The sequence below is a fragment of the Arthrobacter sp. Ms25 genome (genome assembly GCF_059090365.1).
Window position 1 is genome coordinate 625,143 of record NZ_JBNHFP010000001.1, and the last position, 115,343, is coordinate 740,485.

At 66.9% G+C, this 115,343-nt stretch carries 99 protein-coding genes and 1 pseudogene (2 of these 100 cut by a window edge); 25 read left to right on the forward strand and 75 right to left on the reverse strand.

The window, feature by feature from the left end; all coding sequences use genetic code 11:
* The 6 genes from leuA to AC5RT8_RS02930 all read right to left on the reverse strand — a co-directional run.
* Positions 1–1,374 carry the 5' portion of a 2-isopropylmalate synthase gene (leuA, locus tag AC5RT8_RS02905; RefSeq protein WP_494094193.1) on the reverse strand. 369 nt of this gene lie to the left of the window's left edge, so the window shows 1,374 of its 1,743 coding nt (coding positions 1–1,374); the start codon lies at positions 1,372–1,374; the stop codon falls past the left edge of the window.
* Between the two features lie 176 nt (positions 1,375–1,550).
* Positions 1,551–3,059, reverse strand: coding sequence for an LCP family protein (locus AC5RT8_RS02910; RefSeq protein ID WP_494094194.1), 1,509 nt, complete (start codon positions 3,057–3,059; stop codon positions 1,551–1,553).
* A gap of 81 nt (positions 3,060–3,140) precedes the next feature.
* A complete protein-coding gene (era, locus tag AC5RT8_RS02915) occupies positions 3,141–4,070 on the reverse strand; it encodes a GTPase Era (RefSeq protein WP_494094195.1) in 930 nt (309 codons plus the stop codon).
* The gene (locus AC5RT8_RS02920; protein ID WP_494094528.1) at positions 4,063–5,367 is read right to left on the reverse strand and encodes a hemolysin family protein; all 1,305 of its coding nucleotides are present in this window, start codon (positions 5,365–5,367) and stop codon (positions 4,063–4,065) included. The genes era and AC5RT8_RS02920 overlap by 8 nt, the downstream gene beginning before the upstream one ends.
* Positions 5,368–5,387: 20 nt before the next feature.
* Complete coding sequence (gene ybeY / locus AC5RT8_RS02925; RefSeq protein ID WP_494094196.1) at positions 5,388–5,864, reverse strand: rRNA maturation RNase YbeY; 477 nt, start codon at positions 5,862–5,864, stop codon at positions 5,388–5,390.
* Positions 5,861–6,913 (reverse strand): PhoH family protein, encoded by a 1,053-nt coding sequence (locus AC5RT8_RS02930; protein ID WP_494094529.1) that lies wholly within the window; start codon positions 6,911–6,913, stop codon positions 5,861–5,863. Before AC5RT8_RS02930 ends, ybeY begins: the two co-directional genes overlap by 4 nt.
* 406 nt (positions 6,914–7,319) lie before the next feature.
* Between AC5RT8_RS02930 and AC5RT8_RS02935 the strand changes: the two genes are divergently transcribed.
* A complete protein-coding gene (locus AC5RT8_RS02935) occupies positions 7,320–8,291 on the forward strand; it encodes a GerMN domain-containing protein (RefSeq protein ID WP_494094197.1) in 972 nt (323 codons plus the stop codon).
* 13 nt (positions 8,292–8,304) lie between these two features.
* Here AC5RT8_RS02935 and AC5RT8_RS02940 read toward each other — a convergent pair whose 3' ends face one another.
* From AC5RT8_RS02940 to hrcA, 3 genes are all read right to left on the reverse strand, one after another.
* Complete coding sequence (locus tag AC5RT8_RS02940; RefSeq protein WP_494094198.1) at positions 8,305–9,072, reverse strand: 16S rRNA (uracil(1498)-N(3))-methyltransferase; 768 nt, start codon at positions 9,070–9,072, stop codon at positions 8,305–8,307.
* Between the two features lies 1 nt (position 9,073).
* Entirely contained in the window at positions 9,074–10,213 is a 1,140-nt protein-coding gene (dnaJ, locus tag AC5RT8_RS02945) for a molecular chaperone DnaJ (protein ID WP_494094199.1), read from the reverse strand.
* Positions 10,214–10,318: 105 nt separating this feature from the next.
* Complete coding sequence (gene hrcA / locus AC5RT8_RS02950) at positions 10,319–11,332, reverse strand: heat-inducible transcriptional repressor HrcA (protein WP_494094200.1); 1,014 nt, start codon at positions 11,330–11,332, stop codon at positions 10,319–10,321.
* A gap of 159 nt (positions 11,333–11,491) precedes the next feature.
* Here hrcA and AC5RT8_RS02955 point away from each other — a divergent pair, with 159 nt between their 5' ends.
* A complete protein-coding gene (locus AC5RT8_RS02955) occupies positions 11,492–12,340 on the forward strand; it encodes a DUF3097 family protein (RefSeq protein WP_494094201.1) in 849 nt (282 codons plus the stop codon).
* Between the two features lie 117 nt (positions 12,341–12,457).
* Complete coding sequence (locus AC5RT8_RS02960; protein ID WP_494094202.1) at positions 12,458–12,886, forward strand: DUF4870 domain-containing protein; 429 nt, start codon at positions 12,458–12,460, stop codon at positions 12,884–12,886.
* 16 nt (positions 12,887–12,902) lie between these two features.
* On the opposite strand, the gene hemW is transcribed toward AC5RT8_RS02960, so the two are convergent.
* Both hemW and lepA read right to left on the reverse strand, forming a co-directional pair.
* Positions 12,903–14,135: a radical SAM family heme chaperone HemW gene (hemW, locus tag AC5RT8_RS02965; protein WP_494094203.1), complete on the reverse strand. Its 1,233-nt coding sequence runs from the start codon at positions 14,133–14,135 to the stop codon at positions 12,903–12,905.
* Positions 14,132–15,985 carry a translation elongation factor 4 gene (gene lepA, locus AC5RT8_RS02970; protein WP_494094204.1) on the reverse strand — a complete coding sequence of 618 codons (1,854 nt, stop codon included), beginning with the start codon at positions 15,983–15,985 and terminating at the stop codon, positions 14,132–14,134. The genes hemW and lepA overlap by 4 nt, the downstream gene beginning before the upstream one ends.
* Positions 15,986–16,160: 175 nt before the next feature.
* Between lepA and AC5RT8_RS02975 the strand changes: the two genes are divergently transcribed.
* Together AC5RT8_RS02975 and rpsT are read left to right on the forward strand one after the other, a co-directional pair.
* The gene (locus AC5RT8_RS02975) at positions 16,161–16,808 is read left to right on the forward strand and encodes a type II toxin-antitoxin system PemK/MazF family toxin (protein ID WP_494094205.1); all 648 of its coding nucleotides are present in this window, start codon (positions 16,161–16,163) and stop codon (positions 16,806–16,808) included.
* Between the two features lie 174 nt (positions 16,809–16,982).
* Positions 16,983–17,243, forward strand: coding sequence for a 30S ribosomal protein S20 (rpsT, locus tag AC5RT8_RS02980; RefSeq protein ID WP_146361896.1), 261 nt, complete (start codon positions 16,983–16,985; stop codon positions 17,241–17,243).
* Positions 17,244–17,408: 165 nt separating this feature from the next.
* On the opposite strand, the gene holA is transcribed toward rpsT, so the two are convergent.
* From holA to AC5RT8_RS03030, 10 genes are all read right to left on the reverse strand, one after another.
* Positions 17,409–18,434, reverse strand: a complete 1,026-nt coding sequence (holA, locus tag AC5RT8_RS02985) for a DNA polymerase III subunit delta (protein WP_494094206.1) — start codon at positions 18,432–18,434, stop codon at positions 17,409–17,411.
* A gap of 148 nt (positions 18,435–18,582) precedes the next feature.
* Positions 18,583–21,192 carry a ComEC/Rec2 family competence protein gene (locus AC5RT8_RS02990; RefSeq protein WP_494094207.1) on the reverse strand — a complete coding sequence of 870 codons (2,610 nt, stop codon included), beginning with the start codon at positions 21,190–21,192 and terminating at the stop codon, positions 18,583–18,585.
* Positions 21,193–21,197: 5 nt separating this feature from the next.
* On the reverse strand, positions 21,198–22,031 hold the full coding sequence (locus tag AC5RT8_RS02995; protein WP_494094208.1) for a helix-hairpin-helix domain-containing protein: 834 nt from the start codon (positions 22,029–22,031) through the stop codon (positions 21,198–21,200).
* Positions 22,032–22,132: 101 nt separating this feature from the next.
* The gene (locus AC5RT8_RS03000; protein WP_494094209.1) at positions 22,133–23,140 is read right to left on the reverse strand and encodes a DegV family protein; all 1,008 of its coding nucleotides are present in this window, start codon (positions 23,138–23,140) and stop codon (positions 22,133–22,135) included.
* Positions 23,141–23,153: 13 nt separating this feature from the next.
* On the reverse strand, positions 23,154–25,655 hold the full coding sequence (gene leuS, locus AC5RT8_RS03005) for a leucine--tRNA ligase (protein WP_494094530.1): 2,502 nt from the start codon (positions 25,653–25,655) through the stop codon (positions 23,154–23,156).
* Positions 25,656–25,888: 233 nt separating this feature from the next.
* A complete protein-coding gene (locus AC5RT8_RS03010) occupies positions 25,889–26,860 on the reverse strand; it encodes an SDR family oxidoreductase (RefSeq protein ID WP_494094210.1) in 972 nt (323 codons plus the stop codon).
* The gene (locus AC5RT8_RS03015) at positions 26,857–27,789 is read right to left on the reverse strand and encodes a bile acid:sodium symporter family protein (protein WP_494094211.1); all 933 of its coding nucleotides are present in this window, start codon (positions 27,787–27,789) and stop codon (positions 26,857–26,859) included. The genes AC5RT8_RS03010 and AC5RT8_RS03015 overlap by 4 nt, the downstream gene beginning before the upstream one ends.
* The gene (locus tag AC5RT8_RS03020) at positions 27,789–29,144 is read right to left on the reverse strand and encodes a flavin-containing monooxygenase (protein WP_494094212.1); all 1,356 of its coding nucleotides are present in this window, start codon (positions 29,142–29,144) and stop codon (positions 27,789–27,791) included. Before AC5RT8_RS03020 ends, AC5RT8_RS03015 begins: the two co-directional genes overlap by 1 nt.
* 150 nt (positions 29,145–29,294) lie before the next feature.
* Complete coding sequence (gene glpK, locus AC5RT8_RS03025; RefSeq protein WP_494094213.1) at positions 29,295–30,818, reverse strand: glycerol kinase GlpK; 1,524 nt, start codon at positions 30,816–30,818, stop codon at positions 29,295–29,297.
* Between the two features lie 62 nt (positions 30,819–30,880).
* Entirely contained in the window at positions 30,881–31,618 is a 738-nt protein-coding gene (locus AC5RT8_RS03030) for an MIP/aquaporin family protein (protein ID WP_494094214.1), read from the reverse strand.
* A gap of 197 nt (positions 31,619–31,815) precedes the next feature.
* Here AC5RT8_RS03030 and AC5RT8_RS03035 point away from each other — a divergent pair, with 197 nt between their 5' ends.
* Genes AC5RT8_RS03035 through AC5RT8_RS03045 form a run of 3 tightly spaced genes read left to right on the forward strand, consistent with a single transcriptional unit; the run spans position 31,816 to position 34,694 of the window.
* Positions 31,816–32,652 carry an aldo/keto reductase gene (locus tag AC5RT8_RS03035; protein WP_494094215.1) on the forward strand — a complete coding sequence of 279 codons (837 nt, stop codon included), beginning with the start codon at positions 31,816–31,818 and terminating at the stop codon, positions 32,650–32,652.
* Complete coding sequence (locus AC5RT8_RS03040; protein WP_494094216.1) at positions 32,653–33,582, forward strand: alpha/beta fold hydrolase; 930 nt, start codon at positions 32,653–32,655, stop codon at positions 33,580–33,582.
* A gap of 2 nt (positions 33,583–33,584) precedes the next feature.
* On the forward strand, positions 33,585–34,694 hold the full coding sequence (locus AC5RT8_RS03045; protein ID WP_494094531.1) for a glycosyltransferase family 4 protein: 1,110 nt from the start codon (positions 33,585–33,587) through the stop codon (positions 34,692–34,694).
* Here AC5RT8_RS03045 and AC5RT8_RS03050 read toward each other — a convergent pair.
* Together AC5RT8_RS03050 and AC5RT8_RS03055 are read right to left on the reverse strand one after the other, a co-directional pair.
* The gene (locus tag AC5RT8_RS03050; RefSeq protein ID WP_494094217.1) at positions 34,684–35,697 is read right to left on the reverse strand and encodes an NADP-dependent oxidoreductase; all 1,014 of its coding nucleotides are present in this window, start codon (positions 35,695–35,697) and stop codon (positions 34,684–34,686) included. The genes AC5RT8_RS03045 and AC5RT8_RS03050 overlap by 11 nt on opposite strands.
* A gap of 33 nt (positions 35,698–35,730) precedes the next feature.
* Positions 35,731–36,174 (reverse strand): MarR family winged helix-turn-helix transcriptional regulator, encoded by a 444-nt coding sequence (locus AC5RT8_RS03055; RefSeq protein WP_494094218.1) that lies wholly within the window; start codon positions 36,172–36,174, stop codon positions 35,731–35,733.
* Positions 36,175–36,343: 169 nt separating this feature from the next.
* Between AC5RT8_RS03055 and AC5RT8_RS03060 the strand changes: the two genes are divergently transcribed.
* From AC5RT8_RS03060 to AC5RT8_RS03070, 3 genes are all read left to right on the forward strand, one after another.
* On the forward strand, positions 36,344–37,315 hold the full coding sequence (locus AC5RT8_RS03060) for a phosphotransferase (RefSeq protein WP_494094219.1): 972 nt from the start codon (positions 36,344–36,346) through the stop codon (positions 37,313–37,315).
* 194 nt (positions 37,316–37,509) lie between these two features.
* On the forward strand, positions 37,510–39,051 hold the full coding sequence (locus AC5RT8_RS03065) for an HNH endonuclease (RefSeq protein WP_494094220.1): 1,542 nt from the start codon (positions 37,510–37,512) through the stop codon (positions 39,049–39,051).
* Between the two features lie 183 nt (positions 39,052–39,234).
* The gene (locus AC5RT8_RS03070; RefSeq protein ID WP_494094221.1) at positions 39,235–39,705 is read left to right on the forward strand and encodes an Hsp20/alpha crystallin family protein; all 471 of its coding nucleotides are present in this window, start codon (positions 39,235–39,237) and stop codon (positions 39,703–39,705) included.
* 401 nt (positions 39,706–40,106) lie between these two features.
* Here the strand turns inward: AC5RT8_RS03070 and AC5RT8_RS03075 are convergent, their stop codons facing one another.
* The 13 genes and pseudogenes from AC5RT8_RS03075 to pyrR all read right to left on the reverse strand — a co-directional run bounded on the left by AC5RT8_RS03075 (position 40,107) and on the right by pyrR (position 54,916).
* Positions 40,107–42,278: a primosomal protein N' gene (locus AC5RT8_RS03075; RefSeq protein ID WP_494094222.1), complete on the reverse strand. Its 2,172-nt coding sequence runs from the start codon at positions 42,276–42,278 to the stop codon at positions 40,107–40,109.
* A gap of 5 nt (positions 42,279–42,283) precedes the next feature.
* Complete coding sequence (metK, locus tag AC5RT8_RS03080; protein WP_494094223.1) at positions 42,284–43,507, reverse strand: methionine adenosyltransferase; 1,224 nt, start codon at positions 43,505–43,507, stop codon at positions 42,284–42,286.
* 57 nt (positions 43,508–43,564) lie between these two features.
* A pseudogene (coaBC, locus tag AC5RT8_RS03085) lies at positions 43,565–44,824 on the reverse strand (bifunctional phosphopantothenoylcysteine decarboxylase/phosphopantothenate--cysteine ligase CoaBC); the annotation flags it as partial.
* 20 nt (positions 44,825–44,844) lie between these two features.
* Positions 44,845–45,108 carry a DNA-directed RNA polymerase subunit omega gene (gene rpoZ / locus AC5RT8_RS03090; protein WP_227921386.1) on the reverse strand — a complete coding sequence of 88 codons (264 nt, stop codon included), beginning with the start codon at positions 45,106–45,108 and terminating at the stop codon, positions 44,845–44,847.
* 26 nt (positions 45,109–45,134) lie between these two features.
* The gene (gene gmk, locus AC5RT8_RS03095) at positions 45,135–45,704 is read right to left on the reverse strand and encodes a guanylate kinase (RefSeq protein WP_494094224.1); all 570 of its coding nucleotides are present in this window, start codon (positions 45,702–45,704) and stop codon (positions 45,135–45,137) included.
* 26 nt (positions 45,705–45,730) lie between these two features.
* Entirely contained in the window at positions 45,731–46,048 is a 318-nt protein-coding gene (mihF, locus tag AC5RT8_RS03100; protein ID WP_494094225.1) for an integration host factor, actinobacterial type, read from the reverse strand.
* A 115-nt stretch (positions 46,049–46,163) separates the two neighbouring features.
* Positions 46,164–47,033, reverse strand: a complete 870-nt coding sequence (gene pyrF, locus AC5RT8_RS03105; RefSeq protein ID WP_494094226.1) for an orotidine-5'-phosphate decarboxylase — start codon at positions 47,031–47,033, stop codon at positions 46,164–46,166.
* Entirely contained in the window at positions 47,026–50,322 is a 3,297-nt protein-coding gene (carB, locus tag AC5RT8_RS03110) for a carbamoyl-phosphate synthase large subunit (RefSeq protein WP_494094227.1), read from the reverse strand. Before carB ends, pyrF begins: the two co-directional genes overlap by 8 nt.
* On the reverse strand, positions 50,322–51,458 hold the full coding sequence (carA, locus tag AC5RT8_RS03115; protein WP_494094532.1) for a glutamine-hydrolyzing carbamoyl-phosphate synthase small subunit: 1,137 nt from the start codon (positions 51,456–51,458) through the stop codon (positions 50,322–50,324). The genes carB and carA overlap by 1 nt, the downstream gene beginning before the upstream one ends.
* Before the next feature lie 38 nt (positions 51,459–51,496).
* The gene (locus tag AC5RT8_RS03120) at positions 51,497–52,012 is read right to left on the reverse strand and encodes a PH-like domain-containing protein (protein ID WP_494094228.1); all 516 of its coding nucleotides are present in this window, start codon (positions 52,010–52,012) and stop codon (positions 51,497–51,499) included.
* Positions 52,012–53,340, reverse strand: coding sequence for a dihydroorotase (locus AC5RT8_RS03125; RefSeq protein WP_494094229.1), 1,329 nt, complete (start codon positions 53,338–53,340; stop codon positions 52,012–52,014). The genes AC5RT8_RS03120 and AC5RT8_RS03125 overlap by 1 nt, the downstream gene beginning before the upstream one ends.
* Complete coding sequence (locus AC5RT8_RS03130) at positions 53,337–54,332, reverse strand: aspartate carbamoyltransferase catalytic subunit (protein ID WP_494094230.1); 996 nt, start codon at positions 54,330–54,332, stop codon at positions 53,337–53,339. Before AC5RT8_RS03130 ends, AC5RT8_RS03125 begins: the two co-directional genes overlap by 4 nt.
* Positions 54,329–54,916, reverse strand: a complete 588-nt coding sequence (pyrR, locus tag AC5RT8_RS03135; protein WP_494094231.1) for a bifunctional pyr operon transcriptional regulator/uracil phosphoribosyltransferase PyrR — start codon at positions 54,914–54,916, stop codon at positions 54,329–54,331. Before pyrR ends, AC5RT8_RS03130 begins: the two co-directional genes overlap by 4 nt.
* Positions 54,917–55,063: 147 nt before the next feature.
* Here pyrR and AC5RT8_RS03140 point away from each other — a divergent pair, with 147 nt between their 5' ends.
* Positions 55,064–56,263: a PrsW family intramembrane metalloprotease gene (locus AC5RT8_RS03140; protein WP_494094232.1), complete on the forward strand. Its 1,200-nt coding sequence runs from the start codon at positions 55,064–55,066 to the stop codon at positions 56,261–56,263.
* A gap of 70 nt (positions 56,264–56,333) precedes the next feature.
* Here AC5RT8_RS03140 and nusB read toward each other — a convergent pair whose 3' ends face one another.
* The 13 genes from nusB to AC5RT8_RS03205 form a co-directional block, all read right to left on the reverse strand.
* Positions 56,334–56,744: a transcription antitermination factor NusB gene (nusB, locus tag AC5RT8_RS03145; protein ID WP_146361849.1), complete on the reverse strand. Its 411-nt coding sequence runs from the start codon at positions 56,742–56,744 to the stop codon at positions 56,334–56,336.
* Positions 56,741–57,304 (reverse strand): elongation factor P, encoded by a 564-nt coding sequence (gene efp, locus AC5RT8_RS03150; protein ID WP_227901761.1) that lies wholly within the window; start codon positions 57,302–57,304, stop codon positions 56,741–56,743. Before efp ends, nusB begins: the two co-directional genes overlap by 4 nt.
* 73 nt (positions 57,305–57,377) lie before the next feature.
* Positions 57,378–58,499 carry a 3-dehydroquinate synthase gene (aroB, locus tag AC5RT8_RS03155; RefSeq protein WP_494094233.1) on the reverse strand — a complete coding sequence of 374 codons (1,122 nt, stop codon included), beginning with the start codon at positions 58,497–58,499 and terminating at the stop codon, positions 57,378–57,380.
* Entirely contained in the window at positions 58,500–59,042 is a 543-nt protein-coding gene (locus AC5RT8_RS03160) for a shikimate kinase (protein WP_494094234.1), read from the reverse strand.
* Positions 59,032–60,240: a chorismate synthase gene (gene aroC, locus AC5RT8_RS03165; protein ID WP_494094235.1), complete on the reverse strand. Its 1,209-nt coding sequence runs from the start codon at positions 60,238–60,240 to the stop codon at positions 59,032–59,034. Before aroC ends, AC5RT8_RS03160 begins: the two co-directional genes overlap by 11 nt.
* A gap of 32 nt (positions 60,241–60,272) precedes the next feature.
* Positions 60,273–61,136 (reverse strand): shikimate dehydrogenase, encoded by an 864-nt coding sequence (locus AC5RT8_RS03170; protein WP_494094236.1) that lies wholly within the window; start codon positions 61,134–61,136, stop codon positions 60,273–60,275.
* Entirely contained in the window at positions 61,137–62,321 is a 1,185-nt protein-coding gene (mltG, locus tag AC5RT8_RS03175) for an endolytic transglycosylase MltG (protein WP_494094237.1), read from the reverse strand.
* Between the two features lie 26 nt (positions 62,322–62,347).
* Complete coding sequence (ruvX, locus tag AC5RT8_RS03180; RefSeq protein WP_494094238.1) at positions 62,348–62,920, reverse strand: Holliday junction resolvase RuvX; 573 nt, start codon at positions 62,918–62,920, stop codon at positions 62,348–62,350.
* Between the two features lies 1 nt (position 62,921).
* On the reverse strand, positions 62,922–65,615 hold the full coding sequence (alaS, locus tag AC5RT8_RS03185) for an alanine--tRNA ligase (protein WP_494094239.1): 2,694 nt from the start codon (positions 65,613–65,615) through the stop codon (positions 62,922–62,924).
* 94 nt (positions 65,616–65,709) lie between these two features.
* A complete protein-coding gene (locus AC5RT8_RS03190) occupies positions 65,710–65,964 on the reverse strand; it encodes a hypothetical protein (RefSeq protein WP_494094240.1) in 255 nt (84 codons plus the stop codon).
* 36 nt (positions 65,965–66,000) lie between these two features.
* Positions 66,001–66,375: a DUF948 domain-containing protein gene (locus AC5RT8_RS03195; RefSeq protein WP_494094241.1), complete on the reverse strand. Its 375-nt coding sequence runs from the start codon at positions 66,373–66,375 to the stop codon at positions 66,001–66,003.
* Between the two features lie 226 nt (positions 66,376–66,601).
* Positions 66,602–67,228: a 30S ribosomal protein S4 gene (rpsD, locus tag AC5RT8_RS03200; protein WP_227911493.1), complete on the reverse strand. Its 627-nt coding sequence runs from the start codon at positions 67,226–67,228 to the stop codon at positions 66,602–66,604.
* 199 nt (positions 67,229–67,427) lie between these two features.
* Positions 67,428–68,843, reverse strand: a complete 1,416-nt coding sequence (locus AC5RT8_RS03205) for a replication-associated recombination protein A (protein WP_494094242.1) — start codon at positions 68,841–68,843, stop codon at positions 67,428–67,430.
* 70 nt (positions 68,844–68,913) lie between these two features.
* Between AC5RT8_RS03205 and AC5RT8_RS03210 the strand changes: the two genes are divergently transcribed.
* Positions 68,914–69,501, forward strand: a complete 588-nt coding sequence (locus AC5RT8_RS03210) for an acVLRF1 family peptidyl-tRNA hydrolase (RefSeq protein ID WP_494094243.1) — start codon at positions 68,914–68,916, stop codon at positions 69,499–69,501.
* 7 nt (positions 69,502–69,508) lie between these two features.
* Here AC5RT8_RS03210 and AC5RT8_RS03215 read toward each other — a convergent pair whose 3' ends face one another.
* From AC5RT8_RS03215 to aspS, 3 genes are all read right to left on the reverse strand, one after another.
* A complete protein-coding gene (locus AC5RT8_RS03215; RefSeq protein ID WP_494094244.1) occupies positions 69,509–70,555 on the reverse strand; it encodes a nitronate monooxygenase in 1,047 nt (348 codons plus the stop codon).
* Positions 70,556–70,564: 9 nt separating this feature from the next.
* Positions 70,565–71,401, reverse strand: a complete 837-nt coding sequence (locus AC5RT8_RS03220) for a PhzF family phenazine biosynthesis protein (RefSeq protein WP_494094245.1) — start codon at positions 71,399–71,401, stop codon at positions 70,565–70,567.
* A gap of 119 nt (positions 71,402–71,520) precedes the next feature.
* Positions 71,521–73,314 carry an aspartate--tRNA ligase gene (aspS, locus tag AC5RT8_RS03225; RefSeq protein ID WP_494094246.1) on the reverse strand — a complete coding sequence of 598 codons (1,794 nt, stop codon included), beginning with the start codon at positions 73,312–73,314 and terminating at the stop codon, positions 71,521–71,523.
* A gap of 126 nt (positions 73,315–73,440) precedes the next feature.
* Here aspS and AC5RT8_RS03230 point away from each other — a divergent pair, with 126 nt between their 5' ends.
* The gene (locus AC5RT8_RS03230) at positions 73,441–74,736 is read left to right on the forward strand and encodes an APC family permease (RefSeq protein WP_494094247.1); all 1,296 of its coding nucleotides are present in this window, start codon (positions 73,441–73,443) and stop codon (positions 74,734–74,736) included.
* A gap of 6 nt (positions 74,737–74,742) precedes the next feature.
* On the opposite strand, the gene AC5RT8_RS03235 is transcribed toward AC5RT8_RS03230, so the two are convergent.
* Together AC5RT8_RS03235 and AC5RT8_RS03240 are read right to left on the reverse strand one after the other, a co-directional pair.
* Positions 74,743–75,753 carry an adenosine deaminase gene (locus AC5RT8_RS03235; RefSeq protein ID WP_494094248.1) on the reverse strand — a complete coding sequence of 337 codons (1,011 nt, stop codon included), beginning with the start codon at positions 75,751–75,753 and terminating at the stop codon, positions 74,743–74,745.
* A gap of 44 nt (positions 75,754–75,797) precedes the next feature.
* A complete protein-coding gene (locus AC5RT8_RS03240) occupies positions 75,798–76,478 on the reverse strand; it encodes a hypothetical protein (RefSeq protein ID WP_494094249.1) in 681 nt (226 codons plus the stop codon).
* A 13-nt stretch (positions 76,479–76,491) separates the two neighbouring features.
* Between AC5RT8_RS03240 and AC5RT8_RS03245 the strand changes: the two genes are divergently transcribed.
* Positions 76,492–77,778 carry a sensor histidine kinase gene (locus tag AC5RT8_RS03245; protein WP_494094250.1) on the forward strand — a complete coding sequence of 429 codons (1,287 nt, stop codon included), beginning with the start codon at positions 76,492–76,494 and terminating at the stop codon, positions 77,776–77,778.
* The gene (locus AC5RT8_RS03250) at positions 77,775–78,446 is read left to right on the forward strand and encodes a response regulator (RefSeq protein ID WP_494094251.1); all 672 of its coding nucleotides are present in this window, start codon (positions 77,775–77,777) and stop codon (positions 78,444–78,446) included. Before AC5RT8_RS03245 ends, AC5RT8_RS03250 begins: the two co-directional genes overlap by 4 nt.
* Here AC5RT8_RS03250 and hisS read toward each other — a convergent pair.
* Positions 78,443–79,813 carry a histidine--tRNA ligase gene (gene hisS, locus AC5RT8_RS03255; protein WP_494094252.1) on the reverse strand — a complete coding sequence of 457 codons (1,371 nt, stop codon included), beginning with the start codon at positions 79,811–79,813 and terminating at the stop codon, positions 78,443–78,445. The genes AC5RT8_RS03250 and hisS overlap by 4 nt on opposite strands.
* A 191-nt stretch (positions 79,814–80,004) precedes the next feature.
* Here hisS and AC5RT8_RS03260 point away from each other — a divergent pair, with 191 nt between their 5' ends.
* From AC5RT8_RS03260 to AC5RT8_RS03270, 3 genes are all read left to right on the forward strand, one after another.
* A complete protein-coding gene (locus AC5RT8_RS03260) occupies positions 80,005–80,763 on the forward strand; it encodes a peptidylprolyl isomerase (protein WP_494094253.1) in 759 nt (252 codons plus the stop codon).
* 53 nt (positions 80,764–80,816) lie between these two features.
* Complete coding sequence (locus AC5RT8_RS03265) at positions 80,817–82,241, forward strand: DUF349 domain-containing protein (protein WP_494094254.1); 1,425 nt, start codon at positions 80,817–80,819, stop codon at positions 82,239–82,241.
* 98 nt (positions 82,242–82,339) lie between these two features.
* The gene (locus AC5RT8_RS03270) at positions 82,340–82,960 is read left to right on the forward strand and encodes a type IV toxin-antitoxin system AbiEi family antitoxin (protein ID WP_494094255.1); all 621 of its coding nucleotides are present in this window, start codon (positions 82,340–82,342) and stop codon (positions 82,958–82,960) included.
* Positions 82,961–82,973: 13 nt separating this feature from the next.
* Here the strand turns inward: AC5RT8_RS03270 and AC5RT8_RS03275 are convergent, their stop codons facing one another.
* The 8 genes from AC5RT8_RS03275 to AC5RT8_RS03310 form a co-directional block, all read right to left on the reverse strand.
* A complete protein-coding gene (locus tag AC5RT8_RS03275; RefSeq protein WP_494094256.1) occupies positions 82,974–85,436 on the reverse strand; it encodes a RelA/SpoT family protein in 2,463 nt (820 codons plus the stop codon).
* A 176-nt stretch (positions 85,437–85,612) separates the two neighbouring features.
* Positions 85,613–86,629, reverse strand: coding sequence for a protein translocase subunit SecF (gene secF, locus AC5RT8_RS03280; RefSeq protein ID WP_494094257.1), 1,017 nt, complete (start codon positions 86,627–86,629; stop codon positions 85,613–85,615).
* Positions 86,629–88,356, reverse strand: coding sequence for a protein translocase subunit SecD (gene secD / locus AC5RT8_RS03285; protein ID WP_494094258.1), 1,728 nt, complete (start codon positions 88,354–88,356; stop codon positions 86,629–86,631). Before secD ends, secF begins: the two co-directional genes overlap by 1 nt.
* Before the next feature lie 93 nt (positions 88,357–88,449).
* A complete protein-coding gene (locus tag AC5RT8_RS03290; protein WP_494094259.1) occupies positions 88,450–88,890 on the reverse strand; it encodes a preprotein translocase subunit YajC in 441 nt (146 codons plus the stop codon).
* A 105-nt stretch (positions 88,891–88,995) separates the two neighbouring features.
* Positions 88,996–90,090: a Holliday junction branch migration DNA helicase RuvB gene (gene ruvB, locus AC5RT8_RS03295; RefSeq protein WP_494094260.1), complete on the reverse strand. Its 1,095-nt coding sequence runs from the start codon at positions 90,088–90,090 to the stop codon at positions 88,996–88,998.
* On the reverse strand, positions 90,091–90,717 hold the full coding sequence (ruvA, locus tag AC5RT8_RS03300; RefSeq protein WP_494094261.1) for a Holliday junction branch migration protein RuvA: 627 nt from the start codon (positions 90,715–90,717) through the stop codon (positions 90,091–90,093).
* Between the two features lie 76 nt (positions 90,718–90,793).
* Positions 90,794–91,390: a crossover junction endodeoxyribonuclease RuvC gene (ruvC, locus tag AC5RT8_RS03305; RefSeq protein ID WP_494094262.1), complete on the reverse strand. Its 597-nt coding sequence runs from the start codon at positions 91,388–91,390 to the stop codon at positions 90,794–90,796.
* 11 nt (positions 91,391–91,401) lie between these two features.
* Positions 91,402–92,160, reverse strand: a complete 759-nt coding sequence (locus AC5RT8_RS03310) for a YebC/PmpR family DNA-binding transcriptional regulator (RefSeq protein ID WP_494094263.1) — start codon at positions 92,158–92,160, stop codon at positions 91,402–91,404.
* A 275-nt stretch (positions 92,161–92,435) separates the two neighbouring features.
* Between AC5RT8_RS03310 and AC5RT8_RS03315 the strand changes: the two genes are divergently transcribed.
* On the forward strand, positions 92,436–93,707 hold the full coding sequence (locus AC5RT8_RS03315) for a Mur ligase family protein (protein WP_494094264.1): 1,272 nt from the start codon (positions 92,436–92,438) through the stop codon (positions 93,705–93,707).
* Entirely contained in the window at positions 93,704–94,450 is a 747-nt protein-coding gene (locus AC5RT8_RS03320; RefSeq protein WP_494094265.1) for a type 1 glutamine amidotransferase, read from the forward strand. The genes AC5RT8_RS03315 and AC5RT8_RS03320 overlap by 4 nt, the downstream gene beginning before the upstream one ends.
* Positions 94,451–94,464: 14 nt before the next feature.
* On the opposite strand, the gene AC5RT8_RS03325 is transcribed toward AC5RT8_RS03320, so the two are convergent.
* Positions 94,465–95,727: an MFS transporter gene (locus AC5RT8_RS03325; protein ID WP_494094533.1), complete on the reverse strand. Its 1,263-nt coding sequence runs from the start codon at positions 95,725–95,727 to the stop codon at positions 94,465–94,467.
* Between the two features lie 62 nt (positions 95,728–95,789).
* Here AC5RT8_RS03325 and AC5RT8_RS03330 point away from each other — a divergent pair, with 62 nt between their 5' ends.
* Entirely contained in the window at positions 95,790–96,425 is a 636-nt protein-coding gene (locus AC5RT8_RS03330; RefSeq protein ID WP_494094266.1) for an ArsR/SmtB family transcription factor, read from the forward strand.
* On the opposite strand, the gene AC5RT8_RS03335 is transcribed toward AC5RT8_RS03330, so the two are convergent.
* The 3 genes from AC5RT8_RS03335 to AC5RT8_RS03345 all read right to left on the reverse strand — a co-directional run bounded on the left by AC5RT8_RS03335 (position 96,412) and on the right by AC5RT8_RS03345 (position 99,950).
* Positions 96,412–96,966, reverse strand: a complete 555-nt coding sequence (locus tag AC5RT8_RS03335) for an NUDIX hydrolase (protein WP_494094267.1) — start codon at positions 96,964–96,966, stop codon at positions 96,412–96,414. The genes AC5RT8_RS03330 and AC5RT8_RS03335 overlap by 14 nt on opposite strands.
* A gap of 180 nt (positions 96,967–97,146) precedes the next feature.
* Positions 97,147–98,532 (reverse strand): HNH endonuclease, encoded by a 1,386-nt coding sequence (locus AC5RT8_RS03340; protein ID WP_494094268.1) that lies wholly within the window; start codon positions 98,530–98,532, stop codon positions 97,147–97,149.
* A 131-nt stretch (positions 98,533–98,663) separates the two neighbouring features.
* On the reverse strand, positions 98,664–99,950 hold the full coding sequence (locus AC5RT8_RS03345) for a CapA family protein (RefSeq protein ID WP_494094269.1): 1,287 nt from the start codon (positions 99,948–99,950) through the stop codon (positions 98,664–98,666).
* A gap of 108 nt (positions 99,951–100,058) precedes the next feature.
* Here AC5RT8_RS03345 and AC5RT8_RS03350 point away from each other — a divergent pair, with 108 nt between their 5' ends.
* The gene (locus AC5RT8_RS03350) at positions 100,059–102,083 is read left to right on the forward strand and encodes a M3 family metallopeptidase (RefSeq protein ID WP_494094270.1); all 2,025 of its coding nucleotides are present in this window, start codon (positions 100,059–100,061) and stop codon (positions 102,081–102,083) included.
* Positions 102,084–102,200: 117 nt separating this feature from the next.
* Here the strand turns inward: AC5RT8_RS03350 and pgsA are convergent, their stop codons facing one another.
* The 5 genes from pgsA to AC5RT8_RS03375 form a co-directional block, all read right to left on the reverse strand.
* Positions 102,201–102,821: a phosphatidylinositol phosphate synthase gene (gene pgsA / locus AC5RT8_RS03355; protein WP_494094271.1), complete on the reverse strand. Its 621-nt coding sequence runs from the start codon at positions 102,819–102,821 to the stop codon at positions 102,201–102,203.
* 3 nt (positions 102,822–102,824) lie between these two features.
* Positions 102,825–103,409 (reverse strand): HIT family protein, encoded by a 585-nt coding sequence (locus tag AC5RT8_RS03360; protein ID WP_494094272.1) that lies wholly within the window; start codon positions 103,407–103,409, stop codon positions 102,825–102,827.
* A 15-nt stretch (positions 103,410–103,424) separates the two neighbouring features.
* Positions 103,425–105,437, reverse strand: coding sequence for a threonine--tRNA ligase (gene thrS, locus AC5RT8_RS03365; protein WP_494094273.1), 2,013 nt, complete (start codon positions 105,435–105,437; stop codon positions 103,425–103,427).
* 75 nt (positions 105,438–105,512) lie between these two features.
* A complete protein-coding gene (locus AC5RT8_RS03370; protein WP_494094274.1) occupies positions 105,513–108,929 on the reverse strand; it encodes a DNA polymerase III subunit alpha in 3,417 nt (1,138 codons plus the stop codon).
* Positions 108,930–108,935: 6 nt separating this feature from the next.
* Positions 108,936–109,247: a DUF6504 family protein gene (locus tag AC5RT8_RS03375; RefSeq protein ID WP_494094275.1), complete on the reverse strand. Its 312-nt coding sequence runs from the start codon at positions 109,245–109,247 to the stop codon at positions 108,936–108,938.
* 288 nt (positions 109,248–109,535) lie between these two features.
* On the opposite strand from AC5RT8_RS03375, the gene AC5RT8_RS03380 reads away from it, so the two are divergent.
* On the forward strand, positions 109,536–109,940 hold the full coding sequence (locus AC5RT8_RS03380; protein WP_494094276.1) for a DUF4064 domain-containing protein: 405 nt from the start codon (positions 109,536–109,538) through the stop codon (positions 109,938–109,940).
* Here the strand turns inward: AC5RT8_RS03380 and AC5RT8_RS03385 are convergent.
* Both AC5RT8_RS03385 and AC5RT8_RS03390 read right to left on the reverse strand, forming a co-directional pair.
* Positions 109,937–111,502, reverse strand: a complete 1,566-nt coding sequence (locus AC5RT8_RS03385; RefSeq protein ID WP_494094277.1) for an MDR family MFS transporter — start codon at positions 111,500–111,502, stop codon at positions 109,937–109,939. The genes AC5RT8_RS03380 and AC5RT8_RS03385 overlap by 4 nt on opposite strands.
* A gap of 80 nt (positions 111,503–111,582) precedes the next feature.
* Positions 111,583–113,292 (reverse strand): MDR family MFS transporter, encoded by a 1,710-nt coding sequence (locus AC5RT8_RS03390; RefSeq protein WP_494094278.1) that lies wholly within the window; start codon positions 113,290–113,292, stop codon positions 111,583–111,585.
* 236 nt (positions 113,293–113,528) lie between these two features.
* On the opposite strand from AC5RT8_RS03390, the gene AC5RT8_RS03395 reads away from it, so the two are divergent.
* The gene (locus AC5RT8_RS03395; protein ID WP_494094279.1) at positions 113,529–114,572 is read left to right on the forward strand and encodes a DUF2776 family protein; all 1,044 of its coding nucleotides are present in this window, start codon (positions 113,529–113,531) and stop codon (positions 114,570–114,572) included.
* Between the two features lie 10 nt (positions 114,573–114,582).
* Here AC5RT8_RS03395 and AC5RT8_RS03400 read toward each other — a convergent pair whose 3' ends face one another.
* Positions 114,583–115,343 carry the 3' portion of a tyrosine-protein phosphatase gene (locus tag AC5RT8_RS03400; protein WP_494094280.1) on the reverse strand. Its footprint extends 34 nt past the window's final position, so only the last 761 of its 795 coding nucleotides appear in the window; its start codon lies off the right edge, out of view — the gene reads right to left on this strand; the stop codon is at positions 114,583–114,585.

Genomic DNA, 115,343 nt, shown 5'->3' on the forward strand with positions numbered 1-115,343 from the left:
CGGCGTGGACGGCAGGTATTCGTCCTGGAACACCTTCCAGAGTTCCGCTCCGGTGATCTCGCCGCCGCCGGTATCGGTGCGCCGCTGGATCACCCCGGAGAACTCAATCTGCGCACGGCGGGGCAGGTCCAGGTTGTGCTCGTTCTTGAGCAGGTAGGCCACACCGCCCTTGCCGGACTGGGAATTGACCCGGATGACTGCTTCGTAGCTGCGGCCGATGTCCTTGGGGTCGATCGGCAGGTACGGGACACCCCACTGCAGCTCATCCACCGTGCTGCCCGCGGCGGCAGCGTCCTTCTCCATGGCCTCGAAGCCCTTCTTGATGGCGTCCTGGTGGGACCCGGAGAAGGCGGTGAAGACCAGGTCGCCGCCGTAGGGCGAGCGTTCGGGCACGGGAAGCTGGTTGCAGTACTCCACGGTGCGGCGGATCTCGTCCATGTCGGAGAAGTCCAGCTGCGGGTCGATCCCGTGGCTGAACAGGTTCATGCCCAGGGTCACCAGGTCCACGTTGCCGGTCCGTTCGCCGTTGCCGAACAGGCAGCCCTCGATCCGGTCGGCGCCGGCCAGGTACCCCAGCTCCGCCGCGGCCACGCCGGTGCCCCGGTCATTGTGCGGATGCAGCGAGAGAATGACCGACTCGCGGTTGGCAATGTTGCGGTGCATCCACTCGATGGAATCCGCGTAGACGTTCGGGGTGGTCATTTCCACCGTTGCGGGAAGGTTCAGGATCATCTGCCGGTCCGGGGAGGCCTCCAGCACCTCAGCGACGGCGTCGGAGATCCGCAGGGCGAAATCCAGTTCCGTGCCGGTGTAGGACTCGGGCGAGTACTCGTACGTAACATCGACGCCGCGCAGCTGCTCCTCGTACTTCCTGCACAGGCGGGCGCCGGAAAGGGCTATGTCCACGATGCCGTCCCGGTCGGAGTTGAACACGACCCGCCGCTGCAGTATCGAGGTTGAGTTGTAGAGGTGGACAATTGCCCGGTCAGCACCCTCGAGGGATTCGTAGGTGCGCTCAATCAGGTGTTCGCGGGACTGGGTGAGGACCTGGATGGTGACATCGTCGGGGATCCGGTCCCCCTCGATCAGCTGGCGGACGAAGTCGAAGTCCAGCTGGGAAGCGGACGGGAAACCGACTTCGATTTCCTTGAATCCCATTTTGACCAGCAGGTCGAACATCTTGTGTTTGCGTTCGGGGGTCATGGGGTCGATCAGTGCCTGGTTGCCGTCCCGCAGGTCGACGGCGCACCAGCGCGGAGCCTTGGTGAGGACCTTGTCGGGCCAGGTCCGGTCCGGGAGGTCCACGGCGATCTGCTCGTGGAAGGGGACGTACTTGGAGATCGGCATACCCGAGGGCTGCTGTGCATTGCGCATGGTGTTGGTGTGGCCTTTTCTCGTCGTTCCTCAGAAATGGTGGCCGGGCAACACAAACTCCGCAGCGAGGGGCGGCCTAAGCAGGTGCTTGTGTGGCCTCGCCGCGGCAGCTAAGGAGAAGGATCTCTGCGTGCACGTGATCAGACTAACATGCGCCAGCACAGGTGCAGGAAGAGCTAGTTCCCAAATGCCGATTGGCACGTAACCTGGGCCGCGGTCTGTCCGTCGAGGTCGCCCAGGTCACCCAGGTCGCCCATGGTGGAACCGCTGGAGAAGTCGGCGCCGATGGCCACGGAAACCCCGGTGGCGGCAGCGCTGAGGACAACCTGCACGTCCGGGATGTTCAGCGTCCGGGCCACTTCCTGCGCCATCTCTTCGTAGCCGTAGCCGTAGAAGATCTGCGTTGCCGGGCTCTCGGCCGGAGCGTTTCCGCCGGCAAGGGCCTGGCTGAAGCCCTTGGACTTCAGGTACTCCAGCACCTTGGCGTCACGGCCGGCGGTGCCCGAAGCGTTCACCAGCGTCACCGGAACACCGGCGGGGTCGACGGCGGGAGCGGCAGGCTCCTCCGGGGCGGCGGAGGATTCCGGAGCGGAGGCCTCCGGAGACGGGGTTTCGCCCGCCGTAATCCCCTGGTCGGCAACCAGCGCATCAAAGAGCGGGCGGGCCCTTTCCTCGTCCAGTACCAGCCGGTTGGGGTCGTATTCGTAAGGCATCACCGGAACGGTGACAAAAGCGACATTGCCCAGGTCCACGTCCTTCAGGCGCGTGGCAAGGGAAACCAGGTCGGGGATGTTCGTCAGTTCTTCGTCCACCGTCAGGTTCTTCGTGACGGTCTCGGCAATCGAATAGAGCTTGGGCAGGTTGTTCAGCGTTCCTTCGTCTTTGACCTTGCGGACCATCGATGCGAGGAAGCTTTGCTGGGCGCGGATGCGCCCTTCGTCGCCGCCGTTGCCGAAACCATGCCGGGTCCGCAGGAACGCGAGGGCCTGGTCGCCCTGGACACTGCTGACCCCGGCCGGCAGGTTCAGGCCGGACAGCGGGTCATCCACGGGCTGGTTGACGCAGACCTCCACGCCGCCGAGCGTATTGGAGAGTTCCTTCACCGCGTCAAAGTCGGCCATCATGAAGTGGTCGATGGACAGGCCGGTGACGTTGTTGATAGCCGCAACGGTGCAGCCGGGTCCGCCGTTGCCCAGCGCGCCGTTGAGCTGGCCCAGGTCCATCGCGTCATAGACGGTTCCGGTGGAGGGATCCTCGCACGCGGGCAGCGGCACCAGGAGGTCGCGGGGAAAACTGGTCACGGTGACGTTTGAGCGGTCCGCGGAGAGATTCACCAGCATCATCACGTCGGAATTGTTCGAGTTCTGGCCGTCGCGCTGGTCCGTGCCCAGGACCAGGATCTGCATCGGGTCCGTGTTCGCGTCCACCTGCTCCACGGGGGTGTCCTCCGACCCGAGGTTCAGGGGCTGGGTGTCGAAGTTTCCCCTCAGGCGCAGCAGCTGTACGGCGCCGAAGACCACTCCCCCCACGAGCACCAGGGCCAGGGCCGCGGCGATGCCCTTAAGCAGCGGGTGGCCGGAGGAAGCCCCGCTGGAGAGGTGCCTTCCGCCGGGCTCGGCTGAGCCCGGACCGGTAGTCGGTTTTCCCAAGGGGCCGCCGCCCGTTGCGGCACGGCGAGATGACATGGCCGGTCCCCTTCACGAATCAAAAAGCACAAACGAATGTTTCACAGTCTACGGGCAAGCATCGGGGCAGGCCCCGAACGACTAGAACCCGAGCTTGACGAGCTGCTTCGGATCGCGCTGCCAGTCCTTTGCGATCTTCACGTGCAGGTCAAGGTACACCTTGGTGCCCAGCAGCGCCTCGATGCCGCGCCGGGCGGTGGTTCCGACGTCGCGCAGCCGGGAACCGCCGCGGCCAATGATAATGGCCTTCTGCGAGGAACGCTCCACGTAGAGGTTGACCCGGACGTCCAGGAGCGGATTATCGTCGCTGCGTCCCTCGCGGGGCACGATTTCTTCCACCACTACGGCCAGGGAGTGGGGCAGTTCGTCGCGGACGCCCTCCAGGGCCGCTTCCCGGACCAGTTCGGCAACCATCACGGCTTCCGGCTCGTCGGTCAGTTCGCCGTCCGGGTAAAGGGGCGGCGACGCCGGCATGTGGCTGACCAGGACATCCGCCACGGTGTCCACCTGGAATCCGTCTGCAGCCGATACCGGAACGACGTCGGCCCAGCCCTCCGGACCCATCACTTCATTGCCCAGCGCGGTGACGGACATCAGCTGCTTCGCCAGCGCGGCACGGTCCACCAGGTCGGTTTTCGTGACCAGGGCGATGACCGGGGTCCGCTTCAGGGCGGCGAGCTGTGCTGCGATGTAGCGGTCACCGGGGCCGACGGCTTCGTTCGCCGGAAGGCAGAAGCCAATGGCGTCCACCTCGGCCAGGGTGTCGGCGACGAGGTCGTTCAGCCTCTGCCCCAGGAGGGTGCGCGGCCGGTGCAGGCCCGGGGTGTCGACCAGGATCAACTGGGAGTCCTCGCGGTGGACAATGCCGCGGATGGTGTGGCGGGTCGTCTGCGGCTTGGCGGAAGTGATAGCCACCTTGGAACCGACCAGCGCATTGGTGAGGGTGGACTTTCCGGCGTTGGGCCGGCCCACCAGGGAAACGAATCCGGCGCGGAACTGCGGTTCAGTCATTACGGGGTACCAATTCTGTAGAGCGGGTGCGCGGGGCCGGGGTCCGGCCCTCGTCGCTGGTTTCTTCGTCTTCTGTCTTCCAGGCCAGCACGTGCGATACGCGGTTGCGCCGGCCTTCGAGCCGTTCGGCGTGCAGGGCGATGCCTTCGACCACTACTTCACTACCGACGATGGGAACCCGGCCCAGGGCCTTGGCCAGGAGGCCGCCCACCGTGTCCACTTCATCGTCCTCGAGTTCGACGTCGAACAGCTCGCCCAGGTCGTCGATGCCGGTCTTGGAGCTGACCCGGTAGCGGCCGTCTCCGAGTCCTTCGATCTCCGGCCGTTCCGAATCGTACTCGTCCACGATTTCGCCGACGATTTCCTCGATCAGGTCCTCCAGCGTAACCAATCCGGCCGTTCCGCCGTATTCGTCAATGACGATGGCCACATGGGTGGACTCGCGCTGCAGCTCCTGCAGCAGCTCGCTCACGGCCTTGGACTCGGGCACGTAGCGGACGCTGCGGGCGTAGTCCTCGACCTTCTGCACGGACGCGCGTTCCGGGTCGCTGTGCATCTGCGCGGCAACGTCCTTGAGGTAGAGGATCCCCACCAGGTGGTCGGCGCTGTCCTCGATCACCGGGACGCGGGAATAGCCGGAGCGGAGGAAAAGCGACATGGCCTGGCGCAGCGTGCTGCCGGCTTCGATGCACACCATGTCCGTCCGCGGGACCATGACGGAACGGACCTTCGTGTCCCCGAGTTCAAAGACGGAGTGGATCAGTTCCGCCTCGGTGTCCTCGATCATGTCCGCATCGGAGGCCCGGTCCAGCAGTTCCCGGAATTCCTCCTCGGTAAAGAACGCGGCGTCGGGCCCCTGGGTGCCGGGGGCAACTGCGCTGCCCAGCCGCACGAGCCAGCCCGGGATCGGCCCCAGGACCGTCCGCAGGACGCTCACCAGTCCGGCCGTGAGGACAACGACGGCGGTGACGTGCTTACGCCCGATCTGCCGCGGGGAGACTCCCACGAGGACAAAGCCGACAGCGGCCATGGTGATCGTTGCGAGCAGGCCTGCCAGCCAGATGTTGTCCAGCAGCAGCTGGAACAGGGTTGCCACGGACACGGCCATGGCCATTTCGAACCACACCCGCCAAAAACGCAGCGCGTGCATGTGTGCCACCGGGTGCGCCAGGATCCGGCGCAGCGGAGCCCCTGCCTTTCCATGCAGCAGCGCCTCGGCATCCTGCCGGGGCAGGTATCCGTAGGCGGACTCCGCTGCGGTCAGCAGGCCCGCCAGGACCATGAAAGCCATGGCCATGACGATGAGGACGCCAATACTCAACTTCGGGTCTCCTTGGGTGCCTGTTTACCCAGGTAGGCGGAAAGAAGGCGGCGCTGGAGTCCGAACATTTCCTTCTCCTCTTCCGGCTCGGCATGGTCGTAGCCCAGCAGGTGCAGGACGCCGTGGGTGGTCAGGAGCAGCAGCTCCTCATCCGTACTGTGTCCGGCATCCCGGGCCTGGCGGGCGGCTACCTGCGGGCAGAGCACAATGTCGCCGAGCACCCCGGCCGGGGTGATGCTTCCCGCGGTGCCGGGGCGCAGTTCGTCCATGGGAAAGGACAGCACATCCGTGGGACCGGGCAGGTCCATCCACTCGATGTGCAGTTTCTCTATGGCATCCTCATCCACGAGGATGATGGACAGGTCTGCCTCGGGGTGTACGTAAAGGCTGTCCAGCAGGTACCGGCCCAGGCGGGCCAGTTCCTCTTCGTCGACAGCCGGTGCGCTGGATTCGTTGTTTACTTCGACGCTCATGAGCGGGACTCCCTGCTGTGCCCGCCCGTGGAGCGGTTTCCGTTTCGACTTTCTGTCCGTGCTGCGCTGCTTCGGCGGGTTTCGTCCCATTCGCTGTAGGCGGTGACAATGTCACTGACCAGGCGGTGCCGCACTACGTCCACGGCCTGCAGTTCGGAGAACGCGACGTCGTCGATCCCGCCCAGGATGTCGTGGACAATGCGCAGGCCGGATGCGGTGCCGCCCGGGAGGTCCACCTGGGTGACGTCGCCGGTGACAACCATCTTCGAGCCGAAGCCGAGGCGGGTCAGGAACATTTTCATCTGTTCGGGCGTGGTGTTCTGGGCCTCGTCGAGGATGATGAACGCGTCATTGAGGGTCCGGCCGCGCATGTAGGCCAGCGGGGCCACCTCGATGGTGCCCGCAGCCATCAGGCGCGGAATCGACTCGGGATCCATCATGTCGTGGAGGGCGTCATAGAGCGGACGCAGGTACGGATCGATCTTGTCGCTCAGCGTGCCGGGAAGGAACCCCAGCCGCTCCCCCGCTTCGACGGCGGGACGGGTGAGGATGATCCGGTTGACTTCCTTCTGCTGAAGCGCCTGGACCGCCTTTGCCATGGCCAGGTACGTCTTGCCGGTACCGGCGGGCCCGATGCCGAAGACCACCGTGTTGCGGTCGATCGCGTCGACGTAGTTCTTCTGGTTCAGGGTCTTGGGCCGGATGGTCTTACCACGCGTGGAAAGGATGTTCTGGGTCAGGACGTCGGCCGGGCGGTGCGTGCTCTGGTCCTTGAGCATGCTGATCAGCTGTTCGAGGACCTGCGGTGTCACCCGGGTGGAATTGCGTGCCAGCACGCGCACCTCATTGACCAGGCGTACGGTCTGCTCCACTTCCGCAGCCGGACCGGAAACGGACAGTTCGTTTCCGCGCACCATCAGGCTTACCTCGGGATTTGCCGTCTCAATGATCCTGAGCGCCTCGTCATTGGCCCCCAGCGACTGGACCATGTGTTCCGTGGAGTCAAAGACTATTGTCTGGTTATCCAGCCGTATGGTGCCGATTTCCATTGAAGATTCGGTCATATAGACGGCCTTTTCAGGCCTTTCATCGCCCCTTAGAGAGTCTGTTTTCTGGTCAAGCCGGGTGGTTATCGCCTGGTGGAGGTACCGGCACCGTTCCGCTACGTCAACGCCCGCATACAGGCGAATATTTCCCGTAGTTCCGGCGGCGCAGTTTCGGCAGCGGTGCCCGGCTGCGATCCTGCGCGGGTCCCGGCACGCCTGTCCGCTACGTAAATCTTACTTGATGGACTCCGCAGGGGGCGGAGCAGCTTCGGTTTTATCTCGGGCCAGCAACGGTGATGTCTCAATCGTGTTTCAGTCCGGGCGGAACCCCTCCCTGAGCACCGAAGGGCCCGAAACCGTGTGTAAAGGTTGATGGCGTACCTTTTCGCATTCGGCCCCAGGAGGATAGATGGACACCGGAACCAACCACGGTCCGTCCTGCCCCCGCGGGCTCCGGCGGCGCAGCGTCCCCGCCGTATCACTGCTGGCTGCGGCCGCGCTGGCCATGGGCGGATGCGGCGTTGTCGCCGAGAATCCCACCATCACCATGCCTTCGTCCTTCCAGAGCGCCGGGACTGCCGGGGCGGCCCCCATGACCATTTCCCCGCCGGCGGAGGAGAGTCCGGTCGGGACCCTCATGCCCGTGTACTGGCTGGGACTGAACAACTCAACCGTGAGCCTGTACCGGGAATTCCTTACCTCGGAGAACACCGGCGACCCCATCGGGGAAGCAGTGCTCGCCATGACCGCGGGCAGCCCGCTGGACCAGGACTACTTCACCCCGTGGCACTCGGCACGGAGCGTGACGGCGTCGATTTCCAGTAAGAACGTCATCACGGTGGACATTTCCTCGGACGCGTTCAAGGGATCCCTCGATGCAGGGATGGCCTACCGGGCGGTGCAGCAGCTGGTGTACACCGCCACCGCCGCAGCTGCCAACGCGGGTTTGACCAGCGTGGGGCAGCAAAGCAGCGTGATGATCCTCGTGGACGGCAAGGAAGGTTACACTGCCTTCGGCCACGTTCCGCTGGAGGAACCGATCAGCCGGGATCCGGCACTGGTGGCCCCGATCTGGGTGATTGACCCGCAGGAGTCGCAGGTCAAAGGCACCGACGTCCTGATCAGCGGCACCGCGGTGGCGCAGCCGGCAGAACTGCACTGGCGCGCCGAACCCATAGTGGACGGCAGGCCGTCCGCTGTTGCCACCGCCTCCGGCACCCTGGAGCTGGGTGAAGCCCCGGGCGGGACCGGTGAGTTCACAGTCACCGCCTCCCTCGCCCCCGGCGAATACAATCTCCGGGTCTACTACGTCGGGCAGGAAGCGGCGGGAGACTCCAAACGCATCACCGTCAGCGATTCGTCCCGGACCCGGGACCAATAGCCCGGGCCGCTTCCTACCAGCGGCCGAGCAGCTGGTTCAGTACCGCCAGCGCCGAGGGTCCGGCAGTCGAGGAACGCAGGACGTGCGGTCCCAGCCGCACGGCCACCGCCCCCGTACTGCGCAGGGCGTCCAGTTCGGCGGGACTGATGCCGCCTTCGGGCCCTACAACCACCGCAACGGTTGCGGCCGCCTCGCCCGGACCGCGCCCGTCGAGGTCCCGCACAGCCTCGGCCAGGGGCATGTCGGCTTCCTCGTGCAGGACCAGGACCAGGTCCAGGTCCGCCAGCCGCCCCGGAAGGGCGCGGCTGTCCAGGGCCGGTTCCACCACCGGGATGCGGGAGCGCCGGGACTGCTTTGCTGCGGCAAGGGTCAGTGCCTGCCATTTTGCCTGTCCCTTGGCCGCCTTCTCCGCACGCCAGCGGACAATGCTTCGGTCGGACTGCCACGGGATGACGGCATCCACACCCAGCTCCGTAGCTGCCTCGACCGCCTGCTCGTCCCGGTCCCCCTTGGCCAGCGCCTGCACCAGGACAAACCGTTCGGACGCTGCCGGTTCCTCCAGGACGTTCTCCACCCGCAGCTCAAGGACCGAGGCACCGGTTTCGGTCACCGTTCCGGTAAGCCGGCGCCCGGCGCCGTCGACCACGTCAACGCTTTCGCCGACGCCGAGGCGCTTGACGGAGACGGCGTGCCGGGCCTCGGATCCCTCAAGGCGGAAAATGTCTCCGGCGCCGGCCGCTGCCACCCGTGCCGGGTCACCGAAGAAAATCGGGTTGGTCATCTCAGAGGTTGCCCAGACGGTCCCGAAGCTTGGCGAACACACCTGTGCCGGAGCTGTTGAGGCGTCCCTCGCTGTATTCCTCGCCGCGCAACTTTGCCAGCCGCCGGAGCAGTTCTTCCTGCTCGGAGTCCAGCTTCTGAGGCGTTTCCACATGCAGATGCACCCGGAGGTCGCCGCGGCCGTGGCCGCGCAGGTGGGTGACGCCGAGGCCGTTCAGAACGGATACCTCGCCGGACTGGGTGCCCGGCTTGACCGTGATCTCCCGTTCTCCGTCGAAGGTCTCCAAGGCTACGGTCGTGCCGAGCGCGGCAGCAGTCATGGGTACCGTCAGTGTTGCGTGCAGGTCATCGCCCTCACGCAGGAACGTCGGGTCATTGTTGACCCGGATCTCAACGTAGAGATCGCCGGCAGGTCCGCCGGCAAGACCGGCTTCGCCCTGCCCGCCGAGCTGGATCCGGGTGCCGGTGGCGACGCCGGCCGGGACCTTGATGGTCAGGGTCCGGCGGTTGCGGACCCGGCCTTCTCCGGAGCACTCGTGGCAGGGATCGGGGATCACGGTGCCGAAGCCGTTGCAGGTTCCGCAGGGTGCGGAGGTCATGACCTGGCCCAGGATGGACCGGACGGCCCGCTGCACCTGGCCGGTGCCGTGGCAGATGTCGCAGGTACGCGGCGAGGTGCCCGGCTGGCAGCAGGAGCCGTCGCAGGTGGGGCAGACGACGGCGGTGTCGACGTCGATCTTCTTGTTGGTGCCGAAGACGGCGTCCTTGAGGTCGATCCGGACATTGATCAGCGCGTCCTGGCCGCGGCGGCTGCGTGATGCCGGTCCGCGTCCGCCGCCGGGCGCGGCGCCGCCGAAGAAGGTGTCGAAGATGTCCTGGAAACCGAACCCCTGGGCGCCGAAGCCGCCGCCGCCGAAGCCGTTGTCGTTACCGTTTTCATTGCCCGTGGTGTCGTAGATCCGCCGCTTTTCGGGATCGGAAAGCACCTCGTAGGCGTGCGTGACCGCTTTGAACTCGTCGGAGGCACCGGGAGCGTTGTTGACGTCGGGATGCAGCTTGCGGGCAAGCTTCCGGTACGCCTTCTTGATTTCTTCACCGGTGGCGTCTCGTCCGACGCCCAGAACCTGGTAGTGATCGCTCACTCGTGCACATCGCTTTCCTGTATTGCGTGCCTTCAGAGTTTGAAGGCGGAGTTTGGAGTTCCGCCGGGAGCCCCGGCGGTCGGTCCGCAGCTGCTGGGGACCGGGCTAGTTGTTCAGTATTCGGGACAGGTACCTGGCCACGGCCCGTACTGCTGCCATGGTGGTGGGATAGTCCATCCGGGTGGGACCGAGAATGCCGACCTTCGCCGTGGCATCGGGACCGTAACCCGTCGCCACCACCGACGCTTCGGACAAGCCGCCGTGCGGATTCTCCCGTCCGATCCGAACGGCAACCCCGCGGGCATCCTGCTCCATTTCCGACAGCAGCCGCAGCATCACCACCTGCTCCTCGAGTGCTTCAAGTATCGGACCGATGGTCAGCGGGAAGTCTACAGTGGAGCGGGCCAGATTGGCGGTGCCGGCCATGACGAGGCGGTCCTCGCGGTTAATGCCGGCCAACTGCTCCAGGCAGTGGCCCAGCGCACTGCCCACGCGGCGGCGCTCCGCCGGCAGGGAAGCCAGGGCATTGGCCAGCTGGCCGGTGATGCTGCTCAGGGGCGTTCCCGCCAGCACGGACAGGAAGTGCTGGCGCAGGTCCATCAGGTCGGGCTCCGTGACCGGATGGGGTACGGCAATGACCCGCTGTTCCACCCGTCCCGTGGTCGAAATCAGGACCACCAGCACCTGCGCCGGCGCCAGCAGTACGAATTCAATGTGCCGCACCTTGGCATTGCCCAAGTGCGGGTACTGCACTACGGCCACCTGGTTGGTCAGCTGGGACAGCAGCCGGACCGTGCGGTCCATGACGTCGTCGAGGTCATCCGCTTCCTCCAGCAGGGAGGAGATGGCACGGCGCTCCGGAGCCGAGAGCGGCTTCACATCGGAAATACGGTCGACGAACAGGCGGTAGCCTTTGTCGGTGGGGATGCGGCCGGCCGAGGTATGCGGGGCCGTAATGAGCCCTTCTTCCTCGAGGGCAGCCATGTCGTTGCGGATGGTCGCTGAGGAAACGCCCAGGTGGTGGCGTTCCACGAGCGCCTTGGATCCTACGGGCTCACGGGAATGGACGTAGTCCTCAACAATGGCGCGGAGGACCTCGAGTCGGCGTGGCTCACTCATGGTTTCCCTCCCTGTTGATCGGCGGGCTGAGCGCCGGACGTTTAGCACTCACAATGTTCAAGTGCTAAGTCTAATACGGAACAGCAGCGTTGCTAGCATTGAGGAACCCGCGGCCCGCTGCGGTTTCCACCTGATCAGAACCGTTAGTGAGGCAACTTCGTGTCCAGCTTTTCCTGGGGTCCGCAGGACATCACCGCCCCTGCCCGGACGGCCCTGCGCAAAGTCGGTGCCGACACAGGCCTGGTCCTGGAGGATGTTGCCTCGGGCTGGGTGGGCGCTGTGGTGCGCGTGGAGAAATCCGGCGGGCTGCATCTAATGGTGCTGGAGGACCGCCGCGGCAAGACGAAGTCCTTCGAACTCGGTTTCGGCTTCCTGCTGGAGGGCGAGCCGGTGGAAGTGGTCCCCGCAGCGGCGGCCGCGGCGAAGACGGGCCCGGCCCGGACTGCGTCGGGCTCTGTCCGGGTGGCGAACCAGCGCGCCCGCACCGCCCGCGCCAGCAGGATCTGGGTTGAGGGCAAGCACGATGCCGAACTGGTGGAAAAAGTGTGGGGCGATGACCTGCGCGTGGAGGGAATCGTCGTCGAGCCCCTCCACGGCGTTGACGATCTTTATTCCGCTGTCCGGGAGTTCGCGCCGGGCCCGGGGCGGCGGCTGGGGATCCTGGTGGACCACCTGGTGCCGGGCTCCAAGGAATCCCGGATCGCGGCGGAGGCAATGACGTCTCCCGGGGCAGCGGGCAATGTCCTCATTGTCGGGCACCCGTACGTCGATGTCTGGCAGGCAATCAAGCCGTCCGTGATCGGGCGCAGCGCCTGGCCCGTGGTTCCCCGGCACCTGGACTGGAAGACCGGCATCCTGCAGGGGCTGGGCTGGCCGCACCGCGACCATACCGACGTCGCCATGGGCTGGAAGAAGCTCTTGGGACAGGTGAACAGTTACGCGGACCTGGAACCGTCGCTGCTCGGACGGGTGGAGGAAGTCATCGATTTCCTGACCGTTCCCGGGTGAGATCTACACCGCACCGGCTGTGGCATTTCCGTACGGAAGTGCCTGAACCAGTACGCTTAGGGAATACGTAGTAGCGGACCGACCCTGTGTCACCATGAACAAAAAGGAACTAACGCCGTGTCCAACACACGCCAGAACCACCAGACCCGGCCGGAAGATTCAGGCGCAGCGCAGCGTCCGGTCTACCAGGGCGCACCGGCCAATGCGCTGCCGCTGACGGCATCAGAGGACCGGCAATGGGCAACCTTGGCGCACTTCGGCGGGATCCTTGCCTTTGTACCGTCGCTGATCATTTACCTGGTCTTCCGCGACCGGGGTCCCTTCACTGCCCAGGAATCCAAGGAAGCCCTGAACTTCACGCTTCCGCCCAGCATTGTGGCCCTCATCGTCTGGGCACTGTCCTTCATCCCCGAGGTCGGCGGGTTCTTCGCCGTCCTTAATGCTCTGATCTGGGTCTATGTGACGGTGTCCTCAGTGATTGCGGGCATTGAATGCAACCGCGGACGCCCGTACCGCTACCCGCTGAACCTGCGCCGCATCAAGTAGCCGGCCGGGACACAGGTCAGTCCGGCAGCAGCCGCCGGACCACGGCATCGGCCAACAGCCTGCCCTTCGGCGTGAGGAGGACCTTTCCGGTCAGCGCCGCCCGCGGATCCACGAGCCCGTCAGCCATCAGTCCGGCAACGGCCAGCCGCCCGGATTCGCGCAGCCGGTCCAGGGCCAGGCCCTCGGCCAGGCGGGTACGCAGCATGATGTCTTCCATGTAGCGCGTGTCGGCGTCGAGCGTCTCCCGGCCGACGGCGGGTGACTCCCCCGCGGCGATGCGCTGGGCGTAGGCGGTGGGATGCTTGGCGTTCCACCAGCGCACCCCGCCGGCATGGGAGTGGGCTCCCGGGCCGATGCCCCACCAGTCATCGCTGCGCCAGTAAGCCAGGTTGTGCCGGCACTGGTCCTCCGGGGTGCGGGCCCAGTTGCTGACCTCGTACCAGTTCAGCCCGGCTGCGCTCATCATCTCGTCCGCCAGCACGTACTTATCCGCATGGTCGTCGTCATCGATGGGCGGCACTTCGCCGCGCCGCATCCGGGCGGCAAGCTTGGTGCCTTCTTCGATGATGAGCGCGTACGCGGAGATATGGTCCGGTTCGTAGCTCAGGGCTTCTTCCAGCGAACGCTTCCAGTCCGCCATGGACTCGCCCGGCGTCCCGTAGATCAGGTCTACGGAGACGTGCAGTCCGGCGTCGCGCGCCCACTGCACGGCCTGCGGAACGCGCGACGGCGTGTGCGTGCGGTCCAGCACCGCCAGCACGTGCGGGACGGCGGACTGCATGCCGAAAGACACGCGGGTGAAGCCGGCGTCGGCCAGCAGCTGCAGGGACTCCGGGGTGACCGAATCCGGATTCGCTTCGGTGGTGACTTCCGCACCGGGAGCCAGGCCCCACTGGTCGACGGCGGTGCGCAGGATCAGCGCAAGGTCCTCGGCCGGCAGCAGCGTGGGAGTGCCGCCGCCGAAGAAAACCGTGCCCATGCGGCGTTCCGGCAGGCCCGAGCGCCGAAGGGCGTCGGCTGCGAACACGACTTCCCGGGCGGCCGTTCCCCCGTACGCGTCCTGCGAGGCACCGCCGCCGAGTTCAGTGGCGGTATAGGTGTTGAAATCGCAGTAGCCGCAGCGGACCGAGCAGAACGGAATGTGGACGTACAGTCCGAAATTCCGGTCCGCTGCACCGTCCGCAGCCTGTGCGGGCAGGAGTCCGTCGGCGGGTGCCGGGTCTCCGAGGGGTAAGGCGCTGGGTGTCACTTCTTGGATTTGTCCTTGGATTCGTCAGAGGAAAGCGCGGCTACGAAGGCTTCCTGCGGAACTTCCACGCGGCCTACCATCTTCATGCGCTTCTTGCCTTCCTTCTGCTTTTCGAGCAGCTTGCGCTTACGGCTGATGTCGCCGCCGTAGCACTTGGCAAGCACGTCCTTGCGGATGGCGCGGATGGATTCGCGGGCAATGATGCGCGAGCCGATGGCGGCCTGGATGGGGACCTCGAACTGCTGGCGCGGAATGAGTTCGCGCAGCTTGCCGGTCATCATCACACCGTAGGAGTAGGCCTTGTCCTTGTGGGTAATCGAGCTGAAGGCATCCACCTGTTCGCCCTGGAGCAGGATGTCCACCTTGACCAGGTCGGCGACCTGTTCGCCGTCGGCCTTCCAGTCCAGCGAGGCATAGCCGCGGGTCTTGGATTTGAGGACGTCAAAGAAGTCGAACACGATCTCGGCCAGGGGCAGGCGGTACCGGATTTCCACCCGGTCCTCGGAGAGGTAGTCCATGCCGCCCAGGACGCCGCGGCGGGACTGGCACAGCTCCATGATGGCGCCGACGAATTCGCTCGGTGCCAGGATCGTGGCCGAGACCATCGGCTCGCGGACCTCTTTGATCTTGCCCTCGGGGTATTCGCTGGGGTTGGTCACCGTGACCACGCTCTTGTCCTCGAGCGTCACCTCGTACTCCACGTTGGGGGCCGTGGAGATCAGGTCCAGGTTGTACTCACGCTCGAGGCGTTCACGGGTGATTTCCAGGTGCAGCAGGCCCAGGAAGCCCACGCGGAAGCCGAAGCCCAGCGCGGCGGATGTTTCGGGTTCGTACACCAGCGCGGCGTCATTGAGCATCAGCTTTTCCAGCGCATCCCGCAGCACCGGGTAGTCGGCGCCGTCGATCGGGTACAACCCGGAGAACACCATGGGTTTGGGATCGGCGTAGCCGGGCAGCGACTCGGAGGCCGGCTTGGCCTGGTTGGTGACGGTATCGCCCACCTTGGACAGCCGGACATCCTTCACGCCCGTGATGAGGTAACCCACCTCGCCGACACCCAGGCCCTTGGACGGGGTGGGTTCCGGGGAGCTGACGCCGATTTCCAGCAATTCATGGCTGGCCCGGGTGGACATCATCTGGATCCGTTCGCGCGGCGACAGCGCGCCGTCCACCACCCGGACGTAGGTGACCACGCCGCGGTAGGTGTCGTAGACGGAGTCGAAAATCATGGCGCGGGCCGGAGCGTCGGGATTGCCCACCGGAGCGGGAATGTCGCGGACAATCTTGTCCAGCAGGTCCTCGACGCCGACGCCGGTCTTGCCGGACACCTTCAGCACATCCTCGGGGTCGCCGCCGATCAGGTTGGCGAGCTCTTCGGCGTACTTCTCCGGCTGCGCTGCCGGGAGGTCGATCTTGTTCAGTACCGGGATGATGGTCAGGTCGTTTTCCATCGCCAGGTACAGGTTCGCCAGCGTCTGCGCCTCGATCCCCTGGGCGGCGTCGACCAGGAGAATTGCGCCCTCGCAGGCGGCCAGGGACCGCGAGACCTCGTAGGTGAAGTCCACGTGGCCGGGGGTGTCGATCATGTTCAGCGCATAGGACTGTCCGTCGAGTTCCCAGGGCATGCGGACGGCCTGGGACTTGATGGTGATGCCGCGTTCACGCTCGATATCCATCCGGTCCAGGTACTGGGCCTTCATGTTCCGATGCTCGACCACGCCGGTGGACTGGAGCATGCGGTCGGCCAGGGTGGACTTGCCGTGGTCGATATGGGCGATGATGCAGAAGTTTCTGATGATCGCCGGATCCGTCGCGGCAGGCACCGGCGAGAAGCGGGCCATGGGTGACACTGTGGCGGTTCCTTTACTGTTCCGGGACGAGCCGGACGCGGCGCAGTGCGCGGGTGTCCTTGGTCCTGGCGGTCTGGTGGGTGTTCTGTCGAGTTAACAGTCTCCCACGTTTGGCTGCCGCCGCAGGAACAGGACGCACCCCCGGCTTCTGCGGCCGGGAGCATAACGTAGTGCCATGCCCTTTAATGCCCGTGCCTTTGCTTCTTTTGCCCGCTCGGCCCTGAACCTGCTGCGCGGGAGTACCTCCGCCGGCGGCCCCGCCGACAGCAGCCGCAGGACCGGTGCCCCCGCGCGGCCCCGGACACCGGATGCGCGGCGGACGCCGTCGCCCTCGCCCCGGGCGGCCGCTGCTCCCCCGCGTACCCCGGCGGTACCCCCGCATGCCCCGTCCACCCGTCCCGCGGCGTCGTCCGCCGGCCGGCAGGGTTACGCCGGTGACTACGAGGGGCCGGTCGCACCCGTCTATGCGCCGCAGCCCGACGGCGAGCCCGACCCCGGAGAGGTGGTGTGGGCCTGGGTGCCGTACGAGGACGACCCCGCCCAGGGCAAGGACCGTCCCGTCCTGCTGATCGGCCGCAGCGGCGGGTCGCTGCTGGGACTGATGATGACCAGCCGGGACCGGAACAACCGCAACGGCTCCGATCCTCGGTACCTTGACGTCGGCACAGGCCCCTGGGACAGCAAGGGACGTCCCAGCGAGGTGAACCTGGACCGGGTCCTGCAGCTGGATCCGGGCAGCGTGCGCAGGGAAGGGGCGGTCATGGATAAGAACGTGTTCCAGACAGTTGCCCGGCGGCTGGCCGTGATGCGTCCGGCGCGCTGAACTGCCGCTGCACTGCGGGAGCCCAAACTCTGCTAACATTTATTGCTGTGTGTCCGCGCAGGTCGACGGGCACTTTGGTTCAGGCGCCACAAACGGTATCCCCACGCCACTCAGTCAATGCCTGGACTGAAATTCCCTCACCGACCAAGTCCGCAATACAAAGAGAGTTTATAAGTGGCCAATATTAAGTCCCAGAAGAAGCGCATCCTCACCAATGAGAAGGCGCGTCAGCGTAACAACTCGGTGAAGTCCGAGCTGAAGACCGTCATCAGCAAGGTTGATGCCGCCGTCAAGGCCAGCGACAAGGACGCAGCAGCCGAAGCGCTGAAGACTGCCAGCCGCAAGCTGGACAAGGCCGTCAGCAAGGGCGTAATCCACAAGAACAACGCTGCCAACCGCAAGTCGGCCATCTCCAAGAAGGTCAGCGCGCTCTAAGCAGCCAGCACCACAGACTTACTCAGCGTGGCCGGTCCTTCGGGACCGGCCACGCTTTGCTTAACGCCGGCACCCTGCCCCACCGCCGCTTCCGGCGGGCAGCGGTACAGCTGTGTGCCGGCGCGGGCGCGGCCGGGTACGGGTAGTTTTGGCGAGCAGTTGCTGCTAGCGGCCGGACGCCGCCAGGGCGATAACGGTGACGGCGCGTTCCACGGCGTACACCGGGTCCCGCCCGGCTCCCTTGACCTGTGCGTCTGCTTCCGCAAGGGCCTGGACGGCTTCGATCAGGGATTCCGAGGTGAACCGCTGGGCATCCCGCCGGGCCTGGTCCACCTGCCACGGCGCCATGCCCAGCTCCTTGGCCATGGAGGCCGACGATCCGCGCAGGTTCGCCACGCGGGCCACTGCCCGTACCTTCATGGCCAGGGCGCCGACCAGTGGCACCGGATCAACCCCGGTGTCCAGGGCGTGGCGCAGCATGGAGAGCGCCTGGGCAGCCCGGCCGGCAAGGGCAGCATCGGCCACCTTGAAGGCCGTCGCCTCCACCCGCCCGCCGTAGTAGCGTTCCACCAGCTCCTCGGTGACCTCACCGGTGGAGTCGCTGATCAGCTGCTGGCAGGCGGCGGCCAGTTCCGAGAGGCGGGACCCGACGGCGTTGACCAGCGCCCGTGCGGCTGCCGGGTCTATCCGCCGCCGGGCGGAGCGGAACTCCGAGGTGACGAACTCCAGCTTCTCCGCGTCCTTCTTGAACGGCTGGCACTCCACCACCGGGGCACCTGCCGCCTTGACCGCGTCGAGCAGCTTCTTGCCCCGGTTACCGCCGCTGTGATGCAGCACCAGCACTGCGTCCGGGGACGGGTCCTTCAAATAGGCGAGGGTTTCGGTGAGGAAGTCTTCGTTCATGGAAGCGAGGTTTACGGCTTCAATGAGTTTGGCTTCTCCGAACAGGGAGGGGCTGGACTGGAGGGTAAGTTCCCCGGATACATACGCGGCGGCGTCGAACTGCACGAGTTCGGTGTCGGGCTGGGTTTCCCGCAGCGTCGCACGGAGCCGGTCCCTCGCCCGCGAGGCCAGATAGTCTTCGGGTCCGGTCAGCAGGACGATCGGTGCCGGCTCCACCTCGCGCCAGGACACAGTGCGGGAGGAGGTTTTGCTGCCGGAGCTGCGCTTGGATGGAACGGCCGGATTCACAGCTGGTTCTCCTGGAAGTGGTGCGGGCGACCCGGTGCGGACGGGCCTTGCGGGTTGGGCGGAACGGGACCGTCCGTACGGCGGACAGGCCTACTCCAAGATTGCCATGCCCGCCCGGTCCGGCCAATTTTCCGCCGGCGCGCCGGGATTATTCCAGTCCGCTGACATGCAGCGAATCCTCCTTCCTTTCCACCAGAACTGTCCCGAGCTCGTCCGTCCTCGCGATGGTTGTGCCTGCGCGTTCCAACCCCTCGATAATCTGCGGGGCCGGGTGGCCGTAGTCGTTGTCCGCACCGACCGAAATGACCGCCAGCCTAGGGCGGACCGCCTCCAGCCAACCGCCGCCGCCGTTACGGGCCCCGTGGTGGGGAACTTTCAGCACGTCCACTCCGGACCGCAATGCCGGGTGTGCTGCCAACACCGCGGCCGCAGCGTCAGTCTCGGCGTCACCCGTAAGCAGGATGGTCAACGCCGGCCGTCCCGCATCGGGGGAAGCGACAGTCAGTAACAGGATGACGCTGGCATTGTTCTCGTCGTCTTCCCCGGCAGCCACTCCTGTCCCGGCTGATGAACCGGCCGGCCGAGGCCAGAGAACCTCCCAGCGCACCGCACCCGCTGTTCCCGTCATGCCCTCAGTCAACTGCCGCCGGGGCGCCGATGATCCCGACAGGGCACCCTGCAGTTCCGGGGGAAGACCAGGCACTGCGGTGGAGTAACCCACCTGCGACACGGTCCGCCCGGACAGGACACCGGAGGTGCCGCCGTAGTGGTCCAGGTGTGCGTGGGTAATCACGAGCAGCTCAACGCTCCGCACACCCAGCGTGTCCAGGCAGCCGTCCATCGCCGCCGGGTCCGGGCCGGCGTCCACCACGACGGCGCTGTCCGGGCCGGCGCGGACAGCCAGGCCGTCGCCCTGGCCCACATCGCACGCAGCGAGCACCCACTCGCCCACGGGTCCGGCCGATTCCGCCCCCGCACCTCTTTGTGCCAGGACGGTGCCGGCCGGCAGGACGAGGACGACGGCCGCACCGGCCACCGTCCAGCGGCCCGCCCGCCGCCGGCTCGGCCGGATCCGGGACGGGGGCGGTGAATGCCGCTGCCGTTGCGTCAGGGCCAGGCGGTGCATCAGGCCCGGGCGGTGCCCGCCTCTCCGGGACAGGTACACAACGAGGCAGACTCCTCCGGCCATCGCCGCCCCCATGAGTACAACTCCGGGACCGCCGGCAGGCCAGGGCGCCAGGGCACCGGGAAGGGATGCGAAGGCACGCGCAGTGCCCGCCACCCACCACGCCCCTGCAGCAGCGGTTGTCAGAGGAATCCCGGCAAGTGCCGGTGCGAGGCCCACCAGCCCGACGGCCAGCATGCCCGCTATCGTCACGCCGGGCACCACCGGCGCAGCGACCAGGTTGGCGGGCACTGAGTACACCGGCAGCTCCGGCTGGAGAAGGACCAGCACCGGCGCGCAGAACAGCTGGGCCGCAATGGGCACTGCCAAGCCTGCCGCGAACCAGAGCGGAAGCCGGATGGAGAACACCCGCACCAGGTGCGGGCCCAGGACCACCAGCCCCGACGTCGCGCAGACCGACAGGATAAAGGCGTAACTGGTGCACAGCCACGGATCGATGGCCAGCAGGACCGTGATGGACAGGAACAACAGGGCCACGGGCAGCCGTCCGCGCCCGGAAAGAACCGCTAAAGTGCCCAGCCCGCCCATCACTGCTGCCCGCAGGACGCTGGGATCCGGTCGCACGAGCAGGACAAAGGTCGACAGCCCGGCCAGCGCCAGCAGCACAGCCGCCGCGCGGGGCAGGCGCATCGCCCTGGCGGCCAGGAAGATAAAGGCCAGCAGATAGGAGCAGTTGGCGCCGGAGACGGCCGTCAGGTGGGTCAGGCCGGTGGCCTTCATCGCCTGTGCCAGGTCCGGGTCCAGGGCGCGGCGGTCGCCAAGCACCATCCCCGTCAACAGTCCGTCCACTGCGGCACCCCGGTCCGCTGCCGCCTGCACAAAATCATCCCGCAGCTGCGCCGTAGCGCCGTGCCATCCTTCCGCCGGTCGGATGTCCGGGGCTGCCGCTGCACGCAGCAGTGCCAGGTTCCGGTCTCCGGGCGGAAGTTTGCTCAACGCCCCGGCACTGGTGAACCGATCTCCCCAGCGAATGCCTGCGTACTCCGGGCCGCCCGCCACGAGAATGGTTGCCGATGTCCGGAACCGTTTGCCGTCCGCGGCGGCGGTCTCGGCCACGGCGTCCACGAGGTAGCGGGGCTGGCCCGTGAAGCGGTCCGCTGCGGCCGGACGTGCGTCGGAAGCGGCACGGAATTCGGCGCTGATCGACTTTTCGCCGGCGATGACCGCGGCTACCGGTCCCCTGCTGCGCTCGGCCAGGCTGCCGGCGGCACCGGCACAAACCAGCGCCGCTGCGGCCACCGGGACCGCTGCGCCACGCAGGACGGCCGCCGCGCCGGGATGCAGGCGCACTGCGAGGGCAAGCGCCACGATGCCCGCACCGGCTAAGCCGGCGGACAGCAGCAGGCCGGCCTCCGGGGACAGGCGCACAGCACCGAACGCCGCGGCCCAGGCTGCTGCAGCAGTGGGCAGAAGCCGCAGTTCGCGCACCTTTGCAGGCGGTTCGACAGCCGAGTCCTTCCGCCCTCCCCCGGCGGAGGGACGGACCCGTTTGAGCGCAGCCGGGGAGGCAGCCGGCGGCACGGAATCCAGTGCCGAGGAAACATAGCGGGACCAGTTGGCCTTCGGCGCCATGCCCGCTATACCGTCACGAGGGGCAAAAGTGCTGCCATCATGGCCTCGCCGATACCGGGGACCGCATCCAGATCCTCTGCCCTGCTGAAGCTTCCGTGCTCAGTCCGCCAGGCAATGATGCGTTCAGCGAGCACCGGTCCCACCCGCGGCAGCTCCTGCAGCTGCACGGAGTCGGCAGTATTGAGGTTGATCAGGGAGCCGGCCCCGGGCGTACCGCCGGTGCCGGCTGCAGTACCTCCGCCCGACGCTCCCCCGCTGCCGCTCCCAACGGCCGCCGGCGCTCCCCCGGACGGCGGTGCGGGTTCACCGATCCGCGGCACCAGCACCATGGCCCCGTCGGTGAGAACGGCAGCCAGATTCACCCCCGCCAGGTCCGCATCCGGCACTGTGCCTCCGGCGGCGTCGACGGCATCCACGATTCTGCTCCCGGCCGGCAGGCGGACCACCCCGGGTTGCTGCACCGCCCCGGCAACATGCACCACGACGGCACCCGCACCACCGGACGCTGCCGCCGGAGCTGTCGCCTGGGCGGTGTCCCCTGCGGACGGCACTGCAGCCGCAGGGGTCCCGGAAGCACCACCGTCAGGCTGCGCGGAAGGAACTGGGCCCGCCAGGTCAACGGATGCCACCGGCACCGGATCGCGGTCCCTGAGCAGGTATGCTGCTGCCCCGCATCCCAGCAGCAGGCATACTGCCAGTACCGCCGCGGGCAGAGTGAAGGCCCACCGGCGTCTGCCGGATGGTTCCCGGGGTGGTGACTCATCCGGCCCGGCAGGGAGTCCTGCCGCCGGATCCGGTTCCCCCGGGTGCCCCGCGGTTTCCCATCGGTGTTGTGCCATGGACACACGCTAGGCGTACCCAGCGTAGGACGGGCGGCCGGGGACGCAGCCGTGGACGGCGGCCCGGTTCCTGGGACGGCCGGTGCCCTGTGGAGGAATTCTCAGGTAACCGTCGGCGGCGTCGGACTGTTGTCAGGCGCCCCGTCCGGAACGGGTACGCCGCCGGCACGGGGATGGGCGGCGGCAGCCGGATCTCCGGCCACTGCCACCGCCAGGACACCCAGTCCCACATGAGCGGCCAGAACCGCCGGGACCGGGCAGATGAGGATCTCCACCTCCGGAGCGGCGGCGCCGATAATACCTGCGAGCCGTTCGGCTTCGGACGCATTGCCGAAATGGTGCACCGCGGCCCGGACCTTGCCGGTCCGGCCGGCAACGTCCTCCTGCACCAGTTCAGCCAGCCGGGCCAGGGCTTTCGGGGCGGTGCGGACGCGTTCCAGCGGGACCACCCGCCCGTCCCGGAGCACCAGGATGGGCTTGACGGCGAAGAGTGTACCCAGCCAGCCGGCAGCAGCGCCGATCCGGCCGCCGCGCCGCAGCTGGTCCAGGCTGGGAACATAAAAAAGGGTAGTGGAATCCGAGGACACGGCCCGCGCACTGGCGGCCACCTCCTGCTGTGAAGCGCCCGAGCGGGCACACTCCGCAGCCGCCGCCACGGCGAATCCCTGGCCCATGGCCGCCGTCGCCGTGTCGATGACCTCCACCGGGACCGACGCCGCGCGGGCAGCGAGGCGCGCCGAGTCCACCGTGCCGGACAGCTGGCCCGAGAGGTGCACGGACACTACGGAGGTGCATCCGGCAGCGGCGAGCTCGGCGTAGGCCGCTTCGAACCGGCCCGGGGCCGGGCGGGAGGTACGCACCTCATGCCCCTGGGCCAGGGCCATGGCCAGCGCCGGAATCAGTTCCTCGGAACCTTCACCGTAGATCTGGTCCCCGATCATGACCGGCATCGGAACCACCCGCACGAAGGGCGTCACGTTCGCGGCCTCCGACCAGCCCGGGGGCAGTGCGGCGGCCGAGTCGGTGACCACACCCACGGACGGCCCGGGGACCGCAGCACTCCGCTGCCGTCCCCGGGCCCGCGCGGCGAGCCGTTCCAGCCAGTCCACGGAAGCGGGGAGCCTAGGCCGGAACGATGTTCACGAGCTTGGGTGCCCGGACAATCACGGTGCGGATACCGCGGCCGTCCAGAGTCCGCTGCACGGCCTCGGAAGCCAGGGCCGCCTCGCGCAGGTCCTCCTCGGAAATGTCGGCGGCTACCTCGAGCCGGTCCCGGACCTTGCCCTGGACCTGGACCACGGCAGTCACCGTGTCCTGCACCAGCAGTGCCTCGTCCACGGTGGGCCAGCCCGCATTCACCACGGACGCCTCACGGCCGAGCTGGCTCCACAGGTCCTCCGCCGTGTACGGGGCGAACAGGCTCAGGATCACGGCCACGGCTTCGGCTGCTTCGCGCACGGCCGGATCTGCACCGCCGACGCCGGAGTCGATGGCCTTGCGGGTGGCATTGACCAGCTCCATCAGCTTGGCCACCACCACGTTGAACTTGTTGTTCTCCAGCAGTTCGGTGGCATCGGCGACGGTCCGGTGCGTGAGCGCACGCAGCTTCCGGTCTCCGGCCGAGTAATCGATGCCGGGTTCGCTGGTGATGTCCTGCCCGAGGCGCCAGGCGCGGGCGAGGAACTTGGCGGAGCCCGACGGCGAGACGTCCGCCCAGTCGACGTCGTCCTCGGGCGGGGACGCGAAGATCATGGTGAGCCGCACGGCGTCGACGCCGTACTTGTCCAGCTGCTGGCCCAGGTCCACGCCGTTGCCCAGGGACTTGGACATGGCCTTGCCGCCGTTGAGGACCTGGCCCTGGTTCAGCAGGGAGCTGAACGGCTCGCTGGCTTCGAGCAGGCCCATGTCGTGGACCACCTTGGTGAAGAACCGTGCGTACAGCAGGTGCAGGATGGCGTGCTCGACGCCGCCCACGTACTGGCCGACCGGCATCCAGTTCTTCGCGGCCTCCGGGTCGAAGGGACCGTCCGTGAAGTGCGGGGAAACGAAGCGCATGAAGTACCAGGAGGAGTCCACGAAGGTGTCCATGGTGTCGGTGTCGCGCCGAGCCGGACCGGAGCACTTCGGGCAGGCCACGCTGACCCACTCCTCGGCAGAGGCCAGCGGGGAGGTGCCCTTCGGGGCCAGTGCTTCACCCTTCAGCCCGGTGGGCAGCGTGACGGGCAGCTGGTCGTCCGGGACCGGAACCTCGCCGCATTCGGCGCAGTGGATGATCGGGATCGGGGTGCCCCAGAACCGCTGGCGGGAGAGCAGCCAGTCACGCAGGCGGAAGTTCACGAACTTCTCGCCGGTGCCCTGTTCCTCCAGCATCCGGATGGCTGCGGGAATGGCTTCCGCCTTCGGCAGTCCGTCCAGGGCACCGGAGTTAATCAGGGTGCCTTCGCCGGTGGTGGCCACGCCGCTGACGGCGGGGTCTTCTTCACCGGTGTCCAGGACTGCCTTCACGGGCAGGTCGAAGGTCTTGGCGAAGTCCAGGTCGCGCTGGTCGTGCGCCGGGACGGCCATGATGGCGCCGGTGCCGTAGTCGGCCAGCACATAGTCGGCGGCCCACACCGGCAGCTTTTCGCCGTTCAGCGGGTTCACGGCGTACCGGCCGGTGAAGACACCGGTCTTGGTGCGTTCAGTGGACTGGCGTTCGATGTCCGACAGTGCCTTGACCTGCTCGCGGTAGGCCAGCAGCGAATCCCGGTTTTCGTCCGTCACCAGGTTCAGTGCCAGCGGGGCGTCGGCGGCGACCACGAAGAAGGTGGCGCCGGCCAGGGTGTCCGGACGGGTGGTGAAGACCGTGACCTGCTCTTCGGCCTTGTCCCCGGCAGCTTCGATGTCGAACTGGACGTGGGCGCCTTCGGAGCGGCCGATCCAGTTCTTCTGCATGGCCAGCACGCGCTCGGGCCAGTGTCCCTTGAGCTGCTCCATGTCATCGAGCAGGCGGTCCGCGTAGTCGGTGATCTTAAAGTACCACTGGTTCAGGGACTTTTTGGTGACCGCGGTGCCGCAGCGTTCGCAGGCGCCGTTGACTACCTGTTCGTTGGCCAGGACGGTCTGGTCCTTCGGGCACCAGTTGACCGGGGAGTTTTTCCGGTAGGCCAGCCCGCGCTCGTAGAAGCGGGTGAACAGCCACTGGGTCCAGCGGTAGTACTCCGGGTCCGAGGTGTGGATGCGGCGGGACCAGTCGACGCTGATCGCGTAGCGCTTGAAGGACTCCGCCTGCGTCTCGATGTTGCGGTACGTCCAGTCGCTGGGGTGCGCGTTGTTCTTGATGGCAGCATTTTCCGCGGGCAGGCCGAAGGAGTCCCAGCCGATCGGGTGCAGCACGTCGTACCCGAGCTGGCGCCAGTAGCGGGCGACGACGTCGCCCATCGCGAACGCTTCGGCGTGGCCCATGTGCAGGTCGCCCGAGGGGTACGGGAACATGTCCAGTACATAGCGCCGTTCGCGCGAGCCGTCGTCGGCAGGGGTGAAAACGCCAAGGTCCTCCCAGACATCCGGCCATTTCTGCTCGATGGCCGCGAAACTGTAGACGGCCTCTTCCTGCTGATCAGTCTGTGACTGCGTGCTCACTATGCTTCGCCTCTGTCCTGAAAGAAAAATGTTGATCCACGCTCCGGTCCGATGTACCGGACCTACCGGTCCTCCCCCAGACACACAAAAGCCCCTCGACAAGCAAGGGGCGGCCGCGCACAGACGGTGCGCGGCTAGCTAAGGAGGAGTACTGCGTTCATTTCTCCACTTTACAACAGAGCATGCCCGCCCGAGCCGGTTCCGGCGGGCGAGCCGCAGGGAGACAGGAACCGGCGCTACTTCTGCCGAATGTCACGCGCTGCTTCCCGGGCCGCCCGGAACGCCAGGAACGCTTCCCTGCTCGTGCGGCTGGGAGTGAACCCGAACTCCTGCTTGAGCGCAGTGTTGTCCAGCACCGGACGGTACCGGAGGAAACGGACCCGTTCGGGGCCGTGCACCGTTAACCGCAGCTTGTGGCCTGCCCAGAGTGCCGCGGCAAGCACCGGCGCCGGGACGCTGACGGTTCCCCGGCCCAGCAGTGCTGCTATCTCCCGGACGGTCAGCGCGCCGTCGCCGGCTACGTTGAAGATGCCGCCGCGTCCGGTGACCGCAGCCTGCACCATGATGGCCGCCACGTCTTCATCCCAGATGAACACGAACGGTGAATCGCTGCCTGCCACGCGGAGCAGCCGCGGGGCATCGAAGAGTGCGGTGATCTGGTTCCGTACCCGTGCGCCCAAAATGGTGCCGATCCGGAAGATGGTCTGCTGCAGTTCCGGATGTTCGGCACGGACGCGGGCCAGTTCCTCTTCCACCAGGCGTTTGTGCCGGGAGTACGCGAACTCGTCGTTGCCGCGGACCGGATCGGACTCCGTCAGCCAGGCGGAATTGTCGGCGTGGTAGCCGTACGCGGCCCCGGAGGAGGAAATGATGACGTGGTGAACCCCGGTGGCGATGCAGGCTGCCAGCACGTTGCGTGATCCCTCCACGTCCACCCGGTATTCCTGTTCCAGGGTGGTGTTCTTCCCGGGGTTCACGATGGCCGCCAGATGGACCACGGTGTCGATCCGGTGTTCGTCGAGCAGGCGGGCGACATCGGGGGAACACACGTCCGCCAACGCATAGTCGACGCCGTCGAGCCTCCGCTCCGGAGCCGGTTCCCGGATGTCCAGGCTGAGCACGTGGGAAATGTCCGGATGGGCTGCCAGCCCGGCGACGACGGCGTTGCCCAGGAAGCCGTTGCCGCCGGTGACGCAGACCCGGGTCACGCCGCGGCTCCGGCGATCCGGTTGCCTGTCTTTTGCCGGCCGTCCCGGCGCCGCCACCAGGCGGCGAGGAGCAGCCCGGCCAGGATGTCCCAGACACCCCACCAGGCGGCGACCATGGCCATCCCGCCGAGCCCGGCGAAGAAGGTGAGGGTCAGGCCCAGGCCCAGCCCGGTGTTGCGTGCCCCGACTTCGAAGGTGAATGCGCGCCGGCTCGGCTCGTCCAGGCGCACCGCTGCGGCCGTCCAGTACCCTGCCGCCAGGGCGACGGCGTCATGCAGCAGGACCACCAGGAAGATGGTGCCGAGGTGCTCGCGCAGCGGACCGAGGTTGCTGGCGGTTCCGGCGACGATGAAGGCCAGCAGGGCGATGAGGCCGATGCGCTGCACCCACGGGCGAAGCGTGGCAGTGAGGCCGGGATATCGGCGCGCCACGGGCATTCCCACGGCAAACGGCAGGCCGATGATCAGCAGGACCTGCACCAGCATTTCCCAGCGGTTCAGGGAAAACCCGCGCATGAGTGTTTCCGTTGCGGGGTTTAGGTGCGCCCACAGGGCAACATTCAGGGGCATTACGGCAATGGCCACCAGGTTCGACACTGCGGTCATCGACGCCGACAGGGCGACGTTGCCGCCGGCCCGGTGGGCCAGCACGTTGGAAATTCCCCCGGGCGGACAGCAGGCCACCAGGATCATGCCCAGCGCAATGGAGCCCGGGACATCCAGCGCGAGGGCCAGTCCCACGGTGACGGCTGGCAGCACGATGTACTGTGCTGCGATCCCCAGGAGCACGGCCTTCGGGCTGCGCAGTACTGCCCGGAAGTCGGCGGGACGGACGTCCAGGGCAATGCCGAGGATGATGAGCGCCAGCACCACGTTCAGGATAATGAGCGAGCCGGGCGTGAAATTCAGGACGACGTCGTCGATGGGCATCAGCTGTGCACCTCGTTCCGAACCCCGGATTCAGCGCGCGGCGCGGCAAGCTGCTCCAAGTGGTCGTCGAGCTGGGCCCGGTAGGCGTCCTTGTTGACGTAGTAGCTCATCCGGTCCACGCCAAGGTAGCGGTAGCCCCCGGTGACGTCCGGCGAGTCCTGCTGGATCAGCTGCCGGAACTCCTCGGCAGACTTTGGTGCCCGGGCCTGCGCGGCCAGGTAGGCCGCTGCCAGTTCAGCCTGCCGGAATCTCCCCTCCCAGCCCAGCCCGGAGGCTTCCACCATGCCGATCACGAAGAGGTTCTCCGCCTGGCGGCTGAAGATGTTCAGGTACAACGACGGCGACGGGCCGTCCCAGCCGAGCAGCGCCGGGTCTAGGAAGGGATAATCCAGCACGTAGCCCGTGGCCAGCAGGAGGAGGTCGTACTCCCCCGTACTGCCGTCCCGGAAGTGCACGGTGTGCCCGTCCAGCCGGGAAATGTCGCCCCTGACCTGCAGGTCCCCGTGTCCCAGATGGTGCAGGATCAGGGAGTTCACCACCGGATGGGACTCGTAGATCCGGTAGTCCGGCTTCGGGAAGCCGAAGCGGTGCGGGTCCCCGGTGAACATGCGCAGCAGCCGCTTGTCGAGGAACTGCTTCAACGGGCGGGGCAGCGGCCGGCCCTGGTTCAGGGTGTCCGTGGGCCGGCCGAAGACGTACTTCGGAATGAAGTAGTAGCCGCGCCGGACACTGACATCCACAGTGTCAGCGTGGTGGACGGCGTCCACGGCAATATCGCATCCGCTGTTGCCGGCACCGACAATCAGCACCCGTTTGCCGGCGAGCTCGGAGGCGTTCTTGTAATGGGCCGAATGCCGGATCTCGCCGCTGAAGGAGCCGGGAAACGCCGGGACGGACGGGGTGTGCAGGGTGCCGGTGGCCACGATGACGGCGCTGAAGCGTCCGTGTCCGCGGCCGTCCGGGCCTTCCCAGTCCACGTCCCATCCCCCGCCGGAAGGGGCGGAGCGCAGTACCCGCGTGCCGAACCGAATATGGCTGCGAAGCCCGAAGGTGTCGGCATATGCGCCGAAATAGGCGTGCAGGTGCCGGTGCCCGGGATAATCCGGGGTCCCCTCCGGCATGGGAAACTCGGAAAAGGCCGTGGTGGTCTTCGAGGAGATCAGGTGGGCCGATTCGTACACCGTGCTGGCCGGATTCCCGATGTTCCAGAGTCCGCCGACGTCGGTGTGCTGTTCGAAGCCGACAAAGTCCAGGCCCTGCCTGGACAGGGCCCGCATGGCGGCAAGGCCGCTGGGTCCGGAGCCGATGACGGCGACGGGCAGTTCCGATCGTGCGAATTCATTTGCGGGAGACACTTCCACCTGTTTCTGTGACCTGCATCACCGTCGATGCAGCCAGAACGCTACCGAAGGGTGGACGGGCGGGTCAAACCGGCCCGCCGGGAAGGACACGCGAAAGGCCCCGGCGCTGGTGCTGCCGGGGCCTTTCGTTATTCTGCTTTCGAACTACTGCACGTCGTCGTCAACCCAGTCGAAGGTCTTGGTGACGGCCTTCTTCCAGAGGCGCATCTGGCGCTCACGCTCGGATTCTTCCATCTGCGGGCTCCAGCGCTTGCCTTCATCCCAGTTCTGCTCAAGCTCGTCGGTGTCGTTCCAGAAGCCGACGGCCAGGCCCGCTGCGTAGGCTGCACCCAGTGCCGTGGTCTCGATGACCTTGGGACGGACCACGTCCACGCCGAGGATATCGGCCTGGAACTGCATGAGGGCATCATTGGCGACCATGCCGCCGTCCACGCGCAGCTCGGTCAGCGGAACGCCGGAGTCGGCATTCACGGCGTCGAGCACTTCCCGGGTCTGGAAAGCGGTTGCTTCCAGGGCTGCCCGGGCGATGTGGTTCTTGTTCACGTAGCGGGTCAGGCCCACCATTGCGCCGCGTGCATCGGCACGCCAGTACGGTGCGAACAGACCGGAGAACGCGGGCACGATGTAGACGCCGCCGTTGTCCTCGACCTTGCGGGCGAGTTCTTCGATCTCCGGGGCACTGTTGATGATGCCCAGGTTGTCGCGGAGCCACTGGACCAGGGAGCCGGTGACGGCGATGGAACCCTCCAGGGCGTAGACCGGCTTGGCATCGCCGAGCTGGTACGCGACGGTGGTGATGAGTCCGTTTTCGGACCGCACGATTTCTTCGCCGGTGTTGAAGATCAGGAAGCAGCCGGTGCCGTAGGTGTTCTTGGCGTTGCCCTTCTCGAACGCAGCCTGGCCGAAGGTTGCCGCCTGCTGGTCGCCGAGGATGCCGGCCACCGGGGTCTCGCGCAGCAGCTGCGAGCCGGCAACCATGCCGTAGACCTCGGAGGAGGACTTGATTTCGGGAAGCATCGACCGCGGGATGCCGAATTCCTTGAGGATGTCCTCATCCCAGGTGAGGGTCTCAAGGTTCATGAACAGCGTGCGGGAGGCGTTGGTGACATCGGTGATGTGCACGCCGCCGTCGGTGCCGCCGGTCAGGTTCCAGACAATCCAGGAATCCGTGTTGCCGAACATGAGGTCCCCTGCCTCTGCCCGTTCACGTGCCCCCTCGACATTGTCCAGGATCCACTTGATCTTCGTGCCGGAGAAGTACGTCGCCAACGGCAGGCCGACGGTGTCCTTGAACCGGTCCAGGCCCCCGTTTTCCGCGAGCTCGTTGACGATGGGCTGCGTGCGGGTGTCCTGCCAGACAATGGCGTTGTACACCGGCTCGCCCGTGTTGCGGTCCCAGACCACGGCCGTTTCGCGCTGGTTGGTGATGCCGACGGCGGCAATGTCGTGCCGGGTCAGGTTGGCCTTGGACAGCGCGCTGCCCACCACTTCGCGGACGTTCGTCCAGATCTCCATCGGATCGTGCTCGACCCAGCCGGCGTGCGGGAAAATCTGCTCGTGTTCTTTCTGCCCGGTGGAAACGATGTTTCCGTCGTGGCCGAAGACGATTGCACGGCTGCTGGTGGTGCCCTGGTCGATGGCGATGATGTACCTGGGATTGTCAGGCATTGTTTCTGCTCCTTGCAGTGGGGGTCTTTAGGGGTGCCGGTCCCGACGGGCCGGCGGTGCACTTACAGCGGGAGGGGAATCTGGGCTCCCACGAAGCCGCCCAGGGCTCCGCCGATCAGCGGGCCTACGACGGGGACCCACGAGTAGGCCCAGTCGCTGCTTCCCTTGCCGGGGATGGGCAGCAGGGCGTGGACGATGCGCGGCCCGAGGTCACGGGCCGGGTTGATGGCGTAGCCGGTCGGTCCGCCGAGGGAGGCGCCGATGCCGAGAACCACGAGTGCCACGGCCAGCGGGCCGAGTTCGGTAGGCGTGCCGGCAAAGGCGACGATGGTGAAGACGAGGACGAACGTGCCCACGACCTCGGTGACAACGTTCCAGCCGTAGGAACGGATAGCGGGACCCGTAGAGAAGACGCCCAGGATGTTTGCTGCATCGGGTTCATCGTCGAACTGCTTCTTGTAAGCAAGCCATGCCACGAAGGCACCGACGATGGCACCGGCCATCTGCCCGGCGAAGTACACCATGGCGGCACCGAAGGACACCTCGACGCCCGGCGCGAACTCTTCATTGCCGGCTGCCCAGAGGCCTACCGTCACGGCGGGGTTGATGTGCGCGCCGGAAATGGCTGCCGCGTACACGCCGGCGAACACACCGATGGCCCACCCCCAGTTGACCATCAGGGTTCCGCCGCCGGCACCCTTCGTTTTTGCCAGGGCGACGTTGGCGACAACGCCGCAGCCCAGAATAATGAGGATGGCAGTACCCGCCAGCTCACTGATGAAAACTTCTCCCAGAGTCACCATCGACTCCTCCGATCATTCGTATCCGTCCGCGACCCAGGCGGGTGGCCGGACTGTTGGGTTCTATGCAATCAATCTTTTGCAAGAAGCGCCATTACCTTAGCTGACCTGTTTGGCGCCACGCCAATCTTCACACGGAGAAACAGGTAGTCAGGGCACGATTCGGCGCCGCGCCCGCGGCTCGGTAAAGTCATCCTATGCAGCCGGTACCGAAAATTGAGCTCAACAACGGCGTCCTCATGGACCAGGTGGGCTTCGGAACGTACAAGATCCCGGCCGGCGACGCCGCCGGGCTGTGCCTGGACGCGCTCGAGGCAGGGTACCGGCATATCGACACGGCCGCCCTGTACGGCAACGAGGCCGGGGTGGGCGAAGCGGTTCGGTCCTTCACCGGCAGGACGAGTGCTGCGCGCAGCGACATCTTCGTGACCTCCAAGGTCTGGAACACCGACCAGGGCTACGACTCGACCCTGCGTGCCTTTGACGCGTCCCTGTCCCGGCTGGGTCTGGAGTACCTGGACCTCTATCTCATCCACTGGCCGTGCCCGGAGCGGGGACAGTTCATCGACACGTACCGGGCGCTGGAGAAGCTCTATGCCGACGGCCGGGTCCGCGCCATCGGCGTCTCCAATTTCCAGCCCGCCCATCTGCGGCAGCTGCTGGAAGCGACCGGGATTGTTCCGGCGGTAAACCAGATTGAGCTGCACCCCTGGCTTGCGCAGGCGGAACTGCGGCAGATGCACCAGGACCTGGGGATCCGGACGTCCGCGTGGAGTCCGCTGGGCCGGGGCAGAGTCCTGGCGGACCCGGTCGTGGTGCGGATTGCCGCCGAACTCGGCCGCACCCCCGCGCAGGTGGTCCTCCGCTGGCACCTGGACCTGGGCACGATTGTCCTCCCCAAAGCCAGCAGCCCGGAGCGCATTGCCGGAAACCTGGATCTGTACACCTTCGAGCTGACCGACGGGCACCGGACGGCGTTGAGTGCGCTGGACCGGGGAGAGCGGTCCGGCTCGCACCCCGACAAGGTGAACTGAATGTCCGGTACAGCGACGCCTCGGTCCTCGACGCCGTCGGGCGCCCCTGCGCCGTTCACGCGCCAGGCCGCCGTGCGGTCCTTTTCGGTCGACGGCACGGAACAGGTCTGCCGCGACTTTGCGCCGGTAACGGACGACGACGCCGGGCTCCCGCCGATCCTGATGCTCCACGGCTTCCGCGGCGACCACCACGGACTGCTGCGGATTGTCGAAGCGCTTCCCCGCCGCCGGGTCCTGGTGCCGGACCTCCCCGGGTTCGGTTCCGGGGCACCTTTGCCGGGTGCCCATGACGTTGCGGCCTACACGTCCTTTGTCCGCGACATGTTTGCCGCTCTGGACCTGGGACCGGACACCGTGCTGCTGGGCCATTCCTTCGGCTCCATCATTGCCGCGCATCTGGCGGCCGATCAGCCGGAGCTGATCAGCCGGCTGATCCTGGTGAACCCGATCTGCGAACCGGCCCTTGAAGGGCCCAAGGGCATCACCAGCAAAGCCGCAGAGCTCTATTACCGGATCAGCGCGGCGTTGCCGGAGAAGGCGGGCATGGCCCTGCTGAGCAGTCCGGTGATTGTCCGCGGGATGAGCGTGTTCATGGCCAAGACCCGTGACCGATGCCTGCGGCGGTGGATCCACGGCCAGCACGACGCGTATTTCAGTGCCTTCGCCAACCGGGCAGTGGTCCTGGATGCGTTCCGGGCCTCCATCTCGGCCACCGTGCGCGACGTCGCTGCCCAGCTTTCCATGCCGGCGCTGCTGGTCGCGGCCGAGCAGGACGACATCGGATCGGTCAAGGGCCAGCGGAGGCTGGCCGCGATGATCCCGGACGCGGAGCTGCACATCCTTCCCGGCGCCGGACACCTGGTCCATTACGAGAAGCCTGTAGAAGCGGCGGAGCTCATTGAAGATTTCCTGTCCCGGAGGCATGCATGAGGATGCAGCTGGCCATTGACGCACGCTTCACCCGCACGGACCACCACGACGGCATCAGCCGCTACGGTGCCAGCCTGATCGAGGCGGTCAGCGAACATGCCGACGTGCTGATGCTGATCTCGGACGAACGCCAGCTGGCTTTGCTGCCGGACCTGCCCTGGGTGAAAATCAACAGCCCGCTCTCCCCCGCCGAGCTGTTTGTCGCGTGGCGCATCAACCGCCTGGGTGCGGACGCGGTGTTCTGTCCCATGCAGACCATGGGCAGCTGGGGGCGGAAGTATCCGCTCGTCCTGACCCTGCATGACCTGATCTACTACCAGAACCCGACGCCGCCGTCGTTCCTGCCGCTGCCCGTGCGTGGACTGTGGCGGCTGTACCACCTGGCTTACTGGCCGCAGCGGCTGCTGCTGAACCGGGCCGACGTCGTCGCCACCATCAGCGAAACCACGCGCGGTCTCATGGCCCGCCACCGGCTGACGCGGCGGCCGGTCCGGATGGTGGCCAACGCTCCGCAGGCGGGCGCGGTCCCGCGGGACCCGGATACGGCGGTGGAACCGTCGCTGCTGTATATGGGGTCGTTCATGCCCTATAAGAACGTGGAGACCGTGATCCGCGGCATGGAGCACCTGCCGGGCTTCACCCTGCACCTGCTTAGCCGGATCAACGATGCGCGAAGGTCCGAGCTGGAGGCTCTGATCCCGAACGGTGCGCAGGTGCAGTTCCACAACGGCGTCACGGACGAGGAATATGACCGGCTGCTGCGGCGGGCCACGGCACTGGTGACGCTGTCCAAGGCGGAGGGCTACGGCCTGCCGGTGATTGAGGCTATGGCAACGGGCACGCCGGTGGTTGCCAGTGATATTCCCATCTTCCGTGAGGTTTCCGGCGGCGCGGCGCTGTTGGTGGATCCGGACGATCCGGCGGCATTTGCCGGGGCCGTCCGCGAGCTGGCCGAGCCGGGACGGTGGCAGAAGGCGTCGGACGCGGGACTGCGCCGGGCCGCCGACTACGGGTGGGACACTTCGGCAGCCCAGCTGATGGAAGCGGCCGGGGAGGCTGTCCGCCTGTTCCCCGGCCGCCGCCGTCGTTTGGTGTCTCCCCTTACAGGCTGACGATCATTTTGCCCTTGTTGGCGCCCTTCATGAGGTCGATGAAGGCCTGGGGGGCATTCTCCAGGCCGTGCACGAAGGTTTCGTCATAGCTGACGGCGCCTTCCCGCAGCCACTGGGCCATCCGGGTGTTGAACTCGTCCACGTACCGGCTGTAACTGCCGACGAGGAAGCCGCGAAGGGTGATTTCCTTACCGATGGCGAGGGCGAGGTTGCGCGGGCCAGACGCGGCACCCTTGTCGTTGTACACGGAAATGGCACCGCACATTGCCACGCGGCCACCCCGGTTCATCACCGAGAGGGCAGCTTCGAGGTGCTCGCCGCCGACGTTGTCGAAGTAGACGTCAATGCCGTCCGCACCGGCAGCCTTCTTCAGGGATTCCTTCACGGGGCCGTCGTGGTAGTTGAAGGCTTCGTCGAACCCGAGGTCAAGCAGCCGCTGGACTTTTTCCGCTGAACCTGCGCTGCCGATGACCTTCTTGGCTCCCATGACCTTGGCCATCTGTCCCACCAGTGAGCCCACGGCACCGGCCGCACCGGACACGAAAACCACGTCCCCTTCGCGGAACTCCGCAACCTTGGTCAGGCCGCTGTAGGCGGTCTCCCCCGGCATGCCGAGCACGCCCAGGTAGGCGCTGGCCGGGGCCAGATCCGTGTCGATGATTCGTGCGCGCTTCCCGTCCAGGACTGCATAGTCACGCCAGCCCAGCCAGTGGGCCACTTTGTCCCCGGGCTTGTGCGCGTCGGAGCGGGACTCCACCACTTCACCGACGGCTCCGCCTTCCAGCGCAGCGTCCAGCTTGAAGGGCGGGACGTAGGACTTCACGTCGTTCATCCGTCCGCGCATGTAGGGGTCCACGGACATGTGCAGGTTGCGGACCAGGACCTGGCCATCCTGCAGTTCCGGGACCGGCACCTCCGTCAGACGGAAGTTCTCCTCTGCGGGCCAGCCTTCCGGCCGGGAGGCCAGCTGGATTTCGCGGCCGGTGTGGGGACGGTTGCTCATGAAATGCACCTATCTGTCGGGTGAATGGAAAATTTACTGGTCCTCTTTGACCACTGACTGGCGCAGGGCGGCATTGACCTTGGCGAGAGTTTCCTGGAGGCTGCGCAGCTCCTCCGGGTCCAGGCCGGCGGACGCGGCCACACGGTCAGGCAGGTCACGGGATTTCTGTTCCAGGGCACGCCCGGAATCCGTGAGGTAGACGCGGACCCGCCGCTCATCCTCGGCGGCGCGGCGGCGCTGCAGCAGCTCCGCTGCCTCCAGGCGTTTGAGCAGCGGAGACAACGTGCCGGAGTCCAGTTCCAGGGAGTGGCCCAGGTCGCCCACGCTCTGGCCGTCCTGTTCCCAGAGCAGCGTCATCACCAGGAACTGCGGGTAGGTGAGCTTCAGTTCCTCGAGCATCGGGCGGTACAGTGCGGTGGCTGCCCGTGAGGCGGAGTACAGCGAAAAGCACACCTGTCGCTGCAGTGATTCGTTCATCCGGCTACCGTAGGCCACAACTTAGTTGTGCACAATGCTTTTGCTGTTGGCTGTTTGCTTCCCGGGGCCTGATGCTTACGACCACGGTGGTCGGCCCGGGATCCGGCACTGGTCCTTCCCATCCGGGTCCCTACGGCCCGCGGCGGATACCTTCGCCTAGGCTGGGCCCATGCATCAACCCCTTACCGTCCCCGATTACCGCCGCACCGCCAGCCGCCTCCCCTGGGACCGGCTGCCCGACGTCGTCCGGGAGAGGATCGCCGCTGAGGTGGGCGGAGAAGTGACGGTGGTGCATCCGGCCGGCGGCGGGTTCACGCCGGGGTTCGCCGCCGTCGTCGGCAGCAACCTCGGGGCGCGGGTGTTTGCCAAAGCAGCAGCGGCGTCGGATTCCTTCATCTTTCCCTCCTATCGCAGGGAGTCCGAAGTGGTTCCCTTGATGCCCGAAGATATGCCGATGCCCGCACTGCGCAGCACTGATCTCGTGGTGGTGGACGGCATGGACTGGCAGATACTGGTGTACGAGGCTGTGGAGGGCCGGATGCCCGGACAGCCGTGGACCGAGTCGGACGTTGCCGTCGTCGAAGCGGCATGTGTCTCTGCCGCCCGGCTTTTGTCCGGCTTTCCCCGCAGCGAGGGAGGCACCCCGGTTGCGGAGGACCTGGCTGGCCTTCCCTCCCAGTTCCAGCCCGTCGTGGACGGCGGTGCCGTGCCCTGGTTCCTGCCCGGCCTCACCCGGGACGAGGCCCGGGCGTTCCAGGCTGCCCTCGACCTGGCCCCAGAGGCGCTGGCCGGCGACGCCGTGCTTCACGGGGACCTGCGGGCCGACAATATCCTCATCTCGCAGGAGCGCGCCCTGTTTTGCGACTGGAACTTCCTGGGCACCGGTGCCGCGTGGATCGATTGGGTGGGCCTGCTGCCCTACGTCCGGGCGGACGGCATCGACGCCGACGCGTGGCTGCAGCGGTCGGAACTCTCGAGGAACGTGCCCGCCGCCTCTGTCGATGCACTGCTCTCGGCACTGTTGAACTACATGATTTATTGGGGCGGCCAACCGGATGTGGAAAGCAGTCCGCATTTGCGCGTTCATGGCCGGCACACTGCGCGGTTGGTCTATGAATGGTTGGTGAGCCGTCGGAGTTAATGGCGGCGGATGGGTGAGTGCCGACCCGATGGGCGGACCGACATGGGCCGGTTGATTGGCGTCACGTGACGGATGGGCCGATGGGGAAGGGCGGATGCCGCTAGCCAGCGGCAAACCCTTTCCCAAAAAAGACAGGTAGTAAGCCGGGTATTTTTTCCTGTCCAAGGCAGTTGCCGCTGACTAAACTCGAACACATGTTCGAATATTCGTCTCCGTCCCAGCACCATCTGCCCCCGCCGGAACAAGCCCGGTCGGCGCTGTTCGGCGACTGGGTAGACGTCCTGGCAACCGCCGATACGGCAGCCCAATCCTGCCCGGACGCTGAGCTTATTGACCAGTTGAGTACCTTGGAGGCATTGAAAGCAGCAGCGGCCGCCGAGCAGGCCCGTATCGCTGTTCTCTTCGATGAATCCCAGCGCCGGAAACGGGCCGAGGCAGGACTGCCGGCAGGCGAACTGGGACTCGGAGTGGCAGCACAGATCGCCTTGGCCCGCAGGGAATCCCCCGCCAAGGGCGGCCGGTTGTTGGGGCTGGGCAAAGCCTTGACGGCTGAAATGCCGTGCACGTTGGAAGCGCTCTCCCGGGGGCAGATCAACGAGTGGCGGGCCACTTTACTGGTGCGGGAAACGGCATGCCTAAGTGTTGAAGACCGGAGGCGTGTCGATAAGGAAGTGGCAGGCGATCCGGACGCGCTCCTCGCCCTGGGTGACCGGCAGGTCCTTTCCCGTGCCAGGTCGGCTGCTTACCGCCTCGATCCGCAGGCAGCGGTGAAGCGCTCCGCCAAGGCGGCCGCCGATCGGTTTGTATCCTGCCGGCCGGCTCCCGACACCATGACCTATCTGACGGGACTGTTACCTGTGGCCCAAGGCGTCGGGGTATATGCAGCCCTTTCCCGCGAAGCCGACCGGTTGCGGTCTGCCGGCGACAGGCGCGGCCGTGGACAGATTATGGCCGACACCTTGGTGGAGAGGGTCACCGGCTCCGCCGATACGAACCGCATGAGGGTTGAGATTGCGCTGATTATGACCGATCGCACCCTACTGGGCGGATCGGCGGACGCTGCCGTAGTTCCCGGTTACGGGCCGGTTCCTGCTCAATGGGCCCGTGATCTGGTGATGGGGAACGGTGGACAAAGCGAGGACAGGCGCAGGGAAGGTGGATCAACCTCCGATACGGATCCGCCCACTGATCCGGCCATCCCACGGACCCTTCGCCGTCTTTACACGGACCCTGAAACAGGCCAATTGACGGCCATGGAACCACGTGCCCGCATCTTTCCCAAGGCACTGGCCCGGTACATCGCGACTCGGGACCAGGTGTGCCGAACACCGTGGTGCGGAGCACCGATCCGGCACATCGACCACATTCAGCGCCACCGCCAGGGCGGACTCACCACCGCGGACAACGGCCAGGGTCTGTGTGAAGCCTGCAACCTGGCCAAGGAAGCCCCGGGCTGGCGATCCACAACAGCAAAATCCAATGCCTCCGATACCGGGGCAACTGAGGCGCGGGACGGCCATACCGTGGACACCACCACGCCGACCGGACATACCTACCGTTCCACCGCTCCCCCGCTGCCGGGGGTCCAGCCGATGCCGATACGTGCACGCCGGAACATGCGCCCCGGGCGCGAGGAGACCACCCCAAGCGGGGACGCCCAGCAGGGTGGTTCTTACCGGAGCGAGGGTGCCTCACTGATGGAGGCCGGCGTCATCGATCTGCTGTGGGTGGCTTGAAAATTACGGCGTTGCCACTGGGACCTCAATCGGTACCGGAAGTGGCTGCATCGGATACGGCACTTGGCACTCGGCCATGGAGAGTGCTAATCTCATTGCCACAAGTTGAGCGGCATCGACTCAACTTTGAAACGAACATTGACACCGCTTTTTGAAGCGATCGGATGGAGGAGTTGATACCACATGGCTATGAAATTTGATCCGTTCCAGGAATTCGACCGGATGGCACAGGCCCTGCGCGGCGAAGGTTCGCTGCGCGGTATGCCGATGGACCTCTACCGGCAGGGGGACAACTACATCCTGGCGGCCGACCTGCCGGGGATCGATCCCGGATCCATTGACGTCGACGTTGATGGACAGCTGCTGACCATCCGTGCCCTGCGGACGCTGCACGGCGTCGAAGGCGTCAAGTGGCTCACCCGCGAACGCGAAAGCGGTTCCTTCCTGCGCCAGCTGAATCTGGGCCAGGGCATCGCCACCGAGAAGATTTCCGCCCAGTACAGCAACGGTGTCCTGAGTGTGACCATCCCGGTCAGCGAGAAGGCCAAGCCGCGCCGGATTGCCGTCCAGGCTCCTTCGGACACCGCAGTCCTGGCACAGGAACCAAATGCTGCAGCTGAACAGCACGAAGAGCGCGAGGCGGTCAACGCCTAGAAGCGGTTGTAAATGGCGGGCAACCCACGCCGTCACGGTCACCGCCAGGCAAGCAGTACCGCCAGGCGAACAGCAGGGTCCCGGGATCATCCCGGGACCCTGCTGTTTGCCGTGGCACATTTCACGCCCGTCCGGTTCGGGTGCACTCCGGACCCGGCAGCATACTGGAAAAGTGGCCGCCGGCTGCGGCCGCTAGCAGCAGAAACGTATTCTCAAGGAAGAGGATTACCGGTGCGAATTCCGACGGTTAACCGGCCAGGATGGATGATCCACGGAGTACCCCGCGGCCTGCTGGGCCGGCTGTCCCGGCTTGGCACCTCTGCCCAGCTGGCGCTGCTTTCCCTGCTGGGAGCCACCGCGGTGCTGTTCGAGCTGCTCTAGGACCCGTCGGTACGCCGCAGCTAGAGGACGTCGGTTCCGTCAACCCGGATGTAGACGGGATCCCCGGTTCGCCGTGCGGAAGCCGCTGCCTTCGTGGACCGCAGTGCCGCCGTAATCGCCGGTGCTGCGGCATACGGGAAAAACAGCAGAGTCCGGTAGCGTCCGCCGGCTCCTCCGAGCTGGCCGTCCGGAGACTGGGCGTCACGGCGGTCGTTGTTGCCCGCGGCGGGAACGACGGGAGGTGCAACCGGTGCCGGTCCCACGGTCCGGACACTGTCGGGAAGGTCCAAGCGCGTGATGAACGCGTCCAGGCCCTCCCTGGATCCGCTGAGCTCCGCGTACCGCACCGCCGGAGGCAGGCCCAGCTCGCGCCTGAGCTCCAGTTCCCGTTCCGCTGCTCCGGCAGGGTCCCAGCGCAGCAGGTGTCCCACGGTGCTGCTGTCATCCGCAGTGACCACCACGAGGCCCTTCTCCGTGGCCGGCCGCACCAAAGCGGCTGCGGAGAACCACCGCCTCAGGGTGTCCTCGCCGGCCCGCAGTGATTCGCGGGAAAGCATGGCATTGCCGTCCAGCAGAATGGCCGCCGCGTATCCGCCGGCGGCTACCGGTTCAGCGCCCGGTGTGGCCACCACCAGGGCAGGCGCGTCCGGAATCGAGGTCCGGATGTGGTCTCCGGCAGAAGAAATAACGGTGGTGGAGGGGAAGGCCCGGCCCAGCTCCTCTGCGGTGCGTCCGGCGCCGGCAGTGGACCCCCGCAGGACGGTTCCTCCGCAATTGCCGCAGTGCCACATGGGTTCCGGACGGCCGCACCAGCGGCAGGAAGGTATTCCGTTACGGCTGGCGAGGCCAAGCGGTCCAGAGCAGTGGCGGCAGCGGGCCGGCTCCCGGCACACCTCACAGGACAGGGCCGGGGAGAACCCCGTCCGTGCCACCTGGACCAGCACGGGCCCGCGGGTCAGCCCGTCCTGGGCGGCCTTCCAAGCCGTATGCGGGATCCGGGCACGCGCCGCCAGCGGATCCCGTTCCATGGTGAAGGAGTCGGCCGTGCTGACCACCCGGGGTGCCCAGGCGCGCACTGTAGCCCGCTCGGCGGCAATCCCGGCCGCCCAGCCGCTGGCCACCAGCCGCTGGGCCTCGGTGCTGCGCGAATGCGACGCCATCAACAGGGCGGCGTCTTCCAGCCCGGCCCGCAGCAGCAGTACGTCACGGGTGTGCTGATAGGGTGCCCGCTGCTCGGCATGCAGGTCATCGGCGTCATCCCAGATAACCGCAAGCCCCAGGTTTTCCACGGGAGCATAGGCGGCCGAACGGGTGCCGATGGCAACCTGTACATCACCGTGCAGGAGCTGCAGGAAACTGCGGTAGCGCGGGGTGGGCCCGTCCTCTGCCGTCAACCGAGCAAAGGTGTCTCCTCCGATCCGCGCGGTGAGGGCGGCTTCAACCCGGGCCAGGTCCTTGTTGTCGGGGACTACTACCAGTGCGCCGCGGCCGGAGATCAGCGTGGACCGGACCGCTTCGGCGATTTCGGCCGGCCAGTCGCGGGGTCCGTATCCGCCGAGGGACGAAAGGACGGCCCGCGGGCTGTGGCCTGCAGCGAGATGGGTGAGGAAACGCGGACCGTGCGGGTACCGGCCCAGCGGGTTCACTCCCGCCCCTTCCGGTCCGGCCAGGGGTTCCGGCGGCACCGCAGCGGGCGCTTCGCCTGGAGACGCCGGCTCTCCCTTCCCGCCGGCCTCCCGTGCCTCGGGCGTGAATTCCTTATCCACCCGTGCCGCGCGCGGCGGAATGGCAACCCGCAGCACGTCATGCACAGTTCCGGCGTAGCGGGCTGCCACGGCCTCGGCCAGGCGCAGGATCTGCGGGGTCAGGACCGGCTGAGGGGAAATGACCTTGCCCAGCGGCATCAACCGTGCCGTGGTGTCAGCTTCGGCGACCCGTTTGGTAATAAAGCCGGGCAGCTCCTGTCCGCCGAAGCGCACCTTGACCCTGGCTCCGGGCACTGCGTCCGCGTCGAAGTCCTCCGGGACGAGATAGTCGAACGGGCGGTCCAGGTGCGGGAGCGGAGAGTCCAGCAGTACACGGGCAATCGGCAGGGCAGAGGCCGGACGCCCCTTTCCTACCGCTTTGGCCGGCGGCGTGAAGCCGTGCAGCAGGGACAGCTGCACGGCCTCCCCGGACTGGTCCGCTGCCATGCCGGCTACACGTTGAAGTAGCTGCGGAGGTCCTCGACCTTGTCCTTGCGCTCCCAGGTGAACCCTTCGTCCTCCCGGCCGAAGTGGCCGTGGGCGGCAGTCCGCTGGTAGATGGGGCGCTTCAGGTCCAGGCCGTTGATGATGCCCAGGGGCCGCAGGTCAAAGACTTCCTGCACGGCGTCGGCAATCCGGGCCGGGTCGACCGTCTCGGTGCCGAAGGTCTCCACGTAGATGCCCACGGGACGGGCCATGCCGATGGCGTAGGCAATCTGGATTTCCGCACGGCGGGCCAGTCCGGCAGCCACCACGTTCTTGGCCACCCAGCGCATGGCGTACGCAGCGGAACGGTCCACCTTGCTCGGATCCTTGCCGCTGAAGGCACCGCCGCCGTGGCGGGCGAAACCGCCGTAGGTGTCCACGATGATCTTGCGTCCGGTCAGTCCTGCGTCTCCGACGGGACCGCCGATCACGAAGGGACCGCCCGGGTTGATGATGTGCTCGACAGCGGAAATGTCCAGGTCGGTGCCGGCCAGGACCGGATTAATGACATGTGCGGCCATGTCCGCCCGCAGCTGCTCCAGGTCCAGCTCGGCGGCGTGCTGCGTGGAAACCACCACGGAGTCCACCGATACGGGACGGTCGCCGTCGTATCCGATGGTGACCTGGGTTTTGCCGTCCGGGCGGAGGTACGGGAGGGTGCCGTCCTTGCGGACGGTGGTCAGGCGTTCGGAGAGCCGGTGCGCCAGCCAGATGGGCGTGGGCATCAGGACGGAAGTCTCGTCGCTGGCGTAGCCGAACATAATGCCCTGGTCCCCCGCACCTTGGGCATCGTAGGGATCCACGACCTTCCCGGTCCGGTTTTCCAGGGAGTTGAACACGCCCGAAGCGATTTCCGGAGACTGCTGTCCGATGGAGACGGACACGCCGCAGCGGGCTCCGTCGAACCCGTTGGCCGAGGAATCGTAGCCGATGTCCAGGATGGTGTCGCGGACCAGCTGCGGGATTTCCACGTAGCCTTCGGTGGTCACCTCGCCGGCAACGTGGACCAGCCCGGTGGTCACCAGGGTTTCAACGGCTACGCGGGACTCGGGGTCGACCTTGAGCAGGCCGTCGAGGATGGCGTCACTGATCTGGTCGCAGATTTTGTCCGGGTGTCCCTCAGTGACGGATTCCGAGGTGAAAAGGCGCAGGTTCGACTGCGGCTTAGAGGGGGAAGAAGTAGAAGTCACGGGATTTACTCTACCGGGCTGCGCCCCCGGTCGAGGCACGGGGAGGGTGCTCCTGCGTCAGGAGCGGCGGAGCGCGAGTTCGGCGGTAATCCGCGCGATAATCCGTTCCGAGACCTCGGCTTTGGTGCCCGCGGCGCTTTCGACGGCGTCCTCCGCGGAATCGGCGGGTGAGAGAATCCTCACCTCGGTTTCGTCCTGGCCGAAGACCAGCGACTTGCCCACGCGGTTCAGGACCAGCAGGTCGCAGCCTTTGCGCGCGAGTTTTTTGCGCCCGTACTCCAGCACATCGGAGGTGGCGTCGCCGGTTTCGGCGGCGAAGCCGACAATGAGTGCCGGCGTGGCGGTTTCGGCGGCCGCCCGGACCTCAACGAGTTCCTGCAGGATGTCCGGATTGCGGACCAGGGTGATCACGGGGTCCGCTTCGTCGTCGCGCTTCTTGATCTTGGTCTCCACGACCTCCGCCGGACGGAAGTCCGCTACCGCTGCGGCCATGATGAAGACGTCGGAGTCTGCGGCGGCTGCGTGGGCGGCGTCGCGCAGTTCAAGGGCTGTTTCGACGCGGACCAGTTCGACGCCGTCCGGTGCCGGGACATCCATGTGGGCGGCGATGAGCCGAACCCGGGCTCCGGCGGCGAGGGCCGCTTCCGCCAGCGCTGTTCCCTGTTTCCCGGAGGAGCGGTTGCCGAGGAAGCGGACGGGGTCCAGCGGTTCGCGGGTGCCGCCGGCAGTGATGGTGACGGTGGTGCCGGCCAGCGCATCGGAGCCGGCGGCCGGCGGCGCGGCGTTCACCGCGGCCAGCGCTGCGGTGAAGATGGCTTCCGGTTCGGGCAGCCTGCCGGGGCCGGTGTCCTTGCCGGTGAGGCGGCCGACGCCGGGTTCCAGCACTACGGCGCCGCGGCTGCGCAGGGTGGCCACGTTGGCGACGGTTGCCGGGTGCGCCCACATCTCGGTGTGCATGGCCGGCGCGAAGACCACCGGGCCGCGGGCCATCAGCAGGGTGTTGGTCAGCAGGTCGTTTGCCTGTCCCGTAGCCGCCCGGGCCAGCAGGTCGGCCGTGGCGGGGGCCACCACAATCAGGTCCGCTTCATGGCCCAGCCGGACGTGGTTGACCTTTTCCACCTCGTCAAAGACGGAGGAGGAGACGGTGTTGCCCGAGAGCGCCTCCCAGGTGGCAACGCCGACGAACTGCTTGGAGGATTCGGTGGGGACAACACTGACGTTGTGCCCGGCCTCCGTGAAAAGCCGCAGCAGCGACGCGGCCTTGTAGGCGGCGATGCCGCCGCCGACGCCCAGGACTATGCGCACGCCGCTGCCTTCCCCCTCGTGTTCGCCGGTCTTTACTCGGCGTTCTCGTTCGGGCGCACTACGAGCATGCCGTCGTTGATCTCGCGCAGGGCGATGGACAGCGGCTTTTCGTTCAGCTTGGTTTCCACCAGCGGGCCGACGTACTCAAACAGGCCCTCGTGCAGCTGGGAGTAGTAGGCGTTGATCTGGCGGGCGCGCTTGGCACCGTAAATGACCAGCGCGTACTTGGAATCTGCTGCTTCGAGCAGGTCGTCGATCGGCGGGTTGATGATGCCTTCAGACACAGGGTTCTCCAAAATTCTTGAACGGGATTCGCGGTTTGTCAGCGTGTGCGCGGACTGATTCCCATGAGTGATACAAGCTCAGCTGCAGCCCGCTGGACGTCATCATTAATGACGGTGTGATCGAACTCGGACTCGGCAGCAAGTTCCAGTTTAGCGGTTTCCAGCCGTTGCTGCTGCTCTTCGGGCGTTTCCGTTCCGCGTCCGACCAGGCGCCGCACCATTTCGTCCCACGTGGGCGGGGCCAGGAAGACGAAATTCGCCTCCGGCATGGACTTTTTGACCTGCCGCGCGCCCTGCAGATCGATCTCCAGCAGGACGCTGCGCCCCTCTGCCATGGCGGCTTCGACCGTGCGGCGCAGAGTGCCGTACCGGTTGCGGCCGTGGACCACGGCCCACTCCAGCATCTGGTCCTGCTCGATCATGGCATCGAATTCCTCGGAGCTGACGAAGAAGTAATGCACGCCGTCCTCTTCACCCGGCCGGGGAGCGCGGGTGGTGGCGGATACGGAAAGCCAGACCTCGGGGTAGTTGTCCCGGATATAGGTGGATACAGTGCCTTTGCCAACTGCGGTTGGACCTGCAAGAACTGTCAGCCGCGGTTGCGACACGTAAACCTCATTCACTCGTTGCTACATCAATGGCTGTCCAAAAGGTCGATCAGCGCCTTGCGCTGATGCACGCCCAGCCCCCGGACCCGGCGGGTGGGCGCGATACCTACCGTAGCCATTATTCCAGCTGCGCGGCGCTCCCCGACACCAGGCAGTGCGCGGAGCAGGTCCATGACCTTGAGCCTGCCAACCGCTTCCTCCCCTGATCGGGAGAGAATGACCTCTTCGACACTTAGGTCGCCGGACTTGATACGGGCCTTCACCTCGGCGCGCACCGCCCGGGCCGCGGTGGCCTTTTCCCGGGCCTGCGTACGCTCGGCTTCTGTCAGTGGCTTGAGGTTCAAGGGACACTCCCGGAGGATGGCACGCCGCTGGAAACGGCTCTTTTGGTACGTCCGAACCTATCCGCAATCGAAGCCCAAATGCAATGGAGACCGCTTCGCGGGGCAGGCGGGCCGGCTAGCGTACGGATGCCAGATCCGCTGCGGTCCGCCGCGCTGCCTCACGCAGCCCCCGGGGATCCGGGCCGGCCCGGAGGATGCCGCGGCTTGAGGTGGCAAGGACATTGGAGTAGGCGGCCGCGAAGGTCCGCTGCAGGTCCTGCGCCGTGGCCCCCTGGGCGCCCAGGCCCGGAGCCAGCAGCGGCGCACGGGAGGCAGCAAGGTCGATGTCCAGATCCGCCAACGCAGTGCCGACGGTCGCGCCGACCACCAGTCCCACGGAGCCAAGGGGCGCGCCTGCCGCCGCGTTTTCCCCGCCGGCGGCCGTCACGATCCGCGCCGCCACGGACTCCGCCCCTCCCCCGGCGCCGGGAACGGCACCTGCGTGCTGCACCGAGGCGCCTTCCGGGTTGGAGGTCAGCGCCAGCACAAACACGCCACGCCCCGTGCCGGCGGCAAGGTCCAGGGCCGGCCGCAGCGACTCGAATCCGAGATACGGACTGAGCGTCACGGCGTCGGCGGCCAGCGGGGAACCGTCCCGCAGCCACGCGTCGGCGTATGCGGCCATGGTGGAACCGATATCCCCGCGCTTGGCATCGGCGATGCTCAGCACCCCTGCGTCGGCGCACTCCGCCAGCAGGCGTTCCAGGACCGCGATGCCGGCGGATCCGTGGCGTTCATACAACGCCACCTGCGGCTTCACGGCGGCCACGTGCTCCCCCACCGCCGCCAGGACGGTGGAGGAGAAACGCCGCAGCCCGGCGGCGTCGTCGGTCAATCCCCAGTCAGCAAGCAGGCCGGGGTGCGGGTCAATGCCGACGCACAGCTGCCCGCGGCGGTCCATCGCCGCGCGCAGCCGTGCACCGAAGGGGGCGCGGGCTTCAGGCACCGGTGGCGGCCTTCAGCCGGGCCGCGTGTTCCTGCAGGGAGGTCACGTCCCATTCGTAGGACCGCATTGCGTCGATGGCCTGGACCGCGGCACTGAATTCGGACACCGTGGTGACCACCGGGCAGCCGATGGAGGTGGACGCGGCGCGGATTTCGTAGCCGTCGCCCCGGGCCTGCCCGCCCGACGGCGTGTTGACCACCAGGTCGATCTCCCCTGCGGTGATCAGGTCCACGACGGTCCCTTCACCGTTCGGTCCCACGCCCTCGCCGACCTTGCGCACCACCGTGGCGGCGATGCCGTTGCGGCGCAGCACCTCGGCGGTGCCGCCCGTGGAGAGGATCTCGAAGCCCAGGTCGCTCATCCGCTTCACCGGCATGATGATCGAGCGTTTGTCCCGGTTCGCCACCGAGACGAAGACCTTGCCTGCGGTGGGCAGGGCACTGTTCGCGGCTGCCTGGGATTTGGCGAAGGCAGTGTCGAAGTACTTGTCGATGCCCATGACCTCGCCGGTGGACCGCATTTCGGGGCCCAGCAGCGAGTCCACCACGGTGCCCTCGGGCGTCCGGAACCGGCTGAACGGCAGCACTGCTTCCTTCACGGCCACCGGGGCGTCCAGCGGCAGGGTCGAGCCGTCGCCGGCTGCGGTCAGCTTCCCGGCGGCCCGCAGCTCGGCGATGCTGGCGCCGGTGCCGATCAGCGCCGCGGCCTTGGCCAGCTGGACGCCGGTGGCCTTGGAGACAAACGGAACGGTGCGGGAGGCACGCGGGTTGGCTTCGATGACGTAGAGGATGTCCGAGGCCAGGGCGAACTGGATGTTGATCAGGCCGCGGACGCCGACGCCGGCCGCGATCACCCGGGTGGCCTCACGGACCCGGTCGATCACGTCGGTGCCGAAGGTAATCGGCGGCAGCACGCACGCCGAGTCGCCGGAATGGATGCCGGCCTCCTCGATGTGCTCCATGATCCCGCCCACGTAGAGGTCGGTCCCGTCGAAGAGCGCGTCGACGTCGATCTCGATGGCGTCTTCGAGGAACCGGTCCACCAGGACCGGATGGTCCGGGGTGATCTCGGTGGCGTTGGTGATGTACCGGGAGAGGTTCGCTTCGTCGTACACAATCTCCATGCCGCGGCCGCCCAGCACATAGGACGGACGGACCAGCACCGGGTAGCCGATCTCGTCCGCCACGCGCTTGGCGTCCTCGAAGGACACGGCGGTGCCGTTCTTCGGCGCGGTCAGGCCGCCCTCGTCCAGCACCTGCTGGAAGGCACCGCGGTGTTCGGCCAGGTCGATCGCGGCGGGCGAGGTGCCCAGGATGGGCACGCCGGCGTCGGCCAGGGCCTGCGCCAGCTTCAGCGGGGTCTGCCCGCCGAGCTGGACGAAGACGCCCAGGACGCCGCCGGTGCGCTGCTCGGCGGCGATGACCTCCAGGACATCCTCCAGCGTGAGCGGCTCGAAGTAGAGCCGGTCGGAGATGTCGTAGTCGGTGGACACCGTTTCCGGGTTGCAGTTGATCATCACGGTTTCGTGCCCGGCTTCGCGCAGCGCCATGGTCGCGTGGACGCAGGAGTAGTCGAACTCGATGCCCTGGCCGATCCGGTTGGGCCCGGAGCCGAGGATGATGATGGACGGCTTGGCGTGCTCGGCCACCTCGTCCTCCTCGTCGTAGGAGGAGTAGTGGTAGGGCGTGTAGGCGGCGAATTCGGCGGCGCACGTGTCCACGGTCTTGTAGACCGGGCGGACGTCCAAGGCGTGCCGGACCCCGCGGACCACTGCCTCGGGCGTGTTGGTCAGTGCTCCGATCTGTTCATCGGAGAAGCCGTGCCGCTTGGCCAGGCGGAGGATGTCCTCGGTGAGCGACGGCGCCCGGCGGATCTGCCCGGCGGTCTCGTTGATCAGCACCAGCTGGTCCAGGTACCAGGGGTCGATGCCGGTGGCGTCGAACATGTCCTCGATGGAGGCCCCGCCCAGCAACGCCTGCTGGACCTGCTGCAGGCGCGCCGTCGTCGGCCGCCGGGCCGCCTCGATGAGTGCGGGCACATCGGCTGCGTCCACCGGGTCGAAGGACAGGGTGGCGCCCTTCTGCTCCAGGGAGCGCAGGGCCTTCTGCAGGGCTTCGGTGAAGTTGCGGCCGATGGCCATGGCTTCACCCACGGACTTCATGGTGGTGGTCAGGGTGGGATCCGCGGCCGGGAACTTCTCAAACGCGAACCGCGGAACCTTCACCACTACATAGTCCAGGGTGGGCTCGAACGACGCCGGGGTCTTCTGGGTGATGTCATTGGGGATCTCGTCCAGGGTGTAGCCGAGGGAAAGCTTGGTGGCGATCTTGGCAATGGCGAAACCGGTGGCCTTGGACGCCAGGGCGGAGGAACGCGAGACGCGCGGGTTCATTTCAATGACGACAACGCGGCCGGTGTCCGGCTCGATGGCGAACTGGATGTTGCAGCCGCCGGTGTCCACCCCGACCTCGCGGATCACGGCGATCGCGATGTTGCGCAGCTTCTGGTACTCGCGGTCGGTCAGGGTCATGGCGGGGGCCACCGTGATGGAGTCCCCGGTGTGCACGCCCACCGGGTCGAAGTTCTCGATGGAACAGACAACCACCACGTTGTCATTCCGGTCCCGCATCATTTCCAGCTCGTATTCCTTCCAGCCGAGGATGCTCTCTTCGAGCAGCACCTCGGAGGTGGGGCTGTACTGGATGCCGGCGCCGGCGATGCGGCGCAGGTCCTCGGCGTTGTAGGCCAGGCCGGAGCCGAGTCCGCCCATGGTGAAGGACGGCCGGACCACCATCGGGTAGCCGAGTTCCTCCGCGGCGGCGAAGGCCTCGTCCATGCTGTGCACAATGATGGATTTAGCGGATTCGGCGCCGCAGCGCTCGACGACGCCCTTGAACTTTTCGCGGTCCTCGCCGAGTTCGATCGCGGCGATGTTGGCGCCGATGAGTTCCACGTTGTACTTCTCCAGCGCACCGCTCTTGTCCAGCGCGATGGCGGTGTTGAGCGCGGTCTGTCCGCCGAGGGTGGGGAGGATCGCGTCAGGCCGTTCCTTGGCGATGATCTTCTCGACCACCTCCGGGGTGATCGGCTCCACGTACGTGGCATCGGCGAACTCGGGGTCGGTCATGATGGTGGCCGGGTTGGAATTCACGAGGATGACCCGCAGGCCCTCCTCCCTCAGCACCCGCAGGGCCTGCGTGCCGGAGTAGTCGAATTCCGCGGCCTGGCCGATGACGATCGGGCCGGAGCCGATGACCAGGACGGACTTAAGGTCGGTTCTGCGGGGCATTAGATGCTTTCCTTGCTCTTGCTGGCGGCCATAAGCTCTACGAAGCGGTCGAAGAGGTAGGCGGAGTCGTGCGGTCCGGCGGCAGCTTCGGGGTGGTACTGGACAGAGAACGCGGGGATGTCGAGGCAGGCGAGGCCCTCGACGACGTCGTCGTTCAGGGACACGTGGCTGACCTCCACCCGGCCGTAGCGGACCTCGGGTGCGGTGACGGGGCCGTCCAGCGGTGCGTCGACGGCGAAGCCGTGGTTCTGGCTGGTGATTTCCACCTTGCCGGTGCGCCGGTCCATCACGGGCTGGTTGATTCCCCGGTGTCCGTAGCGCAGTTTGTAGGTGCCGAAGCCCAGGGCGCGGCCGAGGATCTGGTTGCCGAAGCAGATTCCGAAGAACGGGAGGCGGGCATCGAGGACTTCGCGCAGCAGGTCCACCTGCACGTCGGCAGTGGCGGGATCTCCGGGGCCGTTGGACATGAACACGCCGTCGGCGTCCAGGGCTTTGATGTCCTCGAAGGTGGACGCGGCGGGCAGCACATAGGTCCGGATGCCGCGCTCGGCCAGGCGCACCGGGGTCATGGATTTGATGCCCAGGTCGACGGCGGCAACGGTGAACAGCGGTTCGCCGGTCCAGCCGTGGTCCGCCGGGTCGATCAGGTAGGTTTCATCCACGCTGACCTCTTCGGCCAGGCGGGAGCCTTCCATGCCCTGCTGGGCACGGACCTCGGCGAGCAGTTCACTGTCCGGACGTTCGGCGTCGGACCCGGAGAAAATCCCGGCCTTCATGGCACCGCGTTCGCGCAGGTGACGGGTCACGGCGCGGGTGTCGACGCCGGAGATGCCGACGACGCCCTGTTCCGCGAGCTGCTCGTCCAGGGTCCGTTCGGACCGCCAGCTGGAGGGGCGCCGGGCGGCGTCGCGCACGATGTATCCGGCAACCCAGATGCGGCGGGACTCGGCATCCTCGCCGTTGACCCCGGTGTTGCCGATGTGCGGGGCGGTCTGCACCACCAGCTGGCGCGCGTAGGACGGGTCGGTGATGGTTTCCTGGTAACCGGTCATGCCGGTGGCGAAAACAGCCTCGCCCAGGGCGGTACCCTGTGCACCGTACGCACGGCCGCGGAAGGTGCGCCCGTCCTCCAGCATCAGGACGGCGGGCGTGGGGTCGATGATCTCGTGCACTGTCACAGTTGTTCCTCGCTAGGGGCAGCCGATGCCGGCAGCAGTTCAGTAATGGCACGGACGAGGGGTGTCTTCTCGTCCGATGAGCGGGTGCGGAAGCCGGTGTCCACGCGTTTGGGACCCAGCTGCCAGGTCACAATGACCAGGCCCTCTTTTTCGACGAACTTTCCGGCCATGCCGCGTTCGAGGCGGACGTCGTGCAGGTCCCGGCGCGGGATCCACAGGTCGTTCGCCCCGGAGCGCGCGAACAGCACGCCTTCGGGGAAGACCGCCGCGGTGGCGTTGGACTTGACGCCCAGGCCGTAGAGCGCCACGCGGTCCAGCCAGTCTCCGGCCGTGGTGGTGGCAACGTACTGGCCCAGCGCCTGGAAGCCCGGTTCCTCAAGGTCGTCGGGCAGGGGCAGCGGGCGGGGCGTATCCTGCTGTCGTCGTCGTCGGCCGCGCCAGCCCAGGGCGAAGAGGCCCAGGACCACGACGATGAGGGCAGCCAGGCCCAGGAAGAAAAAGAGAAGTTCCATCAGGATTCCTTTGCGGCAGCGGGGTGGGGCGTGTTCAGCCTGCCGTTCAGGACGGTGGGGTGGCCGGCGTAGAACACCGCTTCGACTCCACCGGGCAGTTCCAGTCCGGCAAACGGACTGTTGCGTCCCTTGCTAGCCATCTTAGAAGGGTCGACCCTCCTTCGCGCAGACGGGTCCACCAATATGACGTTGGCCGGTTCACCCGCGGCGACGGGCCTGCCCTGGCCCGCCACCCGGCCGATCCGTGCGGGAGTCGCGGAGGTAACCCGGGCGAACCCTGCCCAGTCCATCAGCCCCGTGTCGATCATGGCGTGCTGCACCACTGAGAGCGCGGTCTCCAGGCCGGTCATGCCCATGGCCGCCGACGACCACTCGCCTTCCTTGTGCTCGCTGGGGTGCGGGGCGTGGTCCGTGCCGACAATGTCGATGGCGCCGTCGGCGAGCCCGCGGCGGACCGCCTGCACGTCCGCTTCGGTGCGCAGGGGCGGGTTCACCTTGTAGACCGGATCGTAGGTGCGGACCAGTTCGTCGGTGAGCAGCAGATGGTGCGGGGTGACCTCCGCGGTCACCCGGATGCCCTGGCTCTTGGCCCAGCGGAGGATGTCCACCGATCCGGCGGTGGACACGTGGCAGACATGCAGGCGGGATCCCGTGTGCCGGGCCAGCAGGACGTCGCGGGCAATAATGGCTTCCTCCGCCACGGCGGGCCAGCCGGCCAGGCCGAGGACCGCGCTGACGTCGCCTTCGTTCATCTGCGCGCCCTCGGTGAGGCGGGGTTCCTGCGCGTGCTGGGCAATGACGCCGTCGAACGCCTTCACATACTCCAGCGCCCGGCGCATCAGCACCGGGTCAGAGACGCACTTGCCGTCGTCGGAAAACACGCGGACCCGGGCCCGGGAGTCGGCCATCGCGCCGAGTTCGGCCAGCTGTTGGCCGTCCAGTCCCACCGTGACCGCACCGACCGGGCGGACGTCCACCCAGCCGGCCCGCTCCCCCAGGCTCAGGACCTGTTCCACTACGCCGGCGGTGTCCGCCACCGGCATGCTGTTGGCCATGGCGTGCACCGCGGTGAAGCCGCCCAGTGCAGCCGCCCGGGTGCCGGTCTCCACGGTCTCGGCGTCCTCGCGGCCGGGTTCGCGCAGGTGGGTGTGCAGGTCCACCATGCCGGGCAGGGCGATCAGACCGTCCGCCTCGATCACGACGGCGCCCTCGGGCACCTGCAGGGCGGGGCCGACGGCGGCAATGGTGCCGCCCTCGATGCGGATATCAGCGCGTTCGGTGCCGAGCACTGACGCTCCGCGGATCAGATAGGTGCCGGATGTGCTCATCGGGGCTGCTCCTGCTGGGTACGGGCGGCGCTGTTCTCTCCGGAGAGCAGCAGGTAAAGGGCGGCCATGCGCACGGAGACGCCGTTGCGGACCTGGTCCAGGACGGTGGAACGGGGCGAATCCGCGGCGCGGGCGGAGATTTCCAGCCCGCGGTTCATCGGGCCGGGGTGCATGATGATGGTGTCCGCCAGGCCCAGGGCGTCCAGCCGGTCCAGCCGGACATCGTCCAGGCCCCAGCGGCGGGAGTACTCGCGGACGGAGGGGAAGAAGGCCGAGTGCATCCGTTCGCCCTGCACCCGCAGCATCATCACCGCATCCGGTCCGGTGGCCAGTGCCTCGTCCAGGTCGTAGCTGACCGTGCAGGGCCAGGACTCGACGCCGAACGGCAGGAGCGTGGGCGGCGCCACCAGGGTCACCTCCGCACCCAGTGTCCGTAGCAGCCACAGGTCGGAACGGGCAACCCGGGAATGCAGCACATCCCCGGCGATCACCACCTTCATGCCTGCGAGGTCGGTGCCGGTGGACTCCGTGCCGTGCAGCCGCGCCCAGTGCCGCCGCATGGTGAAGGCATCCAGCAGTGCCTGGGTGGGGTGTTCGTGCGTTCCGTCCCCCGCGTTGAGCACTGCGGCCTCTATCCAGCCGGAGGAGGCCAGCCGTGCCGGCGCTCCGGAGGATCCGTGCCGGATCACCACGGCGTCGGCCCCCATGGCGGCCAGCGTCTGCGCGGTGTCCTTCAGGGATTCGCCCTTGGAGACCGAAGATCCCTTTGCGGAGAAATTGATGACGTCGGCGGAGAGCCGCTTCGCGGCGGCTTCGAAGGAAATGCGCGTGCGGGTGGAGTCCTCGAAGAAGAGGTTGACCACGGTGCGGCCGCGCAGGGCAGGGAGCTTCTTCACTTCCCGCTCCCCCACCGCCGCCATCTGCTCCGCAGTGTCCAGGATGGCCAGGGCATCCTGGCGGCCGAGGTCCAGCGTGGACAGCAGGTGCCTCATACAGTGCCCTCAATGACAACTTCGTCCGTGGCCGCTCCACCGGTGGCCGCGGTGTCGCTTTCGGCCAGCCGGACCCGGACCTGTTCGGCGGAGGCGGTGGGCAGGTTCTTGCCGACGTGGTCTGCGCGGATGGGCAGTTCCCGGTGGCCCCGGTCCACGAGGACGGCAAGCCGGACAATCCGCGGCCGGCCGAGATCCACCAGGGCATCGAGCGCGGAACGGATGGTGCGGCCGGAATACAGGACGTCGTCCACCAGCACCACCACCTTGTCGTCGATGCCGGTGACGGGGACACGGGTGGCGTAGGGCGGCCGGGTGGGCCGGCGGGCAAGATCATCCCGGAACATGGTCACGTCGAGCTGGCCGGTGATGGCAGCGGGATCGACACCGGGGGACGCCGCCGCGATTTTGGCGGCCAGACGCTGGGCCAGCGGATAACCGCGGCGCGGAATCCCCATCAGGACCAGGTCTTCGGGGCCCTTGTTGGCTTCGAGGATCTCGTAGGCAATGCGCGTCAGGGCGCGGTCAATATCAGCTGAAGACAAAACAGTACGGCTGCTGGAAAGAGCATCTTTGGCCGTCATATCCGCTTCCTCCTTCCCCGCCTCACAGGACGGAACTTAAAGGTTGAATGCGGCACCAAGCTATCACAGGGGCACGCCGCACCCCTGCCCTGTGACGGGATGCGTCCGCACTGGAACTATCCTGTCTCCTATGACCAGGCCCCGCGCATGAGCGCCAACGGTATCTTCCCCGACCAGCATCCCGCCCCTCCGGGGTATAGCGGGGGTTCCACACCGCTCCAGCCGTTCTGGTCCCCTCCGGTACGGCGGCGGGACAAGGGCCTGGCGGCCACCGTGGTGCTGATTGTGCTCTCCTCCGTGGCGCTGGCCTGGGTGGGAATGTTCCTGCTGGACCGCCTTGGCCCGCCGGCCTTCATTGTCTGCGGTGTCCTCGCCCTGGTGCCCCTCGGTATCTGCGTGCTGGGCATCTGGTGGGTGGACAGGTGGGAGCCCGAGCCGCGCAGCAGCCTGGCCTTCGCCTTCCTCTGGGGTGCCGGGGTTTCCGTGGCGATTGCACTGCTGGTCGGCCCGTACTTCACGTTCGCCCTGATGGAGCTGGTGCCGTACGGTTCCGCGGATGCTCTGGGGGCCGTGGTCCAGGCTCCGGTGGTGGAGGAATTCGCCAAGGGGCTGGGCATCCTGTTGCTGCTGCTCGTCCGCCGGCGGATCTTTGACGGGCCCGTGGACGGCATCGTTTTCGCCGCCACAGTGGCTGCGGGATTCGCCTTCACGGAGAACATCCTCTACTTCGGATCCGCGCTGCTCACCGCCGGCGCCGACACCGTGTACGAGCTCGGTTTTACCTTCATCCTCCGCGGCCTGCTCTCGCCCTTCGCGCATGTGCTGTTCACGGCCTGCACCGGCCTCGCCCTCGGCCTGGCGGCGCGGCGGGCCGGCAACGCCTGGATCCTGCCGGCCTTCGTGCTGGGTCTGATCCCCGCCATTTTGGGGCACATGCTTTGGAACGGCGGGCCGGCGTTCCTGTTCGGCGACTTCTTCCTGTTCTACTTCCTGCTGCAGGTCCCGTTCTTCGCCGCGGCGGTCACCGGCGTCTGGCTGCTGCGCCGTGCGGAACAGCGCCTGACGCTGCGCCGGCTGTCCGAATATGCCGGCGCGGGGTGGTTCACCCCGGCCGAGGTGCGGATGCTGGCCACCGGTGCCGGACGCCGCCAGGCCATGGCCTGGGCGCGGACCGCCGGAACGGCACCGGCCATGAAGGAGTTCATCCGCCGTGCCACCCGCCTGGCACTGACCCGGCAGCAGATAGCCGCCAGCCGTGACGTCCCCGCCAACCAGGAGTACGAGCGGACCCTGCTGGGGGAAGTCACCGCCATCCGAACGGCGATGCTGGCGGGGCAGCCGCAGTAACCGCGCCCTAAGGCATAACGCAGGAAAGACCGGCCCCGAGGGGCCGGTCTTTCCTGGATACGGGTCCTGCCTACGCCAGCAGGGACGGCTTCAGTTCCTGCAGCCGGCCCAGCAGGCCGTTGATGAAGGCCGGGGATTCGTCCGTGGACAGGGCTTTCGCCAATTCCACGGCCTCACTGATGGCGACCTTGTCGGGAACCTCGTCGTTGTACAGGAGTTCCCACGTGCCCAGGCGGAGGATGATGCGGTCCACCGAAGGCATGCGATCAAGCGTCCAGCCCTGTGAATACGTGCTCAGGAACTCATCAATCTGCTCCTGCATCGCAACCACGCCTTCCACCAGGTCCATGGTGTAGGGATTGATGGTCTGGTCGGTCTTTTCGCGGCGGGCCCGGATGGCATCGAAGGCCGAAACCGAACGCTGTTCGGCTTCGAAAAGGACCTCCAGTGCCCGGGTCCGTGCTTTACTGCGTGCGCTCACTCGTTAACGCGTCCCAGGTAGTCGCCGGTGCGGGTGTCAACCTTGACCTTGGTGCCCTGCTCGAGGAACAGGGGCACCTGGATCTCATAGCCGGTTTCGATCGTGGCAGGCTTGGTGCCGCCGGTGGAGCGGTCGCCCTGCAGGCCCGGCTCGGTGTAGGTGATTTCCATGGTGACCGACGGCGGCAGCTCGATGTAGAGCGGCGAACCTTCGTGGATCGCGATGGTGACCATCATGGACTCCAGCATGAAGTTCGCGTTGTCGCCGACAATCTTGCCGGGGACCGTGAGCTGGTCGAAGTCGGAGGTATCCATGAAGACGTAGTCTTCGCCGTCCTGGTACAGGTACTGGTAATCACGGCGGTCCACGGTGGCGGTCTCGACCTTGATGCCGGCGTTGAACGTCTTGTCCACTACCTTGCCCGAAGTCACGTTGCGCATCTTGGTACGGACGAACGCACCACCCTTGCCCGGCTTCACGTGCTGGAACTCGATGATGCTCCAGAGGTTGCCTTCAAGCTTCAGCACGGTGCCGTTCTTGATGTCGTTGGTCGTCGCCACAGTTTCTCTTCCGTTGTTCGTGAAAGTACGTTTTATTCAAGTCCGTCGACTATTCTACCCGCTCGCGCGGAACCTACAGGCTGAGGCGGATTCCGCCCTGCGGCTCGGACGCAATCTCCTGGTACGTCGCGAACAGCAGCGAGGTGTCCGGCACTTCGAGCATCGACGGTTTCGCCAGCCCGTCCAGCACTACGAAGCGCAGCAGGTCGCCGCGGGACTTCTTGTCCCGGCGCATGCCGTCCAGCAGTGCGGACCAGCGGTCCTTCCGGTAGGTTACCGGCAGCCCCAGGGAGGACAGGATTGCCTTGTGCCGGTCCGCCGTGGCGTCGTCGAGCCGGCCCACCATGCGGCCCAGCTCGGCAGCGAAGACGAGCCCGACGGACACGGCCGCGCCGTGGCGCCACTGATAGCGTTCGGCCAGTTCGATGGAATGGCCCAGCGTGTGTCCGTAGTTCAGGAATTCCCGCCGGCCGCTCTCGCGCAGGTCCGAGGAGACAATGTCCGCCTTCACCGCGATGGAGCGTTCCACGAGTTCGCGTACGACGTCGGAGCCGCCGTCGGCAACGGCGTCAAGGTTCGCTTCGACCAGGTCGAGGATGGCGGGGTCGGCGATGAATCCGCATTTAATCACCTCGGCCATGCCGCTGAGCAGTTCGTTCTTCGGCAGCGTTGCCAGTGCGTCCAGGTCGGCCAGGACCCCGGCGGGAGGATGGAAGGCGCCCACCAGGTTCTTGCCCTCGGCGGTGTTGATGCCGGTCTTGCCGCCCACGGCGGCGTCCACCATGCCCAGCAGGGACGTGGGGATATGCACCACCTTGATGCCGCGCAGCCAGGTGGCGGCCACGAAGCCCGCCACATCGGTGACGGCGCCGCCGCCCACCGCCACAATCGCGTCGGAGCGCGTGAAATCGTTTTGGCCCAGGACCTGCCAGCAGAAGGACGCAACCTGGATGTGCTTGCCTTCTTCGGCATCGGGAATTTCCGCGGTCACGGCGGTCAGGCCCGTGGCGGCGAGTTCATCGCGCACGGTGTCGCCGGTGGTGCGCAGCGCGCGGGGGTGGATGACCAGCACGCGGCGCACACGCTCGCCGAGCATGTCCGGCAGCCGGCCAAGCAGCCCGTTGCCCACAACGACGTCGTAGTTCTCTGCGGGGTTGGCGCCGGTCACCGGAATGATCGTCGGTTCGGAGGGCATCTAGTCTTCTCCTTTAGTGAGGACGGAAGTCAGCCGGTCAATGATGGCCGGAACGGTAAGTCCCCTGGTGTCAATGGTGATGTCGGCCAGGGATTCGTATACGGGACGGCGGACGTCCGCCAGCTCCTGCCAGCGCCGGACCGGGTCCGGTGCCAGCAGCGGGCGGTGTCCTGCACGCGTGATCCGGGGAAGCACAGTGCCAAGGTCCGTATCCAGAAACACTACCGTGGCCCGGCCGAGCAGCTGCTGGGTGCCGGAGTCCAGGACGGCGCCTCCGCCCAGGGAAATCACGGTAGGCACCCGGGATTCCAGCGCCGCGGCAACGGTCCGCGCCTCGACCTCGCGGAAATAGTGTTCACCGTAGGCGCTGAAAATGCCGGCAATGGGACCGTAGCGGGCCACGACGGCCTCGTCCGTATCCAGGAAAGGCATTCCCTGGCGTGCGGCGAAACCGCGTCCGACCACGGACTTGCCTGCAGCCATGAAGCCCATCAGGACCAGGTGCCGGCGCGGGTTCCACGGCCGGCCGCGGTTAGGGGACATCGGTGCCGGCGGATTCCAGGGACTGCGGGATGGCGGCCAGGTAGGCGTGCAGGTTGCGTGCCGTTTCGGGTACCGAATCGCCGCCGAACTTCTCGATCACGGCTTCGGCCAGGACCAGCGCCACCATGGCCTCGGCCACCACGCCTGCGGCAGGGACGGCGCAGACATCCGACCGCTGGTGGTGTGCGCGTGCCGGCTCGGACGTCCTGACGTCCACGGTGCGCAGCGCCCGCGGCACCGTGGCAATGGGTTTCATTGCGGCGCGGACCCGCAGCAGTTCGCCGATGCTCATGCCGCCCTCGATGCCGCCGGCCCGGTTTCCGGACCGGATCACCCGACCCTCGGCGTCCTGGAGGATTTCGTCGTGCGCGGCGGAACCGCGCCGGGCCGCTGTGAGGAACCCGTCGCCCACCTCGACGCCCTTGATGGCCTGGATGCCCATCAGGGCACCGGCAATCCGGGCATCCAGACGGCGGTCCCAGTGCACGTAGCTGCCGAGTCCGGGCGGCAGGCCGTAGGTGAGCACCTCCACCACTCCCCCGAGCGTCTCACCCTCCTTGTGGGCGGCATCGACCTCGGCCACCATGGCCGCCGACACGCCGGCGTCGAAGCAGCGCATCGGATCGGCGTCGAGGGCGTCCACGTCAGCGGGCAGCGGCAGCGCGCCTCCCTCTGGGGCCATCACGCCGGCGATCCCGACGGTGTGGCTGACCAGCTTAATGCCCAGCTGTTCCAGGAAGGCAGAGGCCACGGCGCCCAGGGCCACGCGGGTAGCGGTTTCCCGCGCGCTGGCCCGCTCGAGGACGGGGCGGGCCTCGTCGAAGCCGTATTTCTGCATGCCGGTGAAGTCGGCGTGCCCCGGACGGGGACGCGTGAGCGGGGCGTTGCGGGCCGAATCGGCCAGGACGGCGGGATCCACGGGATCGGCGGCCATCACCTGCTCCCATTTGGGCCATTCGGTGTTGCCGATTTCAATGGCGACGGGGCCGCCCTGGGTTAGGCCGTGCCGGACGCCGCCGAGGATGCGCACGGCATCCTGTTCGAACTTCATCCGGGCGCCGCGGCCGTAGCCAAGCCGGCGGCGGGCCAGGGCATCCGCTATCCGGGTGCTGTCCATTTCCACTCCGGCAGGGACGCCTTCAATAATTCCAACCAGGGCAGGGCCGTGGGACTCACCGGCGGTCAACCAACGCAACATGCTTTCCATACTGCCATGCCCGAAGCGGCGGTTCAGCGCCGCGGGATTCCGACGGCGTCACACATGGCATTTGTGACGCCGGGTTCGTCGGAAAAGGCCTCTCCGGTGAACAGTCTCACTTGTTCGACCGCCTGGTACAGCAGCATCTCGATTCCCGGTGCCACTGTTCCGCCGAGTCCGGACCAGGCCGAGGCAAGGCGGCTGGGCCAGGGGTCGTAGGCAACATCCAGGAGGACCGCGCCCGGGCGGGCCGCGGTCAGGAGATCCGCAAGAACGTCTGCGCCGTGCGGGGGCAGGGTGCAGATCACCGCGTCTGCAGCCGAGCAGGCCGCCGCCGCTTCCTCCCACGGGCGAAGGTGCACCGTGACACCGGCCGCCGAGCCCGCTTCACGCACCCCTGCCTGTCCCGCCGCAGCGTCCGGAAAGCGCCGGGCGCAGACGTCGACGTCGGCCGCATCCAACTGCGCCAGGGCAGCAACGGCAGCGCACGCGGTCCCGCCGGCGCCCAGGATGACGGCGCGCGGCCGGCGGCCGGTTCCGGCATGCCGCAGGGCTCCGACAATGCCCGCCACATCCGTGTTGTGTCCCGTCAGCCGCGTCCGGGAGCCCGTGCGGGTGAAGGTTACGGTGTTCAGCACCCCGAGCGCCTGCACCAGCGCGGTGACCTCGTCCATCTGGTCCACCATGACCGCCTTCAGCGGCATGGTCACGGACAGGCCGGTCCAGCCCGCCTGCCCGCGAAGGGAGGCCACGAACTCCGGGGCCTGCCCTTCACGGAGATCGATTGCTTCATAAGTGCATTCGAACCCCAGATGGGCATAGGCGGCCCGGTGCAGCAGGGGCGACTTGGAATGGCCGATCGGATGCCCCAGGACGGCTGCCCGTCGTGAAACCACCTATCCGCACCGCCCGGCTTTTTGGGTGCTGCACCAGTTCTGGTATTCCTCCACGTACTTGGCATGCTCGGCCAGGGTGGTGGAGAACTTGGTTTCACCGGTGTCCAGGTTGACCGTGACCCAGTAGAAATACGGGACGTCTTCCGGGTTGGCTGCCGCGTCAATCGCTTCGCTGCTCGGCGAGCCGATGGGGCCGACAGGCAGTCCGGGATTGGCGTAGGTGTTGTACGGATTGGATTTGTCCGCCTTTTCCTCAGCGGTGAGCTCGTAGCTCTTGCGGTCCAGGCCGTAGGTCACGGTGGCGTCGGACTGGATCAGCCCGTTGGTTTCCTTGTTGTCCGGGCCCAGCCGGTTCTCGATGGAGCCTGCCACCGTACCGTAGTCGGCTTCACCGGCCTCCGCCTGGATGATGCTGGCCTTGGTCAGGATCCGGTACTGCTCGGCGGGATCGGTAATACCGGCCTCTTCGAGTTCAGTGAAGGTGTTCTCCACCATTTCGGTGATGATCTCGGTGGCGCTCTTATCCACCTCGAACCGGTATTCACCGGGGAACAGGTAGCCCTCGAGACTGACCGCTTCCTGGGGCAGGCCGAACTGCTGCGGGTTGGCGGCCAGTGCCTGGAACTCCGACAACGGGATCCGGGTGGAGGTGTTCAGGACCTCGAACACCTCGTTCTGGCGCAGGTCGCGGGCCACGGCGGCGTAATGCACCTGGGTTTCGCCGTCTCCCAGCAGGGCATCCACGGCCGCCGACGAGGACATCTGGTACTTCATCTCGTACGTCCCGGGCTGGATTTCCCGTCCGTCCGACTGCGCAGTGAAGGCGTTGACGAATTCCTTGGACGTGGCGACGATGTCTTCGGCTTCGAGCTTGCCGCCGATCAGCAGCGGGCCGTCACCTTCGGCGACGGTGAAGGCCACCGTTCCGTTGCCGGCTCCCTCGTAGTCCTGGATCTCGTTCATGCCCAACAGGTCCCGCAGGAACATGATGAGGCCGAAAACGACTCCGGCGAACACGACCAGCACGGTGGCCATGATGATGGTGCGGCGACGGCGGCGACGCTGCTTTTCACGGCTCGGCCGCTGGCTCCTGCGGCTGGGCAGCTCGGAGGGCTCCTCGAAGAACCGGCCCACGGGCAGGACCTCCATGCCGGACTGCTCGGGCTGGCGCTCCGGTTCCGCCATAGGGGGATACTCGGGATATCTATGGCTCACGGCGTGATACCGCCTTCGCGCTCGATGTCCTGCGAAATGTCGAACTCCTCAGTCGGAGCCGGCGCTCCGCCGCCTGGGCGGCGCGGCCGGCTAAGTGTAACCAGCTCCCCTACGTCCCGGTTCAGGGACCGCTGTGTGTCAATAGACTGCTGCAAAATGGCCACAGCGGCCGCTTGATCCACCACTGTACGGTGATTCCGGCTATTCATTCCAGCTTCGTGCAGCGATCGGTGCGCGGACACCGTAGTCAGGCGCTCATCCACGAGCCGCACCTGCTGGTCCTGCCCGGCGTCGGCCAGGGCCTGGACCAGCGTCTGCGCGTACTCCCGTGCCATCTGCGTGGACGCGGTTTCGCCGCCGCTCAGGCTCCGGGGCAGGCCGACGAACACCTCGACGGCCCCCCGCTCGGCAGCTTCGCGGACCACCACGCGGATGTCGCTGTTTTTCTTCGCGTCCCGCTTCAGCGTCTTCACCGGCATGGCCAGGACGCCGTCGGGGTCGCTGGCTGCGAGGCCGACCCGAACAAGGCCGACGTCGACACCCAGCTTCACCCCGCGCAGACCGGCCAAGTTAGGCCCGCCCGGCCACGGCTTCGCGGATGGCTGTGAGCGCATCCGCGATCCGGCCGGCATCGGAGCCGCCGCCCTGGGCGACGTCGTCCTTGCCGCCTCCGCCGCCGCCAAGGACGCCGGCGGCAACCTTGACAAGCGCCCCTGCCTTGACGCCGGCACTGCGGGCGCCTTCGTTGGTGGCGACAATGACGACGGGCCGGTTGTTGGAGACACCGGCTACGGCCACGGCCGCAGGTTCGCTGCCCAGGCGGGACCGGAGGTCCAGCGCCAGGGTCCGCAGGTCATCCGCTCCCCCGACCTCGCCGGCGTTGTGGGCCAGCAGCCGGACACCGTCGACGTCCACTGCCGACCCCACGAGCGCGGCGGCCGAGGCGGCCAGCTGTTCACGGCGGAGCCGTTCCAGTTCCTTCTCCGTGGACTTAAGCTTGGCCAGGGTGGCGGCCAGGCGGTCCGGCAGCTGGGCCGAAGGCACCTTGAGCATTTCGGACAGCTCGTTCACCAGTGCCCGCTCTGCGGCGAGGTGGCGGAAGGCGTCCATGCCCACGAAGGCTTCGACGCGGCGGTTTCCGGATCCCACGGACTGCTCGCCCAGCAGCGTCAGGCTGCCGATGCGGGAGGTCGAAGCCACGTGCGTGCCGCCGCAGAGCTCGCGGGACCAGTCCCCGTTCATCTCCACCACGCGCACGGTGTCGCCGTAGGCTTCACCGAACAGCGCCGTGGCGCCCAGGGCCTTGGCGTCGGCCAGGGACATGATCTTGGTTTCGACCTGGTAGTTGCTGCGGATCGCGAGGTTGGAAACCTCTTCGATTTCGGACTTCGCGGCATCGGAGAGGCCTTCGCCCCAGGAGAAGTCGAAGCGCAGGTAGCCGGCCTTGTTGAAGGAGCCGCGCTGGAGCGCTTCCGGGCCGAGGATCTGGTGCAGTGCGGCGTGCACGATGTGCGTACCGGAGTGCGCCTGCTCGGCTTCGTGGCGGCGCTGGGCGTCAACGGCGGCCAGGACGTTCGCGCCGGCAGCAATTTCGCCTTCGCGGACAATGGCCTTGTGCACGCTCAGGCCCTTGACCGGGCGCTGGACGTCCTGCACTTCGAGGACAAAGCCGTCGCCGGTGATGAGTCCGGTGTCGGCGGCCTGGCCGCCGGCTTCGGCGTAGAACGGTGTCTCGTCCAGGACCAGGGAAATCTCCGAGCCCTGTCCGGCGTATTCGACCCGGGAGTTTCCGGAGATGATGCCGCGGACCTTCGATTCGGTCTGCAGCTCGTCGTAGCCGGTGAACACCGTGGAACCGGCCGCCAGCAGCTCGTTGAACACGGACATGTCCGCGTGGCCGTGCTTCTTTCCGCGGGCATCGGCCTGGGCACGCTTGCGCTGTTCGGCCATGAGGGAGCGGAAGCCGGCCTCGTCCACCTTCAGGCCCGCTTCCTCGGCCATTTCCAGCGTGAGGTCGATGGGGAACCCGTAGGTGTCGTGCAGGGCGAAGGCTTCTTCGCCGCTCAACGGAGCACCGGCGGCCTTGGAGACCTTGACGGCTTCCTCCAGGCGCTCGGTGCCGGAAGCGATGGTGCGCAGGAACGCCTTTTCCTCCGCGTAGGCGATCCGGCTGATCCTGGCGAAGTCGGACTCGACCTCGGGGTAGGTGCCCTTCATGGCGTCCCGGGAGACGGGCAGCAGTTCGGGCAGCACGGCGGTTTCCACGCCGAGCAGCCGCATGGCGCGCACCGCACGGCGGATCAGGCGGCGCAGCACGTAGCCGCGGCCTTCGTTGGAGGGGCTCACGCCGTCGGAAATCAGCATCAGGGCGGAGCGGATGTGGTCGGCCACGACGCGCATCCGGACGTCGTCCGTGTGGTGCGGATCGGACGGATCCTCGGCGCTGGTGTAGGTCTTGCCGGAAAGCTCGGCGGCCTTGTCCAGCACGGGACGGACCTGGTCCGTCTCGTACATGTTCTCCACGCCCTGCAGGATCATGGCCAGGCGTTCCAGGCCGAGGCCGGTGTCGATGTTCTTCTGCGGCAGTTCCCCGGCAACGTCGAAGTCCGTCTTGGAACGGACGGCGGAGAGCTGGTACTGCATGAAGACCAGGTTCCAGATTTCGATGTAGCGCGTCTCGTCGACGGCGGGGCCGCCCTCGAGTCCGTAGGCCGGTCCGCGGTCGTAGTAGATCTCGGAGCAGGGGCCGCCGGGGCCGGCCTGTCCGGTGTTCCAGTAGTTGTCGGCCTTGCCCGTGCCGATGATGCGCTCGTTGGGGACGCCGATCTTGTCCCGCCAGATCGTCCGTGCTTCGTCGTCGCGCTCGTCGCCGTCTTCGTAGACGGTGACCCAGAGGCGCTCGGGATCCAGGCCGAACCCGCCCTTGTCGACGTCGGAGGTCAGCAGTTCCCACGCGTAGGTGATGGCTTCTTCCTTGAAGTAGTCACCGAAGGAGAAGTTACCGGCCATCTGGAAGAAGGTGCCGTGGCGTGCGGTCTTGCCGACTTCTTCGATGTCGGCGGTACGGATGCACTTCTGCACGCTGGTGGCCCGGCTGTAGGGGGCCTTTTCACGGGCGGTGAGGTACGGAATGAAGGGCACCATGCCGGCCACGGTGAACAGCAGCGAGGGATCATTGGAGACGAGTGACGCCGAGGGCACCACCGTATGCCCCTTATCGCTGAAGTAGTCCAGCCAGCGGCGTGCAATCTCGTGGGACTTCATGGTGCTTCTATACCCTTCCGGTAATGATGGTTCAGCAGGCAGGTGGGACTGCGTGCGTGGTGCTGTGCTGCCAGTGACGAAGAAGTACCGGCGCTCAGCGGCGGGTGGACCTCAGTGTCTCGGTGACGTTGTCGGGGGTGTCCAGTCCGAGGGCGGCACGCAGCTCACCCTCGCGCTGGCCCATGCCTTCGCGCAGTGCTTCGGCGAAGCCCTGCACCACGCCCGCTGCGGAATCGACGGCACGGTTGATTCCCGCCTGGCTCAGGCTGGCCTTGGCCTCGGAGGCCCTGCGGACGGCGATGACGCCGATGGCGACTCCGATGGACATCCAAAATACGCGCTTGATCATGGCTGGCTCCTGTAGTTGTGTACGTGTGCTGGCGGCTTAGCGGCTGCGCCGGCCGCGGCCGGCACTCCTGCGGGAAGCAAGGGCGGAGCGGACGCCGTAGCTGAACGCCGAGACCTTGATCAGCGGAGATCCCACGGTGGCGGCCACCAGGGAAGACAGGGCGGAGAGGTTCGCGGACGCGTCCGAGACGTTCGAGGAGATGCCGTCCACCTTCTGCAGCTGCTGGTTGGTGGTGGACACCGTTGCGGTGACCTCGTCGATCAGCGGGGTGGTTTCCTCGCTGAGCGTCCGGATGGCGGCGCGCATCTCGTCAAAAACCTTCCCCAGTTTCCAGACGGGGACGGCCAGCAACGCGACCAATACGGCAAACACACCGGCCGCGATCAGACCGGCTATATCTCCACCCGACATGGGACTCCTTTTGCGCAAAAAATCGTGGTTCGCATCACCGTGGACGGTTCTGCCGTGGCGTCTTTCCCTGCATACGGCGAAAGACCCCGGTATGTACCTTACCTACTGCAGCCCCGCGGCACTTACTTTTGCCGTATGCGCCACTCGGGGCGGCACTGCTCCGGACAACAAAACAGCCCGCGGCGCAGGGCCGCGGGCTGTTCGGTAAACGGAAGAATTACCGTTATTAGCGTGCGTAGTATTCCACAACGAGCTGCTCTTCGCAGGTCACGGGGATTTCGGAACGCTTGGGGCGACGCACAAGGCGTGCCTGCAGCTTGTCCAGGGAAACGTCGAGGTAACCCGGGACGGCGGGCAGGACGTCGCGGTGGGCGCCGGCTGCGGCAACCTGGAACGGCGTCATGGTCTCGCTGCGCTGGTGCACGTGGATGAGCTGGCCTTCGGAAACGCGGAAGGACGGGCGGTCCACGCGGGCACCGTCAACCAGGATGTGGCGGTGCACAACCAGCTGGCGGGCCTGGGCGATCGTGCGGGCAAAGCCGGCACGCAGCACGAGTGCGTCGAGACGCATTTCGAGCAGTTCGATCAGGTTTTCACCGGTCAGGCCGGCGGTACGGCGGGCTTCTTCGAAGACACGGGTCATCTGTGCTTCGCGGATGCCGTACTGCGCACGCAGACGCTGCTTTTCACGCAGACGTACGGCGTAGTCGCTGTCCTGCTTGCGACGGGCGCGGCCGTGCTCACCCGGGGGGTAAGGCCGACGCTCGAAGTACTTAGCTGCCTTGGGGGTCAAAGCAATGCCGAGGGCGCGCGATGCGCGTGCCTGACGGCGTGCACGTGTGTTGTTAGCCACGTTCACCTTTCACTGTTTGGCGGTTTGGCCACGGCTGTCCTGCGTGCCGTGACTGCTGCGAAATATGCTGGCCTCCATGAGGGAGAGCTCCGGCCAACCGCTGCCGTCTGCTACAGCCAAGGTGTCGAAATCGACAACCGGCTTGCCAGTCAACCATCAATGCTAACACGCACTTCCCGGGCCGCAGGCCTGCCGGTGCTCAGTGCTTCTCCCCCCGGATGATTCCCCGGAGCCGTTCCAGCCGTGCCGAAATGTCGCGCTCCACGCCGTTGCCGGTCGGTTCGTAGTAGTTCTTGCCGACCAGGTCGTCCGGGGCGTACTGCTGGCGGGCAACCCCATGAGGGGAATCATGCGAGTACACGTAGCCCTTGCCGTGCCCCAGCTGCTTCGCGCCCGGGTAGTGGGCGTCGCGCAGGTGGGACGGGACGCCCTGCCCCCTCCCGGCCCGCACGTCCGCAATTGCGGCGTTGATCCCGTTGTAGGCGGCGTTGGACTTCGGTGCGGTGGCAATATGCACCACGGCTTCGGCGAGGATGATCCGCCCTTCGGGCATGCCGATCAGCTGCACAGCCTGCGCAGCTGCGACGGCGGTCTGCAGCGCCGTCGGATCGGCCATGCCCACGTCTTCCGACGCGGAAATGATCAGCCGCCGGGAAATGAACCGGGGGTCCTCCCCCGATTCCAGCATGCGCGCCAGGTAGTGCAGCGCGGCGTCGACGTCGGATCCGCGCAGGGACTTGATGAACGCGCTGATGATGTCATAGTGCTGGTCCCCGGCCCGGTCATAGCGCAGCGCTGCAACGTCCAGGGCTTCCTCGGCATGCCTGAGCGTGACTTCGGGAACGTCCTGGCCTTCGGCGCGCTCGGAGTAGGCGACGCCGGCGGCGGCCTCGAGCGCGGTCAGCCCGCGGCGGGCGTCACCTGCCGCCAGCCGGACCAGGTGCTCGAGAGCTTCGGCGCTGAGCGTGACCCGGCCCGCCAGTCCCCGCTCGTCCTCGACGGCGCGCTGGAGCAGCGCGGCAATGTCCGCCTCGGTCAGCGGTTTCAGCGTGAGCAGCAGCGAACGGGACAGCAGCGGGGAGACCACGGAGAAGGACGGGTTTTCCGTGGTGGCGGCCATGAGCACCACCCACCGGTTTTCCACCCCGGGCAGCAGGGCGTCCTGCTGGGCCTTGTTGAAGCGGTGGATCTCGTCCAGGAAGAGGATGGTGGTGACGCCGTGCAGGTCCCGGTCCGTCAGCGCCTGCTCCATGACGCGGCGCACGTCCTTGACGCCGGCGGTGATGGCGGACAGCTCCACGAACTTGCGGCCGGCGCCGCGGGCCACGACGTGGGCCAGGGTGGTCTTGCCGGTGCCGGGCGGACCCCAGAGCATCACCGACGACGGACCGGCCGGGTTGCGTTCATCAGCGGAGGACGCGAGGGTGCGCAGCGGCGACCCGGGACCGAGCAGGTGCTGCTGGCCCACCACTTCGTCCACCGAGCGCGGCCGCATCCGGACAGCCAGCGGACTGCGCGGGCGGGTCCTCGTGCCCGTGTCCGCCGCGGCGTCGTCGAACTCCGCGTCGTCGTCTCCGTCGATGCTGAACAAATCATTCCCCGGCAAAGCATTCACGCTTCAAGGCTACTCGTGCCGTAACCTGAGCTAAGTCCACCCCCGTTTCCGTTGAAAGCAGACTAAGGCCATGCCCGCCTCGCGCAGCACCTATGTTTCGGCGGAACGGCTCCCGGGGTGGCTGGAACGGTTCGAAGCTGCCCAGGGCGCGCTGGAATTCCTCCCCGGCGACGACGGCCTCCGGGTCCGCGCGGCATCCGGTGCCGAGGCGGAGCTGATCGCCCCGTGGCCGCCCGACGGGCGGCCCGGGCGGGGAGCCGACGACGTCGGACGCCTCGCCTCGCTGGCCGGACAGGCCCGCACCCTGGGCCTGGTGCTGGTCCGGCGCGGCGGATACGCCGTGGGGGTGGCGCGGGAAGGGGTGCTGCTGGCGTCCAAGACCGGTTCCTCCAACAGCCGCCGGGCGAACGCCGCGGAGGTGCTGGCAGCCGCCGCCGCGGAACAGGCTGCGGCCGTATTCGCCGGCACGGCGCCGGAGTACCTGGTGTTCGGCGGTGACCGGGGGCTGGCGGAACAGGTAGCCCTCCGGCGGGAGTTCTCCCGGTGGACCCGCCTGCCCCGGCTGCGTCCGCTGGACGTACCGGACCCGAAGGCCGCCGTCCTGGCTCAGGCGGCCCGTAACGCGGTGTCGGTGTTCATCCGGATCAGTCTGCCCTAGCCGCCCGTCAGTGCGGCAGGTCGCCCGCGATGCGCTCCACCACGGCGGCGGCCGGCTCCGGCAGTGCCGACCGGTACCCGGTTCCGGCCCAGAGGCTGGTGCCGTGCGGGTCTCCGGCGGCTGCCGCCTGCGCCCGAAGTGCTTTCGTGAGCTGATGTATCAGCGGGTAGGCCGCCGGGGCGTCCGGGTGTTCTGCCATGAACCGGTTGGCCAGTCCCCGGGCGGTGCGCCCGGAGAAGGACCGGGTCAAGGCGGTCTGGGTAAACTGCGCATCCTGCAGCGCGGCCCGGTGGACGGAAGTGGTTCCGGCCTCCGGGGTCAGGAGCAGGGCGGTGCCGATCTGCACGGCGTCCGCCCCTGCGCTGCGCAGGGTCCGTGTCTGTGCGGCGGCGGCGATGCCTCCGGCAGCAATGACTTCGACACGGGGGCTGACGGCGGCGCGGACGGCACGCACTACATCGACCAGCGGCTGAGCGGCCGGTTCGGCTGCGGCGTCGAAGGTTCCGCGGTGACCGCCGGCTTCGGGTCCCTGCACGCAAAGAATCCGTGCGCCGGCGGACACCGCCAGGGAGGCCTCTTCCACGGTGGTTACCGTGACGGCGACGGTGCTGCCCGCAGCGTGCAGCGCGGCAATGACGTCCCTGCCGGGCAGGCCGAAGGTGAAGGAGACCACCGGCACCTGCAGCCGCTGGACCAGTTCGAGTTTGGCGTCCCAGCCGTCGTCGTCCTCCGGATCCGGCAGCGGCAGTAGGTCCGCGGCGTACTCCCGGGCCAGCTGCTCCCGGTAGGCCAGGGCGTCCGCCACCTGCCGGGATGTACCGGAGCCGCCGGTATGGGCTGCGTCCGGCACAAACAGGTTGACGCCGAACGGCCGGTCCGCCAGCTCCCGGACCCGGATGATTTCCGCGGCGACGGCCCCGGCGTCCTTGTAACCGGCTGCAAGGAAGCCCAGCCCGCCCGCGCCGGAGACGGCCGCGGCCAACGCGGGCGTGGACGGCCCGCCGGCCATCGGAGCGCCGACGACGGCGCGCGAGAGGGACTTCAGCGTAAACACTGCCGGAGACTACAGCTTCACGGTGCCGTCGATGCAGGTGGACGTTTCGCCGCCCACCCAGATCCTGCGGTCCCGGGTAAAGATCCGCACCAGTCCGGACCGTTCCAGCACGGTGCCCTGGGTGACGGTGTAGCGTTCCGGTGCCAGCCCGGCTCCGATCAGCCACTGCGCCAGGCCGGCGTTAAGGCTCCCGGTGACCGGATCCTCCGGCACGCCGTGGCCGGGGGCGAAGGCACGGACTTCAAAGTCCGTTTCGGCGCCGTCGGGCTGCGGGGCGATCACGCCGACCGCCAGGGAACCCATGACCCCCGGGTCCGGCCTCAGGGACAGCACGGTTTCGGCATCCTTCAGGAGCAGGCCCAGCCAGCCGGGGCCGTTGTCGATCCAGTTGGACGCGGTGACCTGGTCCCGGGTGATGCCCAGTGCGTCCACCGCCTGTTGCAGCACGGATTCCTCCAACTCACCGGAGCGGATCAGCGGCGGCGCGCCGAAGGCCGCCATTCCGGCCGAGGCGTGCAGGGTCACCAGCCCCACTCCGCATTCGGAGATGACGACGCCGGGATAATGCGGAACGTTGCCGGCCTCCAGCCAGGCATGGCAGGTACCCAGCGTGGGATGTCCGGCGAAGGGGATCTCTCCCCCGGGGGTGAAAATGCGGACCTTGTAGTCGGCACCATCCTGCGTCGGAGGCAGGACGAAGGTGGTTTCCGACAGATTGGTCCACCGGGCAAAGGACGCCATGGCGGCATCGGAAACACCGTCCGCATCCAGCACCACCGCCACGGGGTTGCCCAGATAGGGTTTTGTGCCGAAGACGTCCACCTGCTTGAACCAGCGATCTCTCATGCCAGAACACTATCGGGTGCCGGTGCCGGAGTGTCCACCGGAAGCGGCCATGTCAGGCAGGAGTTTAAAGCACGGTACCCGGCCGCAGGATGCGGCCGGGTACCCATTGCGGCGGAAAGTTATGCTTCCTTCGCCGCTGCTTCCTTGTCCTTCTTCGCCTCGGGCTTGAAGTCCACGCCGGCTTCCTTGCGCTGCTGCGGCGTGATCGGCGCCGGAGCCTGCGTCAGCGGATCAAAGCCGCCGCCGGACTTCGGGAACGCGATGACGTCGCGGATGGAGTCGGTGCCGGCCAGCAGGGCCACCACGCGGTCCCAGCCGAAGGCGATGCCGCCGTGCGGCGGGGCGCCGTACTTGAAGCCTTCGAGCAGGAAGCCGAACTTCTCCTGGGCGTCCTCCTGGGACAGGCCCATGACCTTGAAGACCCGTTCCTGCACATCGCGCTGGTGGATACGGATGGAACCGCCGCCGATTTCGTTGCCGTTGCAGACAATGTCATAGGCGTAGGCCAGCGCCGACTCGGGATCCGTGTCGAAGGTGTCCATGAATTCGGGCTTGGGCGAGGTGAAGGCGTGGTGCACGGCGGTCCAGGCACCGCCGCCCACGGCCACGTCGCCGGCGGCAACGGCGGCCGACGCCGGTTCGAACATGGGTGCGTCGACCACCCAGACGAACGCCCAGTCCTTCGGGTCGATCAGGCCGGTGCGGTGGCCGATTTCGACGCGGGCGGCACCGAGCAGGGCACGTGCCTCGCTCTTCTCGCCGGCACCGAAGAAGATGCAGTCGCCGGGCTTCGCCCCGACCTTTTCGGCCAGGTTCTCCCGCTCGAAATCGGTCAGGTTCTTGGCGACCGGACCGGTGAGCGTACCGTCTTCCTGGATCAGCACGTAGGCGAGGCCCTTTGCACCGCGCTGCTTGGCCCATTCCTGCCAGGCGTCGAGGGTGCGGCGGGCCTGGGAGGCTCCGCCCGGCATCACGACGGCGCCGACGTACGGTGCCTGGAAGACGCGGAAGGTGGTGTCCTTGAAGAATTCGGTGAGCTCGGTCAGCTCCAGGCCGAAGCGCAGATCCGGCTTGTCCGAACCGTAGCGGGCCATGGCATCGGCGTAGGTCATCCGCGGGATGGGGGTGCTGATCTCGACACCGATCAGCTTCCACAGCGACTTCACGATCTGCTCGCCCAGGGCGATGATGTCGTCTTCCTCCACGAAGCTGGCTTCAATGTCCAGCTGCGTGAACTCCGGCTGGCGGTCGGCGCGGAAATCCTCGTCCCGGTAGCAGCGGGCAATCTGGTAATACTTCTCGAAGCCGCCCACCTGCAGCAGCTGCTTGAACAGCTGCGGGGACTGCGGCAGGGCATACCAGGAACCCGGGGCCAGGCGCGCCGGCACCACGAAGTCGCGGGCACCCTCCGGGGTGGAGCGGGTCAGGGTGGGGGTTTCGATTTCCACGAAGCCCTCGTCATGCAGCAGTTCGCGGGCCACGCGGTTGGCTTCGGAGCGCAGGCGCATGGCTGCTGCCGGCGCCGGGCGGCGCAGGTCAAGGTAGCGGTGGCGCAGGCGGGCTTCCTCGCCGACCTCCACGTGCTCGTCGATCTGGAACGGCAGCGGGTCCGAGGTGTTCAGGATCACGACGTCGTCAGCGATCACCTCGACGTCGCCGGTGGCCAGCGCCGGGTTCTCGTTGCCCTCGGGGCGCTTCTGCACGGTGCCGGTGATCTGCAGGACGTATTCGTTGCGCAGCCCGTGGAAGACATCCTCTTCACGCACCACAACCTGCGCCACGCCGGAAGCATCACGGAGGTCGAGGAAGGCAACGCCGCCGTGGTCGCGCCGTCGGGCGACCCAGCCTGCGAGAGTAACGGTCTGTCCAATATGCTCGGCCCTCAGGGAACCAAGGGCATGAGTGCGCAGCACAGCTGTCCTTTCGAGAAACTTGCGGAAACCACTGTTTCCGCCCATTGTAAATACACGGTCTTCTTGAGAGTTTACCGGTGAACGGACCCCCACCCCGCCAAGCACCTACCGATTGGACACCCCCTGTTGTCCGGCACTACCCAGCCGCGTGTTCCCCTCGGCGGCTTTGACGCCACCACTGCAGGCTTAGGCTCCATTGTCGGCGCGGGCGCGTTCGTTGCCTTCGCCCCGGCCGCCGCCGCAGCAGGTCCCGCCCTGGGTGCGGGCCTGGGAATAGCGGCCGTTGTGGCGTTCCTCTGCGGACTCTCCACCTTCCAGCTCAGCAGGGCTGTCTCGCGCCGGCTCCCCGAGGACCGGGGCGGGGACGCCACGGCACGGACGGCAGCGCGGATCCTGCTCGGACCGTACAGCGGGTTCCTTTCCGGCTGGACCCTGGTATGGGCGTTGCTGCTTTCCGCAGCAGTGCTGGCCCTGGCCTTTGGTGCGTATGTCTTCCCGGAGCATCCCCGGGCCGGCGCCGCAGGAGCCGTCGCCGTGATGACCGCAGTGAATCTGCTGGGACTGGGCCGGAGCTCCTGGATTCCGCGCTTCATTGTCGCCTTCGTTGTCAGCGTCCTGGCCTTCACCGTGGTGGTGCTCTTTAACGAGGCACCCCGCCAGCCGGTGCGGGTGGGTGCGGAGATCGACGTGTCCACGTCCGGGGTACTGCAGGCGGCCGGGCTGCTGTTCTTCATATTCTCGGGGTACACGAGGCTGGCCACCATGGGCTCGGGTGTGCGCAATCCCTCCCGAAACCTTCCGATCGCCATTCCGGCGGCCATTGCCGTGGCCTTCGTGCTGTATTGGTTCATGGGCTCGTCCATGCTGGCCTATTACGGTGCGGCGGCGCTCTCCGCGGAAACTGCCCCGCTGCTGGATCCGATGCAGAGCGTGGGCTCCGGTGTGGGAACGGGCGCCCTGGTCATTGCGGTGACTGCCGCTGCCCTGGGCGGGCTGTGGTCCCTGCTGGATTCTGCGAGCCGGACCGCGTCGGACATGGCCTCCGACCGCGATCTTCCCTCGGTTTTCGCCGCGTCCCGGAAGACCCGGACCGGCCCGGTCCCCTGGGTCGCCCAGGCCGCGGCCGCTGTCGTCGTCCTGCTGCTGGTGCTCTCCGGTGACCTGGACGGTCTGCTCGGGATGGCGTCCTTCGCCCTGCTGTTCTACGCGGTCATCACCACCGTGTGTGCCTTCTCGCTGAAGGAACGCACCCGGTACGCACCCCGGGTCCTGAACCTCGCCGGCGCTGCCGGTGCCCTGCTGCTGGCCCTTGCCCTGCCGCCGCTGTCCATCAGCCTGACCCTGATCATCCTGGTGGCCGGACTGGTGGTCCGGCTGAGCTTCCGGCGGCCGCGGACCCCCAGGACCCCGCCGCCGTTCTAGGGTAGCCTAGGCGCCGGCCGCCTCCCAGGCACGGACTTCCTCCAACAGTTCGGCGCGGCGCCCGGCGGAAGCGAACGAGGCATCAATCGAGTTGGCGGCCAGCCGGGCAAGCTGCGCCCTGCTGAGCCCAAAGGTTTCCTTAACGGCCCGGAAATTATCATCTACGTAGCCGTCGAAGTAGGCCGGGTCATCCGAGTTCACGGAAATGTTCAGGCCGTGCTCGAGCATCCGCGGCAAGGGATGCTCTGCCACCCCCGAGACCGCCTGCAGCCGCACGTTGGACAGCGGGCAGACGGTCAGCGGCACCTGCTCGCGGACCAGGCGGTCCACGAGGTCCGGGTCATCCAGGCAGCGAATCCCGTGGTCGATGCGGTCCGCCTGAAGCAGGTCCAGCGCCTGCTCGATGTAGGAGGCCGGGCCTTCTTCGCCCGCGTGGGCTACGGTCCGCAGTCCTGCCTCCCGGGCCCGCCGGTACAGCTCAGTGAACGACGACGGCGGGTTGCCGATCTCCGCAGAGTCCAGGCCGATACCGATGATGGGCGCTTCCATGGCCAGCAGTTCCGCCAGCACCTCCAGCGCTTCGGCTACCGGGTGGTCGCGCAGTAACGCGGCAATCAGCTCCGTGGAGATGCCGAACTCTTCTTCGCTGCGTGCCAGGGCCGCCCAGACGCCGCCGACGGAAACCTCCAGCGGGATTCCGCGGACAAGGTGCGCCTGCGGGTCCATCATCATCTCCACATGCCGCACCCCGGCCGCTGCGGCCCGCCGCAGGTAGGCGCGGGTCATGTCGGTGAAGTCCGCCTCGGTGCGCAAAACATCCATATTGGAGTAGTAGAGGTCCAGAAAGGACTGCAGGTCCGTGAACCGGTAGCGCGCGCGGAGGTCTTCGAGGCCGCCGTAGGGCAGGTCGAGGCCGTTTCGCCCGGCCAGTTCGAAGATCAGATCCGGTTCCAGCGTTCCTTCGATGTGGAGGTGGAGTTCGGCGCAGGGCGGCGTGGGAAGCAGGTTGGCAGGCATGGTTCAAGCCTAGGGGGCCTGTGCCGCGGACCGCCATGCACCGGCTAGCCGCGGCCGGCACGTTCCCGGGGAGCGGTTTCAAACATTCCGTACACCGGACCGGCCAGCAGCCAGATTCCTGCGACCAGGCCGGCCCGTTTCACCCATGCCCACAGCACATCAGCTTCCCCGGGTGCGGCCACGAGTCCGATCATGGCCAGCAGGACGGCGACGGTGATCCCGGTGGCCAGCAGGACGCGTCCGTATTCCCTCCACAATGACCGCCGGTACTCCGGAGTCCCCTTGACCGGCTTGACGGGCGCCGGTCCCCCGGCGAACCGGTGGGCAACCCGCACGTCCGCCCACCGGATCAGACTGGGGCCGAAGGCGATGCTGAAGCCCAGGTAGAACGCCGCGAGGCCGTGGATGGACTCGGCCCGTCCGCCCAGCGCAAGGTCGGCGGCGGAAGCCGCCAAGAGCACGACGTCGAGCAGCGGAACGCAGGCGAGCAGCACGATGCCCAGCCTGCGGCGGTGAAGCAGGTAGCGGGCACCCAGGCCCGCCGCCAGCAGGACCCAGAAACCGACCTCTGAGCCGATGATCAAATACACGAGGATGTCCATAACCCCAGCCTTCCGTGCGGGGAACCGGGTGTCGTCGGCGAAAGGTGCCACCGGCAGGGTGCCTTCCGTCATCCCTTTGGAGGACATAGCGCCGCGCCCGGGATGCAGGGGAACGCCGCTCATTTAGGCTGAAGCCATGCAAAGAACCCCAGACCAGGGTGCCGGGAACGGGATCTGGCCTTCCGGCGCCGCCACGGCCGCCGGCTACCTGGTGGGAGGATCAGTGTTGGTCCTGGCCGGCGTCAACGTCGTGGACCTATTACCCACACTCCCCGGCGCACCGGAGGAGGCGTGGCTGCCCGTCCTGGTCGTGGGTTGCGCGGGTCTGCTGTTCCGGCGCAGCAACGTGCCGCTGATGCTTGCCGTCACCGGAACGGCCGTTGCCGCCGGGACGGTTCTGGGCGGCGGGATTATCACGTACCTGCTGCTGTTCGAGCTGTTCTACGCCGGTATCCTGTTCGGTTCGCCCCGGGTAAGCCGCGGTGTGCAGCGCGCGGCGGTCACGGGAGTAGTGGTCCTGCCGCTGATGGTGGGGCTGGCGTACCGCGGCGTGCCTTTCCTGCTCTTCGGCCTGTTCCAGGCCATCTTCATCTGCCTTGTGCCGGTGTGGTGGGCCGGCTCCCTCCGCCGCCAGACCGAGCGGGCGGAACGTGAACGCCAGCGGGCGGAAACGGAACGGCTCCGGGCCGAGCGCACCGCGGAACTGGCCGAGCTCAACCTGCGGGTGGCCGTGGCGTCGGAGCGGGGAGCCATGGCACGCGAACTGCACGACGCAATTGCCGGCCACCTGTCCGCCATAGCACTGCAGTCCGGCGCTGCCCTGGCTGCAGGAGACGCTGCGCTGGAGCGCCGGGTGCTGGCCCAGGTCCGGACGGAAAGCGTCTCCGCCCTGCAGGAAATGCGGTCCATGATCGAGCTGCTCCAGTCCGACGGCGCGTTGGACGGCAGGGAGCAGGCGGAAGCCGCTGCAGCCGCAGGGGGCCTGGGCCATCTGGAGTCCCTGGCGGCTTCGGCCCGGCTGGCAGGAAGCCCGGTTCAACTGGATCTTCCCGGGGACGTTGAGGTGCCGGTGCTGGTGGGCAGCAGCGCCTATCGGATCGTGCAGGAATCGCTGGCCAACGCGGTCCGGCACGCGCCTGGCTGCCCCGTCAGTATCTCCGTCCGACGGCGGGACGGGCAGCTGGAGCTGAGGATCCGCAACGCACTGCCCGCCTCCGGCGGCGCTTCCGCGGCCGCCGGAAACGGTTCGGGCCTGCGGAACATGAAACTGCGGGCGGCCCAGCTCGGCGGCAGTTTCTCTGCCGGACAGGTCGCGGATCCTGCCCCGGACCGGGAAGCCGCCTGGCTGGTCGAAGCCGCCCTGCCCATAGACGACCCCGCCGAAGCCTCCGCACTCCCCCGCCTGCCCCAGGAGACCCTTTGACCGCCGCCACCGTACTGCTGGCGGATGACCACTCGGCCATCCGCGGCGGCCTGCGCATGATCCTGGAGTCCATCGGCGGCTTCACCGTCGTCGGCGAGGCTGCCGACGGAGCCGGGGCCGTGCGCATGGCACGTGCGCTGCGGCCCGACGTCGTCCTGATGGACCTGCGCATGCCCGGAATGGACGGAATTGCCGCCACCGCCGAGATTACCGGCGAAGGGCTGTCCGCGGTGCTGGTACTGACCACCTTCGACATTGACGAGTACGTCTTCGCTGCCCTGCGGGCCGGCGCCGCCGGCTTCCTGGTGAAATCGGTGGAACCTACCGAACTGGTCCGTGCGGTGCAAAGCGTGGCCGACGGCGACAGCGTCCTCTCCCCGGAGGTCACCGGCAGGCTGATCTCCGCGTTCGTGCAGTCGCCGGCTGCGGGACCGGCACCGGCACCGGCTGGCGGGAACCTCGCCGCAGAGTCCCTGACCGCACGGGAGGAAGCGGTCCTGGCCTGTATCGGTGAAGGACTGTCCAACCAGCAGATTTCCCGCCGGCTGGGCATAGCCGAAACCACCGTCAAGACCCATGTTTCCCGGGTACTGGCCAAGCTGGGGGTTTCCTCCCGGGTGCAGGCCGCCATCGCGTTCCGGGAACGCGCCGGCGGCCCGGGCCGCTAGGCGGACGGCACCTGCACGGGGGTTACCTGCACCGGGGTTACCTGCACGGTGAGGTCCTCGGCCGGCGGCGTCCAGAGCGCCGGATCCGCCGGCACCTGCTCACCGCTTCGGATGTCCTTGACCTCGTGGCTGCCGTCTTCGGCGGTGAACCAGACAAACGGGATGCCCCGGCGGTCGGCGAACTTGATCTGCTTGCCGAACTTCTCCGCCTTCGGGGCCACTTCCACCGAAATTCCGCGGCTGCGCAGCTGGGCGGCGGTGTCCTGGGCTTCGGACCAGGACTCGTCGGTGGCCAGGGTCAGCAGCACAGTGGTGGGAACGCTGCGTGAAGCCTGCGCGAATTCCTGGCTGAGGATGCGCATGACCAGCCGTGTGACGCCAATGGAGAGTCCGACGCCGGGGAAAGTGCGGTTCCCCTTGCTGGCCAGGGAATCGTAGCGTCCGCCGGAGCAGATGGAGCCGAGCGCTTCATGGCCCACCAGGACCGTTTCGTAGACGGTGCCGGTGTAGTAGTCCAGGCCGCGGGCAATGCTGAGGTCTGCGAGGACCCGGCCCGGAGCGCGGCGGGAGGCTTCGCTGATGACCTGGAACAGTTCATCGAGGCCTTCGTCCAGCAGCTCGTTGGACACGCCCAGCGCCCGGACCTGCTCGACGAACGAGGTGTCCTCCGTGCGGATGGACGCCAGTTTCAGGGCCGCCTCGGCCTGTTCGGGGGTGGCACCGAGTTCTTCCTGCAGGAGCTCGGCCACGCGCTGCGCGCCGATCTTTTCCAGCTTGTCGATGCTGCGCAGCACTCCGGCGGTGTCTTCCAGGCCGATGCCGCGGTAGAAGCCTTCGGCCAGCTTGCGGTTGTTGACCCGGATCTTAAACTCGGGGATCGGCAGGGCACCCAGGGCTTCGGCAATCACCAGCGCCAGCTCGACGTCGTACCGGAACGGCAGCTCTCCGTCACCCACCACATCAATGTCCGCCTGTGTGAACTCGCGGGCGCGCCCCTCCTGGGGACGCTCGCCGCGCCAGACCTTCTGGATCTGGTAGCGGCGGAACGGGAAGGAGAGGTGCCCGGCGTTCTCCACCACGTAGCGGGCAAACGGCACCGTCAGGTCGAAGTGCAGGGCCAGCTGGTTGGGATCTTCCTTGCCGGCTGCCTCGCCCTCTTCGGCCTGCAGGCGGCTCAGTGCGTAGACTTCCTTGTCGATCTCGCCCTTGCGCAGCAGCTGGCCCACCGTTTCCACGGCACGCGTTTCGATGTTGGAAAAGCCGTGCAGCTCGAAGGTGCGCCGCAGTACGTTCAGGACATGGAGTTCAACGAGGCGCTCCTGCGGTAGCCATTCGGGGAAACCGGACAGTGAGGCCTTGCGTGCCATGGCGGCAAACTCCTTAGGTGGGCGGACGGCGCAGGCAGTGCTCCGCCCGGCCAAAGTGCACGCGCAAGGCGTGCATAAACTATGTGCGGACCTTATTTTAGCGAACTCGGGCCCGGCCCCTGTCCCGGACACCCGGGCCACGGACCCGCGCCCGTCCCCGGCCGGGCATTTCATCCAGCAAGGAGGTAACGGTGGCTGCAAACCGCACCAGCCGTGAAGAGAGGCGCCGCGTGGCGAAGATGGAAGCGCGAAGGGCTTTCGCCGCTGCCCGTGCCCGGCGCCGGAAGCGGGACAACCTCTTCGCTGCAGCGGCCGCCGTCGTTGTCCTTGCCCTGGCTGTTGCCCTGCAGATGAGCTGGTTCAGTTCAGACCCCACCGCGGAGGAACTGGCCTTGCTGCAGGAAGAGGCTGCAGCTGCCGACCTGCCCGACGTCCCGGACCCCTCTGTGGCCGCGGGGAAGACGTTCACCGGTTCCCTGTCCCTGGGCCAGGGGGAGGTCGGCGTGGAGCTGGACGGCAACGCCGCTCCCCAGGCCGTCTCCGTCTTCAAGACGCTCGCGGACGAGGGCTACTTCGCAGGCAAGGACTGCCACCGGCTGACTACTGCCGAACCCGTATCCGTGCTGCAGTGCGGTTCGCCCAACGGCGACGGAAAGGCCGACCAGGACTTCCTGTGGGGGCCGGTGGAGAATTCGCCCGAGGACGGTTTCTACCCCGCCGGCACCATCGCCGTCGCCCGCGGCGCCGATGTGATGAGCAACGGCACACAATTCTTCATCGTTTACAAGGATTCGACGCTAACGCAGGAAACGGGCGGCTACACGATAATGGGTAAGGTAACGTCAGGTCTTGACGTATTGGAGGCCATTGCTTCCTCGGGGACAGCCTCCGGGGATACCGATGGTTTCCCGAAGGACCCGGTGACGATTAACTCGTTCACCCTGAATTAAGTGGCGGCGCGGGCTTCGCACACTGCCATCCATCGAGTGAAAGACTTTTAGCGGTGACAGACAGTCAGAAATCCGACGAAACAGCAGGCCCGTCCACTACGGAGACGTCCCGGCCTGCCACTCCCAGCCCCGCAGCGCTTGCGGCGCGGCGGCCGTCCCCCACAGGTGCCCGGCCGGGCGCAGCAGCCCAGCCTGTGGTAGCTGCCCCGGCGGCCCACTCCACCCCGTTGGAGGAAGCTGCCCGCTTCGCCCGCGTCGAGGAGGACGGCCATGTCTTCCTGATCGTGGACGGCGAGGAATCCGCCGTCGGCCAGTTCCCGGACGCCTCCAAGGAAGAAGCACTGGCCTACTTCGTGCGCAAGTACGACGACGTCGCCAGCCAGCTCCTGCTCCTGGAGCAGCGGGTGCAGGTCAAGGCTCCGGCAGCGGACATCCACAAGACCCTGAAGCATCTGGCCCAGCAGGTGGCTGAACGCAAGATGGTGGGCGACGTCAAGGCACTGGACGCCCGCATTGCGGCCCTGGAAGCCTCGCTCAAGGAGGCCGAGGCCGCCGAGCGTGCCGAAGCCGAGGCCGCCAAGGCCCGCGAGCTTGCCGCCCGTGAAGCCATTGTTGCCGAGGCGGAGGAAATCGCCGCCAAGGATCCGGCTTCCATTCAGTGGAAGACCAGCAGCAACCGGATGAACGAGCTCTTTGACGCGTGGAAGACCGCGCAGAAGAACGGCCCGCGCCTGGGCCGCAGCGCCGAGGACTCGCTGTGGAAGCGGTTCCGCTCCGCCCGCACCGTCTTCGACCGGCACCGCCGTGCCTACTTCTCCCAGCTGGACAGTGAAAACTCGTCCGCCAAGGCTGCGAAGGAGGCGCTCATTGCCCGTGCCGAGGAACTGGCCACCTCCACGGACTGGGGCAACACCGCCGCCGAATACCGCCAGCTCATGGACGAGTGGAAGGCCTCCAAGCGCGCCAGCCGCAAGGACGACGACGCCCTGTGGGCCCGTTTCCGGGCGGCCCAGGATCAGTTCTTCGCAGCCCGTCAGGCCGCGAACGAGGTGATCGATGAGGAATTCGCCGCCAACCTCGCGGTCAAGGAAGAGCTGCTGAAGGAAGCCCAGGCACTCCTGCCGATTACGGATCTGAACTCGGCACGCAAGGCGCTGCAGTCCATCCGCGAACGCTGGGAAGACGCCGGCAAGGTGCCGCGGGCGGATATGGGCCGGATGGAGGCCGGGATCCGCAAGGTCGAGGAAGCCGTCAAGGCCGCAGAAGACGAGCACTGGCAGCGGAGCAACCCCGAAACCAAGGCACGCACCAACTCTGCCCTGTCCCAGCTCGAGGCGACCATCGCCTCCCTCGAGCAGGACCTGGCCGACGCCGAGAAGGCGGGCAACGCGAAGAAGATCGCCGACGCCCGCGAGGCCCTTGAAGCACGTCAGCAGTGGCTGGCCATGCTGCAGAAGTCCGCGCAGGACTTCGCCTAGCCCCCGGTCCCCTTTTCGCGGCGAAAGCCCCGGCCCTGTTATCCACAACGGCGGGCCGGGGCTTTCGCTTTGTCCCGGCAGTGCAGATGCTGATCTGTATGCCCGCTCAGCTCTTTCCCTACCCTGGTGCCCTTCCCCAGGTCACCTCGACGGGCGGAGCGCTGTTCACAGCCGGGGAGCCCTTCAGCCACGAGGAGCTCCAGGCCATGGCAATGGACGGACTGCTGCGCCACGTCTATGCGGGGACCTTCGTGCGCTGGGATGTCCGGCCGGATCCGGTGGTCCGTGCGCTGGCGGCGTCCGCTGAACTGCCCCGGCCACTGCGCCGCCGCCTGACCCTGGGGTGGCTCACTGCCGCCTGGATTTACGGCTGCGCCCCGCGGCCGGGCCGGCTCGACGTCCTGGCGGACCGGCGCAGCCGCACCGGTGCCATGCAGCCCTTCAGTACCGCGGTCCTCCACGAGGTCCTGCTGGGTCCCGCCGACCGGGTGGACGTCGGCACGGTGCCGGTCACCTCGCCGCTGCGGACCGCCGTCGACGTCGCCCTGCATGCCGGTACGCCGGACGGGGTGTCCGTCCTGCGGCGCCTCGCCGCGCACCCCGCCCTGGGCTGCCGGCTGGACCTGGTGCGGCGCGCCCTGGAGGCCGGCAACCGCGTGCCGGGCAAGGCCGCGGCGCTGGAGCGCGTTGCCGCTGCCGGCGCCGAACCGATCCGTTAGCGGAACCCGCTGCCTAGACCCGCCGCTGCGATCCGGTGGTGCGGTAGACGTCAAACACGCCGTCGATCTTCCGGACCGCGCTGAGGATGTGGCTCAGGTACTTCGGATCCCCCATCTCGAAGACGAACTTCGACATGGCCACTCGGTCGCTGGAGGTATTCACGCTCGCGGAGAGGATGTTCACGTGGTTATCCGAGAGGACCCGCGTCACGTCCGAGAGCAGGCTCTTGCGGTCCAGTGCCTCCACCTGGATTTCGACCAGGAACACGCTGGACTGGGTAGGTGCCCATTCCACCGGGACGATGCGGTCCGGAGTCGCCCGGAGTTCCTGCACGTTGCGGCAGTCGCTGCGGTGTACGGAAACGCCCGAGCCGCGCGTGACGAACCCGATGATGGGGTCCGGCGGAACCGGCGTGCAGCACCGGGCCAGCTTGACCCACACATCCCCCGCACCCCGGACGGTGACACCCGAATCGGTGAACTTGGGGCGGCGGGCGGCCGTGGCCACCGGGGTCTCGGCCAGGTCCTCCTCGGCGCCCTGGTGGCCGCCCATCAGGTTCACCAGATGCTCGATGACGTTCTGCGCCGAGGTGTGGCCGTCTCCTACGGCCGCGTAGAGCCCGGAGATGTCCTGGTGATGCAGTTCCTCGGCGACCGTCACCAAGGCATCGTGGGTCATCAGGCGCTGCAGGGGCAGGTTCTGCTTCCGCATGCCGCGGGTGAGCAGGTCCTTGCCCTTTTCAATGGCCTCTTCGCGGCGTTCCTTGGTGAACCACTGGCGGATCTTGTTCCTGGCCCGGGGGCTCTTAACGAAGCCCTGCCAGTCCTGGCTGGGGCCGGCGCCTTCGGCCTTGGAGGTGAAGATCTCCACCCAGTCACCGTGCTGGAGTTCGCTGTTCAGCGGCACCAGTTTTCCGTTGACGCGTGCACCGATGGTCCGGTGGCCCACCTCGGTGTGGACGGCGTAGGCGAAGTCCACCGGCGTCGAACCGGCCGGAAGCGCCATGACCTCACCCTTGGGCGTGAAGACGAACACCTCGCGGGCATTGATCTCGAACCGAAGCGAATCGAGGAACTCGTCCGGATCCGAGGTTTCCTGCTGCCAGTCCACCAGGCTGCGCAGCCAGCCCATGTCGTCCGGCGCGTCGGGGGTCTTGCTGCCGTCCTTGTACTTCCAGTGCGCGGCCACGCCGTATTCGGCACGGCGGTGCATGTCGTGGGTGCGGATCTGGATTTCCACGGGTTTGCCGCCGGGACCGATCACCGTGGTGTGCAGCGACTGGTACATGTTGAACTTCGGCATCGCGATATAGTCCTTGAACCGCCCGGGCAGGGGGTTCCACCGCGAATGCAGGGCGCCGAGGGTGGCATAGCAGTCCCGGACGGAGTCCACCAGGACGCGGACGCCCATGAGGTCATGGATGTCGTCGAAATCTTTGCCCCGCACGATCATCTTCTGGTAGATCGAGTAGTAATGCTTGGGCCGGCCGGTGATGGTGGCCTTGATCTTGACCGCATGCAGGTCATCGGCGATCTGGGACCGCACGGTGGTCAGGTACTTCTCCCGTTCAGGGGTGCGGTCGCCGACCATCCGGACGATCTCGTCATACACCTTGGGATGCAGCGCGGCGAAGGAGAGGTCCTCCAGCTCCCACTTGATGGTGTTCATACCCAGCCGGTGCGCCAGCGGAGCGAAGATTTCCAGCGTCTCGCGGGCCTTCTTGGCCGACGATTCCGGCGAGACGAACCGCCAGGTGCGGGCGTTGTGCAGCCGGTCGGCGAGCTTGATGACCAGGACGCGGATGTCCTTGGCCATGGCCACGACCATCTTGCGCACCGTTTCGGACTGCGCCGCGTCCCCGAAGGTCACCTTGTCCAGCTTGGTGACACCGTCCACGAGCATCGCCACCTCGGGACCGAACTCGCGCCGCAGCTCCTCCAGGGTGTAGCTGGTGTCCTCCACGGTGTCATGCAGCAGCGCCGCCGCGAGGGTGGTGCCGGTCATGCCGAGCTCGGCCAGGATGGTCGCCACGGCCACCGGGTGGGTGATGTACGGGTCCCCGCTCTTGCGCTTCTGGCCCTCGTGGCTGCGTTCAGCCACCACATAGGCGCGCTGGATGAGGTCCAGGTCTTCCCGTGGGTTGTTGGCGCGGACCGTGCGCAGCAGCGGCTCGAGCATCGGCGAGTACCCGGGGTTGCCGCGGCCGGCCAGGCGGGCAAGCCGGGCACGGGTGGAAGCACGCCGTCCGGTCGAGGGCGCCCGGCCGGAGCCGTTGCCTACCTTCGCCGCCGCGGAAGCCTTGGCCGGTACGGGAACCTTGGCCGGGCCCGGAGCCGGAACCAGGGCGTCAGCGTTGCGGTTGTCGGCAGCATTCCGCCCCGCAGCTTCGCCCGCTGCGGTGCCTCCGCGTCCCGGGTCAATCCCCGTGCTGCCGCTGTTTGCCGCCTTATCGGCAGGCGTTGCACTGTTGGCCACTGACGACCTTTCTTCCGTGCTCTCAAAGCAGGTGCTCAAAACGCTTGTGTGGCGGCCGCTCCCGCGCGGCTCCTGTCAACCAGTCTAAGCCTGCCCGCACCGCACTTAAACCGCCGGTTCCGTACTCCTTGAAGGAAGGAGGACGGAACCGGCAAAGGGCGGAGCGAGTGCGGTCCTTAGACGCTGACCTCCGCGGAGGTCTTTGCCTCGGCCTCGCGGCGCTCGGCCACCCGCTTGGCCTGCTTGCGGATGTCCGGTTCGTTGCGGCGCAGCCAGGCGTACATGGGTGCCGCAATGTAGATGGTGGTGACGGTGCCCAGGATGATGCCGACGAACAGGGCCAGCGACAGGTCCTTCAAGGTGCCGGCGCCCAGCAGCAGCGCACCGATAAACAGGATGGAAGCCACCGGGAGGACGGCCACCACGGACGTGTTGATGGAGCGCACCAGGGTCTGGTTCACTGCCAGGTTCACTTCCTCGGCGAAGGTCCGCCGGGTCCGCTTGTCCAGGTCCTTCGTGTTTTCACGGACCTTGTCGAACACCACCACCGTGTCATACAGCGAATAGCTGAGCACGGTGAGGAACCCGATGATTGCCGACGGGGTGACCTCGAAGTCGGTCAGCGCGTAGACGCCGGCGGTGACCACCATGACCACCAGCAGGCCGGTGACGGCGGCAAGGGACATCTTCCAGGTGCGGAAGTACAGTGCCATGAGCACTGCCGCCAGGGCGACGAAGACAACCAGGCCGATCAGGGCCTGGCGGCTGACGTCGCCGCCCCAGGTCGGGCCGATGAAGGTGGAAGTGACCTCGTCCTGGCTGACGCCGTAGGTTTCCGAGAGCGACTCCTTGACCTGGATGGTCTGGTCGTCGCTGAGCTTCTCGGTCTGGATCCGCATGGTGCCCGGAGCGATGTTGGTGACGCGCGGATCCGCGGATCCCGCCACCTCCGCCACGGCGTCCTCGCCGCGGCTCACATCCGTGTTGCTCACGTTGGAGACGGTGAACTCCGAGCCGCCGCGGAACTCGATGCCGAGGTTGAATCCGCCCTTGGCAGCCGGGATAAGGATGGACAGGACCACGGCTGCCGCTGCGATCAGGAACCACAGATTGGCTTTGCCAACGAAGTTGTAGGACCGCTTTCCCGTGTAAAGGTCGTTGCCGAATGCGGCGAAACTGGGGAGTTTACTCATTACTCGCCGTCCTTCTCGGAGCTGCGGCCGGATCCGGCCATTGAATCCTGCTTTTCGGCAAGCCGCCGTTCGGCAATGGTCATCCGTCGCTCGGCTTCCTTGGCGGCCGCCTTGTTCTTCCCTCGGAGGGCCGGGGACTCGGAGGGCTCGCGCAGGCGTCCGGCTCCGCGGTACAGCGGTACGGCTCCCAGCCTGCTTGCGTCGAGGCCGGAGAACCGGTGTCCGTCACCGAAGAACCTGGTGCGTGCCAGCAGGACCATGGTCGGGTGCGTGAACATGAACACCACAATGAGGTCCGCCACGGCGGTGAGGCCGAGGGTGAAGGCGAAGCCGCGGACGTTGCCGACAGCGACGAAGTACAGGACGACGGCGGCCAGGATGTTCACGGCCTTGGAGGCCAGGACGGTGCGCTTGGCGCGCTTCCAGCCGTTGTCCACGGCCGAGACCAGGCCGCGCCCGTCGCGCAGCTCGTCGCGGATGCGTTCGAAGTACACGATGAAGGAGTCGGCGGTCTGGCCGATCGCCACGATCAGGCCCGCCACGCCGGCCAGCGACAGCCGGTAGTTGTGGCTCCAGCCGAGGATGGCAATGGCCAGGTAGCTGAGCAGGCCGGCGACGACGAGGGAGGCAATGGTGACAAAACCCAGCGCCCGGTACTGGAAGAGCGAATAGACGGCCACCAGGGCCAGGCCGATCAGCCCGGCAATGATGCCCATCTTCAGCTGGTCCGCGCCGAGGGTTGCCGAGACCTGCTGTTCGCTCTGGATCTCGAAACTGATCGGCAGGGCACCGTACTTCAGCTGCTCGGAGAGCGCCTCGGCGCTTTCCTGCGTGAAGTTGCCGGTGATCTGCGGCTTGCCGTCGGTGATGACCGCGTTGACGGTCGGCGCCGAAATGATCTGGCCGTCCAGCACAATGGCGAACTGGTTCCGGGGGTCGCCCTGGGGGAAGGCGAAGAGCCGTTCGGTCACTCCGCGGAACTTATCGGTGCCTTCGCCGTTGAATTCGATGTTCACGGCCCACTGGTTCGTGGAGACACCGTTGTTGCCCTGCGCCATGCCGAAGCTGGCGGTGGAGATGTCCACGCCGGGGACCTCCACCGGGCCCAGGATGTACTTGCCGGCGGTGCCCGGTTCGCAGGCAACCATGGGCTTGTCGGCCGGGGCCTGCTCCGCGTTGGCGATGGTATCCGGGTTCAGGCAGTCCGTGGTCTCGAATTCCGTCTGCAGCTCCGGGGTGATCCAGTTGGCGTCCGAGGCATCGGTCGGTTCCGCCGTCGGAGTCGGCAGCTGCTCTGCGGGAGTGGGATCCGTTACTGCCGCACCCTGTCCCCCGCCGCCGGTCAGGACCGGACGGAACTCCATGTTTGCCGATGCCTGGATCAGTTCGCGCGTCTCAGCGTCCGGGACGCCGGGCAGTGACACGACGACGTTCCGGTTGGACTGGGTGCTGATCTCCGCCTCGGAAACACCGCTGCCGTCCACGCGCTGGCGGATGATTTCCACTGCCTGGTCGAGCTGTTCGGGGGTGATCTCGGAGTCACCTCCCTGCACTTCGGGAGCCAGGATCATCTGGGTACCGCCCTCAAGGTCGAGGGCTAGTTTCGGGGTCCAGCTGGCGTTGCTCCACATGGAACCACCGCCAAGCAGAAGGGCCAGGGCAGCAAAAATGACGCCCAGCCAGAGGAGCGTCTTTTTCGCGGCCGAGCCGGGGCCGGTACGGGGCATAGGGAATTTTCCTTAAGGGCGAAGATCACCGGAACCGTTCGGGCTCCGGTGAGGCAAGCGGGACGGCATTGCCCCGCTTGGCTCGTGGAGAGTCTAGTTCTCTTTTTTCTCGTCGCGGTTCAGGCGCTTGAGTGTTTCTTCGGGAGTCTCGTCCTGCGGAGCAACTGCGTCGCGGGTGACCGCGGCGTCGGTGCTGCCGTGGGTCTCCTTGCCAAGGGTCAGCGAAGAAGCATCGTCCGGAACAACGGTGCCGTCGGTGTCTTCCTCAGCAGCCGGGACAGCCACTACCTTGGTCAGCGCCTGCAGGTGCACGGTAGCGGTGTTGCCCGGTGAAAGCTCCAGTACGGCCTTGTTTTCCTCCTGGTCCACGGAGACGATCCGACCGAACAGCCCGAACTGGGTCATGACCTCGGTACCCGGAACCATCTGGGCGCGCTGCTGGGCCATCGTCTGCGTCGTCTTCTTCTGCTTGCGGAACATCATGATCACGAAGACCACGAGGAGCAGGGGAATGACGAGATCAGCAAAATTCACGTGGGGAGTTCCGTTTCTGTTGAGGAAAGTTCTTGGCACGTCCGGGCATGCCGCCGTAGACCGTACCGTAGGCCCAGTCTAAGGGGAAAACGTGGAAGGAACCTGTTAAGTTTCCTGAGGGGTCCAGTCGCCGGGTCCCGCCGCAGTGGCCGTCCCGGGTCCGGAAAACATATTCGCCGGCATGGCAGCAGCCACGCTCTCGGGCATCTGCAGCCCCAGATGCTCCCACGCTGCACGCGTTGCGATGCGTCCCCTCGGGGTCCGGCCGAGCAGGCCCTCACGCACCAGATACGGCTCGGCCACGGTCTCCACCGTCTCGGGTTCCTCGCCGACGGCGATCGCCAGCGTGGAAAGACCCACCGGTCCCCCGTTGAACTTGGTGATCAGCGCGGTCAGCACGGCGCGATCCAGCCGGTCCAGGCCGAGGACGTCCACCTCATACATGTCCAGGGCAGCTCCGGCGGAGCGGGCATCGATCTGCTCGATTCCATGCACCAGGGCCCAGTCCCGGACACGGCGCAGCAGCCGGTTCGCGATTCGGGGGGTCCCGCGGGACCGGCCGGCCACCTCGGCGAAACCGGCGGAGTTGACCTTCATGTCCATCAGCATGGCCGAGCGGCGCAGTACCAGTTCCAGTTCGTCCGTCGAGTAAAACTCCAGGTGTCCGGTGAACCCGAAACGGTCCCGCAGCGGGCCGGGCAGCAGGCCGGCACGGGTAGTGGCGCCCACGAGGGTGAACGGAGGCAGGTCCAGCGGAATGGCGGTGGCACCGGCTCCCTTGCCGACGACGATGTCGACGCGGAAATCCTCCATGGCCATGTAGAGCATTTCCTCGGCCGGCCGGGACATGCGGTGGATTTCGTCCAGGAACAGCACCTCGCCCTCGGTGAGGGACGACAGGATGGCTGCCAGGTCCCCCGCATGCTGGATCGCAGGTCCGGAACTGATCCGCAGCGGCGCGTTCATCTCCGCGGCAATGATCATGGACAGGGTGGTCTTGCCCAGCCCGGGCGGACCGGAGAGCAGTACGTGGTCTGCGCTGCGGCCGCGCAGCCGGGACGCTTCAAGCACCAGTGAGAGCTGCTCCCGGACACGCTTCTGCCCCACGAAGTCGTCAAGGTTCTTGGGCCGCAGCGCGGCTTCGATGGCTTTGTCGTCCGGATCGGGCCCGGGGGCGACCAGGGAATCGGCGGCGGACACTTAGCCGGCCTTCCGGCGCGAGGCTGTCCGGGCGCCGTCGGTGCCGAGGCGGCGCAGGGTCAGCTTCAGGATTTCCCCCACATTGCCGGCGGCAGCGACGTCGGGATGCTCTGCCGCGGTGTCGTCGATGGCGGCCGTAGCGTCCTTTTCGGACCAGCCGAGGCCGGTCATTGCGGCGAGGACCTGTTCCTGCCAGCGCGGTCCCGCCGGGTTTTCCACCGTGCCGTGCGGGACGAGCTTGTCGGCCAGCTCGAGGACGATCCGGCGGGCTCCCTTGGGACCGATGCCGGAGACCTTGCTGAACGCCTTGTCATCGCCGGAGGAGGCAGCCACGCGGATGGCTTCGGGGGTGTGCACGGCCAGGACCGCGAGGGCGATCCGCGGGCCTACGCCGCTGACGCCCAGGAGGATTTCGAAGACTTCCCGCTGGTCGGCGTCGCTGAATCCGTACAGGGTCATGGAGTCCTCGCGGACGATCATGGCGGTGTGGACGAACGCTTCGCTTCCCGTGCGCAGTGAGGCCAGGGTCTGCGGGGTGGCCTGGATGAGCATCCCGAGCCCGTGGACATCAATGACGGCAGAGGAAAGGCCCACGTGCGAAACGACCCCGCGGAGGGAACTGATCATGAAGGAACTCCAGAGGCTGTATAGAACATATCTACGAATACCCTACTTGCTGGCTCCCGCATTCCCCTGCTGGTCACTAGCTTCCGCGTTTTGCCCGGGCTTCGGCCTCCGCCCACAGCCGCTGCGCCGGCGTGAGCCCGGAAGCCGGGGCGGTGCCCCGCGATGCCGAGCCTGCAGTAGGTCCGGGACCGGCGACGCCGCGCCGCCAGGCATGGGTGATCGCCAGGGCAAGCGCATCGGCGGCATCTGCGGGCTTGGGCATTTCATCCAGCCGCAGGATCTTGGTCACCATCTTGCCTACGGCGTCCTTGTTGGCGGAGCCGGAGCCGGTCACTGCCGCCTTGACCTCGGTGGGAGTGTGCAGGGCCACGGGAATCCCCCGCCGCGCCGCGGCGGCGATGACGACGCCCGAAGCCTGTGCAGTGCCCATCACGGTGCTGACGTTGAGCTGGCTGAACACCCGCTCCACGGCCAGGACATCCGGCCGGTGGGTGTCCAGCCACAGCTCGATGGCTTCGGAGATCACCAGCAGCCGCGCATCGAGCGCGGTGCCGGCCACCGTGCCGACAACTCCGACGGCCACGAGGGTGGCCCGGCGGTTCCCCTCGACCTCAACTACTCCGAGGCCGCAGCGGGTCAGGCCGGGGTCCACCCCCAGGACGCGTAAGGACACCGATTCGGCGCTTAGTCGTCTTCTTCAAGCTCGGCCATGACAGCGGCCGGGATATCAGCGTTGGAGTAGACGTTCTGGACGTCGTCGAGGTCTTCCAATGCGTCCACGAGCTTGAGGAACTTGCGGGCAGCGTCGGCGTCCAGTTCCACGTGCATGGACGGAACGAATTCGGCTTCGTCGGTCTCGTACTCGATGCCGGCTTCCTCCAGCGCACCGACGACGGCGCGAAGGTCCTGCGGCTCGGAGATGATCTCGAAGTTCTCGCCCGATTCCTTCACTTCGTCCGCACCGGCGTCCAGGACGGCCATGAGCAGATCGTCTTCGGTGAGGCCGTTCTTCGGCAGGTTGACGACGCCCTTGCGGGTGAACATGTACGCCACCGAACCAGGATCGCCCATGTTGCCGCCGTTGCGGGTCACGGCGAGGCGGACCTCGGAGGCGGCACGGTTCTTGTTGTCGGTGAGGCACTCGATCAGGAGGGCGGAGCCCTGCGGGCCGTAGCCCTCGTACATGATCGTCTGGTAATCGACGGCCTCGCCGAGCAGGCCGGCGCCGCGCTTGACCGCGCGGTTGATGTTGTCGATGGGCACCGAGGTCTTCTTGGCCTTCTGCACGGCCAGTTCAAGGGCCGGGTTGCCTGCCATGTCGGCTCCGCCGGCACGTGCTGCAACTTCGATGTTCTTGATCAGCTTGGCGAAGGACTTGGCGCGCTTGGCATCAATTACGGCCTTCTTGTGCTTGGTTGTTGCCCATTTAGAGTGGCCCGACATGCTCTACGCTTCTCCTCTGATCGATAAAAAAGTCCGGCTGCTTGCCGCCCGTCCTAGGCCCCGATAATCCGGCCCGAACAGGGAGACCAGCGAAGCTTCCCGAACACACTGCCACAATTCTAGCGACCGAATCCGTTTCCGGGGCCGGAAATGCCCCAGGGACCCCGGGCCGGGTCGCGGCCCGGAGCACAAAACGCCGCGGACCGGTCCTTGGGTGCAGTCTCACGCCTCCGGCTTCGGCGGCCGATCAAGGGTGTGCGCTATATTCAGTAACCATGAGTTCTTTCTCCATCCTGGTCGGAAAACTGGTCCGCAGTGCCTCCAAACTGCGCGGCGGCGGTTCCGCCCTGCCGGGCCTGGTGGTGGAGAAAATCGACCCGGATTTCATTCGCCGCACCCTCGCAGACCTGCCGCTCGGCGTCGCCGTCGTCTCCGGAACCAACGGCAAGACCACCACCACCAAGATGGTGGTGGAGCTGCTCGAGAGCCAGGGACTGAAGGTCTTCACCAACCGCACCGGCAGCAACTTCACCCGCGGAGTCGCCGCTGCGCTGCTGGGCGAGGTGAACCTGCGCGGACACCTGGACGCGGACATAGCCGTCCTGGAGCTGGACGAGGCGCACGCCGTGCACTTCGTAAAGCTGATCCAGCCGCGCTACAGCCTGCTGCTGAACGTCCTGCGCGACCAGCTGGACCGGTTCGGCGAGATCGACAAGACCACCCGGCTGCTTGAAAGCATTGCCCGCGCCACTACCGAGACCGTCGTGCTGAACCGGGAAGACCCCCGCGTGGCCGGCATTGCCGAGTCCCTGAACGGCCAGCGCGCCGTGTACTTCGGCCTGGACGCGTCGCTGCGCAGCACCTTCCCCAACGACGACGAGATGCGCGGCAGCCTCGCTGAAGCCCTCGCGGCCACCCAGGAGGCCGACGTCGTGCTGGAGCGCGTGGGTGAGACGGAAGCCGACTTCCTGGTCGACGGAGAGGTCCGCACCTCCGGGCTGAAGCTGCGCGGGGTCTACAACATCTTCAATGCGGCCGCCGCGCTGGCCTTCGCGCGGACGATCAAGGGGAACGACCTGGACGCGGATGCGCTGTTCACCGCGCTGTCCAACGTGGAACCTGCTTTCGGGCGCGGTGAGTCCCTGACCGTCAACGGCCAGCCGCTGGAGCTGGTGCTGGTCAAGAACCCCAGCGGCTTCCGCCTCGGATTGAAGTCCTTTGCCGCCCACGGCTATTCGACCATGATTGCCATCAACGACAACTACGCCGACGGCCGGGACATGTCCTGGCTGTGGGACGTGGACTTCGAGTCGCTCGCCGAAGGGGGCGTCGACGTCGTCAGCGGCGTACGCGCCTACGACATGGCCCTGCGCCTGAAGTACGACGACGTTCCGGTGCGCACCATCGAACCCGACATCACGGACGGGCTGAAGCGTTTCATCAAGGACTCCCCCGGGGTTCCCATGCGGATCTTCTGCACGTACACGGCCATGCTGGCCGTACGCCGGGAACTCTCCAAGATCACGAAGGTAGAGGTGGTCTCATGACCGAGGACCGCACAATCAAGATCCTGCAGCTGTACCCGCGGGAAATGAACATTTACGGCGACTGGGGCAATGTGCTGGTGCTCAAGCAGCGCCTGAAGTGGTACGGCTACTCCCCCGTCGTGGAGGAGTACAACGCCGGGGACGAGTTCCCGGACGACGTCGACATCATCGTCGGCGGCGGCGGCCAGGACAGCGGTCAGGTGGTGATCCAGCAGGATCTCCAGCAGCTTGCCCCCACCCTCCAGCGGCTGGCAGATGACGGCCTGCCCATGCTGGTGATCTGCGGCCTCTACCAGCTGTTTGGACGCTTCTTCAAGACGCACGAGGGTGCCCTGATTCCGGGCATCGGCATCCTGGACATGGAAACCCACGGCGGCGATGTGCGGCTGATCGGCAACGTGCACTCGGTGAGTGAGGAATTCGGCGACATCCACGGCTACGAGAACCACAGTGGCCAGACGTTCCTCGGCCCCGGTGTGAAGCCGCTTGCCGAGATCCGCAAGGGTGAAGGCAACAACACCAAGGACAGCACCGAAGGCGCGCGGTATAAGAACGTGGTGGCCAGCTACCTGCACGGTTCCCTCCTGCCCAAGAACCCGGCAATCGCCGATTTCCTGATCGAGCAGGCTGCCATCCGGAAGTTCGGCAGCTTCTCCCCCGCTCCCCGGTCGGAAGAGGACCTGGCGGAGCTGTCGAAGCTGTCGGACATGGCACGCCAGCACGCCGGGCAGCGGCCGCGGTAGCGTTCGATCCTGGCTTAGGCAGCCGCCTCCGCGGCAGCAAGTGCCTTGTCCGTGAGGATCGGCATCATCGCCAGCAGGGCGAGGGTCAGCACACCCATAATGCCGAACATGGCCTGCAGTCCCAGCCATTGGGCCAGCAGCCCGCCGACTGCTGCCCCCAGGGGCATGGTGCCCCAGGCCAGAAGCCGGTAGGCGCTGTTGACCCGTCCCAGCAACCGGTTTGGGGTGATGCGTTGACGCAGCGAGACGGTGATGACGTTCCACAGCACAACCAGCATGCCGCCGACGAAGAGAATGGGCCCCAAGACGTAGGGATTGCTGGTGAGTGCCGGTGCTCCGACGAACATCGCGGAACCGACGATGGTGAGCGCCAGGGATGTGGATCGGCCCAGTTTCGCTTCCACCCGTTCCGCGATGAATGACCCCACAAAGGCGCCGAGGGCCGACGTCGTCAGGAATAGCCCAAACCCGGCTTCGGAGAGCCCCATTTCCGAGCCGGGTCCGACGGCGAACAGAACGAGGACGGCGAAGGCGGCGCTGGATCCGAAGTTCAAGACCCCGGTCATCAGCGCAAGGGTGCGGAGAATCTTCTGGTTCCAAAGGAATCTCAGTCCTTCCCCAATGTCGAACCGCAGTGTCGTCTTTTGTTCGCGCTCCATCCGGAAGCTGCCCGGCAGCAGGAACAGCCCGCCGACCGCTGCAAGCCACAGGGCTGCCGGAACGGCGAAGCCTGCAGCTACGCCAATGCCCACCAGCAGGCCGCCCAACGGGGGTCCAATAAACTGGTTTGCGGTGAGTTCGGCCGCGTAAAGCCGGCCATTGGCGCGTGAAAGCTGATCTTTGTGGACCACCTGGGGCAGGATCGACTGCGCTGAAGTGTCGTACAGGGTTTCCGCCGCCCCCACCGTCAGTGCGACGACGTACAGGGCCCAGATGGATCCGAGATCGAGAAGGATCACCGCTGCCAGCAATGCGGGCAGGGCGGCGCGGCTGAAGTTGGCCCACAGCATCAGCTTCCGCCGGTCCCATCGGTCTGCCAGGGCTCCGGCGGTCAGGGCGAAGAGCAGCCACGGAAGAGTGGCGACCACGGTGAGTCCGGCGATCGCTGTCGGAGACTGCGTCAGCTGAATCGCCATCAACGGCAAAGCTATCTTGAAGACCCCGTCCGCGAGGTTGGACAGCCCCGATGAAGTCCATAGCTTCCAAAAGGGAGCGCCTAGGGACACCCTCTGCTCCGGTTTCGCGTGTTGTGCACTGTTGGCCATGCCCTGCACCATGGCACATCGATTTAGAAAGCTCAAGGGGGTGGATTTTACCAAATCGACTCTAGGATGAGTTCATGACCGACTCAAAACGGCCGGACGGTCATCGGAAAAATTCCGCCGCCGACGCCCGGGAAATCAAGGCGCTGGCGCATCCGCTGCGCCTGAGGATACTTCGCTTGTGCGGGCTCCATGAGCTGACCAATAAACAGCTCGCTGACCGCTTGGGACACGACCCGGGGACGGTTCTTTATCACGTACGGCAGCTGCTCGCCGCCGGATTCCTTGAACCCGCTGAGGTTCGCACAGGCGTAAGCGGTGCACTCGAGAAGCCGTACCGCTCGACAGGGCGATCGTGGAACCTGGACCGGGCACTGCAGGATGCCGACCCAGAAGGAACCCTCGCCCCGTTGGAGGCGGTACGCGAGGAACTGACCGAAGCAGGTCCGGATGCACTTGCCAGCCTTTCACGCTTCGTACTGCACCTGTCGCCGGAAGACGCCGAGGATCTCATCACCCGGGTCCACGCCGTGCTCGGCGACTACACAGACACCGGCCAGCAGCGTTCCGACCAGCCCGCTTACGGAGGCCTGTTCATACTCCACAAAGCGTCGGACCAGGTTGGCGACCGAAGCCGAGCGGGCAGTAGCGGCGCAGGGACCGGGAATCCGCGTGCCCGCACCACCGGCGGATCCTCTCTCAGCGACTCCTGAGCGCTTCGGGCAAGGACATGGCCCTGCCCCGCACGAGTTCCAGGCGCGCCCTGAATCCTTCCGGCACCTGGGCCGGCAATTCATTCACTGGGAACCAGCGGACGGCTTCGCTCTCCTCGCTGACCGAAATCACCGCGTCAGAGCCAACAACTGCGGCGAATCCCACATCCCAATGCGCGGAACAGGAGAACCCCGCCTGCAGGTCGTGTCGGTCCAGATCCATGATCGCGGAGGAAAGCAGGACCAAATCGCCAATGCCGGACTCCTCGCGGGCCTCCCTTTGGGCCGCTTCCGGCACCGACATATCCTCCGGTTCGATGTGGCCTCCGAACTGCACCCAAAACTGCCCCTTGCGGTGGAAGCACAACAGAACGTGATCGAATTCCGGCGAAAACACAAAACATGACCCAGTGACATGCTCCGGGCCTCCGCCCTTGCGAAGCGAGGCATCCCCCGCGGCACTCAGGAACCGCTCATAGGATTCCCTCGATGTTGAGGCGGGAAGTGCCCGGAGGCGGGTCAGTAGATCGTCAAGAGGCATACCGTTTATTCTGCCGGATGCCGCAGGACGAAGATCCCGTTGGGGCTGCGTGAAATGAGGCACATGGGGTTCCCATGCCTCAACGGTGGTATCGACCAGAATGCCGGCCCGTTGGGGAGCATCGGCATCCGGCCCACCGACGGTGAGGAGCGCACGGGCTTAGTGCTGCGGATCGACCGATCAGGTACCCGGCAGCGGTGGAGCCGCGGACTGATAAGTGTGTCCGGTCGGCGTGGTGATCTCAACCGTGTGCCGGCCCGGGGTGTCCACACCTTCGGTCCGCCAGCCCGGAGCTTCCTTGGCCTGGTTGCAGGCTTCGCAGAGGCCCTGCAGGTTGCCCGCCTCGGTATTCCCGCCGGACCGGTGCGGCCGGATGTGGTCGCGGTGGCGGATGGGTGCCCCGCACCACGGTGTCCGGCAGACCTGGTCCCGGGTCTCAATGAGCCGGGCCAGGGCTCCGGGGGCATATCGGGCCCTGGAGTCCATTCCGACGAGTTCACCCGAGCCCGGAGCCGTATACAGGCGGCGAAGCCAGAGGCGCGGTGACTGCCCGGCCCCGGGGGAGGTTTCCCGGCCACGCACGTACCCGCCTTCCCCTGCCGCCCTGCTGACGGTGAGGCGGGCCCACCCGGCCGGAACGATCCCGTACCCCTGCAGGTGTGCCGGCTCCCGGTCGCCCCTGAGCAGGGTGCGGTCTGTCATGACCAGCTGCACCTCTACCGGCACCTGATCCGCTCGAGCCAGCCCGGTGATCCGTTCCACCATAGTGTCGGCCATGATCTGGCCGCGGCCCCGGGTGTCGCCGCGTGCACGCAGCGAGTCGGCTTCCCGGCTCAGGGCCGCATATACGGCCACCCCTTGGGCAACCGGCAGCAGGCCGGTGAGGTACGTCATGGTGTCCGGTGCGGGACGGCAGGACACATACCGGTCCGCCACCGCCTTGGCCGCCCGGCGCACCAAGGCCCGCTGGTCGATGCGGTAGGTAATCTTCCGGATCCGGACGAGGAGGCGGCCGTCGCCAAGCCCCTCCAGTGCAGCAGGATTCCCGGCGATTTCCCGGTCCACGAGCTTCCTGTCCGCCACCGACAGGCAGGCGGTTTCCCGCACGAGCAGGGTGGCCCGCCATTCACTGATCCGCCCCTCGGACAGGGCCTGCAGCGTGCAGGGCATCTCCCGGGTCAACGCGGTCGCAAAGCCCAGGATCCGTCCACCCCGGGCGGGTGATTCCCGCCGGGCCAGCGCTATCTGGCTAGCCGTTCCCCTGCCCTGTTGCTCGCGGGGAATTCCTGACCTCGCGTGTGCGCCTCGGACCGATGCGTCCAGCGCGGCGGCGATCCTCGCCTGTGCCGCACTGGCTGCTGCCTTCAGTTCTTCCAACACACGAAGATGATCCACCAGGTCCGCATCCGTGGCTTCCGCGATAAGGGCCAGCGTCGCACCGCTTGAGAGTCTGCCGATCCAGGCGGAAACGCTGGCAATGCCCGCCCCGTCGGGACCCGGGTCGGGGCCTGCAGCTGGTGGACTTTCGGCTGCGGGAGACCCGGCAGCCGTCGATGAATCGATCACGTTCCCGAACCTATCCACCACCGCAGCACCCCGGAATACGCGCTGTCCCCCTGGTGCGCAACCCGTCCCACACACCGCTCGGTGGAGGCAAAGACAACAGGCGGGCACAACCTGCCGCCAACGGAAAACGGCTACTTCCCGGCAGGCTCCTGCGCCACCAGCCATTCGTGCGCCCCGGCCTCGGCGGCCCCGAGGGACTCGACCACCGGAACGGTCCTGGCGCGCACCGCAGCGGCGTGCTCCGGCGACGCGCACTGCCCCTGCGGTAGGTCCCCGGCAACGGAACACCACCGGTACGGATCCCGGACAATCACCGACGGCGCCCAGGCGAGATCGCTCACTGTCCAGGCGCCGGCGTCGTCGCGGGCGAACTGCGCCCGGACAATCAGGCCTTCGTTATTGACGTCGTACCAGGGCGACAGTTCGGTGACGGCATTGCCGAGCCCGTACACGATCCACGTGCCGTTGTAGTTCTCGATCGGCAGGACGGAATGCGTGTGGTGGCCGTAAATGAAGTCGAACTCGCCGCTGTCCGCCAGCGCGTGGGCGGTTTCCGTCTGCTGGGCGTTGGGCACCGAGGCATACTCGTCACCGGCGTGGATGGCCGCGACGACGACGTCAGCCCCCGCCGCACGGGCTGCCTTCGCCTTGGCAATCATGGCCGGGGCGTCCAGCAGATCCACCTGCCAGGGCTGCTCGGGGACCAGGCCGTTCAGCCCGTAGGTCGCCTCGATGACGGCCAGGTCGCCCGCAGGAGCGGACAGGAGCATGGGGGCTCCGGCTCCTGCTTCTGCAGCGTAGGAACCGGTGTGTTCCAGTCCCAGGGAATCCAGCACGTCCAGCGTACGGTTCAGCCCGGCCGTCCCGGCGTCGATGGTGTGGTTGCTGGCCGTGGTGCAGCCGGAATAGCCGACGGCGGCAGCGGCGGTGAGGATCTGCGGAGGCACGTTGAACATGGGGTAGCCCGCGTAGGGGCCGTCCGGTTCGGCCACCGGAGTCTCCATGTGGCACACCGCCAGGTCTGCAGCCGATAGATAGGTCCGCTGCCCGGCCAGCAGCGGCTCGAAGTCCAGCGGACCCTTACCGGTGGCACCAGCATCCACCTCAGCCTGATCCCACAGCTGCGGATGGACCAGCAGGTCCCCGGCAAGCATCAGAGAGAAGCAGTTCTCCGTGGGACATTCCGGTCCTTTGCCGGAGCTGCCGGGCTTCGGAGACGGTGTCGACGACGCAGACGGGGACGGGACCGCTGCAGGCGGTGACGATGCCGCGGCCCCCTGGCCGCTTTCCGGCCCGTCTCCCCCGTCCGCCGTGCAGCCGCCGAGCAACAGGGCCAGCACCACCGCGGATACGAGTGCCGGCAGCCGGACCAGCGCCGGGCCGGACCCGGCGGTGCGGACGTTCCGTGTGCGTTCCATAAACTCCCCCGCGGATTTCGCCCCGGCCTGCTGGCGGCGGGGAACGGACCGATCCTACGGCAGTGTCAGGTTGGTTCGGGATGCCCCGCTGTGCCAGTCTTGGGCTTTATGGACAACCCCTTCCTTTACCCGAGTACCCTTCCGTACCAGCTGCCCCCGTTCGAGCAGATCTCCGAGGACGTGTTCCTCCCTGCTTTTGAGGTGGGGATGCGGGAGCATGCGCAGCAGATTGAGCGGATTGCCGCCAACCCGCAGTCCCCGGACTTCGAGAACACCATTGCGGCCCTGGAGTTGTCGGGCCAGGAGCTGGGGCGCACCGCCGTCGTCTTCTTCACCCTTTGTGCCGCGGACGCTACGGAAGGCGTGCAGCGGATCCAGCAGGAGATCGGTCCGCGGCTGGCGGCCCATGAGGATGCCGTCTACCTCAACCGGCAGCTCTTTGACCGGGTGGACGCGGTCGCGGCGAACCCCGTCGGTCTGGATGATGAGCAGGCACGCCTGGTGTCCGAGTACCGACGCCGCTTCATCCGTGCCGGAGCACAGCTCGACGACGCCGGTCAGGCCCGCATGCGGGAGATGAACGCCCGGCTTTCGGAGCTCGGGACCGAATTCTCCCAGCGGCTGCTGAAGGACACCAATGATTCGGCACTGCTCGTGGACGACCCTGCGGAGCTGGACGGACTGTCCGACGACGACCTCGCCGCTGCCGCCTGCGCCGCGAAGGACGCCGGACACGACGGCAGGTACCTGCTGCCCCTCGTGCTGCCCACCCCGCAGCCGGCGCTGGCCTCGCTGACGAACCGCGGGACCCGCCGCAGGCTGCACGAAGCCGCCCTCAACCGCGGTTTCCGGACCAATTCGGCTAACACCCTGGCCATCGCCGCCGAAATGGCCGCGCTGCGGGCCGAGAAAGCCGCACTGCTCGGATTCGCCAGCCACGCCGAGTACGCCACGGACGACCAGACCGCCCCGTCCCTGGACGCGATCCACGAGATGCTGGACAAGCTGGCCCCGGCGGCCGTGCGCAACGCCAAGGCCGAAGCCGAAGAGCTGCGCGCAGCGGCACGGCGGGACGGCCACGAACTGGCCGCCTGGGACTGGGCGTATTACTCCGAGCAGGTCCGGCGGGAGAAGTTCGACGTCGACTCCTCCGCGCTGCGCCCGTACTTCGAGCTCGAGCGGGTCCTGAACGACGGCGTTTTCTACGCCGCCAACCGCCTCTACGGGCTGACCTTCACCGAGCGGACGGATCTCCCCGGCTATCACCCCGATGTTCGGGTCTGGGAGGTCAAGAACGACGACGGCACCGGGCTGGGCCTGTTCCTGGGCGACTACTACACGCGTGACACCAAGAACGGGGGTGCCTGGATGAACTCCCTCGTCCACCAGTCCCGGCTGCTGGACGCCCCGCCCGTGGTCATTAACAACCTGAACATCTCCAAACCCTCAGCCGGCGAGCCCACGCTGCTGACCTTCGACGAGGTGGTCACCGCGTTCCACGAATTCGGCCACGCGCTGCACGGACTCTTTTCCGATGTCACCTATCCGGAGTTCTCCGGCACCGCCGTGCCGCGGGACTTTGTGGAATACCCGTCGCAGGTCAACGAGATGTGGATGCTGTGGCCGGAAGTGGTCACCAGCTTCGCAAAACACCACATCACCGGGGAGCCGCTGCCGCAGTCGGACATCGACAAGGTGAAGGCAGCGGCCATCTGGGGCGAAGGGTTCTCCACCACCGAGTATCTGGGTGCGGCCCTGCTGGACCTGGCCTGGCACGAGCTGCCGCCGGGGAAAACGGTGACCGACCCCGAAGCCTTCGAGGCATCTGCCCTCGCGGCGGCCGGCGTCGATCTGGACCTGGTTCCCCCGCGCTACCGCACCGGCTACTTCAAGCACATCTTCGCCGGCGGCTACGCCGCCTCCTACTACGCCTACATCTGGAGCGAAGTGCTCGACGCCGACACGGTCCAGTGGTTCGAAGAAAACGGCGGGCTGACCCGGGAGAACGGAGAGCGGTTCCGGACGGAGCTGCTGTCCCGCGGCAACAGCATCGACCCGCTGCAGGCGTTCCGGAACTTCCGCGGACGCGATGCGCAGCTTCAGCCGCTGCTGGACCGGCGCGGCCTGGCCTAAGCATGCACGCGCGGCCGTAGCCCTGCAGGCGCGGCCGCGCAGATAAGCAGGGCCGCTCAGATACAGAAAAGGCGGGAACCGGTGATCCGGTTCCCGCCTTTTCTGTATCTCTTCGTTCTACGTTGCCGGGTTCCCCAGCTTGGCCTGTTTCCGGACGCTGTACATGCGCTGGCCGATGGTCACGCAGCTGGCCAGGGTCAGCAGGATGAGGACCACCAGCAGCAGCACGTCCGGGACGCCCAGGCCCACCAGCCCGGTGGCCACCAGCAGGGACACCAGCCGCTCGGCCCGCTCGGCAATGCCGACATTGGCGGTAAAGCCCAGCGACTCTGCCTTGGCCCGGATGTAGGAAACGAGCATGCCCACTACCAGGCAGAGGACGGCGGCGATGCCGATCGCGTCATTGTCCCCGCCGGTGAAGAACCAGATGGCAACGCCGGCAAACAGGGCGCCGTCGGCAAAGCGGTCAAGCGTGGAGTCCAGGAACCCGCCCCAGCTGCCCTTGCGCTGCTGCTGCCGGGCCATGATCCCGTCGATAACGTCGGAGAAGATGAAGGCGGTGATGAATATGGTTCCCCAGAACAGCTCGCCGAGCGGATAAAAGACCAGGCCGCCGATCATTACGCCAAGCGTTCCGGCAATGGTGACCATGTCCGGGGTGACCCGGTGCCGCAGCAGCCAGGTTGCCAACGGGGTGAAAACGGCAGTGAAGAATCCCCGTGCGTATTTGTTCAGCACGTGTCAGTCCTCGATGTCCGGGCCGGAGCCCTCTACGGGCCAGGCCTCGGCCACCTGCCGGCGCACGTCCCCCAGGGTCTGGGTGATGGCCTTGGTCTGCGCGATGATCGGCAGGAAGTTTCCGTCGCCGCCCCACCGCGGAACGATGTGCTGGTGCAGGTGCGCGGCAATTCCGGCCCCGCCGGTTTCGCCCTGGTTCATGCCCAGGTTGAAACCGGTGGGGCTGGAGACCTTCCGCAGGACCCGCATGGCGGTCTGGGTCAGCGCCGCGATTTCCGCGGTCTCCTCCAGGTCGATGTCCGTGTAGTCCGGAACGTGCCGGTACGGGCAGACCAGGAGGTGGCCGGCGTTGTAGGGAAACAGGTTCAGGATGACGAAGGCGTGCCGGCCGCGGTGGACGATAAGCGATTCCTCGTCCGAGCGTTCCGGGGCGGCGCAGAACGGGCAGGTCTCCTTGGAGGACACCTGCTTCTGCCCGCCCTTGATGTAGGCAAGCCGGTGCGGAGTCCACAGCCGCTGGAAAGCGTCGGGGACGCCGGCGAGTTCAAACGTATCCGTCACCGCGGCGTCGTCGTGTTGTTCTCCCATAGCGTCCCCGCCGCCCTACTTGTCCCGGTTGCGGACGGCTTCGACAATCCGCTTGACGGCCTCTTCGACCGGCACGCCGTTGTCCTGGCTGCCGTCGCGGAAGCGGAAGGACACGGCGCCGGCCTCGGCGTCGTCACCGCCGGCGATCAGGACAAACGGGATCTTGTCCTTGGACGCGGTGCGGATCTTCTTCGGGAAGCGGTCGGTGCCGGTATCCACCTGTGCGCGGATGCCGTGGGCCTTGAGCTTGTCGACGACGTCGAACATGTAGTCGTTGAACGCTTCGGCCACGGGAATGCCCACCACCTGGACCGGAGCCAGCCAGGCGGGGAACGCGCCGGCGTAGTGCTCGGTGAGCAGGCCCATGAAGCGTTCCACGGAACCGAACAGGGCGCGGTGGATCATGACCGGACGCTGGCGGCTGCCGTCGGCGGCCTGGTATTCGAGCTCGAAGCGCTCGGGCAGGTTGAAGTCCAGCTGGATGGTGGACATCTGCCAGGTGCGGCCGATGGCGTCGCGGGCCTGGACGGAGATCTTGGGACCGTAGAACGCGGCACCGGCCGGGTCCGGCACCAGGTCCAGGCCGGAGGCTTCGGCCACTTCGGCGAGGGTGCGGGTGGCTTCCTCCCACACCTCGTCGGAGCCGACGTACTTTTCCGGGTCCTTGGTGGAGAGCTCCAGGTAGAAGTCATCCAGGCCGTAGTCCCGAAGCAGGTCCAGCACGAACTTCAGCGTGGTGGTCAGTTCGTCCTTCATCTGCTCGCGGGTGCAGTAGATGTGGGCATCGTCCTGGGTCATGCCGCGCACGCGCGTCAGGCCGTGGATGACGCCGGACTTTTCGTAGCGGTACACGGAACCGAATTCGAACAGGCGCAGCGGCAGTTCACGGTAGGACCGTCCGCGGGAGCGGAAGATCAGGTTGTGCATGGGGCAGTTCATCGGCTTCAGGTAGTAGTCCTGGCCGGGCTTGGTGACCTCGCCGGTCTCCGGGTCGGTGACCTCATCCACGTGCATGGGAGGGAACATGCCGTCGCGGTACCAGTCCAGGTGGCCGGAGACCTCGTACAGGTGGCCCTTGGTGATGTGCGGGGTGTAGACGAACTCGTAGCCGGCCTCGGTGTGGCGCTGGCGGGAGTAGTCCTCCATGGCCTTGCGGATGATGCCGCCCTTGGGGTGGAACACCGGCAGGCCCGAGCCCAGCTCGTCCGGGAAGGAGAACAGGTCCAGTTCGGTGCCGAGCTTGCGGTGGTCCCGGCGCTCGGCTTCGGCCAGGCGCTCCTGGTAGGCCTTCAGGGCATCCTTGGTGGGCCAGGCGGTGCCGTAGATGCGCTGCAGCTGCTGGTTCTTCTGGTTGCCCAGCCAGTAGGCGGAGGAGGAACGGGTCAGCGCGAAGGCGTTGGAGATCAGCTTGGTGTTGGGCAGGTGCGGGCCGCGGCACAGGTCGCACCAGACGGTTTCGCCGGTCTTGCGGTCCACGTTGTCGTAAATGGTGATCTCGCCGGCGCCCACCTCGATGTTCGCGCCTTCACCGGCTTCCTCGGCGCCGTCCTTGGTGCCCAGCAGCTCGAGCTTGTACGGCTCGTCCTTCATGGCTTCGCGGGCTTCGTCTTCGCTGACCACGCGGCGGGCGAACTTCTGGTTCGAGTTGACGATCTTCTGCATCATCTTCTCGAGGGTCTTCAGGTCCTCCGGCGTGAACGGCTCGGCAACGTCGAAGTCGAAGTAGAAACCGTCCTTGATGTACGGGCCGATGCCCAGCTTGGCATCCGGACGCAGCTGCTGCACTGCCTGGGCCATGACATGCGCGGTGGAGTGGCGCAGGACGTTCAGGCCGTCTTCGGAATCAATGGTGACGGATTCCACGATGTCGCCCTGCTCCAGCGGGGTATCCAGGTCCTTCAAGACGGAGTGCACCCGCATCACGACGACGTCGCGGCGTTCGAAAAAGAGCTGCGCACCGGTGGTGCCAGTATCCACCGTGGTCTCTTCGCCGTCGACGATGAGGGTGAACTTCTCTGGCACTGACACGGTTGTCTCCTAGATTTCGTTGTACGGCGGTGTCTGCACGGCCAAGATCCGGCCGCACTTCCGCCCGTACCGATGTTATCCGCTGCGCTTGGACCCCACCAACATGCCGCGCTGGCGGCCGGGTATCGGAAGCGAGTCCGTGTCCGCCAGATTCCATGCCTCCAGCGCCTGGAGGCTGATGCCCCGCGGTCCGGTACGGCGGGTCAGCCCGCGGACCAGCAGCAGTTCGGTGCCGAAGAGCAGGGGACCGGATTTTTCCTGTGCCTCGTGGAAGAACGTGCAGTCAATACAGCCGGTGCCGTCGTCGAGGCTGATGAACACCACGCGGCGTCCCCCGCGCATGGGCGGGGTCTGGGTGGCTACGCGGATGCCGGCCACCAGCACCTCGGTCCCGTTGCGCAGGTCCACCAGCTGCTCCGCGGGGGTAACCCCCAGCCCGCGCAGCAGCGGCCCGTAGCTTTCCATCAGGTGCGCGCTGACGTCCACGGACAGCAGGTCCAGTTCGGTGCGGACCTTTTCCCGCAGCGCAGGTTCGGGCAGGTGAGGGTGCAGGTTGGACAGTTCGGTATCCCCCAGCGGCAGGGCCAGCTGGCCGGGAATCGGATCATGCTTCCGAGACGCGGCCTTGGCCGGCGCCGCGTCGAGGTAGGAGATCAGGTCCGCACGGCTGGCCTCGGATCCGGTCTGTTTGCTGAGCGAATCGAAGGCGCCGAGCTGGGCCAGCCTACGGAGCGTGGGCCGGGAGATTTTCGCGCGGGCCCGCAGGTCGGCCAGGGAGTCATAGGGCTGTCCGGCGGCGATCCGTCGAAGTTCGACGGCGGACAGGCCGTAGATTCCGGCCAGGGACAGCCGGATCCCCAGCCGGCCGTCGTCGAGCCGTTCCACCCGGTAGGTGTCGCCGCTGCGGTTGATGTCCAGGGGCAGGATGGGAATGCCCATCCTGCGGGCTTCGGCCACGAGCAGCCTGCGGGGGTACATCCCGGGATCGTGTTCGAAGATTCCAGCCAGGAACGCCGCCGGATGGTGTGCCTTCAGCCACGCGGATTGGTAGGTGGGCACGGCAAAGGCGGCTCCGTGGGCCTTGCAGAAGCCGAAGCTGCCGAAGGCCTTGAGCGTGTCCCAGACCTTGTCGATGGTCTCCTGCGGATAGCCCTTCGCCGCGGCCTTGCTGCGGAAGTACTCCTCCACCCCCGGTTCGGCGGTTTCGTTACCCAGCAGCCGGCGCAGTTCATCCGCCTTGGCCAGGCCGCAGCCGGTGAAGACGTTCAGGGTCCGCAGCACCTGTTCGTGGAACACGGTGACGCCGTGGGTTTCGGCCAGCACTGGGCGCAGCGCCTCGTGCGGGTAGACCTCCGGTGAGAAGCCGTGCCGGTGTTCCAGGAACGGACGGACCATGTCGGATTTCATCGGGCCGGGACGGAACAGGGAGATATCGATGATCAGGTCATTGAATTCCCGCGGGGCGAGCTTGCCCACCAGTTCGCGCTGGCCCGGGGACTCGATCTGGAAGCAGCCCAGGGTGTGCGTGCTGCGGATGAGTTCGTAGGTCGGTTCGTCGTCGAACGGCACGGCGTCCAGGTTGATCCGGCCGTCCGGTTCAATGAACTCCGGGTCCGGTCCGTCCCCGTGGCCGCCGGCCTCGATGACTTCCTCGCGGGTGGAGTGCACGCGGACCACTTCACGCACGGCAAAGGCCATGGCGCTCTGCATCCGCACACCCAGCACGTCGAGCTTGAGCATGCCCATGGGGTCCATGTCGTGCTTGTCGAACTGGGACATGGGCAGGCCCAGGCCGCTGGGCTGCACGGGGGTGCGGTCCAGCAGCGAGGTGTCTCCCAGGATCACTCCGCAGGGATGCATGGAAATGTGCCGGGGCAGCCGGTCGAGCCGCTCGGTGAGGTCCACCAGCAGGTCCAGCTGCTGGTTCTTTTCCACCTGTCCGGAGAATTCGCGCAGTTCGGGCTTTTCGGCGAGCGCCTCGCGGAAGTTGCGGGCCGAGAAACGCCATAACTGTTTAGCCACAGCGCCGATCTCCTCCTCCGGCATGCCCAGCGCCAGTCCGGCGTCGCGCACAGCCCCGCGTGCCCGGTAGCCGTTCTGCATGCTCATCAGCGTGACCCGTTCGGAGCCGAAGCGTTCGAAGATGCGGTGATACACGTTGTGCCGCTCGGCGCTTTCCACGTCTATGTCGATATCGGGCAGCGTGGAACGGTCCCGGGAGAGGAAGCGTTCGAAGATCAGGTCATGGTCCAGCGGGTTCACGTGGCTGATACCCAGCAGGTAGTTCACCAGGGAGGAGGCTCCCGACCCCCGTGCCGCGGCGCGTACGCCCATCCCGGTGATCATGGCCGAGACTTCCGCCACCGTGAGGAAGTACGAGGCGAAGCCCAGCCGCTCGATGATGCCCAGTTCGTGTTCGAGCCGGTTGCGCAGTTCCACCTCGGCAACGGAGTCCCGGGGACGCAGCCGGCGGGTAATGCCTGCCTCGCAGCGCTGGCGCAGCTCGATCAGGGGTTCGGCATCTATGCCGATCACCGAGGCTTCGGGTACCACCGGCTGCTTCCAGCCCATATCCGCCACGGGATCTATCCGGCAGGTATCCGCGAGCGCCGCGGTGTCAGCCAGCATCCGTGCCGCTCCCGAGGCACCGTAGCCTGCCTCCGAGCTGATTTCTCGGGCCAGTGCCGTCATGGTCCGTGTCCCCTTGAGCCAGCCCTGCCCGTTGGGTTGCAGGTCCGGGAGGCGGGAGAGGGAGGTCAGCGAGCGCGCGGCGTCGAGCACGTCGGCAGTGGCGGCACCGTCTTCGTCCACGTACCGCACGGCGTTGGTAAGGATGCCGGGGACGCGCATCTCATCGGCGAGCCGGAACATGCGCACGGCGTGGGCCAGGCTGAGGTTCTTCCCCGGGGCGGACAGATGGGTGACCACTTCGACGGCGAGCGCCCGGGCAGGGATCAGCGAGCGCCAGCGGCCGAACAGGGTGCGGGCAACGGCGTAGCTGCGGCTGCGCATCGCCTGGCCGACGTCGGACTGCGGGCCGACGAGGACGGTCAGGACGGGTTCGCCTTCTTCCCCGGGCGTGCCGTCCCCTGCCGGTACGCCGCGGACGTACCCGGCAAGCTGTTCCATGGTCACGCCCACCGGTTTGCCGGTACGTGCCCGGGAGGCTGACGTACCGGCGTGGGCTGCGGAGATCAGCCGGCACAACGCCCGGTAGCCCGCTCCCCCGGTATGGCCGTGGGCAAGGATGACCACCCGGCCCGTGACGGCGTTCGAGTCATCCAGCACAGCGAGGTCCACGCCCACAATGGGATCTATCCCTGCGTCCATGCAGGCACGCAGATGCTTCACCGTTCCGTACAGCCCGTCCCGGTCGGTGCAGGCCAGGGCGTCAGCGCCGTCGGCCGCTGCGGCCTGCGCCATCTCCTCGGGCCAGGACACCCCGTAGTGGGCGCTGAAGGCAGTGGCTGCGTGCAGGTGGGTAAAGCTCATGGGAACTTAGGCACTGTCCTTCAGGGCGTCATGGATCCGGATCAGGCGCCAGCGGCCGGTGTTGACATGGTGGGAGAGGTCCAGGGTGCGCAGGTCAGAGCGGTCGCTGACCTTTGCCTGGACCCGCCAGATCTCGGTATCCACCAGTCCGGCACCGTGCCCGCGTTCTGCCCGTGCTTCCTCCTCCCACCAGTTGCGGCGTTCATACCAGCGCACGGGATCAGCCCCCACCTTGTAGGTGCGGCCGCCCCATACCAGCCGCAGGGGCTTGCCCGCAGGCGAGCACACCACCTCTATGCCTTCGCTGAAGACACCCATTTCAGCTTCCTTCCCCGCCGGACCCGTGCACACCGCAGGTGGATCCTCGCCCATGGCCTCCCTCAGGGGACCAACTGGTTATTAACTGCCAACTAATTCGAACATATGTTCGAACGCTTCCTCTTCAGTGTACGACCGGCAGCTGACAATCGGCACCGCGTATGCCGGATCCTGTGCCTGGTCCGCGCAGTCCTGCGGTTCATCCGCTTCCGACGGAGGGGCGTCGGCAGAATCGCACCGCTCTGGTGCACACTGGTTCCAGATTCCCGCCCACCGATGGAGTACCTTTTGGATCCCGAAATCCCGTACCGGAACCCGTATGCCACCCCCGGAGAAACAGATACCCCGGACCAACCCGGGCCCCGGGCGGCACAGCAGCGGTTTGGCAAGGTGGCCATCACCGGCATGGTCATCGTCACCCTCGGCTGGGCCCTGGCACTGTTCCCCTTCTACTTTTGGATCCGCAGCTTGGGCGATGTCAGCGCCGGCGTGGGGGCCTTTCTAAATCTCATCGGCTTCCTCGGCATTGCCGCCCTGGTTGCCTCCGTGGGAGGCTTCATTGCTGCGATCCGCGCCGGCGATAAGAAGCTGGCCGGCTGGCTGTACATTATTCCCTCCCTGCTGTGGCAGCTCCCCATGGCTGCGCTGATCGGCGGGACCCTCCACCTCCTGTCCACTTACGAAGCGACTTAGGCCTCCTCTGCCGCTTCCCTCCGCACCGTGGTGGACAGCGGTACTTCCCGGATAAACAGGCACAGCACCAGGGCGACTGCCACCACGGGCACGCTCAGCAGGAAAATAGGCGGCAAGGCGTGCCCGAATGCCGAGGCAATGAAGTCCTGCGCCGGTGCGGGCAGGCCGCGCAGCATCGCCGGGCTGAGCGAGTTGATGTCCCCGCCCACCGCAGCTCCGGCCCCCGCAGGCGCCCCGGCCAGCTCGTTGCCCAGCCGGTGGATAAAGATCGAACCGAACAGTGCAATGCCGAAGGATGCCCCGATCTGCCGGAAATAGTTCGCCGCGGAAATCGCCGCCCCCATATCCCTGCCGGGCACGCTGTTCTGCACAATCAGGACCAGGTTCTGCATCAGCATGCCGATGCCCATACCCATCACCAGCATGCCGATGGCCGTAAAGCCGTACGGGGTGGTGTCCGAAATCCTCGAGAGCAGCACCAGCCCGGCAATGATCACCGCACATCCCAGCACCGGATAGATCTTGTACCGGCCCGTGCGGGAGATCAGCTGCCCGGTCCCGATGGAGGTAAGCAGCAGCCCGCCCATCATCGGCAGCATCATCAGGCCCGACTGCGTGGCGGTGGCCCGGTTGACCATCTGCAGGAAGGTGGGCAGGTAGGAAATGGTGGAGAACATCGCGATGCCCACGGAGATGCCCACCAGCACGGGAAGCAGGAAATTCCGGCGCCGGAACAGGGCCAGCGGCAGGAGGGGTTCCGGGGCCCGGCGCTCCACCAGGACGAAGGCCGCTCCGGCCGCCAGCGTCACACCGGCCAGGAGAAGGATCTGCGGGCTGGACCAGGCATAGGTGGTTCCGGCCCAGGTGGTCAGCATGATCAGTGCCGCGCTCGCGAGCGCCAGCAGTCCCGCGCCGGCATAATCCAGCTGCGGGCGCCGGCCCTGCGGTTTGGGCAGGTGCAGCGAGGCGATGACGACGGCGAGCGCCACGGCGCCGATAGGCAGGTTGATGTAGAACACCCACCGCCAGGACCAGGCATCGGTGATCCACCCGCCCAGCAGCGGACCGCCCACCGAAGCCAGCCCGAAGGCTGCTCCGATCAGGCCCATGTACTTGCCGCGCTCCCGGGGGGACACCAGATCCCCCAGGATGGCCTGCGCCCCGATCATCAGGCCGCCGCCCCCGATGCCCTGCAGGGCACGGAAACCGATCAGCTGGCCCATGTTCTGCGACAGGCCGGAGAGGACCGAGCCGATCAGGAACACCCCGATGGCGAAAATGAAAATGTTCTTGCGGCCGAACAGGTCACCGAGCTTGCCGTAGATGGGCAAGCCGATGGTGGCGGCCAGGATGTACGCCGTCACCACCCAGGACAGGTGCTCCAGCCCGTTGAGGTCCCCCACGATGGTGGGCAGCGCCGTAGCAACAATGGTCTGGTCCAGGGCGGCCAGCAGCACGGAGAGCAGCAGCCCGGTAAGGACCAGGGGCAGGTTCCGCCCGGGCCCATCCTCCCCGGCTGGTCCGGGGGCGGCTTCCCCCCGGTGTTTTGGTGCTCCAGGCACGGGACGGCCGGTGCCTGCAGGGATACGCGGCGATAATGCTCTGTGGGACATAGGGGATGGTGCTCCTCGCTGATGGCGTCCTATTCCACTTCCGCTTCCACCCGGGCGGTTTTGGACAACGGCTGCTGGACGATGAAGAACGTCAGGATGAACGCCGCGGCCATGAAGGGAACACCCAGCAGGAAAATGGGCGGAAGGGCTTCCCCGAAGGCGGACTTGATGAAGTCCTGGGCGGCCGCCGGAAGCGCTTTGATGGCGTCCGGGCTGATCGAGTTCGCTCCGCCGGACTCTGCGTCACCGGCTCCGGGCGGTGCCGAGGCCAACTGGTCGTTGAGCCGCTGGATGAACAGCGACCCAAACACCGCAATACCCAGCGACGCGCCCAACTGCCGGAAGTAGTTGGCCGTGGACACTCCGGTGCCCATGTCCGTGACCGGAACACTGTTCTGCACGATCAGCACGATGTTCTGCATCAGCGCCCCGATACCCAGTCCAAGGACCAGCATGCCCGCGGCAGTGAATGAATACGGCGTCGTACTGGAAATCCGCGAAAGCAGGACCAGTCCGAGGATCATGGTTGCCGACCCGAGGATCGGATAGATCTTGTACTTGCCGGTGCGGGAAATCAGCTGACCGGTGCCGATGGACGTGGTCAGCAGGCCGGCCGTCATGGGCAGCATCATCAGCCCGGATACGGTGGGGGACGCGCCGTTGACGATCTGCAGGAAGGTGGGCAGATAGGCAATGGACCCGAACATCGCCACGCCCACGGACAGTCCCACCAGCGTGCAGATCAGGAAATTGCGGACGGCGAAGAGCCGCAGCGGCAGGATGGGCTCCCGGGCCCGCAGCTCCACGGGGATAAACACCGCCACGCTGGCCACAAACACGGCTCCGAGCGTCAGGATGGTGGGCGAGGTCCAGGCGTAGTTGTTGCCGCCCCAGCTGGTCAGCAGCACCAGCGCTGCGCTGCCGATGGCCAGCAGGGCGGCTCCGGCATAGTCCAGCGGAATGCCCTTCACACTGTTCCGGGGCAGATGCAGGGCGCCGATGATGACCGCGAGCGCAATGACCCCGATGGGCAGATTGATGTAGAACACCCAGCGCCAGGACCAGTTGTCCGTCAGGTATCCGCCCAGCAGCGGACCGCTGACGGAGGCGAGGCCAAAGGCTGCCCCGATCAGGCCCATGTACTTGCCGCGCTCGCGGGCGGAGACTATGTCTCCGATGATGGCCTGCGCACCGATGATCAGTCCGCCGCCGCCCACGCCCTGGATAGCGCGGTACGTGATCAGTTCAGCCATGCTGTGTGACTGTCCGGACAACGCCGAGCCGGCTAGGAACACGACAATGGCGAAAATGAAGATGTTCTTGCGTCCCAGCAGGTCCCCCAGCTTGCCGTAGATGGGCAATCCGATGGTGGAGGTCAGCAGGTACGCGGTAATCACCCAGGACAAATGGTCCAACCCGTGCAGGTCCCCCACGATCGTGGGCAGGGCCGTGGAGACGATGGTCTGGTCCAAGGCCGCAATCAGCACGGCCAGGATGAGTCCGGTAAATATGAGGGCGACGCGGCGCCCGGAGTGCTCAGGTGACGGCTGCCGGCCGGAAGGGTCCGGGGGCACAGCACCGGAGGCAGAAGGGCCGGGCGGGGCCGCTTCCGGCCGGGCAAGCGTTGCACTGGAATGGGCCGCCAGCGATACGGTATTGACCGGAGCTCCCATGGCGCCGGTCATCCCTGCGATGGGGTGGGTTGCTTGGGTTCCGCGGGCGGAGAAGCGATCTGCCATGCACACCTTCTTGGAGGCCGGGAAAGCCAGACGCAGACACTTTCAATGGCACGACCGCGGACCCGCCACGTCAAGGCTTGGCGGAATCTGTTCCCCCGCCGGCGCGAAACACCCCGGCCCCTGCCGCAGCCGTTGCTCCGCGGGTGCACCGGGCGCAGACTGGCACTAAGCGCGACCCGGCCCGGGATGCCGCAGCCGCACGGGATCCTTTAGCGGGGTACGCCATGAACCACACAATGAGTATCATTTTTCGGGCCATACCGCTTCTGATGGGCGCCGTCTGCCTGTCCTACGGCCTGTACATCCTGGCCGGGCCGAACGACGCCGGTCACTTTGTCGCCGGACACGTCAACGTGGGGCTGACCTCCATCTGTTATGCACTGTTCACGACGGCGGCCACCATCATCCGGCAGCTCATCAACCGCTACGGACGCGTGTGGGGGATCATCCTGCCGCTCTCCGGCTATGCGGCGGCTGTGGCCGCCATCATTTGGGGCATCCTCCTGGCCAACCGGGAGAACCCCCCGGACAACGCCCCGCAGCATCTCACGGCGGGCTTTGTGGTGATCGGCATCGGGTGCGTAGCGGCGTGCGTCAGCACCGTCGCGGCCGCCTCCACCAAATTCACCCTGATCCAGTCGGCTCAGTTACTCGAGCCTCAGGGCGGCCCTCCGGAGGGCGCCCATTCCCGCGCCGCCGGCGCCGTGCTGATCGCGGTTCCGGTGGTGGCCGCCGTCGTCGGTTTCTCCCTGGCGGCCGGGCTGTTGCTGCGCGGAGACAGTCCCGGATTCGTGGCCGGCCACGTTCTGCTCGGCCTGTCGGCGATCTGCACGGCGCTGATCGCCCTGGTTGCGAGCATCGTCCGGCAGGTACGCAATACATTCAGCGAGGGCGAGCGTTTCGCCTGGGCCTGGCTCGTCGCGGCCGCAGGCACCGCCAATGTGCTGCTTGGACTGTTCGTGCTGTTCGGCTTCCACGAGCCCTATCGGCTGGCTCCGGGATGCGTGCTGCTCGGCCTCGGGCTGATCTGCTTCAGCATTCTGTCGAAAGTGCTGTTACTGGCCCTGGTCTGGCGCCGCACCTTTGCCCTGGCCAACCGCATCCCACTGATGCCCATCGGAACCGCGCTCACCTGCCTGTTTTTCGCCGCGTTCCTCTTTGAAGCCGCAGGCACGGACCCGGCGTTCTTTGTCCCCGCGCACGTGCTGGTTGGACTCGGGGCTGTCTGTTTTACGCTCTTCTCCATCGTGTCGATCCTCGAAGCGGGAACGTCGGAGTAGCGCAGCAGGTTCAGGGTCCGGCGGAAACTGTTCCCCGCCAGGTACGGATGCCGGTGCGGACCCGTTCGGGCAGCCCGGCGTCGTCAAAGAGCCGCTGCAGCGAAAAGCCGTCCAGTGCGGCACGGAAGGCGCCGTCCATGCTGGTGCCGTGTTCGGCGCACAGCCGTTCGCTTGCCGCCTCCGGATTGGGCCGTCCCGTCGCTGCCGCGAAGGCATCGGCGTTGCGGACCGTCTCGAAGTAGTCATCCCGGATGTCCTCCGGCTCCGTCTCCGCTGCGGCCAGCAGGACCATGGCGGTCATCCCGGTGCGGTCCCGTCCGGCCATGCAGTGGAAAAGCACCCCTCCGGGCGGCGCCTCGGCGAGCGCGGACAGCACTGCACCCATCCGCTCCGGCAGCCGGGTGAGGTGCGGGAGGTAGTACAGGGGCGTGCCCATCAGCCCGTTGTCCCAGTAGCCTTCCCAGAAGTCCGGATGGTCCTTCAGGCCGTCCAGGTCCACCGGTACGGTGGTGAGCCAGTCCGGGCGGGCCGCGGTGTCCCGGGCGCGCTCGCCGAACTGGCGGAGGTCGACGACAGTGCGGATTCCCAGCGCGTACAGGGCGTCCCAGCCCTCGGGCCGGACCCAGTCGACGCACTCGGAACGGTAAAACACCCCGTGCGGCGTGAACGTGCCGCCGAGCCGCCGTCGTCCGCCCAGGTCGCGGAAGTTCACCAGACCCTCCACGGCGGCAGGGGCACCGGTAGCCGCCGCGGCTGCAGGGAGCTCAGCCG

Bases quoted from the DNA above. Each gene is read 5' to 3' on its own strand.
- AC5RT8_RS02910 (WP_494094194.1), bottom strand. From the start codon at position 3,059: ATGTCATCTCGCCGTGCCGCAACGGGCGGCGGCCCCTTGGGAAAACCG.
- era (WP_494094195.1), bottom strand. From the start codon at position 4,070: ATGACTGAACCGCAGTTCCGCGCCGGATTCGTTTCCCTGGTGGGCCGG.
- AC5RT8_RS02920 (WP_494094528.1), bottom strand. From the start codon at position 5,367: ATGGCCATGGCTTTCATGGTCCTGGCGGGCCTGCTGACCGCAGCGGAG.
- ybeY (WP_494094196.1), bottom strand. From the start codon at position 5,864: ATGAGCGTCGAAGTAAACAACGAATCCAGCGCACCGGCTGTCGACGAA.
- AC5RT8_RS02930 (WP_494094529.1), bottom strand. From the start codon at position 6,913: ATGGAAATCGGCACCATACGGCTGGATAACCAGACAATAGTCTTTGAC.
- AC5RT8_RS02935 (WP_494094197.1), top strand. From the start codon at position 7,320: ATGGACACCGGAACCAACCACGGTCCGTCCTGCCCCCGCGGGCTCCGG.
- AC5RT8_RS02940 (WP_494094198.1), bottom strand. From the start codon at position 9,072: ATGACCAACCCGATTTTCTTCGGTGACCCGGCACGGGTGGCAGCGGCC.
- hrcA (WP_494094200.1), bottom strand. From the start codon at position 11,332: ATGAGTGAGCCACGCCGACTCGAGGTCCTCCGCGCCATTGTTGAGGAC.
- AC5RT8_RS02975 (WP_494094205.1), top strand. From the start codon at position 16,161: ATGCCCTTTAATGCCCGTGCCTTTGCTTCTTTTGCCCGCTCGGCCCTG.
- AC5RT8_RS02990 (WP_494094207.1), bottom strand. From the start codon at position 21,192: ATGGCGCCGAAGGCCAACTGGTCCCGCTATGTTTCCTCGGCACTGGAT.
- AC5RT8_RS02995 (WP_494094208.1), bottom strand. From the start codon at position 22,031: ATGGCACAACACCGATGGGAAACCGCGGGGCACCCGGGGGAACCGGAT.
- AC5RT8_RS03015 (WP_494094211.1), bottom strand. From the start codon at position 27,789: ATGCCCATCGACGACGTCGTCCTGAATTTCACGCCCGGCTCGCTCATT.
- glpK (WP_494094213.1), bottom strand. From the start codon at position 30,818: ATGCCTGACAATCCCAGGTACATCATCGCCATCGACCAGGGCACCACC.
- AC5RT8_RS03035 (WP_494094215.1), top strand. From the start codon at position 31,816: ATGCAGCCGGTACCGAAAATTGAGCTCAACAACGGCGTCCTCATGGAC.
- AC5RT8_RS03040 (WP_494094216.1), top strand. From the start codon at position 32,653: ATGTCCGGTACAGCGACGCCTCGGTCCTCGACGCCGTCGGGCGCCCCT.
- AC5RT8_RS03045 (WP_494094531.1), top strand. From the start codon at position 33,585: ATGCAGCTGGCCATTGACGCACGCTTCACCCGCACGGACCACCACGAC.
- AC5RT8_RS03050 (WP_494094217.1), bottom strand. From the start codon at position 35,697: ATGAGCAACCGTCCCCACACCGGCCGCGAAATCCAGCTGGCCTCCCGG.
- AC5RT8_RS03055 (WP_494094218.1), bottom strand. From the start codon at position 36,174: ATGAACGAATCACTGCAGCGACAGGTGTGCTTTTCGCTGTACTCCGCC.
- AC5RT8_RS03060 (WP_494094219.1), top strand. From the start codon at position 36,344: ATGCATCAACCCCTTACCGTCCCCGATTACCGCCGCACCGCCAGCCGC.
- AC5RT8_RS03065 (WP_494094220.1), top strand. From the start codon at position 37,510: ATGTTCGAATATTCGTCTCCGTCCCAGCACCATCTGCCCCCGCCGGAA.
- AC5RT8_RS03070 (WP_494094221.1), top strand. From the start codon at position 39,235: ATGGCTATGAAATTTGATCCGTTCCAGGAATTCGACCGGATGGCACAG.
- AC5RT8_RS03075 (WP_494094222.1), bottom strand. From the start codon at position 42,278: ATGGCAGCGGACCAGTCCGGGGAGGCCGTGCAGCTGTCCCTGCTGCAC.
- carB (WP_494094227.1), bottom strand. From the start codon at position 50,322: ATGCCCCGCAGAACCGACCTTAAGTCCGTCCTGGTCATCGGCTCCGGC.
- carA (WP_494094532.1), bottom strand. From the start codon at position 51,458: ATGCTGGAGGACGGGCGCACCTTCCGCGGCCGTGCGTACGGTGCACAG.
- AC5RT8_RS03120 (WP_494094228.1), bottom strand. From the start codon at position 52,012: ATGGAACTTCTCTTTTTCTTCCTGGGCCTGGCTGCCCTCATCGTCGTG.
- AC5RT8_RS03125 (WP_494094229.1), bottom strand. From the start codon at position 53,340: ATGAGCACATCCGGCACCTATCTGATCCGCGGAGCGTCAGTGCTCGGC.
- AC5RT8_RS03130 (WP_494094230.1), bottom strand. From the start codon at position 54,332: ATGAGGCACCTGCTGTCCACGCTGGACCTCGGCCGCCAGGATGCCCTG.
- pyrR (WP_494094231.1), bottom strand. From the start codon at position 54,916: ATGACGGCCAAAGATGCTCTTTCCAGCAGCCGTACTGTTTTGTCTTCA.
- AC5RT8_RS03140 (WP_494094232.1), top strand. From the start codon at position 55,064: ATGAGCGCCAACGGTATCTTCCCCGACCAGCATCCCGCCCCTCCGGGG.
- aroB (WP_494094233.1), bottom strand. From the start codon at position 58,499: ATGCCCTCCGAACCGACGATCATTCCGGTGACCGGCGCCAACCCCGCA.
- AC5RT8_RS03160 (WP_494094234.1), bottom strand. From the start codon at position 59,042: ATGTCCCCTAACCGCGGCCGGCCGTGGAACCCGCGCCGGCACCTGGTC.
- aroC (WP_494094235.1), bottom strand. From the start codon at position 60,240: ATGTTGCGTTGGTTGACCGCCGGTGAGTCCCACGGCCCTGCCCTGGTT.
- mltG (WP_494094237.1), bottom strand. From the start codon at position 62,321: ATGGCGGAACCGGAGCGCCAGCCCGAGCAGTCCGGCATGGAGGTCCTG.
- alaS (WP_494094239.1), bottom strand. From the start codon at position 65,615: ATGAAGTCCCACGAGATTGCACGCCGCTGGCTGGACTACTTCAGCGAT.
- AC5RT8_RS03190 (WP_494094240.1), bottom strand. From the start codon at position 65,964: ATGATCAAGCGCGTATTTTGGATGTCCATCGGAGTCGCCATCGGCGTC.
- AC5RT8_RS03195 (WP_494094241.1), bottom strand. From the start codon at position 66,375: ATGTCGGGTGGAGATATAGCCGGTCTGATCGCGGCCGGTGTGTTTGCC.
- AC5RT8_RS03210 (WP_494094243.1), top strand. From the start codon at position 68,914: ATGCCCGCCTCGCGCAGCACCTATGTTTCGGCGGAACGGCTCCCGGGG.
- AC5RT8_RS03220 (WP_494094245.1), bottom strand. From the start codon at position 71,401: ATGAGAGATCGCTGGTTCAAGCAGGTGGACGTCTTCGGCACAAAACCC.
- AC5RT8_RS03235 (WP_494094248.1), bottom strand. From the start codon at position 75,753: ATGCCTGCCAACCTGCTTCCCACGCCGCCCTGCGCCGAACTCCACCTC.
- AC5RT8_RS03240 (WP_494094249.1), bottom strand. From the start codon at position 76,478: ATGAGCGGCGTTCCCCTGCATCCCGGGCGCGGCGCTATGTCCTCCAAA.
- AC5RT8_RS03245 (WP_494094250.1), top strand. From the start codon at position 76,492: ATGCAAAGAACCCCAGACCAGGGTGCCGGGAACGGGATCTGGCCTTCC.
- hisS (WP_494094252.1), bottom strand. From the start codon at position 79,813: ATGGCACGCAAGGCCTCACTGTCCGGTTTCCCCGAATGGCTACCGCAG.
- AC5RT8_RS03270 (WP_494094255.1), top strand. From the start codon at position 82,340: ATGCCCGCTCAGCTCTTTCCCTACCCTGGTGCCCTTCCCCAGGTCACC.
- secF (WP_494094257.1), bottom strand. From the start codon at position 86,629: ATGAGTAAACTCCCCAGTTTCGCCGCATTCGGCAACGACCTTTACACG.
- secD (WP_494094258.1), bottom strand. From the start codon at position 88,356: ATGCCCCGTACCGGCCCCGGCTCGGCCGCGAAAAAGACGCTCCTCTGG.
- ruvA (WP_494094261.1), bottom strand. From the start codon at position 90,717: ATGATCAGTTCCCTCCGCGGGGTCGTTTCGCACGTGGGCCTTTCCTCT.
- AC5RT8_RS03310 (WP_494094263.1), bottom strand. From the start codon at position 92,160: ATGTCGGGCCACTCTAAATGGGCAACAACCAAGCACAAGAAGGCCGTA.
- AC5RT8_RS03315 (WP_494094264.1), top strand. From the start codon at position 92,436: ATGAGTTCTTTCTCCATCCTGGTCGGAAAACTGGTCCGCAGTGCCTCC.
- AC5RT8_RS03320 (WP_494094265.1), top strand. From the start codon at position 93,704: ATGACCGAGGACCGCACAATCAAGATCCTGCAGCTGTACCCGCGGGAA.
- AC5RT8_RS03325 (WP_494094533.1), bottom strand. From the start codon at position 95,727: ATGGTGCAGGGCATGGCCAACAGTGCACAACACGCGAAACCGGAGCAG.
- AC5RT8_RS03330 (WP_494094266.1), top strand. From the start codon at position 95,790: ATGACCGACTCAAAACGGCCGGACGGTCATCGGAAAAATTCCGCCGCC.
- AC5RT8_RS03335 (WP_494094267.1), bottom strand. From the start codon at position 96,966: ATGCCTCTTGACGATCTACTGACCCGCCTCCGGGCACTTCCCGCCTCA.
- AC5RT8_RS03345 (WP_494094269.1), bottom strand. From the start codon at position 99,950: ATGGAACGCACACGGAACGTCCGCACCGCCGGGTCCGGCCCGGCGCTG.
- AC5RT8_RS03350 (WP_494094270.1), top strand. From the start codon at position 100,059: ATGGACAACCCCTTCCTTTACCCGAGTACCCTTCCGTACCAGCTGCCC.
- AC5RT8_RS03360 (WP_494094272.1), bottom strand. From the start codon at position 103,409: ATGGGAGAACAACACGACGACGCCGCGGTGACGGATACGTTTGAACTC.
- AC5RT8_RS03370 (WP_494094274.1), bottom strand. From the start codon at position 108,929: ATGAGCTTTACCCACCTGCACGCAGCCACTGCCTTCAGCGCCCACTAC.
- AC5RT8_RS03375 (WP_494094275.1), bottom strand. From the start codon at position 109,247: ATGGGTGTCTTCAGCGAAGGCATAGAGGTGGTGTGCTCGCCTGCGGGC.
- AC5RT8_RS03390 (WP_494094278.1), bottom strand. From the start codon at position 113,292: ATGGCAGATCGCTTCTCCGCCCGCGGAACCCAAGCAACCCACCCCATC.
- AC5RT8_RS03395 (WP_494094279.1), top strand. From the start codon at position 113,529: ATGAGTATCATTTTTCGGGCCATACCGCTTCTGATGGGCGCCGTCTGC.